The 113,712-nt window shown below is 50.8% G+C and carries 115 protein-coding genes, 3 tRNA genes and 1 pseudogene (2 of these 119 cut by a window edge); 50 read left to right on the plus strand and 69 right to left on the minus strand.

The genetic code is table 11. The features are described from left to right. The 6 genes and pseudogenes from ACQE3E_RS17520 to ACQE3E_RS17545 form a co-directional block, all read left to right on the plus strand. Positions 1-294, plus strand: partial view of a hypothetical protein gene (locus ACQE3E_RS17520; RefSeq protein ID WP_427500871.1) — the 3' portion only. The gene continues 18 nt to the left of window position 1, outside the view; only the last 294 of its 312 coding nucleotides appear in the window; its start codon lies beyond the left edge, outside the window; it ends in the stop codon at positions 292-294. Next, entirely contained in the window at positions 291-650 is a 360-nt protein-coding gene (locus ACQE3E_RS17525; RefSeq protein ID WP_427500872.1) for a DUF7673 family protein, read from the plus strand. The genes ACQE3E_RS17520 and ACQE3E_RS17525 overlap by 4 nt, the downstream gene beginning before the upstream one ends. Beyond that, positions 647-1,027, plus strand: coding sequence for a hypothetical protein (locus ACQE3E_RS17530; RefSeq protein WP_427500873.1), 381 nt, complete (start codon positions 647-649; stop codon positions 1,025-1,027). Before ACQE3E_RS17525 ends, ACQE3E_RS17530 begins: the two co-directional genes overlap by 4 nt. Positions 1,028-1,098: 71 nt before the next feature. Further along, positions 1,099-1,242, plus strand: a pseudogene (locus ACQE3E_RS17535) (helix-turn-helix domain-containing protein); the annotation flags it as partial. Positions 1,243-1,316: 74 nt separating this feature from the next. Further along, complete coding sequence (locus tag ACQE3E_RS17540; protein ID WP_427500874.1) at positions 1,317-2,348, plus strand: tyrosine-type recombinase/integrase; 1,032 nt, start codon at positions 1,317-1,319, stop codon at positions 2,346-2,348. Between the two features lie 183 nt (positions 2,349-2,531). Next, on the plus strand, positions 2,532-3,167 hold the full coding sequence (locus ACQE3E_RS17545) for a hypothetical protein (RefSeq protein ID WP_313729582.1): 636 nt from the start codon (positions 2,532-2,534) through the stop codon (positions 3,165-3,167). A gap of 303 nt (positions 3,168-3,470) precedes the next feature. Here ACQE3E_RS17545 and ACQE3E_RS17550 read toward each other — a convergent pair whose 3' ends face one another. Together ACQE3E_RS17550 and ACQE3E_RS17555 are read right to left on the minus strand one after the other, a co-directional pair. Then, a complete protein-coding gene (locus tag ACQE3E_RS17550) occupies positions 3,471-3,899 on the minus strand; it encodes a hypothetical protein (RefSeq protein WP_313729581.1) in 429 nt (142 codons plus the stop codon). A gap of 25 nt (positions 3,900-3,924) precedes the next feature. Further along, on the minus strand, positions 3,925-4,221 hold the full coding sequence (locus ACQE3E_RS17555) for a hypothetical protein (RefSeq protein ID WP_313729580.1): 297 nt from the start codon (positions 4,219-4,221) through the stop codon (positions 3,925-3,927). 1,249 nt (positions 4,222-5,470) lie between these two features. On the opposite strand from ACQE3E_RS17555, the gene ACQE3E_RS17560 reads away from it, so the two are divergent. The 4 genes from ACQE3E_RS17560 to ACQE3E_RS17575 all read left to right on the plus strand — a co-directional run bounded on the left by ACQE3E_RS17560 (position 5,471) and on the right by ACQE3E_RS17575 (position 11,885). Then, complete coding sequence (locus tag ACQE3E_RS17560) at positions 5,471-7,696, plus strand: type I secretion system permease/ATPase (protein WP_313729579.1); 2,226 nt, start codon at positions 5,471-5,473, stop codon at positions 7,694-7,696. Further along, positions 7,693-9,036: an HlyD family type I secretion periplasmic adaptor subunit gene (locus tag ACQE3E_RS17565; RefSeq protein WP_427500875.1), complete on the plus strand. Its 1,344-nt coding sequence runs from the start codon at positions 7,693-7,695 to the stop codon at positions 9,034-9,036. The genes ACQE3E_RS17560 and ACQE3E_RS17565 overlap by 4 nt, the downstream gene beginning before the upstream one ends. After that, positions 9,026-10,570 carry a TolC family protein gene (locus tag ACQE3E_RS17570; RefSeq protein ID WP_427500876.1) on the plus strand — a complete coding sequence of 515 codons (1,545 nt, stop codon included), beginning with the start codon at positions 9,026-9,028 and terminating at the stop codon, positions 10,568-10,570. Before ACQE3E_RS17565 ends, ACQE3E_RS17570 begins: the two co-directional genes overlap by 11 nt. Positions 10,571-10,655: 85 nt before the next feature. Beyond that, entirely contained in the window at positions 10,656-11,885 is a 1,230-nt protein-coding gene (locus ACQE3E_RS17575; RefSeq protein WP_427500877.1) for a glycosyltransferase family 4 protein, read from the plus strand. Between the two features lie 190 nt (positions 11,886-12,075). On the opposite strand, the gene ACQE3E_RS17580 is transcribed toward ACQE3E_RS17575, so the two are convergent. The 4 genes from ACQE3E_RS17580 to ACQE3E_RS17595 all read right to left on the minus strand — a co-directional run bounded on the left by ACQE3E_RS17580 (position 12,076) and on the right by ACQE3E_RS17595 (position 23,421). After that, entirely contained in the window at positions 12,076-19,356 is a 7,281-nt protein-coding gene (locus ACQE3E_RS17580) for a calcium-binding protein (RefSeq protein WP_427500878.1), read from the minus strand. Positions 19,357-19,376: 20 nt separating this feature from the next. After that, positions 19,377-19,874, minus strand: coding sequence for a hypothetical protein (locus ACQE3E_RS17585; RefSeq protein ID WP_313729574.1), 498 nt, complete (start codon positions 19,872-19,874; stop codon positions 19,377-19,379). Between the two features lie 20 nt (positions 19,875-19,894). Further along, positions 19,895-20,329, minus strand: a complete 435-nt coding sequence (locus ACQE3E_RS17590) for a hypothetical protein (protein WP_313729573.1) — start codon at positions 20,327-20,329, stop codon at positions 19,895-19,897. Positions 20,330-20,559: 230 nt separating this feature from the next. Beyond that, the gene (locus ACQE3E_RS17595; RefSeq protein ID WP_427500879.1) at positions 20,560-23,421 is read right to left on the minus strand and encodes a calcium-binding protein; all 2,862 of its coding nucleotides are present in this window, start codon (positions 23,419-23,421) and stop codon (positions 20,560-20,562) included. 18 nt (positions 23,422-23,439) lie between these two features. Here ACQE3E_RS17595 and ACQE3E_RS17600 point away from each other — a divergent pair, with 18 nt between their 5' ends. Genes ACQE3E_RS17600 through ACQE3E_RS17615 form a run of 4 tightly spaced genes read left to right on the plus strand, consistent with a single transcriptional unit; the run spans position 23,440 to position 25,597 of the window. Beyond that, the gene (locus ACQE3E_RS17600) at positions 23,440-23,988 is read left to right on the plus strand and encodes a hypothetical protein (RefSeq protein WP_427500880.1); all 549 of its coding nucleotides are present in this window, start codon (positions 23,440-23,442) and stop codon (positions 23,986-23,988) included. A gap of 30 nt (positions 23,989-24,018) precedes the next feature. Then, positions 24,019-24,501, plus strand: coding sequence for a helix-turn-helix domain-containing protein (locus tag ACQE3E_RS17605; protein WP_313728406.1), 483 nt, complete (start codon positions 24,019-24,021; stop codon positions 24,499-24,501). Beyond that, the gene (locus ACQE3E_RS17610) at positions 24,420-25,016 is read left to right on the plus strand and encodes an IS630 family transposase (protein WP_313728407.1); all 597 of its coding nucleotides are present in this window, start codon (positions 24,420-24,422) and stop codon (positions 25,014-25,016) included. The genes ACQE3E_RS17605 and ACQE3E_RS17610 overlap by 82 nt, the downstream gene beginning before the upstream one ends. Beyond that, positions 25,010-25,597, plus strand: a complete 588-nt coding sequence (locus tag ACQE3E_RS17615) for a hypothetical protein (RefSeq protein ID WP_427500881.1) — start codon at positions 25,010-25,012, stop codon at positions 25,595-25,597. The genes ACQE3E_RS17610 and ACQE3E_RS17615 overlap by 7 nt, the downstream gene beginning before the upstream one ends. A gap of 494 nt (positions 25,598-26,091) precedes the next feature. Here the strand turns inward: ACQE3E_RS17615 and ACQE3E_RS17620 are convergent, their stop codons facing one another. The 5 genes from ACQE3E_RS17620 to dndB are packed head-to-tail and all read right to left on the minus strand — an operon-like array spanning position 26,092 to position 31,825. Further along, a complete protein-coding gene (locus tag ACQE3E_RS17620) occupies positions 26,092-26,838 on the minus strand; it encodes an AAA family ATPase (protein WP_427500882.1) in 747 nt (248 codons plus the stop codon). 33 nt (positions 26,839-26,871) lie between these two features. Next, entirely contained in the window at positions 26,872-27,222 is a 351-nt protein-coding gene (locus tag ACQE3E_RS17625) for a DndE family protein (RefSeq protein WP_427500883.1), read from the minus strand. Then, positions 27,223-29,223: a DNA sulfur modification protein DndD gene (gene dndD / locus ACQE3E_RS17630; RefSeq protein ID WP_427500884.1), complete on the minus strand. Its 2,001-nt coding sequence runs from the start codon at positions 29,221-29,223 to the stop codon at positions 27,223-27,225. Continuing rightward, the gene (gene dndC, locus ACQE3E_RS17635; protein WP_427500885.1) at positions 29,220-30,743 is read right to left on the minus strand and encodes a DNA phosphorothioation system sulfurtransferase DndC; all 1,524 of its coding nucleotides are present in this window, start codon (positions 30,741-30,743) and stop codon (positions 29,220-29,222) included. The genes dndD and dndC overlap by 4 nt, the downstream gene beginning before the upstream one ends. Beyond that, entirely contained in the window at positions 30,740-31,825 is a 1,086-nt protein-coding gene (gene dndB / locus ACQE3E_RS17640; protein ID WP_427500886.1) for a DNA sulfur modification protein DndB, read from the minus strand. The genes dndC and dndB overlap by 4 nt, the downstream gene beginning before the upstream one ends. Positions 31,826-32,186: 361 nt before the next feature. Here dndB and ACQE3E_RS17645 point away from each other — a divergent pair, with 361 nt between their 5' ends. From ACQE3E_RS17645 to ACQE3E_RS17660, 4 genes are read left to right on the plus strand one after another with little or no spacing between them, the layout of a single operon-like run. Beyond that, positions 32,187-34,253, plus strand: a complete 2,067-nt coding sequence (locus ACQE3E_RS17645) for a DEAD/DEAH box helicase family protein (RefSeq protein ID WP_427500887.1) — start codon at positions 32,187-32,189, stop codon at positions 34,251-34,253. 7 nt (positions 34,254-34,260) lie between these two features. After that, positions 34,261-34,422, plus strand: a complete 162-nt coding sequence (locus ACQE3E_RS17650) for a hypothetical protein (RefSeq protein WP_427500888.1) — start codon at positions 34,261-34,263, stop codon at positions 34,420-34,422. Then, complete coding sequence (locus tag ACQE3E_RS17655) at positions 34,419-36,494, plus strand: AAA family ATPase (RefSeq protein WP_427500889.1); 2,076 nt, start codon at positions 34,419-34,421, stop codon at positions 36,492-36,494. Before ACQE3E_RS17650 ends, ACQE3E_RS17655 begins: the two co-directional genes overlap by 4 nt. Beyond that, complete coding sequence (locus tag ACQE3E_RS17660; protein WP_427500890.1) at positions 36,487-36,951, plus strand: DNA phosphorothioation-associated protein 4; 465 nt, start codon at positions 36,487-36,489, stop codon at positions 36,949-36,951. Before ACQE3E_RS17655 ends, ACQE3E_RS17660 begins: the two co-directional genes overlap by 8 nt. Positions 36,952-37,046: 95 nt before the next feature. Here ACQE3E_RS17660 and ACQE3E_RS17665 read toward each other — a convergent pair whose 3' ends face one another. The 3 genes from ACQE3E_RS17665 to ACQE3E_RS17675 form a co-directional block, all read right to left on the minus strand. Continuing rightward, positions 37,047-38,087 carry a hypothetical protein gene (locus ACQE3E_RS17665; protein WP_427500891.1) on the minus strand — a complete coding sequence of 347 codons (1,041 nt, stop codon included), beginning with the start codon at positions 38,085-38,087 and terminating at the stop codon, positions 37,047-37,049. Positions 38,088-38,096: 9 nt separating this feature from the next. Beyond that, positions 38,097-40,637, minus strand: coding sequence for a DNA phosphorothioation-associated putative methyltransferase (locus ACQE3E_RS17670; RefSeq protein ID WP_427500892.1), 2,541 nt, complete (start codon positions 40,635-40,637; stop codon positions 38,097-38,099). Between the two features lie 158 nt (positions 40,638-40,795). After that, positions 40,796-41,638: a hypothetical protein gene (locus ACQE3E_RS17675; RefSeq protein WP_427500893.1), complete on the minus strand. Its 843-nt coding sequence runs from the start codon at positions 41,636-41,638 to the stop codon at positions 40,796-40,798. 127 nt (positions 41,639-41,765) lie between these two features. On the opposite strand from ACQE3E_RS17675, the gene ACQE3E_RS17680 reads away from it, so the two are divergent. Then, positions 41,766-42,818, plus strand: coding sequence for a helix-turn-helix transcriptional regulator (locus tag ACQE3E_RS17680; protein ID WP_427500894.1), 1,053 nt, complete (start codon positions 41,766-41,768; stop codon positions 42,816-42,818). Positions 42,819-43,130: 312 nt separating this feature from the next. On the opposite strand, the gene ACQE3E_RS17685 is transcribed toward ACQE3E_RS17680, so the two are convergent. Beyond that, entirely contained in the window at positions 43,131-43,757 is a 627-nt protein-coding gene (locus ACQE3E_RS17685; protein WP_427500895.1) for a plasmid pRiA4b ORF-3 family protein, read from the minus strand. 133 nt (positions 43,758-43,890) lie between these two features. On the opposite strand from ACQE3E_RS17685, the gene ACQE3E_RS17690 reads away from it, so the two are divergent. The 5 genes from ACQE3E_RS17690 (at position 43,891) to ACQE3E_RS17710 (ending at position 50,351) form a co-directional block, all read left to right on the plus strand. Then, positions 43,891-44,400, plus strand: a complete 510-nt coding sequence (locus ACQE3E_RS17690; RefSeq protein WP_427500896.1) for a DUF1993 domain-containing protein — start codon at positions 43,891-43,893, stop codon at positions 44,398-44,400. An 82-nt stretch (positions 44,401-44,482) separates the two neighbouring features. After that, a complete protein-coding gene (locus ACQE3E_RS17695; protein WP_427500897.1) occupies positions 44,483-45,238 on the plus strand; it encodes an SIR2 family NAD-dependent protein deacylase in 756 nt (251 codons plus the stop codon). A 269-nt stretch (positions 45,239-45,507) separates the two neighbouring features. Beyond that, positions 45,508-49,020 (plus strand): hypothetical protein, encoded by a 3,513-nt coding sequence (locus tag ACQE3E_RS17700; RefSeq protein ID WP_427500898.1) that lies wholly within the window; start codon positions 45,508-45,510, stop codon positions 49,018-49,020. Between the two features lie 15 nt (positions 49,021-49,035). After that, positions 49,036-49,971 (plus strand): hypothetical protein, encoded by a 936-nt coding sequence (locus ACQE3E_RS17705; protein WP_427500899.1) that lies wholly within the window; start codon positions 49,036-49,038, stop codon positions 49,969-49,971. Beyond that, positions 49,968-50,351: a hypothetical protein gene (locus ACQE3E_RS17710; RefSeq protein WP_427500900.1), complete on the plus strand. Its 384-nt coding sequence runs from the start codon at positions 49,968-49,970 to the stop codon at positions 50,349-50,351. The genes ACQE3E_RS17705 and ACQE3E_RS17710 overlap by 4 nt, the downstream gene beginning before the upstream one ends. A gap of 418 nt (positions 50,352-50,769) precedes the next feature. On the opposite strand, the gene tnpC (ACQE3E_RS17715) is transcribed toward ACQE3E_RS17710, so the two are convergent. The 14 genes from tnpC (ACQE3E_RS17715) to ACQE3E_RS17780 all read right to left on the minus strand — a co-directional run bounded on the left by tnpC (ACQE3E_RS17715) (position 50,770) and on the right by ACQE3E_RS17780 (position 61,818). Then, positions 50,770-52,329 carry an IS66 family transposase gene (gene tnpC, locus ACQE3E_RS17715; protein WP_313728405.1) on the minus strand — a complete coding sequence of 520 codons (1,560 nt, stop codon included), beginning with the start codon at positions 52,327-52,329 and terminating at the stop codon, positions 50,770-50,772. Positions 52,330-52,450: 121 nt separating this feature from the next. Next, on the minus strand, positions 52,451-54,010 hold the full coding sequence (gene tnpC, locus ACQE3E_RS17720; RefSeq protein WP_313728405.1) for an IS66 family transposase: 1,560 nt from the start codon (positions 54,008-54,010) through the stop codon (positions 52,451-52,453). A 31-nt stretch (positions 54,011-54,041) separates the two neighbouring features. Further along, the gene (gene tnpB / locus ACQE3E_RS17725) at positions 54,042-54,392 is read right to left on the minus strand and encodes an IS66 family insertion sequence element accessory protein TnpB (RefSeq protein ID WP_313727828.1); all 351 of its coding nucleotides are present in this window, start codon (positions 54,390-54,392) and stop codon (positions 54,042-54,044) included. After that, on the minus strand, positions 54,368-54,775 hold the full coding sequence (locus ACQE3E_RS17730; protein ID WP_231883784.1) for a transposase: 408 nt from the start codon (positions 54,773-54,775) through the stop codon (positions 54,368-54,370). The genes tnpB (ACQE3E_RS17725) and ACQE3E_RS17730 overlap by 25 nt, the downstream gene beginning before the upstream one ends. Positions 54,776-54,826: 51 nt before the next feature. Continuing rightward, entirely contained in the window at positions 54,827-55,189 is a 363-nt protein-coding gene (gene tnpB, locus ACQE3E_RS17735) for an IS66 family insertion sequence element accessory protein TnpB (RefSeq protein ID WP_427500901.1), read from the minus strand. Continuing rightward, positions 55,165-55,572: a transposase gene (locus ACQE3E_RS17740; RefSeq protein ID WP_231883784.1), complete on the minus strand. Its 408-nt coding sequence runs from the start codon at positions 55,570-55,572 to the stop codon at positions 55,165-55,167. Before ACQE3E_RS17740 ends, tnpB (ACQE3E_RS17735) begins: the two co-directional genes overlap by 25 nt. A gap of 189 nt (positions 55,573-55,761) precedes the next feature. Next, entirely contained in the window at positions 55,762-56,067 is a 306-nt protein-coding gene (locus ACQE3E_RS17745; RefSeq protein WP_427500902.1) for a hypothetical protein, read from the minus strand. Positions 56,068-56,220: 153 nt separating this feature from the next. Beyond that, positions 56,221-57,126 carry a tyrosine-type recombinase/integrase gene (locus tag ACQE3E_RS17750; RefSeq protein ID WP_427500903.1) on the minus strand — a complete coding sequence of 302 codons (906 nt, stop codon included), beginning with the start codon at positions 57,124-57,126 and terminating at the stop codon, positions 56,221-56,223. Between the two features lie 94 nt (positions 57,127-57,220). Next, on the minus strand, positions 57,221-57,727 hold the full coding sequence (locus tag ACQE3E_RS17755) for a hypothetical protein (RefSeq protein WP_427500904.1): 507 nt from the start codon (positions 57,725-57,727) through the stop codon (positions 57,221-57,223). A 61-nt stretch (positions 57,728-57,788) separates the two neighbouring features. Next, positions 57,789-58,832 carry a hypothetical protein gene (locus ACQE3E_RS17760; protein WP_427500905.1) on the minus strand — a complete coding sequence of 348 codons (1,044 nt, stop codon included), beginning with the start codon at positions 58,830-58,832 and terminating at the stop codon, positions 57,789-57,791. After that, complete coding sequence (locus ACQE3E_RS17765) at positions 58,832-59,338, minus strand: JAB domain-containing protein (protein WP_427500906.1); 507 nt, start codon at positions 59,336-59,338, stop codon at positions 58,832-58,834. The genes ACQE3E_RS17760 and ACQE3E_RS17765 overlap by 1 nt, the downstream gene beginning before the upstream one ends. 193 nt (positions 59,339-59,531) lie before the next feature. Continuing rightward, positions 59,532-60,056: a hypothetical protein gene (locus ACQE3E_RS17770; protein ID WP_427500907.1), complete on the minus strand. Its 525-nt coding sequence runs from the start codon at positions 60,054-60,056 to the stop codon at positions 59,532-59,534. A gap of 19 nt (positions 60,057-60,075) precedes the next feature. Beyond that, positions 60,076-60,477, minus strand: coding sequence for a DUF2787 family protein (locus ACQE3E_RS17775; RefSeq protein WP_427500908.1), 402 nt, complete (start codon positions 60,475-60,477; stop codon positions 60,076-60,078). 873 nt (positions 60,478-61,350) lie between these two features. Beyond that, positions 61,351-61,818: a DUF3987 domain-containing protein gene (locus ACQE3E_RS17780; RefSeq protein ID WP_427501656.1), complete on the minus strand. Its 468-nt coding sequence runs from the start codon at positions 61,816-61,818 to the stop codon at positions 61,351-61,353. 75 nt (positions 61,819-61,893) lie between these two features. On the opposite strand from ACQE3E_RS17780, the gene ACQE3E_RS17785 reads away from it, so the two are divergent. Both ACQE3E_RS17785 and ACQE3E_RS17790 read left to right on the plus strand, forming a co-directional pair. Continuing rightward, entirely contained in the window at positions 61,894-62,376 is a 483-nt protein-coding gene (locus ACQE3E_RS17785; RefSeq protein ID WP_313728406.1) for a helix-turn-helix domain-containing protein, read from the plus strand. Next, complete coding sequence (locus ACQE3E_RS17790; protein ID WP_313728407.1) at positions 62,295-62,891, plus strand: IS630 family transposase; 597 nt, start codon at positions 62,295-62,297, stop codon at positions 62,889-62,891. Before ACQE3E_RS17785 ends, ACQE3E_RS17790 begins: the two co-directional genes overlap by 82 nt. Here ACQE3E_RS17790 and ACQE3E_RS17795 read toward each other — a convergent pair. From ACQE3E_RS17795 to ACQE3E_RS17815, 5 genes are read right to left on the minus strand one after another with little or no spacing between them, the layout of a single operon-like run. Continuing rightward, positions 62,877-64,589 (minus strand): DUF3987 domain-containing protein, encoded by a 1,713-nt coding sequence (locus ACQE3E_RS17795; RefSeq protein ID WP_313729570.1) that lies wholly within the window; start codon positions 64,587-64,589, stop codon positions 62,877-62,879. The two genes, ACQE3E_RS17790 and ACQE3E_RS17795, sit on opposite strands and share 15 nt — an antisense overlap. Continuing rightward, on the minus strand, positions 64,586-64,891 hold the full coding sequence (locus tag ACQE3E_RS17800; protein WP_313729569.1) for a CHC2 zinc finger domain-containing protein: 306 nt from the start codon (positions 64,889-64,891) through the stop codon (positions 64,586-64,588). The genes ACQE3E_RS17795 and ACQE3E_RS17800 overlap by 4 nt, the downstream gene beginning before the upstream one ends. Then, positions 64,884-65,234: a hypothetical protein gene (locus ACQE3E_RS17805; RefSeq protein WP_427500909.1), complete on the minus strand. Its 351-nt coding sequence runs from the start codon at positions 65,232-65,234 to the stop codon at positions 64,884-64,886. Before ACQE3E_RS17805 ends, ACQE3E_RS17800 begins: the two co-directional genes overlap by 8 nt. Then, the gene (locus ACQE3E_RS17810; RefSeq protein WP_427500910.1) at positions 65,225-65,593 is read right to left on the minus strand and encodes a hypothetical protein; all 369 of its coding nucleotides are present in this window, start codon (positions 65,591-65,593) and stop codon (positions 65,225-65,227) included. The genes ACQE3E_RS17805 and ACQE3E_RS17810 overlap by 10 nt, the downstream gene beginning before the upstream one ends. Continuing rightward, a complete protein-coding gene (locus ACQE3E_RS17815) occupies positions 65,590-65,793 on the minus strand; it encodes a hypothetical protein (RefSeq protein WP_313729567.1) in 204 nt (67 codons plus the stop codon). Before ACQE3E_RS17815 ends, ACQE3E_RS17810 begins: the two co-directional genes overlap by 4 nt. A gap of 328 nt (positions 65,794-66,121) precedes the next feature. Here ACQE3E_RS17815 and ACQE3E_RS17820 point away from each other — a divergent pair, with 328 nt between their 5' ends. Together ACQE3E_RS17820 and ACQE3E_RS17825 are read left to right on the plus strand one after the other, a co-directional pair. After that, positions 66,122-66,604 (plus strand): YkgJ family cysteine cluster protein, encoded by a 483-nt coding sequence (locus ACQE3E_RS17820; RefSeq protein ID WP_427500911.1) that lies wholly within the window; start codon positions 66,122-66,124, stop codon positions 66,602-66,604. Further along, entirely contained in the window at positions 66,549-66,998 is a 450-nt protein-coding gene (locus tag ACQE3E_RS17825; RefSeq protein ID WP_313729565.1) for a putative iron-sulfur cluster-binding metallochaperone, read from the plus strand. Before ACQE3E_RS17820 ends, ACQE3E_RS17825 begins: the two co-directional genes overlap by 56 nt. Positions 66,999-67,095: 97 nt before the next feature. Here the strand turns inward: ACQE3E_RS17825 and ACQE3E_RS17830 are convergent, their stop codons facing one another. From ACQE3E_RS17830 to def, 11 genes are all read right to left on the minus strand, one after another. Continuing rightward, positions 67,096-67,470 carry a VOC family protein gene (locus tag ACQE3E_RS17830; protein ID WP_313729564.1) on the minus strand — a complete coding sequence of 125 codons (375 nt, stop codon included), beginning with the start codon at positions 67,468-67,470 and terminating at the stop codon, positions 67,096-67,098. Between the two features lie 75 nt (positions 67,471-67,545). After that, positions 67,546-67,971, minus strand: coding sequence for a ProQ/FinO family protein (locus ACQE3E_RS17835; protein ID WP_313729563.1), 426 nt, complete (start codon positions 67,969-67,971; stop codon positions 67,546-67,548). Between the two features lie 136 nt (positions 67,972-68,107). Continuing rightward, positions 68,108-68,284 (minus strand): hypothetical protein, encoded by a 177-nt coding sequence (locus ACQE3E_RS17840; RefSeq protein ID WP_313729562.1) that lies wholly within the window; start codon positions 68,282-68,284, stop codon positions 68,108-68,110. Between the two features lie 212 nt (positions 68,285-68,496). Beyond that, a tRNA-Asn gene (locus tag ACQE3E_RS17845) sits at positions 68,497-68,572 on the minus strand. 26 nt (positions 68,573-68,598) lie between these two features. Further along, a tRNA-Arg gene (locus ACQE3E_RS17850) sits at positions 68,599-68,675 on the minus strand. A gap of 60 nt (positions 68,676-68,735) precedes the next feature. Then, positions 68,736-68,826: transfer RNA gene (locus tag ACQE3E_RS17855), tRNA-Ser, on the minus strand. 10 nt (positions 68,827-68,836) lie between these two features. Beyond that, the gene (csrA, locus tag ACQE3E_RS17860; RefSeq protein WP_064029361.1) at positions 68,837-69,028 is read right to left on the minus strand and encodes a carbon storage regulator CsrA; all 192 of its coding nucleotides are present in this window, start codon (positions 69,026-69,028) and stop codon (positions 68,837-68,839) included. A 581-nt stretch (positions 69,029-69,609) separates the two neighbouring features. After that, the gene (locus tag ACQE3E_RS17865; protein WP_231883677.1) at positions 69,610-69,954 is read right to left on the minus strand and encodes a DUF2845 domain-containing protein; all 345 of its coding nucleotides are present in this window, start codon (positions 69,952-69,954) and stop codon (positions 69,610-69,612) included. Then, positions 69,951-70,784: a quinoprotein dehydrogenase-associated SoxYZ-like carrier gene (locus tag ACQE3E_RS17870; RefSeq protein ID WP_313730865.1), complete on the minus strand. Its 834-nt coding sequence runs from the start codon at positions 70,782-70,784 to the stop codon at positions 69,951-69,953. The genes ACQE3E_RS17865 and ACQE3E_RS17870 overlap by 4 nt, the downstream gene beginning before the upstream one ends. A 25-nt stretch (positions 70,785-70,809) precedes the next feature. After that, entirely contained in the window at positions 70,810-71,727 is a 918-nt protein-coding gene (locus ACQE3E_RS17875; protein WP_313730864.1) for a quinoprotein relay system zinc metallohydrolase 2, read from the minus strand. Next, entirely contained in the window at positions 71,727-72,263 is a 537-nt protein-coding gene (def, locus tag ACQE3E_RS17880; RefSeq protein WP_313730863.1) for a peptide deformylase, read from the minus strand. The genes ACQE3E_RS17875 and def overlap by 1 nt, the downstream gene beginning before the upstream one ends. A gap of 184 nt (positions 72,264-72,447) precedes the next feature. On the opposite strand from def, the gene ACQE3E_RS17885 reads away from it, so the two are divergent. Beyond that, a complete protein-coding gene (locus ACQE3E_RS17885) occupies positions 72,448-72,786 on the plus strand; it encodes an HvfA family oxazolone/thioamide-modified RiPP metallophore (RefSeq protein ID WP_313730862.1) in 339 nt (112 codons plus the stop codon). Between the two features lie 204 nt (positions 72,787-72,990). Here ACQE3E_RS17885 and ACQE3E_RS17890 read toward each other — a convergent pair whose 3' ends face one another. The 6 genes from ACQE3E_RS17890 to ACQE3E_RS17915 form a co-directional block, all read right to left on the minus strand. Beyond that, positions 72,991-73,314, minus strand: coding sequence for a HesB/IscA family protein (locus ACQE3E_RS17890; RefSeq protein ID WP_064029351.1), 324 nt, complete (start codon positions 73,312-73,314; stop codon positions 72,991-72,993). Between the two features lie 2 nt (positions 73,315-73,316). Continuing rightward, positions 73,317-74,432 carry a cysteine desulfurase family protein gene (locus ACQE3E_RS17895; protein WP_313730860.1) on the minus strand — a complete coding sequence of 372 codons (1,116 nt, stop codon included), beginning with the start codon at positions 74,430-74,432 and terminating at the stop codon, positions 73,317-73,319. Then, positions 74,432-74,917, minus strand: a complete 486-nt coding sequence (gene iscR / locus ACQE3E_RS17900) for a Fe-S cluster assembly transcriptional regulator IscR (RefSeq protein ID WP_064029346.1) — start codon at positions 74,915-74,917, stop codon at positions 74,432-74,434. Before iscR ends, ACQE3E_RS17895 begins: the two co-directional genes overlap by 1 nt. A gap of 123 nt (positions 74,918-75,040) precedes the next feature. Further along, complete coding sequence (locus ACQE3E_RS17905) at positions 75,041-75,616, minus strand: class I SAM-dependent methyltransferase (protein WP_313730859.1); 576 nt, start codon at positions 75,614-75,616, stop codon at positions 75,041-75,043. A gap of 188 nt (positions 75,617-75,804) precedes the next feature. Then, positions 75,805-76,554: a serine O-acetyltransferase gene (gene cysE, locus ACQE3E_RS17910; RefSeq protein ID WP_071160397.1), complete on the minus strand. Its 750-nt coding sequence runs from the start codon at positions 76,552-76,554 to the stop codon at positions 75,805-75,807. Positions 76,555-76,561: 7 nt separating this feature from the next. Then, entirely contained in the window at positions 76,562-77,290 is a 729-nt protein-coding gene (locus tag ACQE3E_RS17915) for an RNA methyltransferase (RefSeq protein WP_427501657.1), read from the minus strand. A 95-nt stretch (positions 77,291-77,385) separates the two neighbouring features. Here ACQE3E_RS17915 and ACQE3E_RS17920 point away from each other — a divergent pair, with 95 nt between their 5' ends. The 3 genes from ACQE3E_RS17920 (at position 77,386) to ACQE3E_RS17930 (ending at position 80,127) form a co-directional block, all read left to right on the plus strand. After that, positions 77,386-78,180, plus strand: a complete 795-nt coding sequence (locus ACQE3E_RS17920; RefSeq protein WP_071160399.1) for an inositol monophosphatase family protein — start codon at positions 77,386-77,388, stop codon at positions 78,178-78,180. A gap of 87 nt (positions 78,181-78,267) precedes the next feature. Continuing rightward, complete coding sequence (locus ACQE3E_RS17925) at positions 78,268-79,176, plus strand: NAD(P)-dependent methylenetetrahydromethanopterin dehydrogenase (protein ID WP_064029338.1); 909 nt, start codon at positions 78,268-78,270, stop codon at positions 79,174-79,176. 45 nt (positions 79,177-79,221) lie between these two features. Then, on the plus strand, positions 79,222-80,127 hold the full coding sequence (locus tag ACQE3E_RS17930; RefSeq protein ID WP_313730858.1) for an NAD(P)-dependent methylenetetrahydromethanopterin dehydrogenase: 906 nt from the start codon (positions 79,222-79,224) through the stop codon (positions 80,125-80,127). Between the two features lie 25 nt (positions 80,128-80,152). Here ACQE3E_RS17930 and ACQE3E_RS17935 read toward each other — a convergent pair whose 3' ends face one another. Next, a complete protein-coding gene (locus ACQE3E_RS17935) occupies positions 80,153-80,791 on the minus strand; it encodes a response regulator (protein ID WP_064029334.1) in 639 nt (212 codons plus the stop codon). Between the two features lie 170 nt (positions 80,792-80,961). Here ACQE3E_RS17935 and ACQE3E_RS17940 point away from each other — a divergent pair, with 170 nt between their 5' ends. Further along, the gene (locus tag ACQE3E_RS17940; protein ID WP_313730857.1) at positions 80,962-82,713 is read left to right on the plus strand and encodes a proline--tRNA ligase; all 1,752 of its coding nucleotides are present in this window, start codon (positions 80,962-80,964) and stop codon (positions 82,711-82,713) included. An 80-nt stretch (positions 82,714-82,793) separates the two neighbouring features. Here the strand turns inward: ACQE3E_RS17940 and ACQE3E_RS17945 are convergent, their stop codons facing one another. Continuing rightward, complete coding sequence (locus ACQE3E_RS17945; RefSeq protein ID WP_082885552.1) at positions 82,794-82,964, minus strand: rubredoxin; 171 nt, start codon at positions 82,962-82,964, stop codon at positions 82,794-82,796. A 263-nt stretch (positions 82,965-83,227) separates the two neighbouring features. Between ACQE3E_RS17945 and pepA the strand changes: the two genes are divergently transcribed. Then, positions 83,228-84,046 (plus strand): flocculation-associated PEP-CTERM protein PepA, encoded by an 819-nt coding sequence (gene pepA, locus ACQE3E_RS17950; protein ID WP_064029327.1) that lies wholly within the window; start codon positions 83,228-83,230, stop codon positions 84,044-84,046. 33 nt (positions 84,047-84,079) lie between these two features. On the opposite strand, the gene holA is transcribed toward pepA, so the two are convergent. From holA to leuS, 3 genes are read right to left on the minus strand one after another with little or no spacing between them, the layout of a single operon-like run. Continuing rightward, positions 84,080-85,105, minus strand: a complete 1,026-nt coding sequence (gene holA, locus ACQE3E_RS17955) for a DNA polymerase III subunit delta (RefSeq protein WP_313730856.1) — start codon at positions 85,103-85,105, stop codon at positions 84,080-84,082. A gap of 2 nt (positions 85,106-85,107) precedes the next feature. Continuing rightward, entirely contained in the window at positions 85,108-85,563 is a 456-nt protein-coding gene (gene lptE / locus ACQE3E_RS17960) for an LPS assembly lipoprotein LptE (protein ID WP_071160564.1), read from the minus strand. A 58-nt stretch (positions 85,564-85,621) separates the two neighbouring features. Next, a complete protein-coding gene (gene leuS, locus ACQE3E_RS17965; RefSeq protein ID WP_313730855.1) occupies positions 85,622-88,258 on the minus strand; it encodes a leucine--tRNA ligase in 2,637 nt (878 codons plus the stop codon). A gap of 91 nt (positions 88,259-88,349) precedes the next feature. Between leuS and ACQE3E_RS17970 the strand changes: the two genes are divergently transcribed. Both ACQE3E_RS17970 and ACQE3E_RS17975 read left to right on the plus strand, forming a co-directional pair. Then, positions 88,350-88,838 carry a zinc ribbon-containing protein gene (locus tag ACQE3E_RS17970; protein ID WP_064029317.1) on the plus strand — a complete coding sequence of 163 codons (489 nt, stop codon included), beginning with the start codon at positions 88,350-88,352 and terminating at the stop codon, positions 88,836-88,838. Positions 88,839-88,896: 58 nt separating this feature from the next. Continuing rightward, positions 88,897-89,670, plus strand: coding sequence for a ParA family protein (locus ACQE3E_RS17975; protein ID WP_064029315.1), 774 nt, complete (start codon positions 88,897-88,899; stop codon positions 89,668-89,670). 77 nt (positions 89,671-89,747) lie between these two features. Here ACQE3E_RS17975 and ACQE3E_RS17980 read toward each other — a convergent pair whose 3' ends face one another. The 5 genes from ACQE3E_RS17980 to lnt all read right to left on the minus strand — a co-directional run bounded on the left by ACQE3E_RS17980 (position 89,748) and on the right by lnt (position 96,235). Further along, positions 89,748-90,473 (minus strand): hypothetical protein, encoded by a 726-nt coding sequence (locus ACQE3E_RS17980; RefSeq protein WP_313730851.1) that lies wholly within the window; start codon positions 90,471-90,473, stop codon positions 89,748-89,750. Between the two features lie 133 nt (positions 90,474-90,606). After that, on the minus strand, positions 90,607-92,046 hold the full coding sequence (locus tag ACQE3E_RS17985) for an alkaline phosphatase PhoX (RefSeq protein WP_313730850.1): 1,440 nt from the start codon (positions 92,044-92,046) through the stop codon (positions 90,607-90,609). A gap of 280 nt (positions 92,047-92,326) precedes the next feature. Next, positions 92,327-93,043 (minus strand): hypothetical protein, encoded by a 717-nt coding sequence (locus ACQE3E_RS17990; protein ID WP_313730849.1) that lies wholly within the window; start codon positions 93,041-93,043, stop codon positions 92,327-92,329. Positions 93,044-93,105: 62 nt separating this feature from the next. Next, positions 93,106-94,623 (minus strand): alkaline phosphatase, encoded by a 1,518-nt coding sequence (locus ACQE3E_RS17995; RefSeq protein WP_064029309.1) that lies wholly within the window; start codon positions 94,621-94,623, stop codon positions 93,106-93,108. Between the two features lie 118 nt (positions 94,624-94,741). Continuing rightward, positions 94,742-96,235, minus strand: a complete 1,494-nt coding sequence (gene lnt / locus ACQE3E_RS18000) for an apolipoprotein N-acyltransferase (RefSeq protein WP_313730847.1) — start codon at positions 96,233-96,235, stop codon at positions 94,742-94,744. A gap of 128 nt (positions 96,236-96,363) precedes the next feature. Here lnt and ACQE3E_RS18005 point away from each other — a divergent pair, with 128 nt between their 5' ends. After that, the gene (locus ACQE3E_RS18005; protein ID WP_313730845.1) at positions 96,364-97,866 is read left to right on the plus strand and encodes a hypothetical protein; all 1,503 of its coding nucleotides are present in this window, start codon (positions 96,364-96,366) and stop codon (positions 97,864-97,866) included. Here ACQE3E_RS18005 and ACQE3E_RS18010 read toward each other — a convergent pair. The 4 genes from ACQE3E_RS18010 to ACQE3E_RS18025 all read right to left on the minus strand — a co-directional run bounded on the left by ACQE3E_RS18010 (position 97,844) and on the right by ACQE3E_RS18025 (position 101,592). Next, complete coding sequence (locus ACQE3E_RS18010) at positions 97,844-98,755, minus strand: 5'-nucleotidase (RefSeq protein WP_064029304.1); 912 nt, start codon at positions 98,753-98,755, stop codon at positions 97,844-97,846. The two genes, ACQE3E_RS18005 and ACQE3E_RS18010, sit on opposite strands and share 23 nt — an antisense overlap. Before the next feature lie 5 nt (positions 98,756-98,760). Continuing rightward, positions 98,761-100,497 (minus strand): SPOR domain-containing protein, encoded by a 1,737-nt coding sequence (locus ACQE3E_RS18015; protein WP_313730844.1) that lies wholly within the window; start codon positions 100,495-100,497, stop codon positions 98,761-98,763. Between the two features lie 61 nt (positions 100,498-100,558). Continuing rightward, a complete protein-coding gene (locus tag ACQE3E_RS18020) occupies positions 100,559-101,290 on the minus strand; it encodes a class I SAM-dependent methyltransferase (RefSeq protein WP_313730843.1) in 732 nt (243 codons plus the stop codon). After that, entirely contained in the window at positions 101,287-101,592 is a 306-nt protein-coding gene (locus ACQE3E_RS18025) for a DUF1244 domain-containing protein (RefSeq protein ID WP_064029563.1), read from the minus strand. Before ACQE3E_RS18025 ends, ACQE3E_RS18020 begins: the two co-directional genes overlap by 4 nt. A gap of 240 nt (positions 101,593-101,832) precedes the next feature. Here ACQE3E_RS18025 and ACQE3E_RS18030 point away from each other — a divergent pair, with 240 nt between their 5' ends. From ACQE3E_RS18030 to ACQE3E_RS18050, 5 genes are read left to right on the plus strand one after another with little or no spacing between them, the layout of a single operon-like run. Then, the gene (locus ACQE3E_RS18030; RefSeq protein WP_281021201.1) at positions 101,833-102,024 is read left to right on the plus strand and encodes a hypothetical protein; all 192 of its coding nucleotides are present in this window, start codon (positions 101,833-101,835) and stop codon (positions 102,022-102,024) included. A 28-nt stretch (positions 102,025-102,052) separates the two neighbouring features. Then, positions 102,053-102,595: a septation protein A gene (locus tag ACQE3E_RS18035; RefSeq protein WP_064029296.1), complete on the plus strand. Its 543-nt coding sequence runs from the start codon at positions 102,053-102,055 to the stop codon at positions 102,593-102,595. Further along, positions 102,595-102,897, plus strand: coding sequence for a YciI family protein (locus ACQE3E_RS18040; protein ID WP_313730842.1), 303 nt, complete (start codon positions 102,595-102,597; stop codon positions 102,895-102,897). Before ACQE3E_RS18035 ends, ACQE3E_RS18040 begins: the two co-directional genes overlap by 1 nt. Further along, positions 102,894-103,169 carry a BolA family protein gene (locus ACQE3E_RS18045; protein WP_064029290.1) on the plus strand — a complete coding sequence of 92 codons (276 nt, stop codon included), beginning with the start codon at positions 102,894-102,896 and terminating at the stop codon, positions 103,167-103,169. The genes ACQE3E_RS18040 and ACQE3E_RS18045 overlap by 4 nt, the downstream gene beginning before the upstream one ends. A 1-nt stretch (position 103,170) precedes the next feature. After that, a complete protein-coding gene (locus tag ACQE3E_RS18050; protein ID WP_313730841.1) occupies positions 103,171-104,118 on the plus strand; it encodes a peptidylprolyl isomerase in 948 nt (315 codons plus the stop codon). A gap of 73 nt (positions 104,119-104,191) precedes the next feature. Here the strand turns inward: ACQE3E_RS18050 and ACQE3E_RS18055 are convergent, their stop codons facing one another. Further along, on the minus strand, positions 104,192-104,377 hold the full coding sequence (locus tag ACQE3E_RS18055) for a (2Fe-2S)-binding protein (RefSeq protein ID WP_064029286.1): 186 nt from the start codon (positions 104,375-104,377) through the stop codon (positions 104,192-104,194). A 240-nt stretch (positions 104,378-104,617) separates the two neighbouring features. Between ACQE3E_RS18055 and ACQE3E_RS18060 the strand changes: the two genes are divergently transcribed. The 5 genes from ACQE3E_RS18060 to ACQE3E_RS18080 are packed head-to-tail and all read left to right on the plus strand — an operon-like array spanning position 104,618 to position 110,578. Beyond that, positions 104,618-105,094 carry a formate dehydrogenase subunit gamma gene (locus tag ACQE3E_RS18060; RefSeq protein ID WP_071160425.1) on the plus strand — a complete coding sequence of 159 codons (477 nt, stop codon included), beginning with the start codon at positions 104,618-104,620 and terminating at the stop codon, positions 105,092-105,094. Beyond that, entirely contained in the window at positions 105,094-106,632 is a 1,539-nt protein-coding gene (locus ACQE3E_RS18065) for a formate dehydrogenase beta subunit (RefSeq protein WP_313730840.1), read from the plus strand. Before ACQE3E_RS18060 ends, ACQE3E_RS18065 begins: the two co-directional genes overlap by 1 nt. 21 nt (positions 106,633-106,653) lie before the next feature. Beyond that, complete coding sequence (gene fdhF, locus ACQE3E_RS18070) at positions 106,654-109,503, plus strand: formate dehydrogenase subunit alpha (protein WP_313730838.1); 2,850 nt, start codon at positions 106,654-106,656, stop codon at positions 109,501-109,503. A 13-nt stretch (positions 109,504-109,516) separates the two neighbouring features. Continuing rightward, entirely contained in the window at positions 109,517-110,356 is an 840-nt protein-coding gene (gene fdhD, locus ACQE3E_RS18075; RefSeq protein WP_071160430.1) for a formate dehydrogenase accessory sulfurtransferase FdhD, read from the plus strand. Between the two features lie 3 nt (positions 110,357-110,359). Then, positions 110,360-110,578, plus strand: a complete 219-nt coding sequence (locus tag ACQE3E_RS18080) for a formate dehydrogenase subunit delta (protein ID WP_064029275.1) — start codon at positions 110,360-110,362, stop codon at positions 110,576-110,578. 146 nt (positions 110,579-110,724) lie between these two features. On the opposite strand, the gene ACQE3E_RS18085 is transcribed toward ACQE3E_RS18080, so the two are convergent. Beyond that, the gene (locus tag ACQE3E_RS18085; protein ID WP_313730835.1) at positions 110,725-111,264 is read right to left on the minus strand and encodes a hypothetical protein; all 540 of its coding nucleotides are present in this window, start codon (positions 111,262-111,264) and stop codon (positions 110,725-110,727) included. Between the two features lie 26 nt (positions 111,265-111,290). Here ACQE3E_RS18085 and ACQE3E_RS18090 point away from each other — a divergent pair, with 26 nt between their 5' ends. From ACQE3E_RS18090 to ACQE3E_RS18100, 3 genes are all read left to right on the plus strand, one after another. Further along, the gene (locus ACQE3E_RS18090) at positions 111,291-111,578 is read left to right on the plus strand and encodes a hypothetical protein (protein WP_313730834.1); all 288 of its coding nucleotides are present in this window, start codon (positions 111,291-111,293) and stop codon (positions 111,576-111,578) included. Positions 111,579-111,743: 165 nt separating this feature from the next. Further along, entirely contained in the window at positions 111,744-112,079 is a 336-nt protein-coding gene (locus tag ACQE3E_RS18095) for a DUF1508 domain-containing protein (RefSeq protein WP_064029561.1), read from the plus strand. Between the two features lie 57 nt (positions 112,080-112,136). Continuing rightward, positions 112,137-112,751, plus strand: a complete 615-nt coding sequence (locus ACQE3E_RS18100) for a hypothetical protein (RefSeq protein WP_064029269.1) — start codon at positions 112,137-112,139, stop codon at positions 112,749-112,751. A 227-nt stretch (positions 112,752-112,978) separates the two neighbouring features. Here the strand turns inward: ACQE3E_RS18100 and ACQE3E_RS18105 are convergent, their stop codons facing one another. Together ACQE3E_RS18105 and ACQE3E_RS18110 are read right to left on the minus strand one after the other, a co-directional pair. Then, on the minus strand, positions 112,979-113,620 hold the full coding sequence (locus tag ACQE3E_RS18105; RefSeq protein WP_313730833.1) for a phage tail protein: 642 nt from the start codon (positions 113,618-113,620) through the stop codon (positions 112,979-112,981). A gap of 56 nt (positions 113,621-113,676) precedes the next feature. Further along, positions 113,677-113,712, minus strand: partial view of a PEP-CTERM sorting domain-containing protein gene (locus ACQE3E_RS18110; RefSeq protein ID WP_313730832.1) — the end only. 897 nt of this gene lie beyond the right edge of the window; only the last 36 of its 933 coding nucleotides appear in the window; the start codon falls outside the window, past its right edge — the gene reads right to left on this strand; the stop codon is at positions 113,677-113,679.

Consider the following 113,712-nt stretch of genomic DNA (forward strand, 5'->3'; position numbering starts at 1 on the left):
GGCAAAATCCGCCCAAATTCAATTGATTTCAGCCATCGCATTTTCGACATTGGCGGGAACGCCGATATAGTCTGCTCAATAGAGGAAATCGCCGGCAGAGCCGAAGCGGTTATCGGCACAGTGCAAGCGCTTTGCATAGCCGGCGAAGACGAAAACGGGCTCGGCAAGATTAATCGCATCAACCCGGAAACCGTTTACTTTGCGCTGGATAGCTCGCTAAAGGACCTCAGAGACATTAAAGCGATTGTCTTGGCCTGGGCCGACGCCACCGATACCGTTGGAGGTGCAGCATGAACAATCCAACACTCGCCCGCGCCCCCGTTGACGCTCTGCTACAGCAACTTTTCGATTTAGACACCGAACGCCAAGCCGCGACCGAGGCCGGCATTCCAGCGTTGATCCGTCTGGCCGAAGTGGCCGATCGCGATACCGGCCAAGCCAATACCGTGCGCTGCTTTCTACTCGGCCTGTATAACGGCTACCACTTCCCTTTCAATCTGGTTCGGCTTCGGGGCTTGGACAAAGTCCTGTTCGATGACTGCGTGGCCGTGCTGACGCTGGACGCCCGAGCCACCGCGAAGGAGATTCACCAGTATCTAGGCGATGGTGGCGACCGCTTTGTTCGCTGGGCGCAAGGCGGTGCAGCATGAGCGCCGCCCCAGCAAACACCTTGGACAACGCCTACAACGCCGCGCAGCGCGCAAACGCTATCCTGGCGCTGATATTTGACGGGTTTATCGATAGCATTCCGAACGAGAACGTCCAGACGGCCCTGTACGCAGTGCAGCGTGAGGTCAACGAGGTTCTGGGGATTGTCGAAGCTCTGAACTGGCCGGAAGATCAAGCGCCAGACTCCGATCCCGCAGCCGGCGCCAAAGCCGAGCCGGCCGGAGACTGCGCGCGCTCAAGCGGCGCCGGTCTGTTCGACAAGCTGCTTCGTTTTGCCGAGTCCATCACCGAAGAGGCCGCAGGCATCGACGTTGAATTGAGGCGTTACAGAGAAGGCTTAGCGGCACGGGAAGGTTAATATCGCCGCCATTCGACCGAAGGCGTAGAGGCATAATAAACCTTCCAGAAACCATAAGACGGAAGAAAACAATGGAAATCTTAACCCTGCAACAGGCGGCTGAAATGCTGATGATGCACCCCATCGTCTTGGCCCGAAAAACCAAGTCCGGGGAAATCCCCGGTAAGAAACCGGGTCGGCGCTGGATTTATGTCAAAGAACACCTTGCCGACTGGATCAGCGGCCGTTATCCCGATTCTGAACAAGCGTTGCGAGTCATTGATGGAGCCAAACCAAAGGAGGAAAGACCATGCCCATCTTCCAACGTGGCACCACGTGGTGGATTGACATCACCACGGCAAACGGCGAACGAATACGCCGATCTGCTAAAACTAAAGTCAAACGAGAAGCCCAAGAACTGCACGACAAGCTCAGGGCGGAGCAATGGCAGGTCTGCAAGCTCGGAAAGAAAGAAGACCGCACCTGGCAAGACGCAGTGATCAAGTGGATTACCGAGCAGGACGGCCACAAGCGCAGCATCGAGACCGATCGCTATCACCTGCGCTGGCTGGACGGACATTTAGGCGGCAAGACGCTTAGCCAGATCGATAAGCCGCTTTTGGAATCGATCAGAGACGCCAAGAAGTCGGAGGGGTCAAGCAATGCGACGGCGAATCGGGTCTTGTCGCTGATCCGGGCGATATTGAACCGGGCCAAGAACGAGTGGGATTGGCTCGATACTGTGCCGGTGTTTCGGTTCTTGCCGGAGCCAAAGGAGCGAATCCGATGGTTGACGCACGAAGAGGCGGCCGCCGTCATCGCCGAGCTTCCGGAGCATCTGGCGGCGATGGCTAGGTTCGCGCTGGCGACCGGTCTCAGAGAGGCCAACGTCACCGGTTTATTGTGGAGACAGGTCGATTTGCGGCGAGAGTGCGCCTGGATCGAGTCTCACCAGACTAAGGCCGGTAAGCCGATTGCGGTACCGCTCAATTCCGATGCCATGTCAGTGCTGAGAAGTCGGCAAGGCCAGCACCGTGACTACGTGTTCGTCTACGAAGGCGAGCCCGTAAAGAAGGCCGGCGGGAATGCGTGGCGAAAGGCGCTGGTTCGGGCCGGCATTGAAGATTTTCGCTGGCACGACCTTCGTCACACGTGGGCCAGTTGGCATATTCAGGCCGGGACGCCGTTGGACGTGTTACAAAAGCTTGGCGGATGGGCGAGCTACGACATGGTTCTAAGATACGCGCATCTATCGAGCGAGCATCTCAAGCCATACGCTGGCAACTCAAAAATGATTTCCCTCGATATTGTGGAATTCGCAAAACTCAAAATAGCTAGTTGAATTAGGTCTCAGTCTAGCAATCAATCTCGAGCCGGCCCGGCACCGGCTTTTTTCGATGCAAACTCGCGGCCACGCTGCAGCGGACAGCTCCGCCAAAAACGGTAGTATTCCATTGCTACATCGTGATCTATTTGGTTCAATACCATAGACAAATCACCGATAGTTCCAACTTAGAGCGCATTAATGACCACTGCGGAAAGAGTTTCATTACTTGTTTCAATTACGGCCGCAATTATTTCTTTCGGCGCATTGTATTTTCAATTCTTTTGGTCCCACGATGAATTGTTGGTTGATTGGACTTATTCGGTGAGGGGGTCGCCAGAGATGAAATACCAAGGGCCATCGGTAGAAAGCATATACGGGCAAATCGAGCTATCTGTAAGCCCAGATATGGTATTCGTGAACGGAGGCAACCGTTCCGTAGCCATCACTGATATTCAATGGATCGTCCTGTTCAACCAGGAGACTCAAGTCACTAATCTGTGGAATCATGGTCATAATCCTCCACTGTCGGCTTGCTCAGTTGGCGCTGGTGGTTCATCACAGTCTTGGGGTCAATTGGAAATCAATGGAAAGTCGAGCGACGCAAGCACTATTATCGTAAAGCCAGGCGAAATTACTGCGTTTCGAGTTAATTTTCAACCTTTGGTAGAGCAGACTGATATAAATTGGAAATCAGATTCAAAGGTTACAACGTGTTTCAAAGTTGATTTACTCAATGGGGATGGTAAGAGGCTCACAAAATACCTTCCCGCTGCAATTATAAAAGTAGGTAGCGCCCTCGGCGAGGAGCGTTCCGGGCCAATTAAGCTTCTCTGAATCCACACATATTCGCTGAAAGCAATCTAAACGGATCGAGCTGACAAGGAATAACCGGAACACCACCCCAAACTCTCCGTGATCCTGCGCTAAACTCAAAGCTCCAAAATCACAGGAGCGATAATGCCCAAGACCAGACAAACACCGCCGCCGGCTCGGCCCGGTTGGTACTACCCGGATTATTTCGTAGCGCAGCGGGCTAAAATCAGGGATCAGCGGCGGGATTCTCAAGGAATAAAGAAACAGGCCTAAGCGAATGCTGCGGCCGGCCCGGTATCTACGATTTTACCTTGGCTAATTGTTTTAAGGGTCGCAACCTTCTGGCGCTTTTATCGGTGGTCTTTTTGATGCCGGGTCCGATGCTGGATCGGCAAAGCGTTTTACGGCTTCATAAACCCACCATGCCCGCGCCGGCCACATGCCATCTTCCAGGCAGATTCTTTTTAGAATTAGATCGGCGGTGCCGCGATGGACATTGCGATCCAGATACTCGTCCCGCATCAATTGATACAAGGCGTCATGCACTAGGGAGCCGCGCATAAATGATGGAGTGTCGATGGTGGGGCCGGATGGCCCATCCCAGGCGTAGCCTTTGCGGATGGTAAGTTGGCCACTGGTGTCCAGGTCAATGTAATCCGACTGGATGAGAGAAGCCGGTTTAATTTCGATAACGACGGCGTAGGTTTCTTTGAGTTGGTATTTATAGCCGTCGTTGTAGGCGATACATCTCATTAGGCTTTCCTCACGAAATTAGTTGCTAACGCCGCCGGCGCGACTCAATGAGCCGCGTTTTCTCGGGGACCCATTGTTCCGAGGCGACTTGTTCTGTGATGGTCCCTTGATGCACCAACTGACACAGACCCAGATAGAGTGCATAGAGGTTAATGATGCCCCTGTCGTCCATGTGTTTTTCCATCAGTTTTTGTAGCGCGTCGTTGCTTTGAGCATTGCAAAGTTCGCCGGGCATGACGGTTTCAATCTCGGTCAGTTTCGAAGTAACGGCCGATTGGGCATTGACTGCGACCAGCAGGAGGGAAAAGGCTAGTTTCTTCATTGTGCGTCCCAATTTCATCGTTAGACGAAACATAGTCCATTTTTATATTTTGACCGACTTGGCGGGGACGTTGCGCCAGCTCAATTCCATTCTGCTCGCTGACGGTTTGGACATGGCTCCGGCAGCGATTTCAGGGGGGACATTCTGGTAACAGTGGACCGAATTCAAGGCGTAAATTTAGGCGCAGTAGTCAAACGACATGAGCCTAAATTGAATCAAACCAAAACAAAACTACTTGAAACTGTGTACATATAAGGAATAAACTACAGTTTCACGTTGTTTCAATTCGTTGGTGAGGCACTTTTAATGCGATGGTCGTGCGTTCGAATCGCACACGACCCACCACCAATTCGATAAGAAAATCAACCAGTTACTGAGAAATCAGAGCTGGTTTTTTTGTGCCTGAAATTTAGGCTTACGCGAGATTTAAGCGACTTGGCATTATGCTCAGTCCAGCTTCGTCGTGACGATGAATCACTGTTTCAGCCGATAGCAGCTTTCATTCAAACCAGACAATTGGGTCACCGATGACAGTAATCGGTGGCAATTGCTTAACTCAGAACCAGCCTTTTACTTGCTAATCTATTTTTAATTCTCGATTGCAAATCACTCCCCTTACATCGAGGATCGTAACGCCTCCCCAAGTTTGGCATTAGCCAATAACAGGCTTACACTTGCTTTCGACATAAGCTTCCATTGGAAAGCGAGCATGGGATGACAAAATCAATGAGCTGGCACCGAATCACGCTATGCCGTCAAGAATATGAATCGGGTGAATTGTACGTCCTTCGGGGAGCGTTCCATGCTGCTTATACCGCCAGAAATGGCCCTGAAGGAATGGCGATGTTCGGCTGCTGGACTGATGACGATTGCTATTTCGTTTATATCTGCATATTCCGATTAAAGCCGCCACCCATTCCGACCGCAAACCCACCAGTGATTCCTGTTCCAAAACAGCCGGTGGCGCCTATACTCAATTTCACTGTGTAATCACTGACGATCTTTCAATCTTGGCGCTCCCACACATTGCCAACCCGTTCCTCTAGACAAATGCCGCAACGCAGACTAGATTTGCCCGGTCTTTTCGCAGAACGGGCTTGCCGTTAGCGACAAAGTTCGAATTTACCAACCTGTATTTCATTCGCCTCTAGTCAAGGATGCCCGTGTTCGATTTGCGATTCGTCAGCTCCGTCAGTGTACTCAGTGTTTTCCCACTGATAAACGTGCCAGTTCTAACCGGCTACTCGCAATGACATCAGCGAATCCAAACTCTCCAGGCCTGGACACCGGACTAGCCGCGTTATTAATGATGGCCGCCTTCCACGGCGTGGCCGCCGACGAAGCGGCGTTGCGCCACGAGTTTGGGCCGATGTTGGTGGCGGATCGCGAGGGGCGTTACCGTTTCGACCACCGAGCCTTGCAATTGGCCGCACAACGGGTGGGCTTGACCGCCCAGTTGCGCCGGCAAGACCCGCAACGTTTAGCGTTAGCGCCGTTGCCGGCAATGGCGAAGGACATCGACGGCCGCTACTTCATCCTGGCCAAATTCGATGCCGGGGTGCCGGCGCCCGTGGTTTCGGCTCCGGGCGGCCAGCCGGCCGGCAATCAGCGCACGCCAAACGCCGACGCCAATGTCCTGATCCAGCGCCCCGGCGAACCGCCAACGGTGTTGACGTTGGCCGAGTTGCTGGCCTGCTGGACTGGCGAGCTGCTGTTTTTCACTTCCAAGGCCAGCTATGCCGGCGAGGCCGCGCAATTCGATTTCACCTGGTTCATTCCCGCCCTGATCAAGTACCGCAAGCTGTTCGGCGAAGTGCTGTTGATTTCGCTGGTGTTGCAACTGATAGGCCTGGTCACGCCGCTGTTTTTCCAAGTGGTGATGGACAAGGTGCTGGTCAACCACGCGATGAAGACCTTGAACGTGATTGCGATCGGCTTAATCGGCGCGATGCTGTTCGAAGCCGCCTTGTCCGGCATCCGCACTTGGGTGTTCGCTCATACCAGCAGTAAGATCGACGTGGAACTGGGCGCCCGCTTGTTCAAGCATTTGCTGGCCCTGCCGACCGCTTATTTTCAGGCGCGCCGGGTCGGCGATTCGGTCGCCAGAGTCCGCGAGCTGGAGAATATCCGTTCGTTTCTGACCGGTAATGCCATCACCTTGCTGCTGGATTTGCTGTTCTCGGTGATATTCATCGGCGTGATGCTGTACTACAGCCCGTGGCTGACCCTGATCGTCGTGGTATCGATACCGCTGTATATCTTGTTGTCGGTGGCGTTCACCCCGGTGATTCGGGCTCGACTCGACGAGAAATTCAACCGTGGCGCCGAAAGTCAGGCCTTTTTGGTCGAAACCATCAGCGGTATCGACACGGTCAAGGCGATGGCGGTCGAACCGCGTTGGACCCTGCACTGGGAGAAACAACTGGCCGCTTACGTGTCCGCCGGCCTGGCGGTGACGCAGGCGGCGACCTTGGCCGGCGGCGGCGTCAACCTGATCAGCAAACTGGTGACCGCCGCCATCATGTGGCTGGGCGCCACGCTGGTGGTCGACGGCCAACTGACCGTCGGCGAACTGGTGGCCTTCAACATGCTGTCCGGGCAGGTCTCGGCGCCGATCTTACGGTTGGCGCAGCTGTGGAACGACTTTCAACAAGTCGGCATCTCGATGCGCCGCCTGGGCGATATTCTCAACACCCGTAGCGAAATCATGGGCCAAAAGACCCGATTACCGCGCATTGCCGGCGCCATCGAATTCGACCAAGTCTCGTTTCGCTACCGGCCGGATGCGCCGGACGTGATTCGCGCAGTGAATTTAAACATCGCGCCGGGCGAAGTGATCGGCATCGTCGGCCGCTCCGGTTCCGGCAAAAGCACCTTGACCAAACTGGTGCAGCGTCTGTTCGTGCCGGACCGCGGCCGGGTACTGATCGACGGCCACGACATCGGCATTATCGACACCGCCTCGCTACGCCAGCAAATCGGCGTGGTGTTGCAGGAAAACACCTTATTCAACCGCTCGATTCGCGACAACATCGCCCTGGTCAACCCGGCCTTGCCGTTCGAAGCCGTCATCGAAGCCGCCAAACTGGCCGGCGCCCACGAGTTCATCTGCGAATTGTCGGAAGGCTACGACACCCTGGTCGGCGAACACGGTACCGGTTTGTCCGGCGGTCAGCGCCAGCGCATCGCCATTGCCCGAGCGCTGATCGGCAATCCGCGGATTTTGATCTTCGACGAAGCCACCAGCGCCTTGGACTACGAATCGGAAAAAGTCATTCAGGACAATATGCGCCGCATCTGCCAGGGCCGTACCGTATTGATCATCGCTCACCGCTTGTCGGCGGTGCGCGACGCCAGCCGTATCGTGGTCATGGAACGCGGCCAGATTGCCGAGACCGGCCGGCATCAAGAGCTACTGCAAGTACCGAACGGCATCTACGCCCACTTGTACCAACTGCAGCAGGCCGGGGCATGAGCCTGCGCCACCGATTGCAAGCCTACGCCGAACTGTGGGGCCGTTACCGCGACACCTTCCGTTACTTCTGGCAACGGCGCCGAGAGCTGGATCGCCCGCCACTCTCGAACGACGAAGCCGAGTTTCTGCCGGCGGCCCTAGCCTTGCAGGCCAAACCGGTCTCGCCCTTGGGCCGCGGCGTGGCCTGGCTGTTGATGGCGTTGGTCGCCGCGACGCTGGCCTGGGCCTGTCTGGGCGAAGTGGACATCATCGTCAACGCCGCCGGCAAGATCATCCCCAGCGCCCGTACCAAGACCATCGCCTCGCTCGATACCGCCAGCGTCGCGGCGATTTACGTGCGCGAAGGCCAGTTCGTCAAGCAAGGCGACCCGTTACTGGACCTGGACAGCAGCGCCTTCGACGCCGAACGCGACAAGGCCAGGGCCAACTATATCGAAGCCCGCTTGCAGGAGGCGCGGGCCGAGGCCTTGATCGACGCCATCGATCATGGCAAGGCGCCGGCCTTCGCCTGTCCCGCCGAGGTACCCGCGGCCAAGTACCAAGCCGCGTTGGCGCATTTGGCGGGCCAATACCGCGACTTCATCGCCAAGCGGCAGCGCCTGGACGGCGATATCGCCCGTTACGCAGTGGCGCTGCCGCTGGCCGCGCAACAAGCTCGGGACTTTCAAGCCTTGGCCGAGGCCCACGACGTCGCCCCGCACGCCTACCTGGAAAAGGAACAAGCCCGCATCGAGCTGCAAGGCCAACTCGACAGCACCAAAAACCAGCGCGCCGCGCTGATCGCCGAGACCCGTAAATTGGCCTTCGACGAACGCACCCAAGCCGGCAAACTGGCCAGCGACGCCGAGCAGGACGCCGCCCGCGCCGACGCCCACGGCCGGTTATTGAAACTGAGCGCCCCGGTGGCCGGCACCGTGCTGCAATTGGCGGCGCATACTGTCGGCGGCGTGGTCGCGGCGGCCCAGCCTCTGCTGCAATTGGTGCCGCAAGACAGTACGGTCGAAGTCGAAGCCACCCTGGAAAACAAAGACATCGGCTTCGTTCGGGAAGGCCAACGCGCCGAAGTCAAGATCGACGCCTTCCCCTATACCAAATACGGCACCGTCACTGGCCAGGTGGCCCACGTGTCGCGCGATGCGATTCAAGACGAGAAAAAAGGCTTGATCTACAGCGTGCGCATCGCCCTCGACCAAGCCACGCTGGCGGTCGACGGCCATGATGCCGCGCTGTCGCCCGGCTTGTCGATCCAGGCCGACATCAAAACCGGCCGGCGCCGGGTGATCGAATACGTGTTGACGCCGCTGTTGCAGCACGGCCGGGAAAGCTTGCGTGAGCGTTAACGCCAAAACGGTGCGAACAGCGTGCCGCCCTGGCCGTTCGGCCACGGCACTGGCGCTGAGTGTGGCGCTGGGCCTAATGCCCAAGTTGGCCCTAAGTGTTGATCTATCCCCCGTACCCAACATTCCCGACGTGCTCGACGATCCGCTCAATACCCGGCCGCCAGTGCTGACGCAGGGCGCGGTGTTGCCGGGCGACCGGCAAAGCATCGTCTGTCCGGTTGAAAAAGACTTCGCAACGCCGTTGCTGCTGGACGACGCGGTCGATCTGGCGCTATGCAATCATCCGCAAGCCCAAGCCGCCTGGGCCGAACTCAAAATCCAGGCCGCCAATCTCGGCGTGGCCAAGGCCGGATATTGGCCGACCGTGAACGCGGCCGTCAACCATCTGAACAGTTATTACCAATATCCGGATTCATCCATCCCCTCAAGCGAGACCGACGGCTTTACCTTATACGGCAATCTGAGTTGGCGCTTGTTCGACTTCGGTGGCCGCGCGGCCAATCTGGCCGCCGCCAACTGGCTATTGACCCAAGCGCTGGCCAATCAAGACGCGGTGTTTCAACGCATCCTGGACGGCGTGATTCAAGCCTATTTCGACGCCCAAACCGCCAACGCCCAACGGCGGGCCAAGACCGATAGCGAGGCCCTGGCCGGCCAGACCCTGACGAGCGCCCGCCGCCGCGAGGCCGGCGGCGTCAGCGGCCGTAGCGATACCCTGCAAGCCGAAACCGCCCTGGCCAAGGCGGCATTGGGACGCAGCCGGGCCGACGGCGACTACCGCAAGGCCTTGGCGGTACTGCGCCAGGCGATGGGTATCGCGCCGGAAACGCTACTGAATTTGCCGGACAACGTCGACACGGCGGTGGCCGGCGAGACGCTGGCCCAAGACGGCCGCGATTTGCAAACCTGGCTGGCCGAAGCCCAGCGCCGCCATCCGGCCATCGTCGCGGCCCAAGCCCAGTGGGAAGCCGCCAAGGAACGTATCGTGCAGGTCCGCGCCGAAGGTTTGCCGACGCTGGACTTTAGCCTGAACGCCTATCAAAACGGCTACCCCAATCAAGCCCTGTCGCAAAACCAAACGAGAGTGGAAACTATCGGTATCAATCTGACCATCCCACTGTTCGAAGGCTTTGTCCGCACCTACAAAATCCGCGGCGCTCAGGCCCAAGCCGAGCAGCGCGCGGCCGAACTGGCCGACACCGAGCGGCAGACCCTGCTGGATGTGGTCAAGGCCCACGCCGAGGCCGAAGCCGCGCTGCGCAACCTCAGCTATTCGGCGACTTGGCTGGACAGCGCGCAAGCCGCGGTCGACAGCTCCCGGCGGCGTTACGACAAAGGCGCCGCCGACATTCTGGAACTGCTGAATACCCAGACCGCGTTGGCCGACGCCCGTCAGGAACGCCTGCGCACCCTCGCCGACTGGCGAGCGGCTCGCTTGCGCTTGTTTACCAGCAGCGGTTTGTTGGGACGGGACCTGATCGAGCAGGCTGAAGGGCGATACGGAAACGGTCGGCCGGCTATCAGCGCCAAATAGTGATGAACGCCATAGAACGGTATTCGCTGATCCGCCAAACGACGACACACATCGCAAACAACCCAACATCAAGCGCTAAGCTCCGATGAAATGCCTATTCGTCCATCAAAATTTCCCCGGCCAGTATCGCCACTTGGCCGCCCATCTGGCCGCCGATCCCCGCCATCAAGTCGTGTTTATCACCCAACGTTCGGAAGGCGAACTGCCGGGCGTGCGGAAAATGGTCTACCGACCGCACCGGGCACGATCGCACAGCGTTCACCAATATTTGCGGGAAACCGAAACGGCGGTGATCAACGCTCAAAGTGTTGCCCGCATCGCCCTGGACTTAAAACGGGCCGGTTTCGTACCGGATTTGATGCTGGGTCATAACGGTTGGGGCGAAATCTGGTATTTGAAGGAGGTATTCCCGCAATCGCCGCTGCTGGGTTACTTCGAGTTCTTTTACCGGCTGAGCGGCGCCGATGTCGGTTTCGATCCGAACGAGCCGACCGCCTTCGACGACGGACCGCGCTTGCGGACCAAGAATCTGGGTAATTATTTGGCCTTGGATACGGTTGATGCCGGACTCTGTCCCACTCACTGGCAGAAATCGCGCTATCCGACCGGCTACCACGACAAATTACACGTCATCCACGACGGCATCGACACGAGCATCGTCCGCCCGAACCCGGATGCGGCCTTATCCCTGGCGCAAACCGGGCTGACGCTGAGCCGGGCCGACGAAGTCGTCACGTACGTGGCCCGCAATCTGGAGCCCTATCGCGGTTTTCCCAGCTTCATGCGCAGTCTGCCGGCCGTCCTGGCAGCCCGGCCCCAGGCACGGATCGTGATCGTCGGCGGCGATGAGGTCAGTTACGGCAAGCGCCTGCCGCCGGGGCAGACCTATCGTCAACAGTTACAGGCGGAACTTGGCGACGCCCTGGATGGGCGGCGGGTGCATTTTTTGGGCAAGGTGGCGTATCCGACCTTTCTGAAGATACTGCAACTATCGAGGGTCCACGTCTACCTGACCTATCCCTTCGTGTTGTCCTGGTCGGTGCTGGAAGCGATGGCCGCCGGCTGTCTGGTGGTGGCTTCGAATACCGCGCCGGTGCAAGAAGTGATTTGCGACGGCGATAACGGTTGGTTGGTGGATTTCTTCTCGCCCAGCGAGATTGCCGAACGAGTCATCGAAGGTTTAAAAGCGGGGCCGGCGGGGTTTGCCGCCATGCGGCACAACGCCCGGCAAACGGTGATCGAGCGCTACGATCTCAACACGGTGTGTTTGCCGGCGCAGCTTGGATGGCTGGATCGGTTACGGCGGCGGGATTAACAAGCCCGTCAAAACAGCGGCCGCTTCCATTCCTTTTCCTTCCCACAAACGAGGCGGCGCTCAACCACACCGAGCGTCATTCTCGAGCGCGGAACCAAGGGATTCTTGGGAACTCATTCAACCAAAGTTGGCGCCCCAACGCCCCATCCCCGAGATGCTTGACCTCGGGGATGGGACACGCTGACGCCGCTTATTGCCAGTTGGCCGCAATCACCGGCGCCAGCGCGGTTTGGTAATTCGTCGGCAACGTGGTTTGGCCCGACGACGGCGGTGCAAAGGCCGCCATTGCCGACACCAGACTCTCGACCTGACTATCCAGCAAGGTCAAATTGCCGTCCGTGGTCTTGAACTGCTCGACGTGGTTGGCGCTGCCGCTATACCAGTTTTGCACGACCAGCTTATCCGAAGTTCCGATGATGCTGACTTCCAGGTTGTTCCCCGCATGGACGAACCACAACTGGTCGGCGCTCACGCCGGTCAGGAACTGGGCCACATCGGTATTACCCACCGTCGCATCGTTCTCGACCACGGTGTCGGCACCGTAGCCCCGGCCCAGAACGTAGGTGTCGTTGCCGGTACTGCCGCGCAAGGTATCGGTGCCGGCGCCACCTCTAAGGGTATTGGCGGCGGCGTTGCCGTAGATGATGTTGTCCAGACCGTTGCCGGTAGCATTGATTGCGGCTGAGCCAGTCAAACCTAAATTCTCTACGTTGTCGGTCAAGGCATAGCTGACACTGGCGTACACCGTGTCGCTACCTTCGCCGTCGGCTTCGAGAACGACATCGCCGGTGTTGTCCACCTCATAGGTATCGTTGCCTTGCCCACCGCGCAAGGTGTCGGTGCCGGCACCACCTCTGAGGGTATTGGCGGCGACGTTGCCGTAGATGATGTTGTCCAGACCGTTGCCGGTAGCATTGATCGCGGCTGAGCCGGTCAAACCTAAATTCTCCACATTGTCGGTCAAGGCGTAGCTGACGCTGGCGTACACCGTGTCGCTACCTTCGCCGGCAGCTTCGAGAACGACATCGCCGGTGTTGTCCACCTCATAGGTATCGTTGCCTTGCCCACCGCGCAAGGTGTCGGTGCCGGCACCACCTCTGAGGGTATTGGCGGCGACGTTGCCGTAGATGATGTTGTCCAGACCGTTGCCGGTAGCATTGATCGCGGCTGAGCCGGTCAAACCTAAATTCTCCACATTGTCGGTCAAGGCGTAGCTGACGCTGGAATACACCGTGTCGCTACCTTCGCCGGCAGCTTCGAGAACGACATCGCCAGCGTTGTCCACCTCATAGGTATCGTTGCCTTGCCCACCGCGCAAGGTGTCGGTGCCGGCGCCACCTCTGAGGATATTGGCAGCGGCGTTGCCGTAGATGATGTTGTCCAGACCGTTGCCGGTAGCATTGATCGCGGCTGAGCCGATCAAGCCTAAATTCTCCACGTTGTCGGGCAAGGCGTAGCTGACGCTGGAATACACCGTGTCGTTACCTTCGCCGGCATTCTCGATAACGTGGTCGTTAGCGTTATCGACTGAGTAAGTATCGTTACCGTCCAAGCCGATCAACGTATCTGCGCCGGCGTTGCCTTTCAAGGTGTTGGTGCCGGCGTCGCCGGTTAGTTGATTGTCCAACGTATTTCCGGCCAAGCTTAGCCCAGTACCGTTGGATATCGCGTTTTCAACGTTGGCGGTCAACGTATAAGCTTGGACACCTGTGATGTACACCGTATCGGTGCCTTCTCCGTCATATTCCAATACGGAATCCACGAGTCCGTCGGAGGCATCCAGGTCGTAGGTGTCATCACCATTCCCACCCGCTAAGGTGTCGCTACCTTCGCCGCCAACTAATGTATCGTTGCCCCCTTTGCCAATTATGTTGTCGCTACCCAATTGCCCAATTAATGTCCACGAATAATCATCGGGCGATACTAAATTATCATTTAACGCCGAGCCCATTAGCGTTGTACCAAGCGCCGACGCAAAGGAATAACTCCACTCATCGTCATCGAAAATTAGTTCCGGTTCGTCGTCTTGAAAATACCAATCAACTAACCGCAACGAGTCGGAAGTATCGCTAAATGTAATCAATAAATCGTTCCCGGACTTAACTAATACCACATCCTCAGGATCAATTCTCCAATCAAATACTACGCCACCCGAGAACTTGTGCGCTACGGCCTCTCCCATGCCCAAACGAAACTCGGCAGTCGGCAACGGTAACTGCCACTCTGAGATAAATGAAGTATCGGAATTTACGAAGTACGGTTCATCCCACTCCCCTGAGAACCCCAAAAATGACGGCGTACTGGATAACAATTCGTCAAGCCCGAGAGTACTACCATCGGCGAAACGAACGGTTACCGTATCGAACGAAGATACGTCAAATTGTGCATTCTCGCCAGGTAATAAGATAGCCGCGTGAGACGCACCATTCCAATTCAATTCCACGGTTTGGAAACGTTCGCCGTTAATTTTTATTACGCTGTAGCGCGATTTTAGATTGAGCTGCGTCACGCCATCCGGCAGTTCCAAAACATCAATGCTTGCTACGCTAACGAAATAATTAGTCTCGAACCATGGATTGATAATGTCAAATCCCCCCGCAGAAAGTACATAGCGATCGGAACCTCCATTTCCTAGCAAATAATTCACGCCATTGCCGCCAATCAGTACATCGGCATTCGACGTTCCTAACAGGGTATCGTTTCCACCGTCCCCATCAAGAAACGCCACGGTCTCTTCATTACCCTCGCCATGAAAATTCCAACTGTCGACGAAATCATTCCCATCACCGGCTTTAATAATCAAAGCAGGTGGTGCGTTTCGAATAACAATATGATCGTCGCTTACACTTCCCTCAACTTTAATTAGATTCCTCACGGTATTAATCGTTTCAAGCCTTAATTTTAAATGCGAGGGCAAAGTTTGTCCAGATTGTAACTGACGGCCTAACTCAACCGCACCGATCTCGCCACCGGTACTTTCAGAAACTTCAGAGATGTTTACGCTCGCATTAACATGAAAGTGTTGCTGCTGATACAGAAACTGATTTTCGACTTCCTCCCAGGATAATAGATATTGACCAACAATTCCACCAAAAGGGTGGACTGTCCCACCAATGGGGATGAAAAATGAATTAGCTTCCCAGCCGAGGCCAAGATTGACAATTTCAGATTTTAAAACTCTATTCTCGCGATAAATATTTTCAAATTCCTCGAATTGGTTTCGGTTCCATCCTGAAAGCGCTGTCCTATAAACACCAGAATCCCAATTCTGTTCATAACCCCGTGCCTGACTTAGTTCGTCTAATATCACGGTTTTGACAGCCAGTTCGGTTTTCAACCAATCGGTCGTATAGATATAGCCGGATTCCTGGTCAGGTCGTGAAGTTGCTGGGGGCGTGAAATGAATAAAATCGTAATTGAAATGAATTTGCGATTTTTGCTCAAAAGTTCCATCATTCAATTGAGTGAAACCAGACTTTACCAATCGGTCGGCGGCCCTGGTCCGCCAATCAAGTACAAAAGTTTCTTCTAAGCCAGCAATTTTCTCGATCGAGGCTCTATAAGCCGCATTAGTCACTAAAACTTCCGTGAGCGATTGGGTTTCGCCCTCTCGGTTTTGAATCAACCACTCGTGCGGCAATTCATAAAAGTCCGCGAGTTTCAATCCCTGATTGCCATTTTGCCAGGTGAGCAATAAAGAACTACCGTCAACACGCCCTTCCAAATCAGAAAAATTTAACCCAACCAATCTGATAACACTGGTTTCGTCCGTTTGCTCAACAACCGTATCGATTCCCATATTGCCAGACTTTAGTATGTAGGTATCGGTGCCATTGCCCCCCAACAGGGTATCGTCGCCTTGGCTACCGTCTAGGATATCGTCACCATTCATTCCTTCCACGGTGTCAGCAAATTGGGATCCCAGTAACAGATCGTCGCTTGCCCCACCCGTTATTCGAGAATGACGTAAATTATCAAGCTCCGTACTGTCGATTGTTGAGCCGTCCGCGAACTGAAACTGGCCGATAAACTCGTCTTCATTGAACCAGTCTTCCAGGGTTAGCGTCGCTTCCGGTCCATTGAGTAATTGAATAACGAAGTCACCGTTAGCTTGGCGGATCAGTTGAATGTCGCTACGCCGTATTCCCTCGCTGAATGACACGCGATCATTTTCGGCACCCGGCTGCCAAGCGATCACATCATTCCCGGTTTCCGAACCCCAACGATAGCTATCGATGCCATTTCCACCGATGAGTAGATCGTCACCTAGTCCGCCGACCAGCGTATCGTCGCCTTCGCCGCCAACCAGGGTGTCGTTACCGTCGTCCCCTATCAGCCAGTCGTTACCGTCGATTCCAAATAGTTGATCTGCGCCGTTGCCACCCCATAAAGTATTCGCGCTCGTATTCCCGCTAAGAGTGTCCATGCCGGCGCCGCCGAAGAGATTGCCGTCCTCGTTCTGTACGGTGAGGTTCATTGAGAGATTGACATTTGTACCTACCCAATCACGCAGGGATGCAATATCTAAACGACCGTCATCACTTCTGATCGACAGATTGGTTCCGAACAACGCTTGAAGGACTTGAACGTTACTACCATCTGGTCTGACTACGACTAAATCGCCGGATTGGACATTGATTATGGGTAAATAGCCGCCAGATCCTGTTACGGTGGAGATTTGGAGACGATTTGTGCCGAAAAAATCCGCTATCCGCGTGCTACCACCCACGTTGACAAGGTAGGTATCGTCTCCCTCGCCCCCTAGCAAATAGTCGGCGCCGCCTCCACCATCTAATATGTCATCACCCTCTCCGCCAATTAATACATCGTCTCCATTCAAGCCATTTATGCGATCGACAGTATTGCTTCCGATGATTGTATCGTTGAGATCCGTGCCATCCAGATCAAAGCCACGTGCCAAGAGTTGTTCGATGCTGAGCGTGGTACCGTCGGCGAATTCGAAGCGGCTGACCGATGAGCTGTTGAACACGTCGGTTTGGTCGAAGTTTTCGATATGTACGGCATTGCCGCTGCCCAGGTCCAGCATCAGCGAACCCAAACGCAATTTAACATCGCTAGAATTCACGCCGTTGCCGAAGATAATTTTGCTGTTCTTTTCAGGATCGGTATCGATGATGTGGTCTATACCTTCGCCGGCGTTGATGAGATAGGTATCGAAACCCTTACCGCCATACAGCGTATCATTACCGGCACCGCCGATCAGGGTATCGTCGCCACCATTGCCGTAGAGGGTATCGTCGCCGGCGCCGCCGTCCAGATAGTCTTTGCCGTGATATTGCAAGGCCAGCTCGCTTTCCGTATCGTCGCCCCACACGATGTCGTTTTCGGCGCCGCCGAGCAAAATATCGTCGTTACCATTACCGAACAGCAAGTCGTTACCCGCACCGCCGTCCAGAAAGTCCTTGCCGTGCAGTAAAGCCGGGGTGGTCGAATAAAACCCAGTGGTTACCGAACCGTCGCCGCGCAGAAAGTCAGTGCCGCCACCGCCAACCAGCAGGTCGTTGCCGCCATTGCCGCTTAAAGCGTCATTATCCTCACCGCCGTCCAGGTAATCGTCGCCGTGGCCGCCAACAATGTCGTCGTCTCCGGCATCGCCGTAAACCACATCCGGGGCATCGTCCAGCGTTAATGATCCGCCGCCGCTAATGATAGAGGAGTTATTACCACTATCGTAAATTCCCCAGGTGCTGCCCAGGGTCCAGATGGTTTCCCCGGCGGGCGCTTGCCAGACATCGTTAGGCCCAGTGCGTTGCGGTGCGTTTAAGCCTGTGGCGCTGAGGATTTCGTCGTTGCCGGTTCCGCCATGAATGGTGTCCGAGCCGGACCCGCCGCCAATCAAGTCGTCGCCGGCACCGCCGTCGATCCGGTCGTTGCCGCCCCGGCCATCCAGCGCGTCATTGCCGCCCAGACCGTTGATGAAGTCTTTGTCGCTGGCGGCATGCTGGTCGCCGTAAATCACATCGCTGAAGTCTTGTTCGGAAACGCCGCCGGTCAGCGTCCCGTCGACCGACCAGGAGGTCGTCCCCCAATTGTAGGTTAACGCACCGGGAGAACCCGTAAGCGGCGCGCGCTGGTCGCCGAGGTAGGTGTACTCTGCGGCGCCAGGCCCGGCACCATCGCCCAGGGTAATTCCTATATCGCCCGGATGCCAGTTTAGGATTTTGACGGCATCTCCCTTACGCAGGATGTACAAGGTCTGGGTGTTGTCCGACTCGGTTTGTAAGTGGTAAGTGATGGTGTCTTGGAGGTTTGTTTGGTCTTGCCAGGTGGTGGCGCTGAACTTTTTCCATTTATCGGCGGCGGTGTTGCCGTCGCCCTGTATGTCGGTCAAGCTCCAATAGAGATGGCCTTGGCCGTCGCTGTCGATCAGGGTATCGAAGCCGTCGCCTTGGCTGACGACATAGATGTCGTTGCCTTCGCCGCCCAGCAAGGTGTCGCTGTCGGTGCCGCCAATCAGCGTATCGTCCCCGCCGTTGCCGACTAAAATGTCGCTCCCACCCAGGCCTTGGAGGGTGTTGGCTTGGTTGTTGCCGATGAGGAGGTCGTTTTGATCCGCACCGACATTGATTCGATAACCATCGCGTTTGGCACCAATCAAATCCAACTGTTGCTCAGTGGCAAGTTGAATGTCCAACGGGTTGATGGCATCACCCAGGCTATCGGGGAGATAAAGCCCAATCAATACGCTGGCGGCTTTCTGTAGGCTGTTTTCTAGGGTTTGAACGGCGTTATCTGGTGATAAATGGTAATCTCGATTAGCGTTACTAATTTGACTGCCGTAAGTGGCCTCATAATTTAGAATATCGTCATGATGCCGGTTATACATGGCGTAGATTTGTCTGGCTTGAGCTTCGTCTACGGTATCAGGATCATAAAGACTAAATATTTCGGATTCGTAATAGCGGCGTTTGGCTATACCATCGACAAAATTGGGATTTGAAGTTTGAGCGTTATAGCGTATTTGAAACCAAGCCTCTGCTCTGTCATCTGCATAAATCGCATCGTAAAAACCTTGCATTTTGTTATGAATAGCTGGCAACCCACGATTATATGTTATTGAAACCAATGCAACACGCTCCCATGATTGGGGCACAGCAAGTTCGTTTGCGGCTGACTCATAATTCTGATAAGTTTGGCCGAGCAGTAATTTCGCCTCTAAATTAGTCAAGTTTTTGCTAAATTCAGAGATGGCAATTGTTGTTTTTTGGCTAAGGATTGGTTCCAAATCGATTTTCTTTAGAACTACCCATTGCTCATCACTTAATGTAATGTTGGCATTTTTCCAGATAGTAACATTATCGTTACGCTCAAACGTATATCCATAACCTATAGTAGCTTTCCCATCTCCAATATTTTTAACATATTGAATATATCCCTCGGCTCGACTGATCACATCAACTACAGCGTCAACATAATCCTGTGTATTTTGAAAAAAACTGTATTTAATCATAAAAACTCCAAAATTCTATTTTAAAGGCCATCGCAAATTATCTTTATTCCGCCGTCGCTTATACTGTATACATTCCTTTTTCCAGTCTTATATTTTTCAGCTTCTGACGTCTCACCAACTAAAACATAGATTTTTTTATTTACGCGAATTAGAAAAAACTTTGCCTCTTCTAGTTCATATTTTTTCCCACTAGAAAGATTGACATATAAAGAGCAAAGACCATTAATGCCTGCGCCACAGCTCCTTATAATAGAATCGTCAATGCCATCACCTTCGATATCAATGCCTTGATAATAATCCTCTCCAGGTCTTATTTGCTGATAAGCTAGAATAAAGTTGGCCCGATCTTTTTTATTCTGTCGATGCACTAATTTGTCATGGATTTCTTTACATGTATTTTTATGCTGATCCGCATAACATAGATTGAAGAGCGCAAGAATAAAAAAAATACACAATATTTTTAAAGACATCATATAGCCACTTCCTATATAACTGGTATTGAATGTGGTCAGTGACATGGTTATTTTCCTTTGTATGGTTAACGTTCTTCAGCCATACGAATACGGCAGATGGTCTCAAATTCTAATAGCGGTTGATCGCTACCTTTCACAAACCGAGACCCTTTGATGTATTTCAATATATCCATATAGTCTTTGTATATGTGATTGGGCTCAAAATCGTCATAGGGCGTTTCAAAACGAGCGCCAATCAAATAAGTAACGCTATCCAGAATAAAAGGACGAAGTGAATGCCATTTGATGGTCGGAATATTCTCTGCGCCATGTATCAATCTAATGCCTTGTACATTTCTTTGCTTATATATCGTGGCGCCTATTAGGTCTTTTATGTTCAGTGTACCGAGGGGATAGACAGAAAATGAACTGGCACCGTAGACCATACCCTGGAAAAAACCATCCTGAACGGCTGTTTCTATCTTTCCGTCATTGTCAAGGCCGTAAGGTGCAATAACCATCGGGCATTACGCCATATTTTCAAACTATTCAAATTCATATAAATCTCCATCAATTTTTTAATCGCTTCCATTGATGATGCTTGTCCAATTGCGGAACATCCGTTATCAGGTCGTCGCCGTTGGTTCTGACACGACCCCTTGGCAGGGTCGGTCGATTTTGTCTAACAGGTTAACTCGTTACCATAACCCTTTAGTACCATTCGTTTCGTTTTTTGCAACAGCTTGCGCATTTACGCGCTTTTTCTGGATCGCGCCGCTAGCGGCCAAGCGGCCTCGTTTGCAGCATTCCGGCGCTTGGTTACCGTCTCGGTATCGAGTGCGCCGTTCACCGGACCGAGGCCGACGCCGTTCAGGTTGGGCCGGGTCGAGTCGGCGAAGGGGTAGGTCTGGTCGGTTTTGGCGAAGGTCCAATCGTTGGTTTGGGTGGTGTAGTCGGCATCCGCAAAAATGATGTCGTTACCGGCGCCGCCTTCCAGCCAGTCGCTACCTTCGCCGCCCATCAACGCGTCGGAACCGCCGCCGCCGATCAGCATGTCGTCACCGCTACCGCCGCTGAGAAAGTCGCCCAAACGATCGGCCGGGACCGAGCCCAACCCCGCTTCGGCGTTTTGTTCGTCGGCGTACAGTACGTCGTTACCTAGGTCGCCTTGCAGGATGTCGCGGCCGGCCCCGCCGTCCAACACGTCGTTGCCCTGGCCGCCGTCCAGCAGGTCGTTGCCGTTGCCGCCGTACAGAATGTCGTTACCACCCAACGCCGCCGCCTGAACGACGGCCCCGTTGAGTTGCTTGCGGTGATGAACCACACCGTCTTCGTCCAGCTCGGCGACTTGGGCCTCGGACCAACTGCCGCTTGGGTTGGCGATACCGCCGTCGCCGTAGAGCATGTCGTCATCGCCCCCACCCACCAACACGTCGGCGCCATCGCCGCCAGCCAATATATCCTGGCCGGTGCTGCCATAGAGTTGATCGTTGCCCGTGCCGCTGCTCAACAGGTCGCCGCGTTGTCCCGTTCCCGTTGCGGTTTGGCCTTGGTTGTAGAGCGTTTGGAAGTCTTGTTGTTGGTCGGCGTACAGCAGATTGTCGCCGCCGCGATTGGCCAGCAGGATGTCGCTGCCGGCATAGCCTTCCAGCAAATCGTTGCCGGTATCGTCGTAAAGCGTGTCTTCCCGGCCGGGATCGGCTTCGGTACCGACGATGACGTTGCCTAGAGCATCGGTGCCGATCTGGATGCCAGCGATATTGGGGTCTTGGTCTAGGGGTTTGAGGTCGCCGAACAGCTTCAAACCATTTGGCGCAGCGGGCGCTTGACCGGCGGCCAAATTGATACCCAATTCGCCTTCGGCCCAGTTTTTGACGAATAAGGTATTGCTCGCCGTAGCGATCAATAAATCCTGAGTACCATCGGCACGGACCACCAAGTTGTAACCGATGCTATGTTGGAGATCCTGCCAAGTGTTGCCGGCATGTATCCATTGGTTGGCGGCAATGCCGGTCTGGCCTTTGGCCTGTATCCCTTCGAAGGTGATTTTACCTTGACCATCGGTATCCAGAATGGTGTCCATGCCATCGCCGGCGATGAAGGCATAAATGTCGCTACCACGGCCGCCTTCCAGGTAATCGTTGTCCTTGCCGCCGGTTAATAGGTCGTCTCCGCCGCCACCGTAGAGCCTGTCGCTGGTATTGCTGCCGTTAAGCATTTCGCCAGACTGCGAGCCGAAGACGATTTGATGATCGTCCGAAAATAGGCTTAAGTCGTCAATAACAATTTTGAGCGGCTCGCCATCGACCAGTAAAGTCTTGTCGATATAGGTCCAATTGCCTGAAAATTGCAAAGTATCCCATTCGTCACTATAGGATTTATCCTTATAAAGCTTGAAAGCTTCACTTGCCAAATAGGCACTAGGAATGATTGGATTGCTCGCTGTTACTAGAGTGACTGCAGATAGGTAATTGGCTACAATCAAGTCGTTATAATCGTGTTTGCCACCGTCGTATTTTAGTTTCCAATCTAGCATCGCGGCTCGGTCTCTAAGATACTGCTCGGTTAGATCGCCGGTACCATTGGCCGAGTTATACAAATCCAGCGCCCCGTTTACGTTTGAAGCCACATAATCGAGGCCAGTCACGACGAAAGGATTGAGTTCGGCCAATGCAAAACGGTAGGCCAAGCCTTCGGCATCGTTTTGGGTTGCTTTAGCTACCATGCCGGATGAGTTCGCATCGCTTAGCAAGGTTAACGCAAAGCTTTTGCCATCATCGATCTCGGTCTTTATCGCAGTCTTAATCTCGGCTAATTTATTGTGCAACGCATTGCGAGACTCGATGTTCGACCACGAATTGCCGTCGGTGAGATTGACTGTGGCACCGGTTTTGGAATCGATATAGGTGGCATTATGCAACTCAGGTGCTTGGCCGATACCGACAACGGCTTTGTATAGTTTGTCGACTAAAATTTCCAGTGTATTGCCTTCGGATTGGCCCTGCTGGCCGGGTTCGGTACTGGCATTGCGATTGTTGGCCGATTGGATCAGGCGGTTTAATTGCTCCAGAGTGACGCTGGTATCAAGCGCCGCGAAGGTATCCATCACCGTCAGCGAATCTATCATCAACACCAAGCTGTGCGTATCGCCGAAATCGTTGACATCCCAATGATCACTGATGGCTAAAGCTTTGAAGCTGGCATTGAAATTGTCGATCAAGTCGGCGATATGCTCCGGGGTGCCTCGCCACAAGGGTTGATCTTCGATCTGCACGATGGCTTGGTCAGTGGTGTGCCGATAACCGCTGACCGCGACGGCCGAAAAACCCGAGCCGGCGACTTCGGTAATTTTGTCCGACAAGCCCGTATTGGCATAGAGCGTGTCCGTAAAAGGAATGGCGGCCCCAAATGGCGCACCGGTAGTTGCGCCTTCTGCGGCCAGTTTCATCGCCAGATGAAAGCGCCAATCGCCCATGACACCTAAAAAAGATTGATTCGGCTCGCCGGTGCTGTCGGTCAAGGTTCGTACCCGCCGCCATTCGGCTTCGGCATTATTGGCGGCGGTGATGGCTTGATCGTACAGCCCTGAACCGACGGTTTGGGCAAGCGACATTAGTAAATTTTCGTCGGGTTGGCCGTTGTTCCAGAGTTGATCAAACCTATTGATGACTTGATCGAGGCTGTTGCCATTGTTCAGGCCACCAGTACCGGCCGAGTTGAACAGGTAGACATGGTCGATTTGATTTATCCAGCCTTGTTCTTGAGCCAGCATCGCGAACGCTGTGGCCAAGTGGCCACCCAACGAATAGCCTGTGACGGTGAAATGGGCGTCGGCCGGCAATTGGCCGCTACTTCTCAGGCCGTCGAACCATTTCATCATGTCGCTGATTTGGCCGAAGGCCCAGCCGTAATCGTGAATGGAGTTGTTGGTGCCGCCGTCGCGGATGTTATCTTCGACGAATTCGGTGCTGCGGAAGGAGATGACGTATTCGGGATTAGAACCTGGGGTTTTGAACAGCGTACCGCTGAATCCGGTGTCGGTGTTGGCTTGTTGGGCGACGACGATCCAGTTGGCTTGAAAAGCGTCTATTTCCTTATCGGTGAGTATCGACGTGTGTTTATTTCCTTTTTCCAGCGCAATTTTAAGCGCTTAACAACAAATCACCATGCATTAAAATAGCGAGATTTCAGGTGTGGTGGTAGCGACAGAATGCGGGCAAGAGCAATAGAATTGAACGAAAGCGAACGAGAGCAGCTCCAGCAAATTATCAAAAAAGGGAGCGATTGGCGAGAACGGGAGCGGGCACAGACCATTTTGATGTTAGCCAATGGCCAGACAGTCATTGCGATTGCAGAACAGCAAGGCGTGAAACCGGAAGCTATACGGGAGCGGCGGCGGAAGTGGTGGAGAAATGGGCTGAACAGTTTACCGGATCAACCCCGCAGTGGTGCACCAAGTAAATTGACTGACGCGCATCGATGCCGGCTCAAAGAATGGATCGATGCGGAACCTTTAAACTGCCGGGCATTGGTCAGTCGTCTAACGACGGAATGCGACGTGACGATTAGCGCCAGCACCTTGCGGAACGAGTTAAAACGGATGGGCTATGTATGGAAGCGCACCCGTTACAGTTTAAAAAAAAGCGTGATCCCGAGCGCTTCGAGCGGGCCCAACACGACATTGCCGCACTGATTCAGCAAGCGCAAGCCGGCGAAATCGAATTGGCCTATGTGGATGAGGCCGGATTTGCACCACAACCACCGAATCGTTCGGCTTGGACCAAAAGCGGAGAAGTTCATGCCATTACCGCTAAACGCGCGCAGCGGATGAACGTCATTGGCGCTTTGCTTTCATCGGGTCGATTAATGCTGACTAAGCTGTGGCAAAGCGTCAATGGTCTGTGGTTTTTTGGCTTTCTGATGGCATTGGTCCAACGCGTCAGCAAGCCATTGGTGGTGATTTTAGATAATGCGTCCATTCATACGGCCAAAAAACTGAAGCCGTATTGGGATTTGCTGGAAGAGAAAGGTATTCGATTTTATTTCCTGCCGCCCTATAGCCCTGAGTTGAATCGGATTGAATTGCTGTGGCATAAAATGAAATATGAATGGCTGCCATTCAAAACATTTATGCCGGATGAGCTTGAGCAGGCTATTGACGAAATTGGCCGAGGGTTTGGCTCACAATACACGCTAACTTTTTGCTAAGAGCTTATGGGGATATAGATGGCTGGATATATTTTGATAAAACCCCACATCCACTTGCTCGTGAGGGAATTTATATCAAGCACATTGACCCAACGAAGATTACTGGGAATATCAATATAGTTTTTACCCAGGAAAGCGATAAAAACTTGTATGATAAAAGACCACAAACTTACATATTAGAGCCACACTATTCATGTTCGTCTTCTGACTGCACTATCAATAAGGATGAATTTAGGCGATACCTAGAAAAGATAGAAAAATGGCCAATAAATGATTCATTTCTAAAAAATTGGTTTGAGGAATTAGATATTAACGATCCCGATAATAATGACAATGAAAAAGAGTTAAAAAAGAGTATTAGAGAGATTTGGGAAAAAGAAGGAAAACCGGATGCCAGATTATTTTTTCCTACGATACTAAAAAAGTATTGCAATAAAAAGGGAAGCGCAATTACAGCAGTTTACTCTGCTGGAAGTGAAGCTGGAATCGGCTTTACTCTAAGCAATGGTAGCACCGGCTTTAGAGCAAAAAAGACCATATCGAATTGGGTAACAGATTTCAAGAAATCTTTAGATAGGTAATGAAAGTCATACCACTTCTGATATACAGATTATTCACATATAACGGGTACTGGTCTCGATCCCCGCTATCATCATCTTGGCCGTCATCTTTAGCGTAATGTCGGGCTTGATGGGTGGAATACTGTTCCCACGGCTCTAAAGCTGAAACACAGATTACCTGATGGGTTTGAGGAGGATTCTCACATGTTATTTGTCTTGGGCGTTGCAGTTACACACCATAGATGGGTGAGCGTAATCTGTGAATGGCGTAAGCGCGAATCGTCGCCGGTGCTCCGGCAATGGGTTTTCCTCTGCGACATTAGTTTATTAGTTTGGCATCCTAGGTCTTAGCTAACAGGTTGGTAAAAAACTCTTTTTTGACGTTGAGCATCACTGTTTCTAATGACTCAGCTACTGCATATTGATCTGATTTAGCGAGATTAGCAGCTAAAATATAGTTATTCACCATCCTGCTAAGCGGTATTATATTACCCGGAAATAGTCGAAGCTAAGCTTCATACTACTGTTTCAATTGTAGAGCAATTGGTATGTGGATGATATGAAATAAGAAGTTGTGGCTTCTCCCCTAATCTCTCTACAACATAATTACTCTCGAGGATTATTGTCTGTTTGCTTATTTCCGAAATGAATTTATAACAAGAATGAAGCAGTGATTGGTCAAGACAACCAAGCTGAGAGTCAACCACAAAAGGCACATCTAGGCGCAGCAATTTCCGAACTGATGCATTGATAGAAAGGTACAGAACTAGCCTTTCACCCATTGCTTGGAAAGAAGCTGAAATATCTTCGCCATTGACGGCAGTAACAAATGCTGCTCCGTCGTTAGCGATGGTCGCTCTCAATTGCTCAACAGAAGTAACTCTGGTTGAGAATTTATTGAACCCACTTCCAACCTTGACTCTGAGCATTTCACGGATATTGCTAGTTAGATCATCTTCAAAACTTTTTGGCGCAATCAATGACTGATGATGAGAAGAGATGAGTAATGCCAATTGTCTCCAGGGTGCGCCGCCACATGGAGTATCGACGTAGTCGTCGAGAAAGATAAGCCAATCTGCAATATCCCTAATATCTGATGAATTATCACTACATTCAAACTTTCGACGAAGTGCGTTTGCGATTGTAGTCTTTCCTGTCCCGTTGCCCCCTGCAATAAGGGTTAGGCCATCAGAAAAAGAGAGTGATTGTCCACTATCGAATGGCCCCTCACCCGAAACGTCTATTTTACCAAAACGGAGCATCAGATTCCTCTAGATGTTACTACCTTATATCAGTTACAGATCACATAACTGCTCTAGATTTTTAATGTGACCCATCTTATGGACTCCAATTTCAATCATAGCGACTATAGCCTCACCTACGCTTAGTGTCAGATTTTTCTCATGGATATACTGACTAATTAAAACATCGTAAATAAAAATATATTCACCAAAAAGAGTAGCATCATTTAGTTCTTGTCCGCCTTCAAATTCACCAACACCAGCATTAGCTAAGTCGCTGCCTTCTTTGATAGCAAGCATTAAAGCAAGTCTTGATAATATATTTGGTGTCAAGCCAGTTTGTGTCTTCAAATAACGTAGCTTATCTGTTGCTTTTTTTGATAGTTTAATTCTATTAGGAATCATTTATGCGATCTCACTTGAATTCCAGAAATAGCCTTCTTCAATATTACTTGCTCCCTGTGAAGCACTGTAGTCAAGCATAATAGAATGAGAAATATGGTGTTTTAGAGAAGCTAGATAAGATTCGCCAATTTCTGTGTCTGTAGAAAGAATAATAACTTGGTGGCTAGCACGTGGAAAATAGTTTTCCACAAGTTTCTTACGGTGCTTTGAATCAAGTCGTCCCAATGGAGTATCAATAATAATGGGCAGTTTTCGTCCTGACGTTTTCGCCAATGCATCGAGCATAGCGACAGCGTATATTTGACGTTCCCCAGCAGATAAACTTTCTTTTGGGATTTCATTGCCAAAATCATTTAGTAGTTTTACTGAAAAAGCATGTGGTTCAATTTTTGCCTTGATGTTAATGTCTTCTTTTCTTGCTAAACGTTTAAAAGAATTAATAAATTCAGTTTCTACATTCTTTATTTTGTTGATGGCAACACGCTCTGCGAATTGGGTCAGCGCATTTTTTGCTTTATGGGCATAATCTAGCGCTCTATCATTGTCATCTGAGAAAACAAAACTGTCATGAAGCTTTTCTAATGCTCTTACGGTTTTTATCGCCTCGCGAAGATGCGTTCGAATCTTTTCTTTTTGCTGAGATGCCTGGGCAACCAAATTGACGTGTTGTGACTGAGCTTCACTTAACTCTTGTAAGCGGATATTCAACAATCCCTTATCGGGAGCTCGCGCTATATTGATTCCTGCCTCATCAATTTTTTGATTGACAGCTCTTAAGTTGCTAGCTAGTTGTTTAAGTCTTTTCCTTTTATAATTTATGGAGTCTAAGGAAATGGCAGATATCTTTTGATGGATCGTATCTGATACATCATGAATAAGCTGAAGATCGGTCCGAGCCGAAGTGAGTTCTACAAATTCTTTGTCAATTTCCTTAGTTAAAACTGCCATAGTTTTGCCATCAACTATCGATGATAGTCTTGTTTTAAGAGATTCAATGTGATCAACTAAAACAGATGCAATAGAATTGTTTAGTTTTAATTGCTTTTCATTGTCCAATTGATCAAGGCAAAGTGATATAAAGTCAGGTGCAATGGAAAATGGGAAGTTTTCCGAAATTATTTCTCTTATTTGTGTGTTTAACAAATCTCTTTCTGCACTATATCCTGATATTTTTTTAATTTCTTCTTCTCGTGACGCAGCCCAGGCACCGCCATGTGCATTGAGATTGTTCGTTAACTGATCGACGTTTTTAGAAGCCTTGTCTAATAACAATTTAAGAGACTCATACTCATTTTGTTCAATTTCAATGAGCTGTTCTTGTGTGTCGAGTAGTTGTTCCAGGTTGATAATTCTCGCCTTGATATCGTCAGACATTCTGTGTTTATTTTGATTTCTAATATATACAGTAATGTCCGCTATAAGTTTTTCAACAATGTCCAGACCAATGAGTTTTTTAACTGATTGGCCTAATGCATTTCCATCATTATCTTCAGCTAACTGGGCTATTTTTTCTCCATCGAAAAAGAAAAGATCAGAGACGCCAATTGGGATGAGTTCATTTAAAAAGCCTTGTGCTTGTTCATAGCTTAAGTTTTGGATTGGCCGATTGTCATGAAGAACTATTAGAGACTCAGCTACGTTACTGTTTGTAATTGTCCATGAACGTTGCACATGATAATGACTTATAACACCGAGATGAGCATAACTAAAGACTAGCTCAACAGATGCATTGTGCGCTTGAATGCCAGTAACTTTAGAATGATGAACAGAGTCGACTAAAAACTGATGATATTCATTCTGAGTAGTTCCCACACCTAATGATTGGCGACCATATAAGGCCAAGCGGATGGCTGTTAAAGTAGTTGTTTTACCAGCACCGTTCAATCCGCCGAACAAAATAATAGGTAGTTGTATTCCATGGCGCAGCCTAGGAGTTAAATCAAATTCATGCGTTCCATTGAAAACACGAAAATTTACAACTTTTAACGATTTTAAAATCATTTACTTAATTCCTCATACCGCTTATTAAGCAATTCAAGCTTATCTTTATAGATATTTTTTCGCGCTGGATTTAGTTGTATCTGGTTGATATCTTCGAGTGATCCCCAATCTTGCTTCAATACGCTTTCTATTTTGTTTAAAATTCCTGTACGACGACTTAAGCCAGTCACAGCAAGTTCAAGATCAATGAGCTTCATTACCATTTCGGCAGGGGCACCAGAGTCTTCTTGAATTTCATGTAATAATTTTGCATCGGGTTCGGTGAATGCACCGGCATCATTTTCAACCCAGTTAAGATCTTTGGTATAAACACTTCGATAAATTGCAGGCAATGAATCAGCCCAGTCAGGCTCATTTGGATCACTTAACCAACACTGGCGAATTTGATGTAATTCATCCGGTTGAATGAGGTAGATATCTCTACCTGAATCACGAATTCCCTTTTCAATATCTAGTAGTTTCTTTAGCCATTCTTTCCTGATCTTCATCCAATAAGGGCCTGGTATAAAACGTACTTCATTGTCCTGATCTTCCGTAATATCCCCTTTTATATAGCTAACTTTTCCAATTCTTCTTTTATAGTTACGGTAAGAAGATTTGTTTTCCGGTAAAGTTGAAAAATGCAGCTCATTTCTAAATTCTAATATTGGTTGCATCCATGACTCACCAGTTTGAATTAATCCTTCAATTGCTTTATCTTTTGTAACAACAGTACAAGTCCAGCAGCCAAAACGTGAATTACCACATGATGGTGTACTAGTGTCGATAACTAAAGGACATTCTCCTGCGTTAGAACCCTTATATAACTCAAATAAAATACGGTTTGTTCCACCCCAAGGGCAAGGAGCACTCATTAAGTATTCCCAAACTTCATCAGCAGACCAATCTGCAATTGGCATATATGTGAATGCGTTTGGTAAAGAAGTGTGGCGCGATAATAAAGAGCCAGCAATTCGGTGGTTCTGAATGACTTGAGCTCGTGAAGCGCTTTCCTGAGAACGTGAACCTAGGACTACAATCACTTCACCGAATGCCGCCACTTTATCGACAATAAAATCACTAACAGGATTAATTTTCATCCTTTCAGTACACCATCGAAAGGACTGTGTTGGAGCAGGATAACCTCGACCAAGCAAGTTGACCCAAAACGTTTGGTCGGGCTTTGGGCGTACTGGGTGAGCAGATATAGGTAAATTATCTACGATGGCTTGAGTATTAATAGTTGCAAGCGTTGATAGGATCATATCAACAACAACGGGTGTTTCGACTAAGGTATCAGATGAAACCACATAGATGTGTTTATTGCGTTGTTCCTTAGGCAAATTTATAATAGCAGAATAGACAAGAGACAAAATTGTGGTTGAATCTTTTCCGCCACTAAATCCTATTATCCATGGACGATTATCAGACAAATAAAGTTTTTGAATTTCCTCAATAATCTCAGAAAGTTTACGACCTGATATTTTCAAATCTTCAATCATTAATTGATGATTTGCATATATAAAATTTTCTGAAGTCATTTTTTAAACTCTTTTTCTATCTGTTTTTCGATATTATTTAATGGAATACCGATTTTTTGTTTTATATAATTGCCAGTTAATAACACATTAGTACGCGCCTTACTGACCCTGCCATGTGTTAACGCACGACCTTCCCAATCCTTGTTTTGACGAGACCAATCAATATTGTTTAAATTCTTCAGTTTATCTTTCCAATTGCTGTGATGATTGATTAGTAAATCTGCTCCGATGTTCCCCATAGCCTGGAGCATAACGCCATGGGAGTGTATATATTGTTCCCTTAATTCGTGAGTAAGGATTATTTTATTTTTTGCATTGATCCAGTCGGGCATGTTTAAACTTACCTCGGTCCAGAATGCTATAGCTAAATATTTATCATCTTCACTAATTGAATCTTTGTTCCCTTTGTTCAAAAGTGATTTGCTTGCATATTTGATGCTGCTTAAAGTGAATAATTTTGAACTTCTATTCGAGATGCTTGATTTTTCCATCTCGGTCATGCGTGAAAAGATGTCAACATCTTTTACCAAATTTCTAGCCAATTCCGAGAAAGTGTCTCTATAATCATAGAGAGTGCTAATCGAATCGCTAGGTCTAACTGCGTGCTTGTTAAGGTCGGCAAACATTTGTTGACTACGCTGAAGACCTTCATCAATAAAGAAAAGAACTGAAATGTTATCGAAACCGAGTTCAGGGTTATCTTTGATGGCTTGCTCAATAGCTGCTCGACGGTGTTGACCATCATTAATAAGAATTTGTGCGTCCATCGGGATCAGTAGTGTTCCCATGTTTTGTCCTGAACCAGTGTCACCGATGGGGTTAAAAGTGACGAGTGCGTTAACTGATGCTGTTAAAGACGATAATGTGTAATCGTTAGGATTGTCGGTTAAATAAGCCGCAATTTCGGGTATTCTGCTTTTGTTAAGTGAACGTTGAGCTCTTAACTCTGGGGGTACTTCTTCTTCGTCAAATTTGAACAGCGTTGGAATGATGCGCATTGGGCACATTGCTATGTAGCATGGCTTACCAGCCTGAACCCCCCTTACAGCTGGGAACGAATGGAAAAATTGAGAATTTGACATGGAGCTATTGAGCCAAGATGCAAAGACGGAAGTTAAATATAGTAATAAACGAGCAAATGGAAGTCAATTTATGACTTCCATTATTGTCAGAGAGCTTGCATGCAATCAAAAGCACTTCGCAAGCTAAAAAACGCAAAACGACAGCCATGTTTGACATCCTTCATTGATAACTCCAATGAATAGAGATTTAAGCGCATTGCAAGAGTTAGCCTATATTTGACAATGCCAAGCCGTATGGAGATGCAGCTTGGGAAAGTTTGTTTAACTGACGACTTGCTGCTAAACACTTATTGCTTAATTTTGTCTAGAATATAAATTGTCCGCAGCCTGCCAACTAAATTTTGTAAGAAAGGTTTTAATATTGAATAGTAACTCTAATTATAATCTAATAGACCTCGATCTAGATATTGAATATAGTAGCGATTCATCTAGTATTGTTGAATCGTTTTATTTGCCTTGTTTAAATGTTGCAACTAGATACGATCGTGCAGTAGGTTATTTCACTAGTTACGGCTTGTATCTAATATCATCTGGATTGGATGCCTTTTTGGATAAACAAGGAAAAATTAGACTGATAGCATCACCTGTTTTAACGGAAGACGATATTGAAGCAATTAATAAAGGGTACAAAGACAGAGATAACGTTATTCTGGAAGGTTTCTATAAAACTATAGATGATAAAGTTGATCATCTAAATTTATTATCTTGGTTAATTTCAAATGGAGTACTAGAAATAAAGTTAGCAATTCGAATAAGCACATCCAACAGGAATATACAAAAAGGTATTTTCCATGAAAAAATGGGTATATTTTACGATGCGTTAAATAATGGAGTTGCATTTTCTGGTTCGGCCAATGAAACCATTGGGGGGCTTGTTGATAACCATGAGTCTATCAATGTATTTAATAGCTGGGACGAATCTAGAAAGTTTTTTCTTAGAAAGGAGACAAGATTCGAAAATCTCTGGAATAATGCAACTGAGTTCCTAGAAGTAATTGATTTTACGAAAGCGACATCAGAATTACTTAAGCCATATAAGACCAGTTATCCGACGTATACAGCCAGCGTCTTAAATTCTAATTCTGGATTGCGAATTCCAAATAACATGATCCTGAGAGAATATCAAAAAACAGCCATAAATAGCTGGTTTCAGAATAGGGGGACAGGTATTTTTCAAATGGCAACAGGTACTGGTAAAACTATAACAGCACTGGCTTTGATCGCAACATTATATCAAAAGGCAAATTTAGAGGCAGTTGTGATAGTTTGTCCTTATAAGCATCTTGTAGACCAATGGAATATTGAATGTGCCAAGTTTGGTGCAACCGCATTATTAGCTTATGGACAAAGTAAGAACTGGATTCCAACCCTAACGAATGCTTTGAATAGTCGCAATGGTTTCCTATGTGTAATAACCACTACGACAACATTTATTAATGAATCATTTCAAAATCAGCTTGAATACTTTCCAAATAAATCAATTTTTGTTGCTGACGAAGTGCACAATATGGGGGCTAAAAATATCAGTACAAAGTTGCCATGCGCTATAAAATGGCGGTTAGGATTATCAGCGACACCGGAGAGGTGGTTTGATGAAGTGGGTACACAGAATATATATGATTACTTTGGAGCTGTCTTAGAGCCAAGGTTAACGATAAAAGATGCCCTGGAGCTAAAAGTTTTATGCCCATATTACTATCAGCCGATATTAATAGAGTTAACGACTGAAGAACAAGAGCAATATTTAGAGCTAAGCGAAAAAATAAGCAAATGTTTTGCTATTTCTTCGGATGCAGATGAAGAAAACAATGCTCTTCAAACCCTCTTGTTTAAAAGAGCTCGCCTTATCGCATCAGCCAAAAATAAAATAACTGCTTTATCCGCACTAATGGCGGATAAAGTTAATGATACTCATATGTTGATTTACTGTGGAGATGGCAGCATTGAGTCCGATATTGATGAATCAAGTAAGAGGCAAATAGATGCGATATGCGAGTTACTTGGTCATGAATTAGGTATGAAAATCGCGTCGTATACAGCGGAAACTGAAGTTGAAGAAAGGAGACAACTGCGCAGCAAAATTGATAACGGCGAGTTACAAGCGTTAGTTGCAATCAGGTGTTTAGATGAAGGTGTTGATATACCATCAATCAAAACTGCAATAATATTAGCGAGTAGCACAAACCCAAAACAATTTATTCAAAGGCGAGGAAGAATTCTGCGTTTATTCCCCAATAAAGAATTTGCTACAATTTATGACATGATTGTAGTCCCACCAAAAGAGGTATTAATGTATGAAACCGAAAGATCGCTTTTAAAAAAGGAACTGCTAAGATTTACTGAGTTTTCAAACCTGGCCTTGAATCAAGCGTCAGCCAAAAATAAAATTCTACAACTGCAAAAAACATTTGATTTAATGGATATTTAGGTGAGCAATGTCTGAACATAAAAAACCAATAGAGCCTTTCGAATCTGCTCCAGCTGATATTAAGGAAATTATGAAAAGAATTCTAGAGCTCGAAAAAGAAAGGTTATACGAACAACGTCCTCGTATAAATTCAGATATTGTTAACATTATCAAGGATGTAGTTAAATGAGACTTCTTTCAATTCAGCTTTTCAATTTTAGGCAATTCTATTTGAAAACTCCAGAAATTATCTTCTCGGATGGGTTTTCTAATATTACCGTTATTCATGCTAATAATGGGTCTGGCAAAACTGCTTTATTAAATGCGTTTACCTGGGCTTTGTTCGATACTACGACATCTGGGTTTCAATTACCTGAACAGATAGTTAATAAAAGAGCGATAAGAGAAGCAAAAATTGGAGACATTATTTCTGCTTGGGTAGAAATTAAATTTGAGCATGAAGATAAAAAATTCTATTTAAAACGTGAAACACAGGTAAGGCGGACAGATGGGGATCCGTGTTGGATCGAATGTGGTTTAAGTTCACCAACTTTACAATGGTCTGGACCTGACGGAAAGCTAAGAACAGAAGATGATGTTTACAATGCGATTTATAGAATTCTTCCAAAAGATCTTCATAGCTATTTCTTTTTTGATGGTGAAAGGATAGAACGCATAGTCCAACCAACTACTGAACAACGAAATGAAATAAAAAAGGCTGCAAAAAAACTTCTCGGTATTGAGATCATTGAGAGAGCTGCCCAGCACTTAGTCGCTGCAAGAAAAGAATTAGAACAAGAATTCAAACGTGTTGCTGACACCGAAACCGAAAAAAAACTTGGTGAAAAAGAAGTTATTGAAAGTGAAATTCAAAAATATGAAAGAAGAAATGAAGAAATTGAAAATGAGCTTTCTGCTTATAAGGAACACGTAGATGAGATCGATAAAAGGCTATCGCAGCACGCAGAGGCACGTGAATTACAAGAAAATCGCGAAAGGTTAATAAAAGAAATCGGGATTAAAAAGTCGAATTATCTTGATACAGGAAAAGCTTTATCTGATTTTGTATCAAAAAAAGGGTTTTTGGTTTTTTTAAAAGAGCCAGTGAATATTTTTAATGAGCAATTGAATTTGCTTCGCCAAAAGGGTGAGTTGCCATCTGGAATAAAAAAGCAATTTGTTCAAGACTTGCTTGATCATCAGAAGTGCATTTGCGGAACTGCTTTGCTAGATGGGATGCCAGAAAGGAATGCGGTTGAGCGCTGGCGTTCACAAGCTGGAATGGTTGATGTTGAAGAGAAAGCATTAAGAATTGGGGGGGAACTTAAAAATTTCGAAGACCAATATGATGACTTCCTAGTTAGAATTAGAGAACTCAAGGACGATCGAAATAAGTACAGAGAAGAAATTTCGCGTAATGAACGCCAACTTGATGAAATAAAAGATGAATTAAAAAAAAGCCCTCGCGAGGAAATCAGTAGCCTTGAATATCGCCGTGCTGAAATTGAAAACTCAATGGAAACGCTAAGAAGGGAATCAATTGGTAATGATCGTTTAATACAAGACAGAAACAGTTTAATTGAGAAATTAAATTCTGAAATTGAAAAGTACCGAACTAACGAAAAGAAGCAACAAGTTGCTCAATTACGTGTTAAGGCTGCTTCCGATGCTTATAATAGAATGAATGAAATGTTGCATTTGTTTGATCTAGATTTCAGAAAAGATCTCAACTCTCACATTAAAAATTTTTTCTCAAAGATATCGTTAACCCCCTATATTCCTAATGTTGCTGATGACTACTCTATATCACTATTTGAATCAGCGGGCGGCGCGCCATTGCTAGTCGCCGCATCGCAAGGAGAAAGCCAAATTCTAAGTCTTGCATTTATTGGAAGCATAATTGAGATTGTTCGAAGGAAGCTTAAAGAAAAACATTTACCTGGCCCAGATGCAAGTAGCTATCCCCTTGTGATGGATTCTCCTTTCGGCAGTTTAGATCAAAATTACAGAAGACAAATCGCCAAATACATACCTGAATTAGCTAACCAAGTGGTTGTATTAGTAACCAAAACACAATGGAGAGGGGAAGTCGAAGATGAAATGACTCCTAAAATCGGTAAATCCTATGTGTTGACTTATTACACACCTAAAGCTGAGGTTATCAAGGATGATGTTTCTATTGATGGGCATAGCTATCCGCTTGTCATGCAAAGTCCAAATGAGTTTGAATATACTGAGGTTTTGGAGATTAACAATGGCTGACCGACGAATTAATATTGCAAAGGATAAGTACGATTTTGTTCAGGAGCTTGTAGATCTTGAAACCAAGGGGATTTTCAAGACTAAGGCGGATGTATTAACTTTTTGTGCGGCTTATGGCTACTATAAAAACAGGCGCATAACAATTACAGAAAACGCGAAAGATCCCATTCCATATAGCGTTTTTGAAAACAGCAAATATGATATGTTTATACACCTACTTGCTATGGATGTCGCGAAAGATGCAGATGTGCTGGCTGATAACGATGATATGATTGATAAAAGGGCAACAATATTTGAGTCATATGCTAACGGCGGCCTAGAATTATTAATGCAAGAACTTAAGGGACAGGTCGAGTATTTAGAAAAAATACTGTTAATAATTCACAAAGCAACTCAGGTTTTTGAGGATAATAAGACTCCAGAAGATGATTTCGATCTTTCGTCTTTAACTATTTGATATATTGTCATTCTGATCTTAGTGGTGATCAAAAAGTTGCAATTGACTTTTATAAGGTCACCACAATATACGATATTATTCTATTTAGGGCATCCTCATAAGCCTAAATCGAGAATGCCTTGTAAGTATTCATTTACAAAAACAGGCTCATTACTTGCTTTGTTAGGGACATTAAACTCTGTCGACTTTGATATTTGTTTGTCATTAAATAGATTATCTTCCTCAGAAGGCTTTTCCTTGGCGCTAATATTGTTAAAGCATTCCTTTGCTTTTATAAAATCATTTAGTAAGAGCCTTATTCCACTTTTCTCCCATCCTGTATATTCAGGAGATTCTCTGAAGTATCGTATATCAACCCCTTCACCAAAACGATCTGCTCTATATCCAATTAATATTCTTCTGTCACCAATAAATGCACAAACCTTATCATTCAAATCACACACATTATCATTAATTATTTCTAAAAAATGATCTATGTAATCAGCTGGAATTCTAAATCCGTATTTTGTTGGCGTTAGAGTCGAACTGGTCTCAATAAAATAACGTGCATCAATGCTTGCGCAAATATCTTCTTCATATATCTTTGATATGTAGAAACTGCCATTTTCGTATTTTTTTTGGGAAAGCTTAAATTTAGCAACACCAATTGTTTCGGTTTTAATGCTTTCTTTTATTTTTTTATTTGAAAACAAATTAAACCTTGATGTCACTTGGCTTGCGTCAATGTTGTTTAGTATGTCCTTTAATTTGTCGAATTCAAAATAATTTAATCTCAGGCCTTTTTTTAGCCAGCCTTTAAAATTTTCAGAATCTCTAAAGAAACGTATATCAATATTTTCATCCTCAACTTTTAGCATTAAGCTATCACTGTTCTTTCTGAACACGATGGCAGAATCAATAAGCCCAGGGTCCTTGTTAAATATTATTTTTAACTTATCTAATTCCTCTATTGGGACGCGTATTCCATATTTTGTGGGAATGATGTGTTTTTTGTCTTCTATAAAGAAACGAATATCAATTGATTTCGTTACTCCACTAACAAGAAGTGCTGATACAAAGACATTTCCATTTTTATAAATTGGAGCTGAAAGATGAAATTGTTCGATTGCATGTAGCAGATAATTACCAAATCGCATTAATCTTCCTCAAATTTCTCTTTTAACTGAATAACTGATTTTTGAAACAGGAGTAATTCGACCGTTATATGATTTTTTGAACATTACGACTTCTCCTTTAAGATCTGGCCCGTAGCTAACGTGTACTGGCCTATTTTCACCATAAAAATATAATCTATCAAATTCGATATTCTTTATTATCCAGTCTACAACTTCTAACATATTTTCATCGTCAACAATAAAATCTACGGCTGCTCCTAACCTGTTACAAATCAAGATATTTTTTGAATTGAGCTCGTGTGCAGCATGTTGATCTAACTTTGGTGCAACTCTCTTTTTGATCTTTTTACCGAGATCATGTGAACAAAAGCCATAAGTCAGTCTAACCATGCCGTAATATTCGATTACGGGATCAAGGACATTAACAGCCAAGTCGTAAAGCGCGTTAAAGCTATTGGGTTGCTTTGGAATATTTTGAATACCCGTTACTTGCTGTGTTTCGCCACACTCTATCAGCTGTCGATAAGTTAAATAGTTACCACATGGCGCATCAAGATCTGGTATCGAACGACTACGGATTAGTTTGAAACCATCAACTTCCCAACGCGCACTTTCTAAAGCTCGACAAAACTCTTCAGGTTTCGGTCCGTAGCCACTTAGTTCTACTAAGTTCAATGCTTGAAGCTGTTCATCAAAATTGAGTTGTTCTGCATAATGAGGAAATTCCTCATTAATGTATCGCGCCTTTTGATACAGGTAAGTTGGTTCGTATTCTTCGCCATATTGATACAGATCAAATATTTGTTCACGAAGATTGATTTTTACACGTTCCATCAAGCGTGGTAACGGCTGGTTTATAAAATCATCATAGCGCATTAGGCTGAGTTTTCCCGAATGGATGTGTATTTTGATCAAGTCAGCCTGTTCAATATCTCCATATAATACAGTAGCGCATCCAATATAAATTCTAAGTAATGCAGGAAGCTCTCGTACCATTGTAGTGTGTATGTGTAATGCTTCGCCTTGATCTAGAAAACCTATCCCTCGTTCAGTAGCCTGTTGGCAGGCGGATGCAATAAGTTCGGCATTGCTAATCTGGAACAAAATCGATTTAGCAGTCGCTATGGCATTGAGGTAATCGCCGAAAAATGCTTTGATGTCTTTTTGTAATCCTGTTTCTAAGCGTTTGTAAGGTTTCCTTTTAGAAAAGGTTTGTAGGGCAAAAAAGGTGATTAAGTCGTCTATACGGCTCTGGCGTGCTTGATCTAACAGCGATTCATCATGCTGCTGGAGCATGAAGGCTTGTGCTTTATTAATCGTACCGAAGGCTTCGGTTAGTTCGATTAATGAATCTATTTCAGATTTTTCCGGTAAGCGACCTAGTTCTAATGTTTGCAGCCATAGCGGATCGATTAAGTGTTTAAAGGCAATATACTTTTTTTCGTGCCTAGATAACTTTGGTACCGCAGGTGCAAAAGGTCGGCGAGATAAACGCAGAACATTGCGCTGACTTCTTTGGCGACCCAATAAAAATCTCTGTTCTGCATCTTGATCCTTAAAAATAAAAAAAATGCCTGGAGCCACGGGAATAGCATCGGTTTCTAGGGTGTCACCTATAAATTCTTTTAATTCTGTTTGGGTAAAGTATTTTTGAAAGGTGTTGCGTTGGGTAATCACACCATCGTTGAATGCCTGCCCTTTGAGGGCATTCTGGTTGAATAGCATGGCTGATACCACCAACACTGTGTGAGCTAACTCATAAGCTCCCAGCAATGCCTCAATTCGTTCATGATAGTTTTCGATGACATTAATAACAAAGCCAAGATTGACAATATCGGCGGATTGCTTGGGTTGCTCGGGGGCAAAGTGTGGATCCCAGCCGGATACAGGAATCGCATTTGTCAAAAGGTTCCGAATATCATCGCCTTTGCCGCAACCATAGTCGAATACTGATAACGAGCCATCTAACAAGCCATGTCGGGCAAGACATTGCATGGGGGCTGATAAATTGCTTCGGGATAGCGCTGTTAAGTGTCTGGCAATTGCACTACTTTGCGTTTGTTCAATGGGTTGATCATTTGCTTCGTCATTTCCAATCGGAACAAACTCATGTCCGATCAGCTGGAAGCCATTTTCATTGATTAACCTATCCCACGCTTGTTTGAAGCCTATCTGAATCGTATTTTCAAACAATCCAAGTTGCTCTGCCGTTTCTGTTAGCTCCTGAAATTGCGGGATGCGTGGGTCGTCCTTTCTCAGCAATAATTCTTTGCGATGCAGAATCGGGGGATTTAAGGACGATTCATAACAGCGTTTTTCAATTCGCTTTGAATCAAGGTCAATTCGATAACTTTTCTGTAGCGTTGGGAATGGCTCTTCAAAAAAATATGGGTACCATAATAAAGACAGAACACTACTTTTGCCGTCATATTTGAGGACGTTGTAATCTATGCCGGCAATTAAATTGGCTAGTGACTCTGCTTCTGTAACAACCTGCTGTATCTCGTCTCCTTGTTCAGCGGTCAAACTACAGTGCCAATAAGTATTATTTAGAACTTTTTTGCCAAACATTACGTTTCCGTTAGCCCTGTTTCAAGTGCTTACCCATTTGTTACTATAATGGTTCAATAATGTTGTGATGACTAAATTATCTTTTATCGACTTCTGTGATTCTGAATCGCGGAATCAAGCCGCTTAAATAAGTTCCTGTCAAGCGTTGTCACATCATGTTAATTTGCTTGTGCAAATAAGCAATCCATCAACAACCGATCAAACTCTGTGCTGTGAGCATTAATAGTTTTTTTGAAATTTTGCACCCAATGATACAGTTTCGGGCTATCGTACAGCACTTCGACAGCCAAGTTAGCTCGATGATAAACGCGCTTATTAGTCAATTTTTTAGCTTTGTTGACACTATCTTTGCCGTTATATTTCTCAAGACGTTTTAAAAATGCAGATGCACACTTTTCTTCGTTTTTGAACAATTGCAGAAAAACAATTTGATCGTATAAAGGCTCAGATTCTGCCAACAGCCGACAAAAGCATAGCTGCTTTTGCATATTCAGTTTGTGATAGTAGAACCGTGCCAAACGGATCCATTCGCGTGGTGTCAACAAATTGTTTGCGCCACCTTTGCCCAACGCATGCTTGATCAGTCCTGCCAAATCCAAATCGCTTTTGGCTTGATTGGCAATCGTCGACACGATGACAATATTGTCTGGGCAGTAGCCCCGGGTATTATCAATTCTATCTACTGACCAGTCGGTTGCGTTATGTTCTGCAAATGTGAAGGGTTGACCTGTTATTGGGCAAGTTTCGCCGGCTTCAGTTAACTTTTCACGGAGATCATTCTTGCCAATGCTGACTTCTAGCCCTTTGACTATCGCTCGGTCGCGGATAGCCAGTAGCTTCCCATCGAATAGATCAGGCCTCTTCTGTGTCACGTTCTGCATTTTTGCCGCTTCGTAGCCATGGCGAATTTGGGGGCGATGATAGTCTTGGAAGCGACTAATTTCCAAAGGCAAACCGAAACGGTAATGATCAAAACCGATTTCAAAGGCTAAACTGGTCATGGCTAATCCCCTCATGGTGGTTGAATAACTGGCTAGCAGTGCTGGCCGAAGGTATAGCTTACGGATGACCCTTACAAAGTGTGTCAGGGTAAGACTTTAGAAATTTTAGGTTTGTAAGGAGTGCAATTTGCCTGATCAAAAATCACAAGCGGTTCTGCAGCGACGCTTATTAGTTTTGGAATGCATCCGTCGCTTGAGCGGGCGTTCCGAGCGGTGGGTGACCGTTGGAGAAATCGTCAATGATTTGCAACAACAAGGGTACGCCGTGGAAACGCACAGCATACGGCGTGATATGAAATCCCTGCTGGAAACTTATCCTCAGTTGGAATGTAACGATAACAGTCAGGGTGACCGTGAGGCGAAAAACGGCCTAGCGTATGGTTATCGCTGGGTAGGTAAAGATGGGCAATTACAGGGTGGGATTACCTTGCCGGAAGCCTTGTCGCTGGTGATGGTTGAGCGCTATCTGAGCCAATCGTTGCCGGTGTTACTGAATCGTCCGTTGCAAGACATTTTTCTGAAAGCGCAGCAAACCCTGGAACTGCATAAGAAAAGCCAAATTACCCATTGGCCGGAAAAAATTTGCGTGATTCAACCGGCACAGCCCTTCATTTCACCTGACATTGATTCTGATGTTTTAGTGGCTGTGCATGAAGCTTTATTAAATGAAAAGCAAGTTCGCGTGACATATCGAGCAACGCAGAAAGTCGATGCTGAACCTAAAATATACCGATTACATCCTTTAGGATTGATTCAACGCGGCCCCATTACCTACTTGGCGGCCATGGCCAATGACTATGCGGATGTGTACTTATATGCGTTACATCGCATGCAGGCTTTAGAGCTTTTAGCGGAGGATTGCAGACAGAAGTCCGGGTTCGATTTAAACCAGTTCGCGGCAAGTCATGGCCATTTCGGCTCTGCATCGCCTATTCATTTCGAAGCGAAGATTTGTGACCATTTGGCCTTAATACTGCAAGAGTCACCCCTAAGTGAAAGCCAAACCGTTTCCGAGGCAGATGGTTCGGGATTTAGGAGGGTAGCTGCCGATGTTCTGGATACTTGGCAATTACGTTGGTGGATTATGGGGGAAGGAGATCGGGTTGAGGTACTGTTACCGATCGAACTTCGGCAGGATATTCAAAAAATGTTGGCTATGGCGTATGCTCAATATCAGTGACAACCTGTATGTCCATCAGTCTTCGTACCCTTCCAACTCGGGAGATTCGTACACCTTCAGTGTGTATTTGGATTCCAACGTAGCCATTACCTTCTGGACCAGATTCCCCTTATGAGCAGACTTGATCTGATGCTTCATTGACGTAAAGGTATCGATTTCGACCTTCTCGTCGCCATCGGTAATCCAAATCCACGAATCGCATTGGTGTCCAGATTGAATTTCTGGAAAGCTCGCTATTAGATATTCAACAAACTCATCGTGGAAATCCCAATAGTCTTCGGCATAATCCAGCTCTGCGAATATCATGGCTTGTTAGTTGCCACCCCAGCGGTTAAACAAGATGCGCATGATCGCTGCATTAGCTAATCGTCGATCAAATCGCTCAGGGTCAAAATCGCCATCAGCCCATTCGCGTAAACGTGCTGCTTCTTCAGAATCAGGTTCCTCTTGCAAGACTTCCAGAAAATCAGCATAACCTTCAGGGCCGCCAACGTCTTCTGGTGGACCGGCCCGTTCGCCATCCAAAACCCAAGCCCCGCCTTTGGGATCATTGTCTATGTCGTTGCGAATCTCTTCAACAGTAATCAAGTGTTCCCAGTTATCACCAAGATCATAGCGATACAGCATGGTGTCGTTAGTCGCCAACAACCGATTGAGATAGGCTTTACGCTCGTCAAATACAGCGTCCTCATCACCAGGGTCAGGCAAAGCATAAACCTTGTCACGCACTTTAAACTGATGCAGGTGATAGTCACTCCAACCAAAGGCGGCCTGAATAAAGTGATGCAGTTTTGCCAAGCTGATGCGGCCATCGACTTCCAGTCTGCGCCAGACCGGAGGCCTGATTTCATTGGGACGTAGCTCAATATGCAACACATATAAACAAGGCTGACTGGTACTGCTGACGTGTTTCTTACGAACTGTCTTTTGCTCGGCCATTGTGATTCTCGATGTCAGATGGTGGTCGTAGTGTAACCGCATGCTTGCAGCTCGCCACCTGAAATCTGTCGCACAGTCTGACAAAGCGGCTTAAACTGCAAACTATACTGATTGACCAAAACAGGAGTCCCAGATGTCTTTGTCCATGTACGCGATTACCATTCCCCCCATCGTTCGCAGCTTGACGCAGTTACGCTATATTTTGGAAAAAGCGGCGGATTATGCCGAAGCCAAAAAGATTGATCCGTCAGTATTGGTCAATGCGCGACTGTATCCCGACATGTATCCCTTGAAACGCCAGGTGCAAATTGCCAGTGATGTTGCCAAAGGCGCTGTTTCCAGATTAGCCGGTCAGGAGCCACCGAAATTTGAAGATGTAGAAAATTCGTTTCCCGAGTTGATTGAGCGAATTGATAAAACATTGGCCCATATCAATTCGTTTACCGCAGAGCAGATTGATGGCACTGAAGCCAACACTATTCTGCTGCCAAGGCATGACCGAACATCGACCTTTACCGGCTTGGCCTATGTGACTGACTTTGTGCTGCCCAATGTCTATTTCCACGTCACCACCACCTACGCCATTCTGCGGCATAACGGGTTAGAAATCGGCAAGAAGGATTATTTGGGTGATGTGGGGTGATTCGGAAATTGACGCCTGACTGAAAGTGAGATTACGACTAAACCGAGCACAGTAACCTGGAAGCATTTTCCCGATTCTATGCATGATACCCAACCAACTGATTGAGCAATTACAACAAGCCAAACACTTAGTCATTTTAACTGGCGCTGGCGTGTCAGCAGAATCGGGAATCCCCACCTTTCGAGATGCACTAACTGGCTTGTGGGAAAATTTCGATGCTGAACAGCTAGCTTGCAAAGACGGTTTTCTGGCTGACCCTTCACTGGTCTGGGGCTGGTATGAATGGCGACGAAATCGCGTACTCAAAGCGCAACCCAATCCCGCACATTTGTCGATTGCCAAGTTGGCAAAACGGGTACCGAAGCTAACGCTCATCACGCAAAACGTTGATGATCTGCATGAACGTGCTGGCAGCCTCGATGTTTTGCACTTACACGGCAGCCTGCATCATCCGCGTTGCATAAACTGTGGAACACCCTATCGACATTTAGAAACTGAGCCAGTTGGAAGTGAAAGCCGCATTGATCCGCCAACCTGCTCACGATGTAAGGGACTAGTCCGTCCAGGTGTTGTATGGTTTGGCGAACCGTTACCTGCCGATCAGTGGGCGCTATCAGAACAGGCATGCCAGAATTGCGATCTAATGATGATCGTCGGCACGTCAGGTATGGTCTGGCCTGCTGCTGATTTGCCATATATGGCAGAAAAGCTAGATGTGCCCATCGTTCAGGTCAATCCGACCATCACAAGCTTTAATGGTCTAGCCAAATTTAATCTTTGCGGCAAGGCAGGTGAGGTTTTGCCTAAACTGTATGCAGCAACATTTTCTGATTTATAGTTTGCGGACACTGGCAAGTGGGACTCGACGACAAGCAACGACCCATACCCGCCTGCTAATGTTTTCATGGTTAATGGCTGCTTTTCGAATATAAAGTTGCCTATCATGACAATCTCATACTAGACTTTTTGGCTAGAGCTGGCGCTCAGTTTAATCCGTATCGCTCGTTTACCAGTTATGTTATGTTTTTCAGAATGTGTGTTTTTAGCATAAGCGAATAAATATTCTAATTTGGATATTTTAAACATATTTATCTCGGAGTCTTAGTTATGAAGAAAAAACATGGCTGTCTATTTTGGATACTCTCCGGGGTTGGCTTAGTATTGATCGGCATCGTTATTCTTTTTGGGCTCGCTTACAGAGATTTCGCACCCGTAGCAGAGCAACTCGCGTTCGAACGATTTAACCCAGAATGTGGCGATGATAAAGGCTGTAAAATATGGGAGGGTTTTCGAAATGAGCATCCTTTCCCTTATCAATCATTTGCCATAGCGCCATCCCTTGATGGAACTTTGGTTCTAGTTATATCTGAACCTCCCCCTACTATTCCAAAAGCAAAGCTTGAAGAACTTATTCGGGTTGCTTTTGGTGAGGACTTACTTCATTACACCAATCGACGTTGGTTTATTGGTATCGACGGCTGGCTTGAGGATGTTGTCCTTCAGCTAAAATCTGGGGCGCCTCAGTTTTCAGCAAATCCCGAAAATGATCCGGCAATTCTTGATCGAGTGGCCGTCTTACAAAAAGTTTTGTTCGGCACAACTTTTGGCGGTGTATTGGAACGTGCCGATAACAACTATGCGGAAACTGCCTTATCCAGTGCTCCAGATATTGGGGCGACCCCAGCAGAACTACACCAATGGACTGCCGTGTCAAGTACGTTGTGGATGAACTTAAACTTTTCTGAAGATGATGCCTCTTCATCGTTAGATACTTTATTGCAAGCCGATGCAGCAGGTTCTTATATCGATGCAGATCGTCAGTTGGTTCTTTTCGTTTTACCTCGCAAGATATTAGAAAAAGCGCGAGTCAATGATGAGGGGATGGATAAACTGCGTGTGCCGTTCCGCCAATTCGCTGTATCAAGTGACACCATTCTCGGTGGCGCCTGGAGCAAGGATGGTTCGCTAGCGATAATTGGTCGATCTAGACGAACACCTGTTTCCGCAATTCCGCCTTTGCGATTCGAGACTTTTGCTGCCCTGGCTCGTGAAAATTCAAATGAATTGCAACAAAGTTACGAGCGGAATAATTTATTCGCCTTAAAATTGAAGACTGGGCCTCATAGTTATCGTGATTGGGCTCCTATTCTGCTTTCTGAATCTCTCATCAACACTGAATTCGGTGCCCTGCTCAACATTACAGATCAATTTCTAAAATCTTGGTCGGAGGCAGGGTATATCGATTACCTTTATTTCAATTATCCCTTGCGTCCTCTCCAAGGAAAATTTGTGTTTGGTGATGAACCGTTGAGCGATATTGTCCGCCGCGAAACTGGTGGTCTTAGCGTGCTTTTCAATTGGAACACGGCGGGGGCAGCAGTTACGTTACATGATCAGGAATTAAGTGTTCTATCCGCAGGCCGCACTAGCGCTCTGCCTGTGACATATGGGTCAGATGTCAACACAGGGAAAGGAATGCAAACTGGCGACCAACTGCCTATGCTGCGAACGCATGAGAATGACGCCTACAATTATTTCGTGACTCAACGAGATCCAAATCTCGCGCGTGTCGTTTCATACACCCTGATTTATCAAGTATTCCAAGCCGCACGCACAAAATCGGATTTAAGTCGGGGGCAAATTACTAGCCAACCCAGACAGAGAGTAGAGGCAAACGCTCTGCTTGTGAGAAAAGCTGAAGATTTGTTGTTGGGCATTGAGCGAATGGATTTAAAAGGCTTTGGCGATACCGATGAATCCGATGTTAGCAAAGCTTTAGTTGAAGCCCATGACGCACTGCAGGAGTATTACGATCACCATGACAATGACCGCGCTCGACTTGCGCTGATAATTGCCGATCCACGTCGGGCGCAGGCCGAATTCAATGAAAAGTTTAGGGATGTGTCATACGCTTTAGTGAAAATTAAACCAAAGATGGATGCGCTAGCTGAGCGTGAAGAAAATCTCAAGCAGGCAACCGAGTCTGCTAAAGCTGAATTTAGTTCTTGGTTGCAAAGCCATCAAGAGGATATATCGTCTTCAATCCAAAGTGAAGAAGAAGCAATGGCTTTACTGCCTGACTCGCTGCAAAAGAAACTCACCTGGATAAAGAAAGAACGTGATGCTATAAATTTAGAGGCTAAGCCTTTTCAAAATCAAATCGACAAATTTAAAGCCTATTTCACTACAAAGAATGCATTAGAAGCAGCAGTTCCTTTAATCGATAAATTGAAGCCCGTCATTTATCTGACGCAAGATATTGACGGAATTAGAAGCGCTTTCTTGGAACTTAACAAAGTCGAACCGGATGGGTGGATTAAGACTCCTTCCATGGTTATCTCTTGGAGGTCCAACGACTTCGACCTGATTTCAGTGGGAGGGCATAATCTTACAGCTCGCACATTGCGCATCGAAGTTGATGCAGATGCTAGATCTGTCACTTTAGTTCATGATGCGGACGGAACCCCAATCTTGCGGGTTCCTAAATCACAATCTGATGCCGTATCTGGTCAAGCCCGCGAGATTGCGCGCAAGATCGAGCATGAGAAAGCAACTATTGAATCGGTCAACAAGGTTATTAGCGAGTTACCCAAAGCGCCTCCACGTTCTGCCAAGGAAGTTTTGGGCGAGCCTAGTTTTGATCTTGCATCCATCCGTTGTGGGCTTGGTTGCGAGTCGGTTCTTTCTAATGCCGATATGAAACCCTTGCTCATGTCACATTTGCAGAAAGCTTCTTCTATTTCGGCCGCGATGATGCGTAATCAGGAGGGCTTTCTCGTCAGTTCATATCGGCAAGGGAATAACGTGAAATGTTGTAAGCTGTTCGCTGATACCGCCAGCATGCATGACTTCATTACAGAGTCATTAAAAGCGGGCGATGTTATGTTTCTGGGAGAGAATGATGCCTATGTCGAAAACCTAGCCGAGAGTATAGCCATGAATGATCCAATCTTCATGGCAGCAGCTGCGGGGGGGGGTGGGCGCATAACCCCCCCGCCTCCGCCTGGTAATGGGAAAACACCTGCTGCAGACCCAGGGGGAATCTGGATTTTTCGCGCTGGGGATGGTGATTCCGGAGGGCCACGTGGGCCTAATGCCGGAGGTTCCGATTTTGGAGGTAAACAGAAACGTCCGACAATGTTGGCGTGGCTTTTTGGTGACCGCCAAAGTAATTCTGCTGCGGCAACCAAGCATCGAGATTTCTCAAGCGCGATGGAAAGCCATATTGAAAGCGTTGAAGCGAAACAAGTGCTAATTGAAATACAACGTGACTTAATGCGACCTGGTGTTCAATGGAGTGAGAAGCGAGACGGTAAACCGTTTGTCATACATTTGAGGCTGACCGATGCCAAATCGCCCGCCGAGGCCAACATTGTCGCTGGCTTGGACCCGGCGCGGGAAGCGGAGGCGCGGCAGACCGTCATCGATGCCGTTTCAGCGACCAAGAGCGAGGCACAAAAGATGAGCTTCATCACTTTTCAGAATCGGGTCAAGGCCTATGTCAACAAAAATCCTGGAAGAGGTGGGGTTAAACGTATTATGTCGATGATTAAAGATGGGGAGCTTCAATTCCGCATCGCCCGCAATGATGATATGTTGACACCAGATCTATTTCTGTAAAGGGTGAGGTGGCTCATGTCTATCGCATTGCTTCTGGTATTGCCTACGAGCGAAGCTTCTTTCCGGTCAAGAATATCGACAAGTGATTATCTTAGTCGCTACAAGTTAGACCCTGATACGTCGTGGAGAGTGGAATGTAAAAATGATGTAGCTGCCTTGAGGGAACTAGTCGAAACCGCTCGGAGCGTTGGCGCTTCTGTTATTGAAGATGCAACATTGGCGGATTTAAGCCGTGCCACAAAAGAGTTTGAAACCGTCGTATTATTCTCGCATTGGAAAGGGCCAACGATTTTACTTGGAGGAGGAGAAGACGATGATGATCATGACCTATTGTCAAAGAATCCAACTGATTATGTAGAAATGGCGGGAACGGCAACGTCAAAATCTGCGGTATGGTTGCAGCGAGCTTTTTCGGCAACACCGCCACGTGATAGGGAAGGAGTTCATGAGATATTGACAACATATATCAATTCAAGAGGCGTTTGGTCGGAGCAAGGTGATGACGATTTTGAGCTCGTGGCCAACGATTTCACTATCGAATCCTGGAACCGTGATGAATTGGATAGGCTCTTTGGTAGTCTGATAAACCCAGGCAACAGGGTTGAATTTGCCGATGGACTCTATGATAAAGAATCCATCGCAGAGGTAATTGATGCAGCTTTCAATGGCATTTTAGATTTGACGACTTGCACTTCGACAATATTAAGCGATTATCTTGGACGTGTCTCGCGTGGCCGATACGCAACCGTTCAATTTGATAAAGAGCAGAAACCAGTACCGGCTTGTTTGTTACTGGGTCGCACGTTCCAACTTTTCGGGGAAGGCTTAAGTTACCGCGCCGCTCGAATTAAGGCACTCAAAGATCTCAAGCAGACACTCGAAGAGTTCGATGCTAAGGAGAGGTCAAAAGGGTTTTTTGGGGTATTTTCTAGGTTTATGGGGAAACAATGAGCAAGCTTGTAAGCATTCTAAGAGAGGCCGATTTAAATCAGATGAGTTCTAGTGACTCTACTGCCTCATTGGTTAAGAATTTGGAGACTCACCGAAATCAACTTTTAATTTGGTGTTTATTGATTTCCTTGGCTTTAATTATAGTTATCGGTTTTGGCGCATTTGGTATGTGGCACCAGTTGGTGGATGGCAGCAGCGCAGACCAGATAAAGGCTTGGTCTGGTTCCATTGGATTAGGGGTAAGTGCTTTCTTGCTGGAGTTCCTACGTCGGGTATGGATTCAATGGACTCGCACATCTTTAGTCATTATGTTGATTAAAGATGCCCCAATAAAACTTGCTACTCCCGTTGTGCATAAGTTATTGGATAAGCTCGATTGAATCAGGGTTGCTTGTATATGACAAACAATGCCACTAGTCCTCAATTCTAATGTAAGCGTCAGCTTTGCTATGACAAACCCGACGTTAGCTAATAAGGCTTGTTAGGGCATTGGAAGGCAGCTTTTGGCCGTACTTGCGCATACACCCATTCATGCTGAACGGCAGCTATCCCGTTCTGATTTGCTAAATTCCGCCTGAGCATTAGCAATCAAATCGAGTCTTACATTGGGTAAAATGTTGCAGACCAAATAATGTAAGGCCCAATTCATGATTTGCGCTTTCTTGCTGTTGTTGTCGGCCTTATCAAGATAGTCGATGTAGGTGTCGATTTCACGTATCGCGCGTTTGAGAATGGTAAGCGATCTTTGAAGGACGCACTAGAACTGAAACGGACAATGACTTAACCGTTGGCGTACGATTAGTCCGTTAGGGCGTCGAGATTCCAAGGCAACAGCGCTTCGAACTCTTCGACAGTTTTTGCGGTGGGAAGCTTTCGGAACAGATCGACCAGATAGGTGTAAGGGTCGACGCTATTGGCCTTGCAGGTTTCGATCAACGAGTAAAGATTAGCGCTGGCACGGGCGCCGGCCACCGTATCGCAAAACAACCAATTGCGGCGGCCCACCACGAAGGGGCGTATGGCGTTTTCGCAGAGGTTGTTGTCGATGGGCCAAGCGCCGTTGTCGACGAAGCGGATCAGTTTGGACCACTGCGATGACAAGTAATGCAAAGCCTTGCCCAGCAAACTACCGGGGATTACCGCATGCAGATGTTGTAGCAGCAGGGCTTCGATTTTGACCAAAACCGGTCGGCTTTGCTCCTGGCGCCGCTGCCCACGCTGTTCGACGCTCAGGTCTTCCGTCTGAGTTTCAATCGCGTACAGTTCACCCATCGCCGCGATAAACTGCGTCGCCAGTTGCTCCGGGCCGCGCGCGGCTTTAGGAATGGCGGCTTCGGCCTCGACAAAATAACGCCGCGCATGCGCCCAACAGCCGAGGTGAATCGCACCCCGGCTGGCTGCAATGGCGTTATACACCTCATAGCCGTCGCTCATCAGTACCGCGCCGGGTTTGATGCCTTCATACAACGGCTGCGCATGCGTTCCGCCGCGCCCCGGCGTGTAGCTGAACAGCCGAATCGGCGGTCCGGAGCCGGTCATTTGTGCCCACAGATAGCTTTTGCTTTGCGCGGCTCGGCCGGATTCTTTGAGCACTTGAACCACGGTTTCGTCGCCCAGGATCAGATCGGCATCGAGCAGATGGTCGCGCAGCAAGTTGATGATGGGTTGCACTGCGTCGCCAACCCGCACCATGCTAGCCGCCAACGTGTTGCGCGACAGATCGCCGCCGAAACGGCTCAACAGCGCGGCTTGCCGATACAGCGGCAGGCTATCCTGGTATTTGGCGGTGACGACCCAGGCTAATGCCGTTTCGGTGAGTAAGCCTTTGGGGATGATGCGAACCGGTGCCGGCGTCACGCGAATGCTTTCATCGCAGCACGGGCAGGCATATTTGACGCGGTGATGTTGAATGACTCGCACCTGTTGCGGCACGATGTCGAGCTGCTCGCTGATTTCAGCGCCGATTTCCACCAGACGAGTACCGTCATGCGCACAGATGCGTTCGGCTTCCGCTAATTCATGGCGCACGATCTCACGCGGCAGATGCGGATCGAGCGGTTTGCGACCGCGTTTCTTACGGCGGTGACCGGCCACCTCGACCGCTTCGGGCGTGGCTTCCTCGGCGATTGGAGCACCGTTCGGCGCCAACACTTCGGCTTCGTTCAGGAACAGGTCGCGCTGGGCCGGATTGGCCCGCGCCTCGGATTTTGCGGCATACAGCCTATGCAGAAAGGCATCCACACGTTCTTTCAATAAATCCCGCTCGACCGTCACCAACCGCAGTTGACTCGCCAGCCGTTGCTGCTCGGCCAGCAAGGCTTGGTAGTCTTCGGTGGACAGCGTGATGGTGGGCGTCATGCCGTTATTTTACCGGCTTTACATCCGCGTTTCAGCCCACTTGGGTATAGGTTCGTGGTAAGCGATCTTTGAAGGACGCACTAGAACTGAAACGGACAATGACTTAACCGTTGGCGTACGATTAGTCCGTTAGGGCGTCGAGATTCCAAGGCAACAGCGCTTCGAACTCTTCGACAGTTTTTGCGGTGGGAAGCTTTCGGAACAGATCGACCAGATAGGTGTAAGGGTCGACGCTATTGGCCTTGCAGGTTTCGATCAACGAGTAAAGATTAGCGCTGGCACGGGCGCCGGCCACCGTATCGCAAAACAACCAATTGCGGCGGCCCACCACGAAGGGGCGTATGGCGTTTTCGCAGAGGTTGTTGTCGATGGGCCAAGCGCCGTTGTCGACGAAGCGGATCAGTTTGGACCACTGCGATGACAAGTAATGCAAAGCCTTGCCCAGCAAACTACCGGGGATTACCGCATGCAGATGTTGTAGCAGCAGGGCTTCGATTTTGACCAAAACCGGTCGGCTTTGCTCCTGGCGCCGCTGCCCACGCTGTTCGACGCTCAGGTCTTCCGTCTGAGTTTCAATCGCGTACAGTTCACCCATCGCCGCGATAAACTGCGTCGCCAGTTGCTCCGGGCCGCGCGCGGCTTTAGGAATGGCGGCTTCGGCCTCGACAAAATAACGCCGCGCATGCGCCCAACAGCCGAGGTGAATCGCACCCCGGCTGGCTGCAATGGCGTTATACACCTCATAGCCGTCGCTCATCAGTACCGCGCCGGGTTTGATGCCTTCATACAACGGCTGCGCATGCGTTCCGCCGCGCCCCGGCGTGTAGCTGAACAGCCGAATCGGCGGTCCGGAGCCGGTCATTTGTGCCCACAGATAGCTTTTGCTTTGCGCGGCTCGGCCGGATTCTTTGAGCACTTGAACCACGGTTTCGTCGCCCAGGATCAGATCGGCATCGAGCAGATGGTCGCGCAGCAAGTTGATGATGGGTTGCACTGCGTCGCCAACCCGCACCATGCTAGCCGCCAGCGTGTTGCGCGACAGATCGCCGCCGAAACGGCTCAACAGCGCGGCTTGCCGATACAGCGGCAGGCTATCCTGGTATTTGGCGGTGACGACCCAGGCTAATGCCGTTTCGGTGAGTAAGCCTTTGGGGATGATGCGAACCGGTGCCGGCGTCACGCGAATGCTTTCATCGCAGCACGGGCAGGCATATTTGACGCGGTGATGTTGAATGACTCGCACCTGTTGCGGCACGATGTCGAGCTGCTCGCTGATTTCAGCGCCGATTTCCACCAGACGAGTACCGTCATGCGCACAGATGCGTTCGGCTTCCGCTAATTCATGGCGCACGATCTCACGCGGCAGATGCGGATCGAGCGGTTTGCGACCGCGTTTCTTACGGCGGTGACCGGCCACCTCGACCGCTTCGGGCGTGGCTTCCTCGGCGATTGGAGCACCGTTCGGCGCCAACACTTCGGCTTCGTTCAGGAACAGGTCGCGCTGGGCCGGATTGGCCCGCGCCTCGGATTTTGCGGCATACAGCCTATGCAGAAAGGCATCCACACGTTCTTTCAATAAATCCCGCTCGACCGTCACCAACCGCAGTTGACTCGCCAGCCGTTGCTGCTCGGCCAGCAAGGCTTGGTAGTCTTCGGTGGACAGCGTGATGGTGGGCGTCATGCCGTTATTTTACCGGCTTTACATCCGCGTTTCAGCCCACTTGGGTATAGGTTCGTGCCGGATGCGGCCGCATCGCGGCCAAGTCAATACCGGCTAACAACCAGTGGAGTTGCTCGACCGTCAACATCACAACTGCTGCCTCTTTCGGCCAGTGAAAACGGTCGGCTTCCAGCCGCTTGAGCATCAACCAAAAACCGGTGCGGTCCCACAACAGCAGTTTGATCCGATCCCGCCGGCGGTTGCTGAACACGTAGATGGCCGGCTCGAACGGATTCAAGCCTAATGCCTGCTCAACCAGCAGCGCTAAACCATTGATGGCCTTGCGGCCGTCGACCGGCTCGCGGTGCAGGTAGACCTTCAATCCTGCGTCGAAACGAAACATGGCAGCTCGGCCAACGCCTTCAAAATCACCGGCAGGTCGCTCAGTGCGACAGGCTGTAACGCGAGTTTAACGCCGTTGGGCAACTCCGCACTGAGCGCTGACTCAGCCGGTTTCTCTGCGCTCAGCGACTGAACGGGCACAAAAGCCGGCAACGTTAATGGACTGTTCGGATTCGGATGTCCTGTTTCTCGGTAATGCCCCATCCACTTGCGCAGCAGATTGGCATTGATACCGTATTGCAGAGCGATCTTGGCAACCGATGTGCCCGAATGCAAGCAAACTTTCACTAGCTCCCGCTTGGCTTCCGGATCATAAAGGCAACGGCCGTCTCGCCCGTGCCCCACGATTAATGGCCGCGATAATCGCGTGTTATGCTCCTTCATAGGTGTCCACCTGATTATAAGTGGACACTATCTTCGTTCCTTTCGAGCTGTTTATACAGATGCTGTTAAAGGACCGCTTACGGTTCGTGCCGGATGCGGCCGCATCGCGGCCAAGTCAATACCGGCTAACAACCAGTGGAGTTGCTCGACCGTCAACATCACAACTGCTGCCTCTTTCGGCCAGTGAAAACGGTCGGCTTCCAGCCGCTTGAGCATCAACCAAAAACCGGTGCGGTCCCACAACAGCAGTTTGATCCGATCCCGCCGGCGGTTGCTGAACACGTAGATGGCCGGCTCGAACGGATTCAAGCCTAATGCCTGCTCAACCAGCAGCGCTAAACCATTGATGGCCTTGCGGCCGTCGACCGGCTCGCGGTGCAGGTAGACCTTCAATCCTGCGTCGAAACGAAACATGGCAGCTCGGCCAACGCCTTCAAAATCACCGGCAGGTCGCTCAGTGCGACAGGCTGTAACGCGAGTTTAACGCCGTTGGGCAACTCCGCACTGAGCGCTGACTCAGCCGGTTTCTCTGCGCTCAGCGACTGAACGGGCACAAAAGCCGGCAACGTTAATGGACTGTTCGGATTCGGATGTCCTGTTTCTCGGTAATGCCCCATCCACTTGCGCAGCAGATTGGCATTGATACCGTATTGCAGAGCGATCTTGGCAACCGATGTGCCCGAATGCAAGCAAACTTTCACTAGCTCCCGCTTGGCTTCCGGATCATAAAGGCAACGGCCGTCTCGCCCGTGCCCCACGATTAATGGCCGCGATAATCGCGTGTTATGCTCCTTCATAGGTGTCCACCTGATTATAAGTGGACACTATCTTCGTTCCTTTCGAGCTGTTTATACAGATGCTGTTAAAGGACCGCTTACTGAGAATGGCCCTGGCATAAACCAATACCTCTCGGGCATTCTGCTGCTTTTGTTGATCGATCATGTCGGTTACTGATTGTGTGTGAGTTGTCATCGGTTTCCCCTTGTTTAATATTCTTCGGGTAACATCAGCGTGGTGACCGAACGATCTGCTTCAGTAATAATCCAGATTTTGATCTGATTTGTTATTTGGTAGGACGAGAACAGCCGAGCACCGTTGTTCAGCGCAGCGTTATTGGTGGCAATGTCTTCAGCATCGAGATCGCCCCAGTCACCACAGTGATGACGCTTTAGCAATTCAAGGCCTGTCATGCCGAGACTGTGTAAGGTTTCCAGTGCGCCGGGCGTCGCCACGGTTTGACCTAGATTGAACAAAGGGAGCGCAGATTTGGATAACGGTTTTGTCGTGTTCATAGAGTTCTCCAAGTAATAGGAATCCGCTGAAAAGAGCGTTTTGCTTTTCCAGTGGGCTTATGGGGTTATTGATTTGACGTGCAGTGGTTGCTGATTCGAGCTAACTTTGTAGGTAGCTCGACCGACAGATAGAGTGGGCTATCTTATCTCTGCTTAGTAACTCAGCAGTTGTATCGCCCGTCGTTGGGCTTTCTGATCGCGTAAGTCGTAACGGGCTGTGGTTTTAATATCGCTGTGGCCTGCCAGTTGCCGAGTGGTATTCAGATCAACCCCAGCTTCCAGTAAGCGTGTAACAAATGTTCGACGTAAATCATGGGGCCGAAGCACGCCGATTTGGGCCGCTATTGCCCGCTGCTGAACAATGTCGTAAATGCTTTGGCCAGTCAGTGCTTTATTAACAATCTGACCCGCTTTGTTGATTGGGTTGAATAGCTTGCCATCGGCATTACCCCGCTGATTTCGCCATTGGCGAAGACTCTGTCGGCAATCGGGATTCAGATAGATTTGTCGTTGTTTATTACCCTTGCTACTTTGCACATCGAGCAAACCGTTTTTGCTGTTGAAATCGTGGTGTTCAAGACTAGTGATTTCGGAACGACGCAAACCAGTCGCCAACATCAGGGAGATCAGCGCATGATCACGTTTACCCGTAGGTGACTTGTCTTGCTTGCAGACACGCAGCAGTTTTTGAATGTCGTTGCTGGTTAAGCTTCTGCCGCTGATTAAGCGTTGTCCTCTAACGGGCTTGATACTGTTGATGGTCAGCAACTGCTCAGCACTGACTAGCTTCAGGTGGAAGCATGCTTTGGCTACTCCGCGTAATGCTGACAACGTTAGATTGATGGTATTACTGGCCTTGCCATGTTGTCGAAGGGTATTACGGACAGAGGCGATATGTTGATACTCGATTTGCTGCCAAGGCAGGGTTTCCAGGTCACCCATAAAACCCAGAATATTAGCTGCGGTTTGCAACGTACAGCGCATTGAGCGTCTGCCAGTGGGCGCAAGATTCTCCAAGTACAGCGTGACAGGGCTAATCGGTTCGGTCTTGGTTGACATAGTGTCGTTCTCCGAAAATGGAAGTGAAAACAGTTGAATTGCGGCATTACCGGAATGGGTAACGTGGTTACAGTGATGGGTTAGTGGTTACCGATTACCCGTTTTGGTTTGTCCATATCGGCAAGATGACTCGCCAACTCGTATCGGGGTGATTGATGAAATGTGCTTTCGTCAGCGGTCTTGCCAAGGGGTGACGGGCTAACCAACTTGGCGGCGTCAATTCGCAATTAACCCAGGCCAGAAACGGCTCGAAGACACACTCAGTCCATAGCAATTCACAACTGGGATATAGAATTAGGCAGTCGTCATCCAGGCATAGTCCATCAAGGTAGCCACCGTCAGTTGCTATCGGAAATGCTTCAAACATTTTCAGGGTCCAATGAATGCCTTGCCATTCGTAGCCCATCGAAATACCTCTGGCATGCAGCGAAAACACAAACGCTCGATGTAGTCCCGGCATCGTGAATCTGACTATACGGCAGCCTTCATTGACCATTTCAAACGGCGGCGTCACAAATCGGGATTGGTTGATTGCCAGCCACGCGAAAAAAGCCTGTTGAAACTGTCTAATCAGCGTTACATCGCGCATGACTATTTTCATGCTGTCCTCCGGTTTGCCGATCACTTGCTTTAATGAGCATTAACGCAACTAAATTGATTGGCTATGGCTGGGCTTGCTTGAGCCAACGTTTGACGAATCGTCGGGTTTGATTGCTGACGTCTTGATTGTTGGCGGCTACCAGCTGATCCAGCACAAAGCGTTGTTTCTTCGGATACCATTTCAAGCCCAAGGTCGCCCGCTCGGGATATAGCACCTTGAAAATGGCATAGTCTTGATCAGCGACGTCGGACCTATAAGTCAGCCCACAATGATGCTGCTGATGGGCTTCCAAAAACAGCATGGGATAGTCCGTCAGCTGAACGATGTCTTCATGGGGTGCCCATGGCAGTATGGGGTAACGTTCATACCAATGGTTTTCCAAGGCTTCGAGTTCGATTTCACTCAGATACGCTGCTGCACATTCGTAGATGGCGGCTAAGTCGATCCAATCAACCGTTTGTAACGCTAATAACAGTTGATCGCTCACTTGATTATCCAATCGCTGCTGCAGTCTGTTTAAATCAATCACATGGCGGCAACGCAGTAACTTTTTATGGATGTCGCTGATGGCCAAGCGTTGGGCCGCCTGTTTGATTTGACCGATCTTAAACAGAGCCAGATCAAAGCACAGATAATGATGTTTATGGCGTCGGATAAAACGTGCTGTCGCCAATTCGGGATGTTTCACCAGCAAGCGAGCGAAATTGACCAATGTTGACAACTCGTCAGGTAGATACCGTTTATCGAGGGGATCAAAATAGCCCTGACTGACACACTGATACAACGCTCTCAATTCAGAATGCGCGTAATGGACCAGTTCAAAGCTGGAATCTACCTGTTGAATCGAGCGACACAGCAAGAGATTGGTTTCACTGGTCGCTAACTCCGTTACGTGCAGTATGGCTTCGGTTGAATTTAGCTGACAAACTTCACGTCGTTTGGCAAAGGACCAATGCTGCTTTTCAGCAACGTATTGCAGCAGTAGCAATAACAAGGGTTGTTCTTGCAGTAATGCTTGTTGCTGATAACAACGCAGCCAGAGTTTGTCGCTGTTGTCATAGGGGCAGTCTGTTTCCGCCGATACTATTTCGAATAGACTCATCATCAGATCATCCCGAGTTCAGCCAACGAAGTGACTTCATCGCCGCCGACCACGAAATGATCCAACACAGCCACTTCGATCAAGGCTAAGGCTTCTTTCAGCTTGCGGGTAATATCGCGATCACTCTGACTGGGTAGTGCGGTGCCTGAGGGATGGTTATGGGCAAAGATTATGGCTGCCGCATTCAGTTGTAACGCACGTTTGACGACTTCACGCGGATACACCGATGCCGACGCCAAGGTGCCAGTAAACAGCTTTTCAAACGCCAAGATGCGATGCTGATTGTCGAGAAATAAAGCCCAGAAGGTTTCATGCTCATACTCTGCCATTTGTGCGGGCAAAAACGCAGCCGCTTCCAAGGGACTGGTAATGGCACGCCCACGCGCAAACTTGCGACGAATCAGTCGATTGGCCATCGCCAAGATTTCATCAGAACTCACAGGTCGATGAGTCAGATATTGACCGGCTTCCTCGGTGGCAATAAAACCAATATGAGAATACGAAGACATAAGAGGCTCCTGTAATAATAACGATATGTTTAAAATCATCACGGCACCTCAATCCTTGCTAAAGTCAAAGCATGAGTATGCCCAAGCTAAGCGACACAAATAGACGCTTGGCCAGTGAGTCGCTAGCAATTGCGACGGGGTAAAATGGATTAAAAAATCACCAACTAAAAAGTCACGAGATAACTGCTGATGACTAAGCTTTACGCTGCAGCAGATAGGTGTGTGCTGGTAACAACCAATGCCGCTTGGCCTCGTGTTCATGAATCATCGAGCAACTGCTTTTCAGCAAAAAGCGCATATCGTCTGAGTCATAGACTTGAATGGTTTGCTCGGTAATCTGCGAAATCAGCGTCCAATGGTTGTAATGACCTTCAATGCCTGAAAACACGATTCGGTCGGGCACCGACAGAAAGACTTCCAAGGTTTGTAGAAAAATCGCTTGATCAACACGAGGACAGCGATGAAACGGTTTTGACCGGATAATCGGATACCGAGTACAAATCAAATGCTTCAGAATGGCCGCAATGTCGTGAATGACAATACCGTGTACACAACGTTCTGCAATCGGCCCTCGACTTTCTAAAAACGACAAGATGTCATGAAATAACGTTTGGGCATGTCGCTTACTGATAGGCCCGCACAACACATTCACCGCATTGATCAGCGCATAAACTCCGCACAAACCATCGAGCTGCCCCTGGCGGTAAGGTTTTGGCATAACACACTACATACTAAGATCAGCGGCTAGAGAGCGAAACCTCAAACACTTGTCGCTCGACATAGTCACAGAAATTGGATTGCCATAATTCAAACAACGAGGCCCCGCGTTCAATGGGAAACTCTCGGCCCATATGCTGGAAAACCTTGTAGCCAAAATCAAAGTCGATCTCCTTATCAAGCTCGGCATAGGGTCCCGATCCGTAATAGGCGAAATCCGTAATGTAGAGAATACGCCCCTGTTCATCAACAGCAATTTCGACAGGGTGATAGCCACCGCTTTCAGCACTATAATCTGGGTCGCGAAAGTTAATGGTAAAGCCTGCCATAGTATCGACAGAAGATTGATCAATCTCGTGTTGAATAATATCGACCAAGTTATTGGTGATAGGCAAAAGGTATCCAGAGTTTTGTATTTGCATTTGTTTCTCCCATAGCAAAGCGCAGCGAGTAATTGTTATCCGCTGAGCAAGTTGGATAAATTGAATTTAATTAGAGTTGAGCCAGAAAACAGCTAGATGACATAGTGCGCTATAAGAGTATATTGATAATATTCTACTTACAACAAATATTATTATATTAGGCGTTTAAATTTTGTCAAATAAATCCACAAGCGCAATAACAGCTATTAAATAATTCACCATTATTTTTAATGGCGGGTTGTAAAAATACTAGAGGGTTTTTATAAAGCCTAGCGTAGTTAGCCTGGATCAAGTAAGTGCTTATAAATATTTCGTAATCAAATATGTTCAATTTATCATAACAAAACTGTATTTCGAGGCTTATGACGGGTCCTGCATCGCAATTGGTTAACTTGCTCTGCTTAACAATAAATCAAGCATAATATGACTAAATAGATAATCCAGTATATGTGCAAATACTCAAGTGCCAGCACACAGCTTTTATGTGCGTCCGCCACTCAAACTATTGCGACAGGGGGAACAAGCACTAATGGCATGCAACTATACAAGTCAAGAAGTCAGCAAAGGAAGCCGCTAAAGGGGCTAAAGCAGCTAAAGTGTAGCAAATCGACTTTAGCTGCTTTAGCTGCGTGCAAAGTCTAAAGACAACAAGTCGATTTTAGTTGTATCAACGCATTAAAGAGTGCATTAAACGGTTAGAGACAAAAGACGACTTTAGCTGCTTTAGCAGACTAATATATATAAGCCATTTTTATATATAATATATATGTATGAATCTATTATCTTTAGCACTTAAGTTAGTCAGCTAAAGCAGCTAAAGTTGATTTAGATTGATGCTGAGTACCAATGATAATCAGCATCAATTGAAGGTTGTTATAATAAAGATGGATTGATTATATACTCTGGGTCATTCGGTCTTCCGCCCGATGACTTGCGTGGAGTGACAACTTTTAACCAGTTTTCATTTGTCAAAATATTACAAGCATTTTTAACAGAATTCGGATTAGTCAATCCACTCCATTTTTTGTCATACACGTCTTTAGCCTTAAATGGGGATGGAATTTTACCTTCCTTGATTTTCTTAGCAAGGAGTGTCACCACGTTTTGGCTTGGAGTCACAACCATACCGTAAATACGACGAGCGTGACTTTCCAAATATTTACACCAATAAATAGCTCGTTTTGCAGATATTTCTGAAATTCGACTGCTAGGGTTTCCAGAATCAGCAATTGTCACCAGGTGGAATATCAAAGCCAAACTTGGCATTAACGAATTGTATTTTCCAAGATGCTCCTTGATAAGATTATTAGTTTCGCTTTCAAGTTTCCTTCGATTCCTGATAAGCCACTTAAGCGCTTAACAACAAATCACCATGCATTAAAATAGCGAGATTTCAGGTGTGGTGGTAGCGACAGAATGCGGGCAAGAGCAATAGAATTGAACGAAAGCGAACGAGAGCAGCTCCAGCAAATTATCAAAAAAGGGAGCGATTGGCGAGAACGGGAGCGGGCACAGACCATTTTGATGTTAGCCAATGGCCAGACAGTCATTGCGATTGCAGAACAGCAAGGCGTGAAACCGGAAGCTATACGGGAGCGGCGGCGGAAGTGGTGGAGAAATGGGCTGAACAGTTTACCGGATCAACCCCGCAGTGGTGCACCAAGTAAATTGACTGACGCGCATCGATGCCGGCTCAAAGAATGGATCGATGCGGAACCTTTAAACTGCCGGGCATTGGTCAGTCGTCTAACGACGGAATGCGACGTGACGATTAGCGCCAGCACCTTGCGGAACGAGTTAAAACGGATGGGCTATGTATGGAAGCGCACCCGTTACAGTTTAAAAAAAAGCGTGATCCCGAGCGCTTCGAGCGGGCCCAACACGACATTGCCGCACTGATTCAGCAAGCGCAAGCCGGCGAAATCGAATTGGCCTATGTGGATGAGGCCGGATTTGCACCACAACCACCGAATCGTTCGGCTTGGACCAAAAGCGGAGAAGTTCATGCCATTACCGCTAAACGCGCGCAGCGGATGAACGTCATTGGCGCTTTGCTTTCATCGGGTCGATTAATGCTGACTAAGCTGTGGCAAAGCGTCAATGGTCTGTGGTTTTTTGGCTTTCTGATGGCATTGGTCCAACGCGTCAGCAAGCCATTGGTGGTGATTTTAGATAATGCGTCCATTCATACGGCCAAAAAACTGAAGCCGTATTGGGATTTGCTGGAAGAGAAAGGTATTCGATTTTATTTCCTGCCGCCCTATAGCCCTGAGTTGAATCGGATTGAATTGCTGTGGCATAAAATGAAATATGAATGGCTGCCATTCAAAACATTTATGCCGGATGAGCTTGAGCAGGCTATTGACGAAATTGGCCGAGGGTTTGGCTCACAATACACGCTAACTTTTTGCTAAGAGCTTATTGACATGATCTTGAGCATCCTCAGAGAAACGAAAATAGGGTCTATCATCAAAGTCGCTTTTTTGGGCACCATATTTACAGAAATCCATTTCAGCCAACTTTTCAAAAATCAAATAAACACGATCTCTTGCATCCTCATCAGCTTTCACATCAACAAGATTCCAGTCGATCATGTCTGGATAAACCATCAATTGAAAACGTTGCAACAAACCATCGTTACCTCCCTTAGAGGCTGAATTCAGATAATCAAGCAATTTATCAGGCTGAATACCCCCTAGCAGCGAAATGCAAATATTCCCAGCATAGGTCAGTCCACGCCCAATCTTAATATCTGTGCATGATTCATTACCATTCCAGGCAGTAAGAAAAAACGCTCTTTCCTGGGCCCCTTCCTTTTTGTCCCAGTGTACAAGCGACCCAGTTAGCTCGTCTTTATAAACTAATGTACCGCGCTCATTTGTCACATGAAGGTAAGCCAAACTTTGATGGCTGGAATCATTTACAACAAAAATTCGCGGACCAATTTGTTTGTTTAATTTCAACTTGAGCTGGACCAACGTATTCTTAAGTTGCTCAATGTCTTCAACTGACTCTGTATCGTCGTCAGAGTCAGGGGGGTTATCCAACTCTTTCTCTATCTCATCGATTTGACGTGAAATCTCATTTTTTTCAAGTTCATCTAAGAGTTTCTGTTCCTCGTAAAGTTGAAAGTATTGTTTTTGTAAGCGTTTAAGTAAACTTAATGCTTGGCCCATACTTGGCGATTTCATCATCAAGCTCGGAGGTCCGATACAAATAGCCCAAAGATTCGGAATCACACTCCAATTATCAAGCTGTTTAGGACGAACCGAACACCCACTACCTATGATAGAGCCAATAGCTCCTACCAGCGAAACGGCTACGAAATCCATCGGAGTTTGCATCCGATAGCTCGTATCTTTCACAAACGCTCGTAAGGGCTCGGGAAGCATTTTTTCAGCGAAAGGTTTAACTGGCAGCAAGTCAGAGTCTGTTAATGCGGTCGGCTCTAACCAATCAGAATCATCGGCTGCACCGGAAAGCCAACTTTCCGGCACATCTTCAACTTTATCCAATAGTTTCGTTATACGCTTCCTTAATGAAGCGATACGATCTTCATTGAATTTACTGTATCCATCCCAATCAGATTCATAACTTTGGATGTAATCAACAATATCGCCAGATTCAGGAGAATTCGGTAATCGCAGAATCTTGATTTCGATGTCGGGATTTACTTTCTTGAGCAATTGACAAACATCTTTTGCATACTTTTCGCCAGGTTCATCGTTATCAGGCATAACAATAACTCTATTGATATTTTCAAATGGTGACCAGTCCGCTTTTTTCGCACCATTCGCTCCCCCAATTGAAGTAACGGTACAATATCCGAGTCGATTCATAGTCAATGCACATTTTTCACCTTCAACGATACAGACTGTGTCAGCATCAGCCAATGAAGCCAAATGGTGTAGCCCATACAATGGTGTGGGGTCTAGATCGATACCAGGCAACCATTGGTTAGCTTTCCGTTTAAAGATCGGAATAACATCTTTGTTACCGTCGTCGTCTTCGTATCGTACGGTATACCCAATTATTGTTTTGTCCGGATTTTTATAGGTCCATTGGTAAACACGATTTTTTCCATTATAAATATCAGGGATCGCCATACTCATAGCAACCCCCAATCAGCTTGCAGCTTTTTCAACGCATCGACAAAGCTTAAGTCGTAGTGCTGCTTGGTAAACGCAATAATATCGCTACCCTTGGCGCCGCAAGAGAAGCAGTTGAATGCGCCACTGTTAACATTGACGAAAAAACTCCCCGCTTTACGATCATTATGAAATGGGCAAAGACCTGCTTCATTCCAATCGTAACGATCAAGCTTTATGTTTCGCAGCACCGATTGATAAAAAATCGTCGGTGAGATTTCATTTTTTATTTTTTCTGCATTTAGGCCGGGGCGGAATTTAGACATAACTCCCCCGTTCAGCTAAGTCAGAAAACCAATCGTTAAACCTACTCTCATCGATGAACAAGTTGCCGTTGATGTTGATAACAGCGCCAGATTTAATCAGCCCATTCGCCGCGGCATTTGCGATCAGTTGAGACAGGTAAAATGATTCGTTGTTGTATGAGTAGTATTCGGCTTCACTGACTACTTCGCTAGTTTCAATCCTAACACGGTGAACTATTAGTTCATCTTCAAACACCTCATCGTCCGTGTTGAACACCAAGGTTGGTCCATATTCATAATGACCAAGCATTTGAACAACCTCGCCATCTTTGGTTGATAATGTTTGGCTAAATATCAGTGGCATCCCCCCCGTATCCTGGCGGGCATATCAAGAACCGAGATGCCCAGTCTTTCGGAGAATTTGTTAATGGCTTCTTGTATCGAGAGCTTGTATTTTTCCTGTAAGAACTCTAGGAAATTTATACCTTTCTTATGGCAACACTTCGTCAAAAAAGCTCCAGTACCCGTGTGAATACTGGATCTTCCATCAGGATGACCACAGTTGAATGCGCAATGATCAACGCTATTCCATGAGTTAGCCTTCAGCTTTTGATTTTGATTTTGATTTTGATTTTGAAACTCATGCTGATACAGCTGGTGATTATCGGCTATTTTTAGGGCAATTTTCGATTGAATGGAGACTGGAACTGTTAGTTCAATCATTTTGCACCTCCTTGGTTTCGTGACCCAACCCAAGCGAAAAACTTGTCTTCATTGATCAGAACCTTACGACCAATACGGACGATAGCGCCGGATTGTGCCAAACCGTTGATATGTTCATTAAAGATTAAAGCTCTAAGACCTCCGTTGGTGAAGGCAGGGTGTTTTGTTGAAAACTGGTTTACTGTTGATAAAGTAGGCATATCTAATGCTCCTCAAATCATCGCAACATCGCGATGCCGGCTATTGTTATGGCGCTTTTTTCCCGGTTTTTTGAGGCGACGAATAGGAACTGAACAGGGAAGTCTATGGGGATTTTTTGGTGATTTTCGCTATTGACAGGTTTTCCGGTGTTTCAATGAAAATGCTAGTTTTGGAGTCTGACGCACCGGTGTATTTGACCGACATTCATACCGACATCGACCAACAGGTTGACTTGAATCGCGCGGAAAATTCGGATTGGCCTTGTCGCACGGGGTGCGAAGGCTGTTGCCACCGATTGGCGGAAATCCCACAGCTCTCGGCTGCCGAATGGGCATTGCTGCAACAAGGCCTAGCCACACATTGCCCAAAGATCTGCAGCATAGTATTCGTGACCGCATCATCGCGATGGCTAAACAGGTCGACCGTCCCATCGTCTGTCCAATGCTGGATCAATCAACAGGAACATGCCGGGTCTATCGATATCGTCCTACCGCCTGCCGTACTTATGGATTTTATGTGCAACGCGATAAAGGGCTTTACTGCAAAGACATCGAAGCCGACGTGGACAGTGGCGCGCTGGATAATGTGGTATGGGGTAACCAGGATGCGATTGATCAACAATTGAAATGCACTGGGGAAACACGCAAACTCACCGCATGGTTTACACCGATTGGAAGATCATGGAGAGGGTTGACAGTCGCCACCCAGGTTGCCTCAACACACCGGTTTCCCGATAAGGCCGAGGATAGCGTCCATGTCCGATTGCTGCTGCCCCAGTACCGCCAACAAAACCAAACAGACTTGCCCTGAATGCGGCTCCACGTGCAAAAGTGTCGGTAGGCCTACGCTTTACCATCAAGTCCGATTTCCAGAAAATCAGGCGCTCATCACTGACAGCTATTATTTTTGCCCGGCAAAAACATGTCCAATTGCCTACTTTTCCAACGCGGGCAACACCATTTCCAAGCAACATTTACAAAGCTATCAAGCGATTCAAAACGACACACTTTGTTATTGCTTTGATATTACCGCTGAGCAGTATGTAGCGGCATTAAAAGATCACCGGGCAGAACCAATCAAAGCATTTGTCATGCAACGTACTCAAGCCGGGGATTGCGCTTGTGAAGTTAGAAACCCATCAGGTCAATGCTGTTTAGGGCATTTCAAGCGTTTGGAAATCGAGCACAATACAGGCATCAAATAATCGCTTTGGTTTGATAAGCCTGCGTTTTACCCAAGTTATATATTCTGCCGACAGCGTAGTAATCGCTGCCATTGCATTACACTGGGCTAGAACCTGCTTACATTGAGTGCAAACCAATCATATTGCCTTCGGTATCCATAACCAACGAGATGAAGCCATATTCGCCAATCGACATCTTTTCTCGGTGTACCCTACCGCCATGTTTTTTTGCACGAGCCTCTTCAACACCGCAGTCTTCACAGTGAAAGTAGATGATGGTGGAGTTGCCGCCCGAAGAACAGCCTTCCAGTTTTACGAGTGCTCCCGTTGCCCCATAACTCTGTTGTTCACATGGAAATCCCCAGAGTTCAATACCGGAAAAGGGCGGTGATAATTCCCGCAGTTCAAGTTGAAAAACGCTTTCGTAAAACTGCTTGGCTCGCTCCATGTCTTGGACGTAGATTTCAAACCAGGCAACGGGATTGATAGCCATAGCATTACTCCTTAAAACTGAAGAGTTGAAACTGAAAGCTTATTGGCAATATTGAGATACTGAGCAGAGCCCAAGTCAAGCAGGCGCAGATTTTTGTAGCTGAGGTCTACTATTATCTGCGAATGTAGCTTCTTCCTTGGTAACAAATCCCACTTCATGGCCTTGTAAATCCACTCTGGCAGCGCCCGCCACCATGCATTCGCTGTAGCGTTTACCCTGACACCATTTTTTCAACGCAGCGCGAATGTCGTTCGCAGAAAGTCCAAGCTGTTCGATATGTTCCAGCAGGTCGTTATGGATGCCGATTTTTAACGGAATCTTAGCCAAAGGTTTTTTCGGAAATGCCAGTGGGAACTGTTTTTGCAGCAAGCCGATATTTCGCACGACAGGATCAACCGGTGGCCTGTTGTTTTTTTCAGCTTGTCGCTTACGCGCTTCTTTTTCAGCCGCCGCTTGTTTGGTTAATTGCTCTTTTAAAGCAGCAAGTTGTTCGAATGCCATAGTCAATGATTAAAACTTTGCAAGTTGATTGTCTTAGCTTACCGAAGCAACGGGGAATAGGCAAAGCCAGACCAGACCAGCAGACAGAGGTTCAGACAAAAGGTATATCGATCAGTTTTAATCAAGAATGACTATCTCAGATTCTTGGAAATAGAAAGCCTCCCATCAAACCAGTGGTAATGCTGAAAATGATGGCCAAGATGATGATAGCGGGTATCGATGCTAACGCCCATTTGACCATCAGCACCACGATGGAGAAAAACGGCATCTGTAAATCGACAACAATTACTTTCTTGGCTTCTTCTTCGCCCATAATCTTTACCCAAGAATTTGTTTGGAGGTCAGCGTAGCAGCAATTGACAATTCAAACTCGCGGTCGTGCGAGCAATGCATTTGAGATTGGTGAGCCTAGCGTTTAGGAGGATTTTGCTGCCATTTGCTGTGACGTGTTATGGCGTAGTGTGACGTGAGTGTGACGCAGACATAAAAAAGGGCCTACATTTTCATGTAAGCCCTTGATTTATTTGGCTCCCCCGGACGGGCTCGAACCGCCGACCTAGTGATTAACAGTCACCCGCTCTACCGACTGAGCTACAGGGGATTAATTCGGTAATACCAATACTCAAATGGCGCGCCCGGAGAGATTCGAACTCCCGACCGCACGGTTCGTAGCCGTGTACTCTATCCAGCTGAGCTACGGGCGCTTATTTGAGCCGCTTATTATCAATGATTTTAAAATAAATTACAACTTATTTTTATTTTAGTGGCGGAGAGAGAGGGATTCGAACCCTCGATGGGCTTTTGGCCCATACTCCCTTAGCAGGGGAGCGCCTTCGGCCTCTCGGCCATCTCTCCTAAAACTCTATCAACTCTCCGCGTTACTCGCTTCGGATTGCTCTTTCTTGATCCTCTCGTAGATTTCTTCCCTGTGAACCGAAACGTCCTTAGGGGCATTAACGCCGATACGAACCTGATTGCCTTTCACCCCGAGAACTGTAACAGTCACATCGTCACCAATCATCAAGGTCTCTCCCACTCTACGGGTCAAGATAAGCATACTATCTCCCTACATGTCCAATTGTGCTTTGTTACTGCAACATACTCGAATCGACAATTATAGTCTCTTTTTAAAAAAAGGAAAGCCTTATTACACCCCCGCTTGACGTCAATGCAGCTTAGAGTCTGTTTAAACGCTATCAGAACTGCGCATGGCGCGCGAGATATAAAAAGAGGCCGCCGTCTTCTTTGGGAAAAAAGCCGAGTAATGCACGGATTTATTCAAGCACAACAGAAGACATCTCCGGGACCGCGCTCAGTGAAGTGAGCAGGGAACACCAGTGATTACTATGCCTGGCTCAACGTCCGGCAAGATGGCGGCCACAAACGACACGATCCACAACCTGCCGAAAAAATGCGGCAGATTTTTACCAAAAATAAGCAGAGCTTTGGTTCGCGTCGTTTAGCGGCTCGCTCAAAGAAGCAAGGTTCTCGGACATTCTTCTCTTCTAAACAGACGTGGCTCGCATCCGAGCACGAGTAAGCTACCCCAACCAAGCAGGCAGAAATGCGTCGTACATATTCTGCCACCCCGAATTCGTAGACTAGCCTGCGGCCGTTGAAGTCGGAATCGTATCTCGCTCAATACCCATACCCGAGATCTTGGATATTTTTTAATTCGCCGTTTTCGAACTCCAGAAGTTGCTGAAACTTCCTACGCCCGAAATTGTAGGTCCATTCCTCAATAACGACTTCTTCGAATTGATCGATTTCCAATGCACCGTAAGGATGGCGAAACCGTGTACCGCGCACGGCAGTGCGCTCTTCCACACCATCCGGCTCACCGCACTTCGCCAAAACATCGGCTTTGTGGTCACCAATTCGGACCAATTTATGCCCACAACGCATCGCCAGCGCATCAACGGACACAACAAGGCCTATCGACGACACCCCAACCAATACAAACGCGCGAATCAGCGGACTCAAGGACTTACCTGATAGCTTTGGACATAGTTGGTCCCTTTGCTACACACGTTTCGACTGGTCGGCGACTCACAAGAAATATCGGAAAACTCCGCTTTCAATTCGCCCGGTTTATCGGGGACGAAATAAAAACGAAAATTCGGGTCCGCGCTAATTGCAATGTCGATCTTAGCGTTCAGCACCGGCTTGTCATTGAAACTGACCTTCAATTGGTCGACAAACTGCGATTTGCGGATGAAGCGAGTCACCTGATCCATCTGCATGCCGGTCAGATTCGGATGACTGATCATTAGTTGAGCCAAGGTCGGTTGCCCGGTTTGCACGCCTCCGTCCAAACGGAATTTAACCTTGCCGATCCGCTTAAGCGCTTCGTCCAAATCGGCTCCAATGGGTGCCGAACAGCCACCGCTGGCCTTGACGAACTTTTTAGTCATCGTGAACTTGCCGTCGCTGGTTTGTGCAACCGCGCGAATGTTGCTATAGGTATTGACCCTGACCCGCATCGCCAACTCGGCTTTACCGCTCTCCGGGAAGAACTCGAATTCGCCAACGAATGGAAACGGGTTCTTATCGACGAACAACCAAATTTTTTTGACGAACTTGTCTTTGGCCTGAGGAATCTTACTCGTGACCTTCAACGGCACGATCGCCGGGTCCTCGGCACGATACGGCGCTTCCAGCTCAATAACGTCCGAGCTTTCTTCAATGCTCTTGCCCGCGAAAAACTGGTCTTTCAACACCATATTCCAAGTCAGGTCGTCGCCTTCCGCGTGAACGCTAACCGACGAAATCAACAAAACCGACGCGGCCGCCAATCGAGATACATAATGCATGGTTTAAATCTCCCCAGGTAATCAATCAGTCTTCCCATTCCAGCTCGGCGAAAGCGATGGTAACGTTTTTGCGATGGAACTGTTCGAACAATTGCCAACGGCTTTTTGCGGCTAATCCAGCCGAAGACACCGCCTGCTCCAATGTTTTGCCCTGCTTGATCATCGCTCTTAGCTCGTCGGACAGTTCGGCCAAATACCGTTTTTCCGGCTGCATGGCCGCAGGCCAATCGTTAACCACGCGACCATGTCCTGGAATCACCAAGCGATAGCGACGATGCTCCAATCTTTCCAATTCGGCTAGCCAGCCCCTGATACTGCCATCAATGACTGGAATATGCTCCAAAAACAACAAATCGGCTAGCCACATAGTGTCTGTGTTTTTATCGTACACGCTAAGATCGTTATCGGTGTGCGCCGTGGGATGAGCTGTCAGCACAAGGTCGCGATTCCCGAGGTTCAAGGTCATCGTATCCTTGACCTGCAAGTCTGGGGGTATGATATTGTCTTGATTGACGTGGATGTCCAGCACCTCTTCAGCCCGACTCAGGTAATGCTCGCCGCGGGTCGCCATGGCCCGCGCCAGTTTGTGATGACCGACGAAACGCACGCCCGGTTCGTCCTTGAAGGCACGGTTACCGTAGATGTGATCGGGATGCACATGGGTGTTGATCACATAGCAAATCGGCTTATCGGTAAGTTGTTTGACCGCGTCGCGCAGGGCAATTCCCTGCCGAGGGCTACCACCGCTATCGATCACCGCCACGCATTTGTCGCCGACGATAAACCCGATATTGGCAATCTCGCCATGGTTGGCTCGATCCGGCCAATGGTGCGCGGACAAGTGTACGTAAACCCCTGGAGCAACTTCGCTAACCGACAACGGCGTTGCCGCCCAGACACACACGCTCGTCAGCCAGCCGAAAATCATCCAAATTATTCTCATCACTCACCTTGCACCGCTACTCGATTGAAAAACTCTGCCTCGGAAATGATATCCCGATTGTTTTCGACCCGATCCAAATAGACCAAACCCAACAAGTGATCGAATTCGTGCTGAAACACTCTGGCCGGAAAGTCACGCAACGCCAGGCGTTGAGAGGCGCCATGAACGTCGCGATACCGAACATCAATGGATTGATAACGCGGCACGAGCGCACGAATACCGGGTACGCTCAAACAGCCTTCCCAATCCTTGCGCATTTCGGCATTAAGTACTTCGAACCCAGGATTGACCATCACCAATGGCGCCATTTCCGGTGCCCGCGGATAACGCGGTGTCGGCCGCGACGCAATAATCAAAACTTGCAGCGACACCCCCAATTGTGGCGCGGCGATTCCCACACCGCCTTCGGCGAACATTGCCAACTGCATTTCCTCTAATAATTCGTGGAACTCGCTACTGGAAAAATCATCAACAGGCTGCGCTTGCCGACGCAGCACTTCGGAACCCAGCAGTTGAATTTGCGTTATTGGTTTCATGTCAGAATCGAAATGTCCGAACGTTAGCGTAACCTGTTGGGCGCGCAGTATATCGCTAATAGCGCTCGTCAACCCGTCTTTACTTTACCGGGCATTTTTGTGATATTACTAAAAAGCTTGCGCCGACAATGCGGGTTTTGACTTAACAACCGCTTAATATGTATCGACTTTTCCAGGAGACTATATGAAAAAAATCCATAAAACCCCGTTCGCTATCGCCATCGGCGCATCCCTGTTGCCAACCTTGGGTATGAATGCGGCACAAGCCGAGAGCAATCCGTTCGCTTTAACCGACCTAGGCTCAGGGTACATGCTCACTGCTGAAGCCAAACCCGAGGCGGCGGCGGATAAAATGAAGGATGGCTCTTGCGGTGAAGGCAAATGCGGCGCCGCAATGATGAAGAAAACCCCCGACAAAACCGCTACCGAAGGCAAATGCGCCGGAAACAAACCTGCGGCATCCGGGGACAAAGCCGCCGAAGGCAAAAAAATGGAAGGTAATTGCGGCGCTAACATGAAATAACGCCGCTTCTAGCGCCCGCCCAAGTGCGCGGGCGCTTTACCCCCGAAAGGGGTCAGCTTTAGAAAATATTCCTTGAACTTTGGACTAAAATTTTTTTCGGCTGAATCAAACTCATCGAAAAGCAACGCACTTGGTACTCCAAATTGCGCTCAATCAGCAATACCGGAAAAACAAACACCTTCCAGAACGTTTTTAGCGCATCGCTCAAACGGCAAAGCTTTCACCGCAACCACACGTGGCCTTGACGTTGGGATTCAAAAATTTAAAGGTTTCGTTAAAGCCTTCCCGAACGTAGTCCAGGACGATACCGTCCAATTTATCTAAATCAATACGCTTGACCAACAGTTTGACACCGAACTGATCGAAAACCAACTCGTCAGCCTCGGCTTGATCGGCATAGTCCAACACATAGGCGTAGCCCGAACACCCTGAAGCCTTCACACCCAGCCGCAACCCTAGCCCAGAACCACGCTTCTCGAGCTGTTTGCGAATTTGTTTGGCGGCGTTTTCCGTGACTTGAACAGTCATAATTAGTACTCCCGATTCAATGCAAGCGCCGACTTTAAGCCGGCAATAAATTCGTCGATTTGCGCTTCGTTATTGTCTTTACCCAAGCTAACCCGAATCGCGGACCGGGCATACAACGGCTCGACAGCCATCGCAGTCAGCACCGGACTGATGACCTCGGAGCCAGCCGAACAGGCCGATCCGCTCGACACCGCGATATTAAGTTTGTCTAATTGCATCAGTAACATTTCGCCGTTGACGCCGGCGATGCCGAACTGAACAGTGTTCGCGAGGCGGTCCGAGTGTTCGGCAAATATTTTGACGCCAGGGACCTTGCATAATTCGGCCTCCAGACGCCGCCTAAGTTCCCGAACCTGCCCAATGCGCTGGTCCAGTTCGTTTTTCGCCAGCTCGGCGGCCTTACCGAAACCGACTATCGCGGCAACGTTCTCGGTACCGGCTCGTCGCCCGGACTCCTGTTCGCCACCCCGCTGCCAAGCACGAAAGTGATAATCGGCGGCAACCACCAAGGCTCCACACCCCTTAGGCCCGTAGATTTTATGGCTGGAAAGACTCATTAACTTCACGCCCAATTTCCGAAACGAAATCGGCATCTTGCCGAGGGCCTGCACGGCGTCGGTATGAACCGCCACACCGCGCTCCGCCAATAGATCGGCAATCGTTGCCACCGGCTGGATTGCACCGGTTTCATTATTGGCCAGCATCAGCGACGCCAAATCGCCGGATTGCCAAGTCATCGCCGTTATCGCATCGACTTTCACGGTGCCGCTAGCACTGACCGGCAAAACCTGCACATCACGAAACAGACGCCGGTGATGGTCGGCGTTTTCGAAGATCGACGGGTGTTCGATTGCAGAGATCGCCAAGCCGCACTCCCAAGCATTCACCAGCGCTAATGCGTTTGCCTCGGTGCCGCCGCTGGTAAAGACAATCTGGTCCGGCTCGGCATCAACCAAAGCAGCGACTTGATTTCTCGCACTGTCGATCGCGCTTCGTGCCATGCGTCCAAGCTTGTAAAGACTGGACGGATTGCCGTACATCGCATTCAGGTACGGCTGCATGGCTTCAGACACTCGTTCGTCGCAACGCGTGGTCGCGTTGTGATCGAAATAAATCATTAAGCGCTGAGTTTTTCCTTGATCGGCTGCATATCAATGACGTGCTCAACCTGCCGAGCTTGGCGTTTTGCGACTTCCCCGACCAGGTCACGCTCCAACAACTGGCCAAGGCTGATTTCCTTCAAATATTCGCGAATCTGCTCGCTGAGCCCCATCCACAAATCATGCGTCAGACAAGGCTGATCATTGTGACAATTCGCTTTGCCACCGCACTTAGTGGAGTCAACCGGCTCGTCGACCGCCTCAATGATGTCCGCGATGTTGATTTCGCGAGCGTTGCGACTCAAGGTATAGCCGCCGCCAGGGCCACGCACGCCTTTGACCATTCCGGCCTTGCGCAAGCGCGCGAACAATTGTTCAAGGTAGGACAGCGAAATGGTTTGACGGGTCGCGATATCAGTCAGCGTCACCGGGTTGGACTGACTGTGGTATGCCAAATCCAACATCGCCGTCACTGCATAACGTCCTTTAGTAGTTAGCCGCATGGTAAACCCCTTACAAATTAATGATTATTGTAAACGCGACTATAAATAAACCCAGTAAAACGGTCAAGTATTCTACATAAGAATGCATTTTTGGCAGTCTACTCTCCGAAACTCAAGGCACATTTAATGAGGCTTGCTAGCCGAAACTTGATAACTGAAAGGCATAAAATCGTTGTCGTAAGCCAGCCATGAGAGAACTTTGGCTGCCAGGTTGATGATTACAACGAAAAACGGAATCACCAGAATCAATGGCATTAAAGGACTTTTCCTCGAAACCCAATCCCAGGCGACTTTGCTGATCACGATGTTTGTGAGCAAACCGGCGGTCTCCATTGGCGTACCGACCGCTAAGCATTGTTCAACCACCAACCCGTAACGTTGAAGAAGATTAGAAATACCGTGTCGGCTAAGCCGCGTAAAATCGCGTGGTTCGTCATGGAGTGGGTATAGAAAAGGCACTTGAAGCAATAACCGACCGCCGGGCTTTAAAATCCTGGCGATTTCCTCAATCGCATGATCGACAGAATCCAAATGCTCTAGGACATCCAGCAACAACGCGACATAGACACTCTGTGTCGCAATCGGTAGCCGGCCGGCGTCGGCAAATATATCCGGTGCTGTTCGGTACCACTCCGTTGCAGTTTCAGGACGAGCCCAACGTAATGGCAATTCCCCGGCAAAAATCGCTCGGGCCAACAACCGGCGCAACCGATAGCCGACACAATGCCATCGCCCCGAAGCCTTACAACCACTCGATCAATTTGAGATTGCGACCACAAACCAACCACTGCGGATGCAGTGGCGTGTGCAAGAGGGGCTGCAATGCTTTCTTAATGTCTCTTAAAATCATTAAGACAAATCCTCAACACGGCCAAACCAAGGATCTTTCATTGCTGATCCTTGATTTCGCAAGCCTGCAAATTCGACGCAGCTTGTTCTCTACATTCGACACCGGAGGCGCGCAATCGCTCGCGCATTTCTTCCACCTGCTTATCCAATTGGTGAATGTGATCCAGCATCAGGTTAATGGCGTTCGCGATCGGGTCCGGCATGTCGCCGGTCGCACCATAGGCATCGAAACCCATTTTTTGAGCCATCGCGTCGCGATTGGCCCGTTGCTTGGACTTCGAGTCAATCAAATGCGCCGGAATCCCAACCACGGTAACCCCCGGCGGCACCGACTTGACGACGACTGAATTAGAACCCACCCTGGCACCTTCGCCAATCTCAATCGGGCCTAGAACCTTGGCGCCAGCCCCAATCACTACGCCATTCGCCAAGGTCGGATGTCGCTTGCCCTTGCTCCAACTGGTGCCGCCCAAGGTCACGCCGTGGTACAAAGTGCAGTCGTCACCGATCACCGCAGTCTCGCCGATTACCACGCCCATGCCGTGATCTATGAAAAACCGCCGCCCGATTTTCGCTCCAGGGTGAATTTCGATGCCGGTTAACCAGCGCGCCAAAAACGACAAATACCTAGCCAACCAGCGAAAACCGTGTAGCCACAGCCAATGGCCGCAGCGGTGGATCAACACCGCATGGAAGCCAGGATAGGTCGTGACGACTTCGAAAACCGACTGCGCGGCCGGATCGCGGGCGAACACACAGTGGATGTCTTCTTTAAGTCTGGCTAGCATCGTGGGCTCACTTGGCGTTATGGTTTTGCGAGAAGCGCAAAATGCCTCTCAAAATATCCAACTCCTTGGTGTCGAGCTGGGCACGATTGAACAGGCGCCGCAAACGGCGCATGATAGATCGCGAGCGTTCGGGATGCAGGAATCCGATATCCGCCATCGTCTGCAACAGATGCTCGTAAAATCCTTCCATTTGTTCCGCGCTGGCCAGGGGCTCCTCTCCTTGATCGCCGACTACACTCCGGTGTTGGCGTCCGGAGGCGACGTATAATTCATAGCAAGCGACTTGCACGGCCGCCGCGAGATTTAATGAACTGTAGTCAGGGTTACACGGAATCCTCAGCAAGTAATGGCAAAGATCCAGCTCCTGGTTCGTCAAACCGGAGTTTTCCCGGCCGAACACCAGCGCGACATTTTGATCGGCCGCCGCCGCTCCACCCCAGCGTTCGGCCATTTCCCTGACGGCGACCGTCGGCCAACTGATCGTTCTATCGCGAGCGCTGGCCCCCAACACCAATTGGCAGTCGGCGATCGCCTCGCTCAAGCCAGTGTAGACTTCGGCGTGCCTAAGCACATCGTCGGCACCCGAGGCGCGGGCCGTGGCGTCGGCGTGAGGAAAATATTTAGGAGCCACCAAGCGTAATTCAAACATTCCCATGTTTTTCATCGCTCGCGCCACGGCGCCAATATTGCCGGGATGCGAGGTTTCCACCAACACGACCTTAAAATTCGACAACAACATCCATTCCCCGGCCGACTAAAAAACCGGCGATTCTAACAAAACATTTGTTATTCTATCGCGGTTTTCCAACTGCTCATTACCAATCCGCTCCCATGCATCCGATGCTTAACATAGCCGTCCGCGCCGCGCGGAGTGCCGGCGATTTGATCCAACGCTCGTCGCAAAACATCGAGAAACTCGCTGTCAACCAAAAAAGCCGCAACGACTACGCCTCGGAAGTCGACCGAGCCGCCGAACAAGAGATCATTAAAATCATACGGGCGGCCTTCCCGGAGCACGCCATTCTGGCCGAGGAAAGCGGCGAGCACAAAGGTAACGATTACGTCTGGGTCATCGATCCGCTCGACGGCACCACCAATTATTTACACGGCTTTCCGCAGTACGCGGTGTCCATCGCGTTAAAAAACAAGAACAAGCTGGAATTGGGCGTGATTTACGACCCGGTTCGGGACGAGTTATTTACCGCCGAACGCGGCGGCGGTGCAATGTTGAATAGCCGGCGCATCCGCGTTACCAAACAGAACTCAATGCGCGGAGCATTGATCGGCACCGGGTTTCCGTTTAAGACCATGGAAAATATCGAACCCTATCTCGGCATGTTTCGCGCCATTTGCGCCGATTCAGCCGGCATCCGCCGCGCCGGAGCGGCCGCGCTGGACATGGCCTACGTGGCTTGCGGCCGACTAGATGCGTACTGGGAAATCGGCGTCAAGGAATGGGACATCGCGGCCGGCGTGCTGCTGGTTCAGGAGGCCGGTGGCGTTGCGACCGACTTCTCCTTTAACGACAAGTACTTGCAGTCGGGAAATATCATCACCGGCAATCCGAAGATGCATCAGTTAATGTACGCCGCGATAGAGCCGCACGTACCGCCGCACTTGAAATAGTGCGAACTTCGGCAATTCACCTAGAATTGTTATCCCAAACTCTTTTTCATATACTAACCGGCTAACATTCATATACCAGAGGCCATCATGGAAAAACCTTTTATTCTGCACATGCTGACCACAGCCAAAAATTTGAGCCCGTTCGACGTCAATATGGCGATGGACGCCGGCTGGATTTCAGCAGTGCCTTATATCAATGTCGAACCGAGCGAAGTCAGAGGATTGGTTCAAGACGCGATATTTTCCCGCAGCCCGAAAGGCTTGTTGCGCACCGCGATTTTCATTGGCGGACGCGAAACCAAACAAGCAATGGACATGCTGAAAAGTGCGAAAAACTCCATGGTGCCGCCGTTTGAAGTCTCGGTATTCGCCGATCCGAGCGGCGCATTTACCACTGCCGCCGGCATGGTCGCCGCCGTCGAAAAAGAATTGGCGGACAAGTTCGATACCACGCTGGAAGGCAAAAATGTGCTGGCGCTGGGCGGTACGGGACCGGTCGGCCAAGCCGCCGCCGTGATTGCCGCGCAAGCCGGCGCCAATGTTCGGATCATTGGCCGGCAGTTGGACCGGGCCGAACGCACCGCCGAACTATGCAGCGAAGAATTCGGCGACGGCAAGATCACAATCTCGGCGGGCGCCGACGCCGATAAAGCCGAATACATGCAGACCGCCGATGTAGTGTTCGCCACAGGCGCGGCCGGCATAGAATTGCTCAGCGCGGAATTGATTGCCAAAGCCCCGCAATTGAAAGTCGCCGCCGATGTGAACGCGGTACCCCCAGCCGGTATCGCCGGCGTCGACGCTTTCGACAACGGGAAACCGCTGGCCGGTTCTATCAGCGGCGCAGTCGGTATCGGCGCGCTGGCGATCGGCAACATCAAATACCAAGCGCAAAGCCGTTTATTGAAACGTATGTTGGAAAGCGATCAACCGTTGTTCCTGCACTTTGAACACGCGTTCGATGTCGCGCGCGAGTTCATTAAATCGACAAACTAACAGCGCTGGTCATCATGTCCGCCTATCACCAAGGGTAAGGTAACAATGCCGAAACGCAGCATACTCCACATGTTCGACCCGATGCCAAACAACAGCCCGTTTGACATCAACATGGCACTCGACGCGGGTTTTGATGTGCTAATGCCCTACTCCAACGTCAAGCTGGAAAACATCCATAACCTGACGCAGGATGTGATCTTTTCCAGAGGACCGTCCGGCGTCAAGAAAACCGCGATTTTCATCGGCGGCCGGGACATGGGCATGGCGATCGACATGCTTCAAGCGTGCAAACCGGCGATGGTGCCGCCGTTTCAGGTATCGGTGTTTGCCGACCCTAGCGGCGCGTGCACCACGGCGGCGGCCTTGGTGGCTTGTGTCGAAAAAGCCTTGAAAACCCAACACGGCAAGGAATTGAAAGATTGCAAAGCCCTGGTTTTCGGCGGCACCGGTCCGGTCGGCATTGCCACCGGCGTGTTGACCTCAACCCACGGCGCCGAAACCGTACTAGTGGATCACTTATCTCTGGACACCGCTAAAGACGCGACCAAGCAGTACAATCGACGTTTCGGCGCGCAAATGACGGGCGCGGTCGCACGTAACGACGAAGAAAAGTCGGCGTTAATCGAAAGTGCCGATATCATCTTTTGTACAGCCAAGGCCGGAATCCGGGTAGTCAGCGCCAATGTGCTGGCCAACGCCAAGCAGTTGAAAGTCGCCGGAGACGTGAACGCGGTTCCACCATCCGGTATCGAAGGCGTTGCTCCCAACGATACTTCCGTGCCACTTTCCGCTGCGGCGCAATCCGCTGGAGCGATTGGCGTCGGCGCGCTCGCGATCGGCAACATCAAATATCAGTTGCAAAGAGAGCTATTGAAGTTGCTCTTGGAATCCGAACAACCGGTCTTTCTCGACTTCAGAGATGCGTTCGATAAAGCGCGCGGCTTGGTCTGACCCCGGATTCCACTAATATTGGCAATCAAACGCCGTCCAAATAGTCATATTTGACGGCGAGCCTGGTCAGCTCCACATCGTTCTTGATTCCCAATTTACCGTACAAACGATAGCGGTAGGTATTGATCGTCTTGTCGTTGATTTTCAATAACGCCGACATTTCCTGAATACTTTTACCGCTCAGTATCAGGCGAGCCACCTCGGCTTCCCGAGAAGACAGTTGCAAAAAAGGTGATGGGTTGGCGCCTGGTAACAACTGAAACGCCAAATTACTGGCGACATCTTGACACAAGTAGCGCTTACCAGACGCCACCGCCTTAATCGCCGCCACCATCTCCGCTGTCGACGAGCCTTTGGAGACAAAACCGACCACTCCCAATTTCAGCAATTGTTGAGGAATCGGGCCATCGTTATGCACCGATACTCCAATGATTCTGATTTGCGGATTCGCTGCCAGAATACGTCGACACGCTTCAACGCCGCCCATTCCCGGCATATTGATATCCATCAGAATCACGTCGGGCGGATCCGTCTCAACTACTTTCAGCGCCTGCTCGCCGCAATTGCAGACCGCTACAACCGCAATGTCCGTTTCCGCCGACAACAAGGCCTGAATACCGCTCCTAACCAACTCATGATCATCAACCAGCAAGACTTTAATCATTTTTCCCTTTCGTTCCCGGTGAGATTTTTTATTTTTTCAAGTTTCCCAAATTTCGGCGGTCGCGGCAATGCCAAGCCCGCTTACAGTGATCGCGAAATCGGCGAACCTTGTCGTCGTTCGCCAATTTAAACGTTAAAATAGACGATTTGTTAATTACTTCGAAGGCCGCCATGCGTACTAGCCAATTTCCCCTCAGCACCGTTAAAGAAACACCGGCCGACGCCGAAATTGCCAGCCACAAACTGATGATCCGGGCAGGATTAATTCGTAAACTGGCGGCGGGCATTTACACATGGCTACCGTTGGGCCTGCGCATTTTACGCAAGGTTGAACAAATTACCCGCGAGGAAATGAATAAATCCGGCGCGCTGGAGGTACTGATGCCGGCGTTGCAACCTGCGGAACTTTGGCAGGAAACCGGTCGCTGGGAAAAATACGGCCCGGAATTGGCGCGGATGAAAGACCGCCACGACCGGGATTTCTGCCTGGGCCCGACGCACGAGGAGATTATCACCGATCTGGCCCGCCACGAGTTGAAAAGCTACAAACAACTGCCGGTGACCTACTATCAAATCCAAACCAAATTTCGCGACGAAATCCGTCCGCGTTTCGGCGTGATGCGCTCCCGGGAATTCGTCATGAAGGACGCCTATTCCTTCCACCTGGATCAAACGTCCTTGCAGCAGACCTACGACGTGATGTACCAAACCTATACCAACATCTTCAACCGATTCGGCCTGAAATTCCGGGCCGTGATGGCCGATTCCGGCGCGATCGGCGGGGCAGTTTCTCATGAGTTCCACGTGCTGGCCGATTCCGGCGAGGATGCGATTGCCTTTTCGACCGAAAGCGAATACGCGGCGAATGTCGAAAAGGCCGAAACGATAAGACCCGCGCTGAACAGACCCGCACCCGAAAAAACATTCGAAAAAACGGCCACCCCCGGCAAGAAAACCATTGCCGAGGTCAGCGAGTTTCTGGGCGTGTCGCCGGAAAAGGTACTTAAAACCTTGCTCGTTACCCATAAGGGTAACGATCCGTTAGGCCAGCCGAAAGACTTCCAATATTTAATCTTGTTGCGCGGCGACCACGAACTGAACGAGATCAAATTGAACAAAATCATCGGCGCCTTCGACTTCGCCACCGATACCGTAATCGAAACCCATCTAGGCTGCCGGCCTGGGTATATCGGCCCGATTACCGAAGGTCACAAACTGTTTCCTGGGCCTATAACCGCCATCATTGCAGATTTCGCCGTCGAAAACCTTAGCGACTTCGTCTGCGGCGCAAACGAAGCCGGATTCCATTACACCGGCGTCAACTGGGAGCGCGACCGACCATTGAGCGGCATCGAATTCCGCGACATTCGCCAAGTGGTGGACGGCGATCCCAGCCCTGACGGGCACGGCACCTTGACTATCGCTCGCGGCATCGAAGTCGGCCATATCTTTCAATTGGGCGGTAAATACAGCGAAGCGATGAAAGCGGCCGTGGTCAACGAAGCCGGCAAGAACCAAACGATGATCATGGGCTGCTACGGCATCGGAGTCTCTCGGGTAGTCGCCGCCGCCATCGAGCAAGGTCACGACGAGCGCGGTATTATCTGGCCGAAGGAATTGGCGCCGTTTCAGGTCGCGATCTGTCCGATGAATATGTATAAATCCGACCGATTGCGCGATACCGTCGAACAAATCTACCAAGACTTGCTTGCGGCCGGCATCGAAGTCTTGTTGGACGACAGAAAAGTACGAGCCGGTTTCATGTTCTCGGACATGGAATTGATCGGTATTCCGCACCGTGTCGTCATCGGCGACCGCAGCCTGGATAGCGGCAGCGTCGAGTACCAAGGCCGAGGGGAAGCCGCGAGCCGTGATGTGGCGATGCGGGACCTCGTCGACTTTATCAAAGCCAAGCTGGCCTGAGTCCTACAAAAAAGGGCGCCGTCGCGCCCTTTTTCGGTGCCGACCGCCGCAAATACCACGGCGGTCCAATTGCTGAACCGCTATTTCATCAGCGTAAACATTACTTTGATCGCGCCGCATTTCGGACAACCCCAATCGTCCGGCACATCTTCCCAAAGGGTTCCTGGTGCAATGCCGCTTTTTGGATCACCCAGTTTTTCGTCGTAAATGTGGCCGCAAGTTTTACACTTGTACCTTCTAAACTCTGCCATAAGTAAGTCCTCGTCTGTTTACGGTTATTCAAGCTCGGACATTCTAGCCCAAGCGACCGGCCGAAAAAACCTCGAAAACAACCCGGTTAAAACGCCACAAAACTCACCCAGCTTCCTAGCTAACTTCGCACAAATTTTCGTGATGGTTTTTCTATCTCGAACTGTAAAACATATTTCCTTGGTCTTAGAACTGTAATTTGCATTGATTCACAAAAAGCGTTATAAAAATCCGGGGGGACATTAATTTTAAACAGAGGTACTAGATGAAAACGTTCAAACACACCATCCTCGTCACCGGACTCCTGATGACATCCCCGCTCGCCTTTGCTAACTCATGGGTAGGGACAGCCGATTACTCCCAGGCTGTCGGTAGCGACGGATTCGAAGATACTGTAGCTCAGTTCGACACCTATGATTTTGGCTTGGGAGTAGCCTTGGTTAAGTTTTCTCCTACATCCGCAACAACCGGTACCATGCAAGGCTGGTATCAATCAGCGGTTGTTTCGCACTCATTCGATTTTGGAACAGTCGCGGCGCCTAATCTTAATTCCACTGGTTCGGGATCGGGTTACGAATTGACCGCCATTGCGACGTTTTCAGGGAGCTACGTCAATAATGGCAGTACCCAAACGTTTACTATAGACACTGGTAACGTCGGCCTTTATTTCGACACAAATCCAGATTTTAATTTCACCACGGACTCTGGGTTCAGCAACGGGTCGGCTATCCTTTACGGTAGTATTGCGAGTGGCGAAGGAAGCGTCAAAATTACCGGCAACAATTCTGGCTCAGGATACCAGGACATGAGTCTTTCCTTCACAGGCGGACTTAACGGTTACGACCACAATGTGTATTCTCCAGACACCATAGCCGGGGGCGATGCAATCTTTACTATCAAAACCAAAGGCGTGTCTATCTTGACATCGATCAACAGTGTACAAGGCGAAAGCAAAGTTGGTGGGGCGTTATTTGCCTCAGACGGCAACCTACAGCTTACCGCCGTTCCAGTTCCAGCCGCAGTCTGGATGTTCGGTACCGGCTTGCTGGCTCTAATGGCCGGCGGCAAACGCAAACTCGCTTAATCCGCAAAACCAAAACCGCCGCCAGTTTCCACATTAGGCGGCGGTTCCGGTTCTTAAAGGCTTTACCCAGAGCCGGCAAATTTCGAATAACCCTTCCCACTCGTCGCCAGTGACTTGGCCTTTGACGCGGGCGTCTGTTGCCGCGCAAGCCAACAGAATGGCTCGCAATTCGGCCGGTTTGATTCGAACCATGGCCTCTTGAACGGCTTGCTTACGTTTGTCCCAAACCTGGTATTTTTTGAAGGTCGCCTCGGACAATCCACCGACCTTGGCTTCGCTGTGAAGATGCCAAAGCAATCTCGCTTCGCGGCTAATCGCCCACAACACCACGGGAGCCGCGACGCCCTCCGCGCGCAATGCCTGCAATATTCTGACCGCGCGATTCAGCTTGCCCGCCGATAGCGCCTCGACCAACTTAAAGACATCGAAGCGCGAGCTGTCGGCGACATCGCCCTCGATTGCCGCTTTGTCTATCGTGACAGCCCCATGCAGTATGAAGAGTTTTTCGATTTCCTGAGCCGCCGCCAACAGGTTGCCCTCCACCCTGGACGCCAATAGTCTAACGGCCTCGCTGCTCAGATGCATCCCTCTGCGTTCGGCCCGACGTTGCAACCATTGCAAAAACTCTTGACCTTGCAGCGGCCAAACCTGCACCACGACGCCGATGTTTTCTAGGGCCTGAAACCACTGCGACTTCGATGAAGCCACTTCCAGTTTCCCGGCGCTAATCAGTAAAATCGTATCGTCGGGGCGCTTCTTGCAATACTCGACCAAAACCTTGCCGCCCTCGATACCCGGCTTGGCGGACGGCAATCGCAAATCAATCAGTTTCTTGTCGGAGAATATCGACAGGGATTCCGCTTCGGCCATCAAAAGCGGCCACTCGTTACCGGTTTCCACCGACACCACTTCGCGAGTCGTATAGCCCGCCCGCCGAGCGGCGGCGCGGACCTCGTCGGCCGCCTCGCCCACCTGCAACGGCTCGTCGCCGCCGACCCAATAAACCGGCGCCAGATTTTTTTGCAATGCGCCGGCAAGCTGATCGACCTTCAAGCGCATCGCTATTTTTTCTGATTGTCGACGGCTATCCTGGCCCTAGCCAACAACATACGGGCGACTTGCTTGTACATCTCGGAGCGGATCAATTGTTCCTCGTTGGTCTTGGCCAAAATCGCGGTTTGGTCGTTGAAAAACTCGCGACTCATCTCGATGGTCTGCTCTTCCATCAACGGTTTCTCCTGGTTATCGTACATCTGGAAGCGCAAATAATATTCCAGCTCCGATTCGTTGGATTTACCGGTCGAGCCGATAGACAGGGTCCGGCGACGCATGTCTTCCTTCAAGACCTTAACCACGACACCCGCATCGTTCGGCGAACCCACGATCTTACCTTTAGACGCGCGCACGATGGACTGCATCTGGCTTTGCAGCTGCGGCGAGGCGCCGAAGACATAAACGTTCTTCATCGCTTCCGGCATATCGACCGAGCCGCGCAAATGATATCCGCAGCCGGTCATACCCGCCCCGATCAGAAGAATCCCGGCCCGCAAACCGGACCACCGCCGAGAGCTGAACTTAAACAACGATATTCACCAATTTACCGGGCACGACGATCAGCTTTTTGATCGGCTTACCCTCTAGAAAGCGCTGCACGTTTGCGTCGGCCAAAGCCAGCGCCTCGACTTGGTCTTTAGTCGCCGCAGCCGCTACCGACAATTTGCCGCGCAGCTTGCCGTTGACCTGCACCACCATTTCGATGCTGTCCTGCACCAATGCCGATTCGTCGACGTCCGGCCATGAAGCGACGACGATGTCGCTATCGCGACCCAATTCGTTCCAAAGCTGTTGTGCCGCGTGAGGAATGATCGGCGCCAGCATCAACACGATCGCTTCCAATACTTCCTGACGCACCGCCCGACCGTTAACGCTGTCATCCTCGAATTTGTTCAGCGCATTGAGTAGCTCCATGTTCGCGGCAATCGCGGTGTTGAAGGTGTGGCGGCGCGCCATGTCGTCGCCGACTTTTTGTAAAGCCTGATGCAACTGACGGCGCAGGGCTTTTTGATCGTCGTTTAGCGCGGCTTTGTCTAGGGCGATCGAAGGCAAGCCGGCTTCGACGTGCAGATACACTTGTCGCCACAAACGCTTCAGGAAGCGAAACGCGCCTTCGACGCCGGCGTCGTTCCATTCCAAGGATTGGTCCGGCGGCGATGTAAACATCGTATACAAGCGTACCGTGTCGGCGCCGTATTTGTCGATCAACACCTGCGGATCGACGCCGTTGTTCTTGGACTTGGACATCTTCTCGATCGCGCCGACCGTGACCGGCGAACCGTCTTCCAGCAATTTGGCGCCGACGATTTTGCCTTTGGCGTCGCGCTCGACTTCGATTTGGGTCAGGTTGAAATACTTTTTATGACCGTGTTCGTCGTGTTGATAAAAGGTCTCGGCGACGACCATGCCTTGAGTCAGCAGGTTTTTGAACGGCTCGTCGCAGACGATCAAACCTTCATCGCGCAGCAATTTGGTGTAGAAGCGCGCATACAGCAAATGCAAGATTGCGTGCTCGATGCCGCCGATATAATGGTCGACCGGCAACCAGTAGTTGGCGCGTTGATCCAGCATCGCGGTATCGCAGTCTTGACTGGCGTAGCGGGCGAAGTACCAGGACGACTCCATGAAGGTATCGAAGGTATCGGTCTCGCGCCGCGCCGGTTTGCCGCATTTCGGGCAATCGGCATGCGGAAAGGTCGGATGCGCGGCCAGCGGCGATTGCGAGCCGTCCAGCACCACATCGCGCGGCAAGGTCACCGGCAATTGCTCGTCGGGCACGGGCACGGTGCCGCAGTCGTCGCAGTAAATCACCGGAATCGGCGCGCCCCAGTAGCGTTGGCGCGAGACGCCCCAGTCGCGCAGGCGAAAGTTGGTTTTTCGCTCGCCTTTGCCGAGGCCGGCCAATTTGGCGGCGATGGCATCGAAGGCTTGCTTGAAATCCAGACCGTCGAATTCGCCGGAGTTAAGCAGCACACCTTTATCGGTGAAAGCTTTTTCGGCAACACTATCGTCCGCGCGGTCCGCGGAAGCGATGACTTCCTTGATGGCAATGCCGTAGCGCTTGGCGAATTCGTAGTCGCGCTGGTCATGAGCCGGCACCGACATCACCGCGCCGGTGCCGTAGCTCATCAACACGAAGTTGGCGATCCATATCGGCACCGATTCGCCAGTCAAAGGATGAATGGCTTGGTAACCGGAAGCGATACCGCGCTTTTCCATCGTCTCCATCGCCGCTTCCGAGGTTTCCATCTGCTTGCAGGATTCGATGAAGGCGGCGATGTCGGCATTGGTTTCGGCGGCTTTCAACGCGAGCGGGTGTTCCGCAGCGACCGCGACATAAGTCACGCCCATCACCGTGTCGGGCCGAGTGGTATAGATACGGATCGGCGACTCGAAACCCTCATCGGCGCTTGTTCCCGACAGCGCTCTACCTTCCGCATCCCTGCAGTCGACCGCAAAATCCATCTCCACGCCTTCGGAACGGCCTATCCAGTTGGCCTGCATCGTCCGCACCTGTTCGGGCCAGCCCGGCAATTTTTGCAAGTCGTCGAGCAGCTCCTGGGCGTAAGCGGTGATTTTCAAAAACCACTGCGAGATTTCCTTCTTCTCGACCGGCGTGTCGCAGCGCCAGCAGCAACCGTCGATGACCTGTTCGTTGGCCAGTACGGTTTGATCGTGCGGGCACCAGTTAACTGGCGCGGTTTTCTTATAAACCAGATCTTTTTCCAGCAAACGGATGAAGAACCACTGCTCCCAACGGTAATAGTCCGGATCGCAAGTCGCCAGCTCGCGACTCCAGTCGTAACCGAAGCCCAAACGTTTGAGCTGATCGCGCATGTAGTCGATATTGGAATAGGTCCAATCGGCCGGATGCACCTTGTTCTGCATCGCGGCGTTTTCCGCCGGCAAGCCGAAGGCGTCCCAGCCCATCGGTTGCAACACATGTTTGCCTTGCATGCGCTGAAAGCGGCTGATGACATCGCCTATCGTATAGTTGCGAACGTGGCCCATGTGCAGTTTGCCGCTGGGATAGGGAAACATCGACAGACAGTAATACTTTTCCTTGCCGGTGTTCTCGACAGCCGTGAAAACCCCGGATTTTTCCCACTCGGCTTGGACTTTTTGTTCGATGGCCGTGGGGTTGTAATGCTCTTCCATCCTGTTCGTCTTATGCTATAAAAAGGCGCTAGAATACCTTAGAGGCGGGTAAATCCAAAGCCTCAAATCACTATAACAACCGGGAGCAACCATGGGCGAAAGCAAACTGACCAAAGCGTACGACGATCTGATGGGCCATCTCTACGAAGCCATGGACGATACCCTGCATACGGTCGCCGACGCATTGGAAATCGCCAAGGAAAAAACCAGCGAACTGGGCGGCCATACCCAAGAGGAAATCAATAAAATCGCCGATTACGTGATGCGCGACGTCGAACACGTCGCCGCCTCGCCGCAACGGGAAGACCGAAACGACTCATGGTCGGAGTGGCTAAAGTTCGACCTCGAGCTGATCGAAAACTTCGCGCTCGACGCCTTTATGAGCATCGCCGACAAAACCCGCGTCAAACTGGCGGCGCTGGAAATGGAAGCCAAGCAGTACCACCCCTATCAAAGCGGCGACGTCACCGGCCCCGGCACCTTCGTCTGCGATGCCTGCGGCAAGCAAATCGCCTTCAAATCGACCAGCGTGCTGCCCGATTGTCCCGAATGCAAGGGCACCCGGTTCTCACGCTGTTGATATTACAAGCGTTAACCTTATAATGCGGGCTTTTATTTGCTAACTGTCGAGGGTAATCATGCGCAGGGTGATTTTCAATCAGAAGGGCGGCGTGGGCAAATCCACGATCACCTGCAATCTCGCGGCCATCAGTGCCGTGGAAGGCAAAAAAACCCTGGTCATCGACCTAGACATTCAGGGCAACTCCACACAGTACCTGCTGGGCGCCAAAGTCGGCGACCCGGATAAGACCATCGCTCATTTCTTTAAGGACAATCTGGGACTGGGCCTATTCGGCGGCGGCAAGGAAGGCCTGGAAAGCGCGATACATGAAACCCCGTTTCCGAACCTGTATGTCATCCCCTCTCACCCGGATCTGGAAGCGCTACAAGGCCGCTTGGAATCGCGTTACAAAATCTTCAAATTAAAGGAAGCGCTGGAAAAGCTGGAAGGCTTCGAACATATTTATATCGACACGCCGCCGGTGTTGAATTTTTACAGTCAATCCGCGCTGATCGCGGCCGAAAAATGCCTGATTCCGTTCGATTGCGACACCTTCGCCCGTGAAGCGCTGTACACCTTGATGAGAGCCATTGCCGAGGTCAAGGCCGACCACAACGACAAATTGGAAATCGAAGGCATCGTGGTCAACCAATACCAAAAACAAGCCAACCTGCCCCGCCAGCTCGTCGAGGAATTGATCGCCGAAGGCCTGCCGGTGTTGGAAACCAAGATCTCGACCTCGGTCAAAGTCCGCGAATCGCACTCGGATGCCCAACCATTAATCCATTACGCGCCCAGCCATAAATTGACCGAAGAGTATCGGGCGCTGCATAGTGAAATTCATAAATAAGCCGGCGCTCAACAAAAAAAGCCTCGTTTAACCGAGGCTTTTTTTGCTCGCTAACAACGGGTTTACGAGACTGGCGATCAAGCCTTGCGACGCGCGCCGCCGAGCAGACCAATCAGAGCCGAACCGAACAGCCAAACCGCGCCCGGCACCGGTACCGCCGCAATTTCACTGCCCGATACAGTAACCATATCAAAGCGCCAGGTACCGGCGGCCCCGTAGGTTTTGGTCGCATCGGATGCCAGATAGCCAGTGCCGCCCGGCGCGAATGCCGCGACGATACGCACACCAAAAAGAGGATTATCGGCAACGCCAGCGATTGCGCTGAAATCCACGCTACGGCCGTTAAACCAAGTGTCGCCGGCATTGCCGTCGAATTGGGCAACATCGTTCCAGATAGAACCGTCCAGTGTGTATTGCACTTGTTCGTAACGAGAGCTGGTGTTGCTATGCCGCAGATCGTAGCTGACCGTAATATTCTCGAAGCCCAGCGTGCTCACCAAGTATTGCGTGCCGCGGGTTTTGTTGCCAACCGATTGCGTTGCGTAGCCGGTGGTTTGCCAGCCGCTATCGTCACCGCTCGACGGGTCCGACGAGCCGCCGCTGGCATCGCCACTGCTAAAGCTGCCGGTGACGCCCAACAATGTCGCGCCGCCAATACCGACTGCGGGCGTGGTAACACCGGTGCCGGTGGCAGCGTCGGCCGGATCGGAATTGAAATTCCACTGGGTTATCACCGCGGCTTCGGCGCTGGGGCCAACCGATAATGCGCCGAGCACGGCCATCATTTTGAATCCAAATTTCATATCGTTTCTCTGCTTGAAATGCCGGCCAATTCCCGGCTATCCACCTGAAGGCACGGATCACCGGGTAGCGACCGGAGTGTTAACGGGCGGTGGAGATTAAGACTGAGTGGGCGTCCCTGCCCGCTCACGAGAATCAGCCCCGGCGGCGCAAGCCGATCAGGCCTACGATGGCCGAACCGAACAACCAAACCGCGCCAGGAACCGGCACCGCGTTGATTTGCATCGTACGGTCCACGCCGCTGGCTGGATGTTGAATGTTGACGTACGCAACATTCGGGTTGAACTTATCGAAATACAAACCGGTAAACTCGGAACCCGTAGTACCGTTCGACGCCCAACGCGCCAAGCCTTCGCCGGCATCCAGCAAATCGCCGTCCTTGTTGATGTCCTTAGCGAACCAGATATCGTCATCCACCGCGCCATCGCGATCTTCGATGATATAGATATTTCCCTCGGCGTCGATCGCCAGATTGTCGGCATTCCGCAAGCCACCGCCGACTGCTAAACCGGTCGCCAAATCGATAGTGTTGGAATCGGCAAACAAGCTCAACGACTGTGTCGCCACGTTGAAATTGTAAATGCGGCTACGGCCGTCGGTGGTATTCGCGTTGGTATCGGAATCGGTGGTCGTGAAGTAGATCAACTGATTTCCGCCCAAGTTTTGAAATTCCAAGTCCTCTGGACGATTGAAGCCGGTCGCCAATACATCGTTATCGTCGGCGGAAGCACGGCCGTCGATGGTGCCGTCGCTGGCCAATACCGACACGCCGGCCAGAACGCCGCCGTTGACATCGGTGATCGCTTCCCAAGAGAATGCTCCGGTAATCGCCGGACCGTTATTGCCTTCGAATTGTCCGCCGACGCCGACCTTCATGACGAAGGTTTGACCAGCCGAGAAGAAATCGTCGCCATTATCGGCAAGCGGATTGGCTGAAACATATTTGTAGATCGATCCGCCGTTCAACTCGTCGACGAAATACAGGTTGTTACCACTATCGAACGCCAAACCTTCGTGAGACACGCGCGGCAGAATGCTACGTTGCACGAAGTTGCCGCCGATTGCTGTCGCGGTGGTCGGATTAGTTACTTCGAATAAGCGGCCTTTGCTGCTGCCGTTTCCCCAAGACTCCTCGGCGGTCAAATAGCCACCCCATGGCGCCCAACGAGAAGCGTCGCCGGAGACAAAGTCCTGCGTTCCGGACGCCACGATGGTTGTGGTGCGCGTGTTGTAGTTCGAATCGTGCAAATCGATACGTTGCACCCCGCCCGCGCCGGTTTCGAACGGCATGAATAAATATCGGCCGGCGTTCGGGCCGGTTTCGTTGGCGGTAATCATGTCCCAGTTGCCGCTATTGCTCTGGCCTTGCGCCAGTTGCGTCGAGCGGTCGGCAATCGAAACCTGGGTAAAGTTCGGGCTAGACAACGTAATCGGTGACGCCTCGTTGGCTGCAGGGCCAGCGGAAGCGGTCAACGGCGTAAAATTATCGAACGCCGTTTCCGCGGCGTTAGCCGCGACCGGAGATACCAGTGACGCCACGGCAGCGGCTATCAGGGTCAGTCTAAACTCTTTCATAATCAATTTCCTTAAGTGCGGTTTGTTGGTTTTTTCAAAAAGCAAGAGGCGGCCTCTCGCCCTTGCGGAAAAGATGCTAACCAGCACACAAGAAATTCAAGTTTCAGTTCGGTTAAGATTTGATGAAACGTATTACACGACCCTTGCCAAAACCCTAATCCGGTCTAACGAACCAAATACTCCCATTGCACCTCGAAAGTAGCGGTTTAACCAAGCTCGCGGTGTGCCGAATCTACGACAGACCGCCAACCGCCCTCCCCTGATTACCGAACTCATCCAGTTAATGCTCGTGATGATGGCCGCCTTTCAGCGTCGGTAAGATCGATTTGACAAAAGGATCGCCCTCCTTATCGCCGAGATCGGCATAGTCTGTGTGTCCGTAGTCCTCGTCGCGCGGTTCCGGCCAGGGCGCTTGTCCAGTCGGGTATAGTGCCGCCAAACGGGTGACTAACAGATGACCGCGCTCCTGGCGTCGAATCAGAGCCGGCAGTTGTTCCCGGTTCAACCACAAAAGTTCTTCGATTTCGCCCTGACCCGACCGGTATCGCAAGGCAACCCGTCCCAGCACGGATTCCTCGCCGTCCGCCTGTAAGCCATCGAGCTCGGCGGGACTAAGCAAGGTGGCGACCGCCCGCCAATCGGGCACCGCCGCCAGGGCTTTCAAATCACCCGGCTGATAGTCGATGGTTTGGCGTTGACCGTGGAATACTTTTTGATAAGCGATGTCGCCGCCGGCCAGCCGTCGCCAAACTTCGCCGCTGTCGTCGCTCAGATTGTGGGTTTCCACCCGATCAGCGTGGCGGACAAAACGCCAACGATACACTCGCGTCGTCTCGTCACCGTGCGTGTCGGTTTCGAGTACTTCGGTTTCGAATTCGGCCGCCAGCGGCGGCATCGCCTCCACCGCCTGAATTTGCAAAGGGCTCGGCAACTGGGATTGACATGCGGTCAAGCTCATCAGCAAAACCAAGCAAACGGAAAATACGGTTTTCAACATCGGTACTCCAAACATAAAAAAGGGGCGCCGGTTGGCGCCCCTACAACGCAGTCAACCAACGCTTACTGGCCGACAGGCAATTTCAGCGCCCGCGCCATCACGTGGTAGATGTAGCTCTGTTCTTGCACACCATGGAACAGATGAGCTTTCGGGCCGTAAGCGTAAATCGCAACGTCCTCGCCGGCATGGGTTTCGCTAGCCATCGGTATCGCGGCTTCCTGCAAGAAGTCCGGATGCGATGTATCGACGTCTGTCAAATCCGGGCGGGGGTTGGGACCACGGTAGCCGGGGCCGTTGGCGTAACCCAGCGTCGTATAAGGTAAACCGTTGCTGTCCTTGGCGAAGACCGTCGCGCCCGGTTCCTTGACCAATCCGGTAATTGGATTGCCGCGTCCCGGATAGCCGGCGATGGTAAAGGTGTGGCTATGGTCAGCGGTGACGACGATGAGCGTATCCTTGGCGTCGGTTTTTTCGACGGCCTTGCGCACCGCATTGGATAACTCGACGGTATCCGCCAGCGCCCGGTAAGCGTTACCGGCGTGGTGAGCGTGGTCAATGCGGCCGGCCTCCACCATCAGCACGTAACCTTTACGGTTTTTCGACAGAATATCGATGGCTTTTTCGGTCATTTCGGTTAGCGAAGGTTCGCCACCGGTGTCGTTGGCTCGATCGGTTTCGTACTCCATGTGCGAACGTTCAAACAGCCCCAACAGATGATCGGTGCTTTTCGCGTCCACCGCATCGAAACCGGTTTTATCGTAAACATAAGCGGATTTGGCGTAGTGGCTCAGCCATTGCTGAGTCAGATCCAAGCCGTCCTTGCGACCGCCCTTGCTGGCGGTGTCTTCCGGGTCGGTCTGGGTATTGGGTAGGAACATGCTACGACCGCCGCCCATCGCGACTTCCAGGCCGTCACCGTAGCTGAAATTGACCAATTGCTTGGCAATATCGCTAACGGTGGCGTCGGCCGGCATTTGCGCGTCGGACTCCCAATCCCGCTCGGACGTGTGCGCATAGCAAGCAGCCGGAGTAGCGTGGGTAATCCGAGCCGTCGAGACGATACCGGTGGACAGGCCGCGCTCCTCGGCCTGCTCCAACAGGGTTTTGACTTTGTATTGGTTAACGACTTCCGCGCTTCTCTCCTTACGCGCGACTTCCATGCTGACCGACAACTCACCGTCGTTGGTCTTGACGCCGGTGATCATCGCGGTCATTGTCGGCGCCGAGTCGGAAGTTTGCTGATTGACACTGTAGGTTTTCGACAAAGCCATGTAGGGCGCTTTTTCGAAACTCAGCAGATTTTCCTCGCCACCGCGATTGTCGGCCTTACCTTGGCCTTCGAAAATGCGGGCCGCGGTCACGGTCGAGATGCCCATGCCGTCGCCGACAAACAGAATTACGTTCTTGGCGTGACGATCGATCGGTTGCAGGTCTTCGGCGACGCGAATGCTGTGCTGGCCGTTTTGCCGCCAATAGTCGGCATTTTCGACCGTGGTTTCGGCGACCGCCGCGACGGATAGAGTCAACAACGCGGCTGCCAGACCGGCCGACAGCAACGATAAAGGGTGGGGGTTGCGCATGGAATGTCCTCGGGGGCGAATAGCGGCGCCTCGCCTAGCGCCTTGGTTTTTGGAAGCGGCGAATCGGTTAACGTCCGCCAGCCTAAAGCCGGAATGAGAAAGTACCGTGACAAACTGGTTACGGTTTTATGACAAGCCACCCTATCTTTAGCGCCCCCACCCCAGCCACTAACACCGCCAACACCCATACGTCCCCGAAGCGCGCGTAGGGCGTGACGCCGCGCATCGGCACGATGTCGGCGGTCACTGTGGTAGCGGTAAAGCTCGGCGCGACGGAGAGTATGCGGCCGTCGGGGCCGACGAAGCCGGTCACGCCGGTGTTGGTGGCTCGGACCAAATAGCGGCCGGTTTCCAGGGCTCGCATCCGCGCCATTTGCATGTGCTGATACGGTTGAGCGGAGTCGCCGAACCAAGCGTCGTTGGTCAGATTGACGATGTAGGCGGCATCGGCGATTTGGCGAGCTACCAATTCCCCAAAGGCGTCTTCGTAGCAAATGGTGGTCACAAATCGATAGCCGCCGGCCGACAGCAAGGGCTGGCGGTCGGCGCCGGCGGCAAAGTCGCCGAGCGGTATCGCCATTAGGTCCAAGATCCAGCCGGACAGGGGTTGTAGCGGCAAATACTCGCCGAACGGCAGTAAATGATGTTTATGATAGAGCTGCTGGTTCTCGCCCAAGGCCAGCACGCTATTGTAATAGTGTTTTCCCTGTCCACCGCTGGGCAGTCCCAACACCAGTTCGGTGCCGTGGCGCAGCGCATCGGCGCGCAAGGGCTCGATAAATTCCGCTTGTACTTCGTTTAAAAAGGCCGGCACCGCTGTTTCCGGCCAAATCACGACGTCCGAATCCCAATGCGCTTCGGTTAAATCCCGGTAGAGGCTCAAAGTGCCGGCACGTTGATCGATGTCCCATTTTCGATCCTGGCCGACATTGCCTTGCACCAAAGTCACCTTAAACGGCGCGCCGGCCGGCTCGGTCCAGGCCACGCCGCGCAAAACCGCTCCACCCGACCACATCAGCAATACCACCGGCAAACCTCGCCGCCAAGGGATCGTCCCGGCAACGATCTCCACCCAGGCGAACGCCGACAGCGCGAGCAAAAAACCCACGCCGTAGACGCCGACGATCGGCGCGTAGCCGGCCAACGGCGTATCCGACTGCGCATAGCCTATCAACAACCAAGGAAAGCCGTTTAGCAAGCAGTCGCCGCGTAAATATTCGACCACGACCCACACCGCCGCGAATAGCGTCGCTCGGCTCCATGCCTTGGCACCGGCGTTGAACTTGACCGCCAGGTAGCCCGCCAAGGCCGGAAAAACCGCCCACGCCCCGATTAACAAGCCGGTCAACGCCGTAGCGGCGGCGGGTTCGGCGTCACCGAAATCGTGGATACTGATGTAAACCCACCACAGACCGCTACCAAACAGACCTAGACCGAATCCGTAACCCAGTACGGCGGCACGCTTCGCGGATCGGTCCAGCCAAGTCCAGTACAGTAAAGCCAGCGCCGGCAAGGCCAGCCAGGGCAGATCGTAGGGAGAAAACGCCAAGGTCAGCGCCGCGCCGGCCGTCGGCGCGATCAAGTAGGCGGTCCATCGGGGAAGTTGGGACATGGAATGGGTTTCGACGCAAATGGAGGCCATTGTATGCGGCGAACCTCGCCTCGCAAAATTGCCGCGCCGCGAACCGTCAAGCTAAGCTAAACTTGGAAATATTTCGTCATAGCTCCGTCGGCCGATTCATGCCCACCCAAACTTCGCTGCCGTTTCCGCTCGAATCCGAATCGGCAACCGCCTGGTTGCAATCGCTCAGTTCGCTGCCGCCCGCTAACGCGGCGAATCGCCTCAACCAAGCCTGGAAGACCTTGAGTACTTCGCCGCTAAGCGGCGACAACCCGCTGGCAACCATGATCGGTATGGTCCCGCCCACACTGCATCTGGCGCAAGGCTTGGCGGTTTTTGCCCGCGCCGAATGGCCGGCGAACGCCAAATCCTGCAAGGCCGCCAAACTGGCGATACAACTGTTGCGCCACGCCAGCCTGGCTTTTGCCCGGCTCGCCTCCGGTTTGAGCAACGATGCGGAACACGGCCGGGTGGCGATGTTTTATGCGCTGCAATTGGCCGGGTTTTGCCTGCGAACCGGCGCCCGCTTTTACGAAGCACCGTCGGCAAGTTTGTGGAAAAAATCCGCGCAATTGTATGTGCTCGCCGAAAAACAACGCTGGCTGAATCAAGCAATTTCCGTCAAAGTCGCTGATTTTAAAAACGCCGGCACACTGGACGCCGTATTCAAACGCAATCTGCTATTCACACTTTGCGCTCCCAACCGTTACTCCGAAACCGAAATTGATCAGCTGTTCCAATTTGCCGGACAGACTCAGCATTTACTGCAATTCAACCGCCACGATGTCGGCGATTTCGACTTTTATTGGGAATTGACCGACAGCGAACCCAAACCGCGCAGGCATCCGAAATGGGCGTTGCCCAAGGACTCGCTGGCGATCTCCACCCAGCGCTTGGGGCGAGCCTTGCAACAAGGCGAAATCAGCGTCGACATGGCGGTCGCCACCCGCAATCGCTTGGCTCAGCATTTATTGGGCTACGACCAGATCTTTTCGTCGCTCACCATCGGCCCCGCTCAGCCCGCCCGGCTATTGACCGGTTTCGCCGCGGTGAGCGGCTATCTGCAGGGCGAAGACCGGCTCTCCAAAATCATGCGCTTAAGCGAGCAAAATCATGGCAGCCGTGCCACATTGCACAATATGACGCTGATGCCGCTGGAACACGAGAAAAGCTTTTTCAACCAATCGCCGAAGTCGAACGGCGCCGGCCATCTGGACAGCTTCGAAGTTCGCCTGCTGCGTTCGACCAGCAAGCAATTCCTGGTGGCGGAAAGCACGACCGGCAGCTTCGGCAACGGCGATATCGCCTTACTGTATCGCGAGCAACTCGCCGCCAAATTGGTGATCATCCGCCAACAAACGCTTTTCGAGGATGCCAGCTTGTTACTGCTTGAGCCGATACCCGGAAAAATCGAACCTTACGCGATCGACAACCCACTGGGCAGACAGCAATGCGCTTTATTGATCGACGCCGAAGGCGCGTCTGCGGAAATCATCCTGCCGCCCGGCAAATACGGCACCCAAACAGACATCGCGCTGGCTCATTTCAAATCCGTGACACTGCTAGCCTGCGTGGAGCACAATCCGTGGTTTAACCGTTTCAAGATTCGGGTCGGTTCGTAATCCCGTTGGGGACGTGAGCGGCGGCCACCTGATGCAGCACCGCCGAGTCGCAATGGCCTTTTTGGTCGTCGAAGAAAATATCGGCGCCGAAGGCTTTCAAAAACGCCCCCTTGGGCATTCCGCCGAGGAACAAGGCCTCGTCTATCCGAATTTCCCAGGCGCGCAAGGTCCGCACCACCCGTTCGTGGGCGGGCGCGGCCCGCGCGGTCACCAGCGCGGTGCGGATCGGCGCGGTTTCCGGACCGAAATGGGTCTGTATCCGGTGCAGGGCGCTTAAAAACGCTTTGAGCGGCCCGCCCGGTAGCGGCGTATGGGCTTCGTTACGTTCGTTGGCCGCGAATGCCGCCAAGCCGTGTTGCTGGTAGATGCGCTCCGAATCGTCGGAAAACAAGACCGCGTCGCCGTCGAACGCGATCCGCAATTGCGAGGTCGGATTGCTGGCCGCCCCGGATACGATGGTCGCCGCCGGACAACCGGCATCCAGCGCCTTGCGCACGTCGTCGCCATTCGCGGATAAAAACAAATGAGCGCCGAACGCCGGAATATAGGCGTATGGGGAGACGCCGCTGGTGAAGGCGGCCCGGGTGATGTTGAGTTGATGATGGGCGATGCTGTTAAATATCCGCAACCCGGTATCGGCGCTGTTTTGCGACAGCAAGATAATTTCCACCAGCGGTTCGTCCGGGAAAGCCAGGTTCAGATCGAGAAACTTTTTAACCAACGCGAATCCGAAACCCGGCTCGAGAATTTCGTTCTCGTGTTCGATCTGATAGCGGCAAAAAGCTTCCTTGCCTTGGGTTTCGAAAATCCGATGCGACTCGTCGAGATCGAACAAGGCGCGAGACGATACCGCGACAACCAGTTTTTGGTTGGGTTTTTCAGCCGGCATGCCGCTCAATCCTTGACCTTGAACACGCTAACCGCGTCCAGATTCAAGGTTTTCTTGACCTTGGCGGCATAGGCGGCCGCCTCGTATTGGCTGGGGAAGCCGTCAACGCTCAGCCGGTACCAGGTTTCGCCCTTGGCCTCGCTTTTCGCGACCTTGGCCGGAACGCCCTTGCCGGCGAATTCCTCGGCTTTACGCTTGGCATACCAATCCTGCTTGAATGCGGTCAAATTGACCGCCCAATTTTCCGGAACAGGTTCCGGCTTTTTCTTCTCGGGCTTGACCGTCGGCGTCGCGGCGGCGAGCGGGCGAGCTTTTTCCAACGCGCCGACTTTAGACTGCAAGGCTTCGATCGCGGCGCCGATTTGCATGTCGCGATTGCCCAGTTCGGCCAGCTGCTTGCCGACATCGCCACCGACCGCCTGCCCTCCACCACCGCCCTGGGCTTTTTTCAGTTCCGCGATCTGGGCTGCCAACACGCCATTTCCGACCGATAATTCGTCCAACTGCTTGCGCAGCATTTCCTGGTCGGCGGCATTGGCGGCCGGGGCATTAACGACTTGCTCCTGCAATTTGCCGATGATCGTCACCAACTCGCCGACTTGCGACTTGGCGATCATGCCCTGTATGCCCAAACCGGTACCCAGTAGTAGCGCCAATGCCGCCACGCCGTTGGCGACGTAGGCCGCGACCGGTTTTTTGTGCGCGACCGAGTCCAAGCCGCGCTTGGTTTTCTTCTGCTCGGTCTGCAAACCGTCGACAGTTTCCAGGCACGTCGCCAATTGGGCTTTTTCAGCCTTTTCCAGAATATCCGCCTTGATCTGGCGCTGGTGGCGTTTTAATTCATCGATTTGGTGGGTCAGCGCCGCGATTTCGGCACTGTGATCCACCATTTGGATTACCGGCGCCGGGGCAACCACCGGGACCGGCTCAGGCGAGGGAGGCACGGGTATCGAATCGGCCGGCGGTGCTTGGGCGGCGGTCTGCGACTCGAATTCGTCGTCATCGCCCGACGGTTCGGCGAGCGGGGCGTCCTCGGCACTCGCCGAGCCCAACGCGAACCCTGCCGCCAGATCGGCGACATCGTCGTCACCAAACTCGTCGATAACAATAGGCGCAGATTCCGGTTCGGCTTCGATGGGTTTGACATACTCGTCGTCCGCCGAAATGTCGAAATCGGCCGTCAAAAATTCGGCGTTGCCAGCCGGTGCTCCAGTGTCCGAAAACTCGTCGATCTCTCGCATGGCGTCCAATTCGTCCCGTTCGTCACTTGCCACTAATTCAGGCGTTTCGCCGACTTCGAATTCGTCGTCGATGGCCGCGATAGCCCGGTCGGCGACATCCGGTTCCGGAAACGGCTCGACATCCAGTTCCAATTCTTCCAACTTGGCCTCAACCCCGACATCGACCAAATCGGCGAATTCGTCGTCCAGCATTTGTTCGTGCTTGGGATTGATGTCGATGGCCGCGTCGAACTCGTCGCCCAACTTTGCGGCGGCGAGATCCAGATCCGGCTGAGCTTGCTCGGCCGCCAGCAAGGCGTCGATGTCGGCAAATTCGTCGCGTTCCGCCGCAGCCGAGTCGGCCACCACTTCGTGATCGACCAACAAGCGATCGATCGCTTCGTCGTCGTCGATCAAACCGACCTGCTCGGAAGCGGATTCGCCGATATTGAGCATCGCGTCCAAATCGTCGGCAAACGCATCCAGGGTTTTCTTGGGCTTTTTAGTCGTCGGCTCGGCCATTTCGGTTTTTCTCCGTATTCAGAGGTTCAACGCCCGCGCCGCCGCGGCCGGTCACGCCGATTCATTTGACGGCGGTGACCAGCGCATTGACGTCCAGGCGATGCGTCAACGTCAGTTCGCGAAACCCGATTTCGGCCATCTGCCTGAGCGCCAAGCCTTCGCGCATGATGTGATCCTCGGATTCGTCGCTGAACAGGTGAATGATCCAGTGTTCCAGCAAATCCAGGCGGCTGATGCCGGTCAAGGTCTCGAAATATCCGGCCACCTCGCGCTGGGTATTGCGGGTATGCGCCGGAATGTCGTCCAAGGCGTAACGGTCGCCGCAAACGAATCGGCCATCGTGTTTCAGAACCCGGTAAATTTCCGCCAATACATCGCGACGGTAATCGCATTGAAAATTATGCAAGGTATATGCCGATGCCACGACATCGACGCTGGCCGTCGCCAACCCGCGCAATGCGGTCAAGGCGTCGTCGCCACAAAACGCCAAGCGGCCCAGGTCGGCCCAGTGACTCAAGCTTTCGCGGGCTTGCGCTTGCATCGTCGGTTCGTTGTCCACGCTAAATACCGTCAAATTGTCGGCGGCCGTCAAGATCGATAACGTGGTAATGCCGGTACCGCCGCCCAATTCGACAACTTGCGCCAGCGTATCCCGCGTGCGACAGTATGTGCCGACTTCGGCACCGACCAACCGGCTCATTTCGGCCGCGAACGGGCAAATCAGCTTCAGCATTTGATATTCTCGGCCAATTACGCCGGAAAACATCGCGTCGAAAGGCGTATCGGCCGTCATGGCGCCACCTTTAATTTCAACTTGGCATCGTAGGCCGCCAACTGCTCCGGCGTGGCCTCGATCTGAAATTTCTCCTTCCATTCCCGATAGGGCATGCCGTACACGATTTCCCTTGCCTGTTCGTAATCCACATTCGCGCCGCGTTCGGCGGCGGCGGCTGCATACCATTTCGCGAGACAATTACGGCAAAAATCGGCCAGCAACATCAGTTCGATATTCTGAACTTCGGTATGGGTTTGCAGATGCTCGAGCAATTGCCGGAACGCGGCGGCTTCCAGCTCTATGTGAATGTCGTTTGCCATGAATTCCTCCCGTAAAAGCCGCATTTTACCAGCAATACCAGCCGCCTCATGTACAATTGGGGCTAAAGAATCTACAATGCGCTTCCGTCGATTTGGCCCCTGCATCGCTCCGTGAACACGATACACAGTTCATCTCTGGCATTTTATCCGACCGGCTACCAGAAGCCGTCGCCGGGCAATGCGGAGCAAAATCGGTCGCGGGCAACGTTGGAAAGCAATACGGGCAAGCCGCTCGCATTCGTGACAAAACCATCCGAGCCGGCAACGATCGACTCGGTTTTGACTAAGAATCCGCTCGGTAAGATCGATGAACAAGACGTGATCGCGGATCCTAAAGCCCGAAAAGCCTTGAATGCCTATAGTCAGACCATTAACCAATCGAATCGCCAACGCGTCGCCGAACTGGTAACCGGAATCGATTTATACGCCTAACCGTTTCTTTTTCACTACCGACCTACGTATGAAGCCCGTTTTAGAGTTCTTTCCTATCGTCTTATTTTTTGTGGCTTACAAGCTTTACGATATTTATGTGGCCACGGCGGTAGTGATAGTTGCGACAATCGTACAAGTCGCGGCCTATTGGCTACTCTATCGCAAGGTGGAAACGATGCACTGGATCACATTAGGATTGATTCTGGTGATGGGTGGCGCCACCCTGTACTTGCAAGACGAACAATTCATCAAATGGAAATTGACGATTATCGAGTGGCTATTCGGCGGTGCGTTTTTGGTCAGCCAATTTATCGGCAACAAAACCTTTATCGAACGCATGATGGGCGCCAACCTTGAGTTACCGACGCGTATCTGGAAACGGTTGAATCTAAGCTGGTCCTTGTTTTTTATCGGCGTCGGCTTTTTGAATCTTTACGTGATGGCGCATTACAGCACCGACGACTGGGTCAGCTTCAAAACCTTCGGCGTACCCGGCCTAATGGTGGTTTTCATCGTCGTGCAAATGGCCTTTTTGTATAAGCACGTACCTGCGCCGGAGACCAAAAAATAATGCTTTACGCGATTATCGCCGAAGACCGTCCGGGCAGTTTGCCTAAGCGCTTGGCCGCCAGACCGGCCCATTTGGAGAGACTGCAAAACTTGCAGGACGAAGGGCGCTTGGTCTTGGCCGGCCCTCACCCGGCCATCGACAGCGACAATCCGGGAGACGCCGGCTTCAGCGGTAGCCTGATTGTCGCGGAATTCGCCGATCTCGACAGCGCCCGGACCTGGGCCGATGCCGATCCGTATTTTTCCGCTGGCGTATACGCCAGCGTTACCGTCAAACCTTTTAAACAAGTATTTCCCCAATGACCACCGACAACATTCGCCAAAAACTCGAAGCCACCTTTCAGCCCGACTTAATCGAAATCATCGATCAAAGCGCCGCCCACGCCGGGCATGCCGGCAATCAGGGCGGAGGGCATTTCTACGTTACGCTAGTGAGCACCGCGTTCGACGGCAAATCGTTGGTCCAGCGGCATCAGTTGGTTTATCAAGCGCTGGGCGACATGATGAAAGACGAAATTCACGCCCTCGGCATCAATGCCTTAACCCCTACCGAAAACAGCAAAGGAAATTCTTGATATGAAATTAAAACTCATCCCGCTGATCCTGGCCGGTACCGCTCTGCTCTACGGCTGCACCCAAGAGAAGGCTCAGGAAGCAGCGCCGGCCGCGCCGACCGTCAGTAAAGAAGACGCCGTCGCGTCGGTCAACGGCACCTACATCGGCAAAAAAACCTTGGAGACCCTGGAAAAAGAAATCTCCGAGCGTAGCCAAGGCCAGTCCTTCCCAAAAGAGCAACTATTGGAAGAGTTGATTCAACGCGAATTGCTGATTCAATTGGCCGTGCAAAAGCAACTCGATAAAAGTCCCGAAGTGATGGAGCGCCTAGCCACGATCCGTAACTCCTTGCTTTCGCAAGCAGCGTTACAGGACTATTTGAAATCCAATCCGGTCTCGGACGAAGAAATCAAGGCAGAATACGACTCCAAAATGGCCAATGCCGGCAACGAGTACAAAGCCAGCCACATTTTGGTAAAAACCGAAGACGAGGCGAAAAAATTGATCGCCGAATTGGATAAAGGCGGCAACTTTGCGGAGCTGGCCAAGAAAAACTCTATCGACCCAATGGGTTCCGAAGGCGGTGATTTAGGCTGGTTTACCGCCGACCGCATGGTGCCGCCATTCTCCGAAGCCGTAGTCGCGCTGGAAAACGGCAAATACACTAAACAACCGGTTCAGACTCAATTCGGTTGGCACGTGATATTCCGCGAAGACTCCAGAGCAGTTACTCCGCCGCCGTTCGACGCCGTCAAGGAACAGTTGCGGCCGATGCTGCAGCGCCAAAAAGCCCAGGCCATGATTGAAAACCTGCGGAAAAGTGCGAAGGTCGAAATCATGTTGCCGCCGGAACCGGCAAAACAACCGGAAGCACCTCAAGCAGCTGAGCCCACCGACCCAGCACCGGCGCCAACGGCCGACAAACCGGCGGAAGGCCAACCTTCTGAAACGGCCCCCGCAGCAAAATAGTCCGCTATTGCACAGGGCTAACCAGCCCTGTGCCTTCAACCCTCCGGCGTTAGCCGACCCGTTCCTCTATAGCCTAAGCGGCTTGCGCCGGTTGATTGCGCAAATTTTCGTCGATCAAGGCTTTTATACTGGCGGTGCATTTACCGCAAACCCCACCCGCTCCGGTGCATTGCATAATCTGCTTACGACTGCATACACCTTCGTTCAAAGCTTGCTCTACCTGCCTATCCGTGACCGCTTTACAAACACAAATGTACATGGAATCCTCTCGGCAAATACAATCTGCATGTAATGATAACAATTATCATTTGGAAGTAAAGCGCTAAAATTCGATTTTGAATCGATCAGAACTAAAAATTCCGGACCGGGTCGAACAGACGATTGCCACCCCAAGTTGAGGAAATTCGCGGCTTTGAGGCATGACAACCAATTGCAAACTTCGCTTCGTTCATGTTTAAATAGCGTGCTAATTATTTTGTCATTAACTACAGGGCCAGTGATGCAAGACTATCAAACCCAACAACCCACAGTGTTGAAGATACTGGACGCTCATCGAGAGATGCCGGGGAATCTGTTGCCGATACTGCATGGTATTCAAGACACCTTGGGTTACATTCCGCCCGACGCAGTGCCGGATATCGCCAAGGCACTCAACCTTTCCAAGGCGGAAGTTCACGGGGTCGTTAGTTTTTACCATTACTTCCGGGTTACCCCGCCGGGCAAGCATACGATACGCATCTGCCGCGCCGAGTCCTGCCAGTCCATGAACAGTAAAACTCTGGAAACCCACGCAAAACAAACGCTGAACATCGATTTTCACGAGACATCCGCTGACGGAATGTTTTCGCTAGAACCGGTTTACTGCCTGGGAAATTGCGCGTGCTCCCCCGCTATCACCATAGATAACGAAGTGTTCGGCCGAGTGTCGCCGGAAAAATTCGATCAGTTGCTAGCCACTTTTAAAGGTACCGAATAATGACCCGCCTGTTTATCTCCCGCGACTCCACAGCGCTGTCATTGGGCGCTGAACTTGTCGCTCAGACCCTGCAACGGCATACCGCCGGCCAAAACATTGAAATCATCCGCAACGGTTCACGTGGCTTGTTCTGGTTGGAACCGCTAATCGAGGTCGAAACCGACGCCGGCCGTGTAGCCTATGGCCCAGTACAACCGGAAGATGTCGCCTCCCTGCTAGCATCCGGCCTCTTGGAAGGCAATCAACACCCCTTATATCTGGGCGATATAGAAGCCCTTCCCTATTTTAAAAACCAGAACCGCCTGACCTTCGCCCGCGTCGGTATCACCGATCCCGTCAGCTTGGACGATTATCTGGCCCACGACGGTTACCGCGGCTTGAAAAACGCGCTGGCGCTGCAACCTGCCGACATCGTTAAACAAGTTACCGAATCCGGCCTGCGCGGCCGGGGCGGCGCCGCATTCCCGACCGGCATTAAGTGGAATACCGTGTTAAACGCCCCTGCCGAACAAAAATACATCGTCTGCAACGCCGACGAAGGCGACTCCGGCACCTTTTCCGACCGAATGATCATGGAAGGCGACCCCTTCGTGTTGATCGAGGGTATGACGATTGCCGGCTTGGCCGTCGGCGCCACACAAGGCTACATCTATCTGCGCATCGAATACCCCCACGCCAAAATTGCCCTGAACCAAGCTATCGCTGCCGCCTATGAAAACGGCTACCTCGGCGAAAACATTCAAGGCAGCGGCAAGACCTTCCATCTGGAAGTCCGTAGCGGCGCCGGCGCTTATGTATGCGGCGAAGAGACATCGCTGCTGGAAAGTCTGGAAGGCAAACGCGGCCTGGTCCGCTTCAAGCCGCCGCTACCGGCCATCGTCGGCCTATTCGGCAAACCCACTATCGTCAACAACGTGATTTCGCTGGCCTCGATTCCGGTCATTTTGGATAAAGGCGGCGAATATTACAAAAATTACGGCATGGGCCGTTCGCGCGGTACCTTGCCGATTCAATTGGCCGGTAACATCAAGCACGGAGGCCTGTTCGAAGCCGCATTCGGCGTCACATTGCGAGAATTGCTGTACGACTACGGCGGCGGCTCCGCCAGCGGCCGGCCGATCCGGGCCGTGCAAGTCGGTGGTCCGTTGGGTGCCTATATGCCGGAAAGCCAGTTCGATACTCCACTCGATTACGAAGCCTTCGCCGCGATCGGCGCGGTTTTGGGCCACGGCGGCATCGTGGTACACGACGACACCACCAGTCTGGCCGACATGGCCCGCTATGCGATGGAATTCTGTGTCGAAGAATCCTGTGGCAAATGTACGCCATGCAGGATCGGCTCTACTCGCGGCGTCGAAGTCATCGACCGTATCCTCGATAACGTCGACAAAGCCAAGAACACCGAACTGCTGCGCGATTTGTGCGACACGATGACGTGCGGTTCCTTGTGCGCCATGGGCGGCATGACACCCTACCCGGTGTTGAGCGCGCTGAATCATTTCCCTGAAGACTTTGGCCTCCAAGCCACCAAAGCCTAACCGATCCCCCGGAGGTAGCTTATGTCACTCAACAACGAAATCGATTACGGAACGCCGGCCAGCGCGTCCCAACAAACCGTCAACCTGGAAATCGACGGCCATAAGGTGACCGTCAACGCCGGTACCTCGGTCATGCGCGCCGCCGCCGAAGCCGGCATCAGCATACCCAAGCTGTGCGCCACCGACCACCTCGACCCGTTCGGCTCCTGCCGGATGTGCTTGGTACAAATCGAAGGCGCGCGCGGCTACCCGGCCTCCTGTACGACACCGGTCGGCGAAGGCATGAAAGTCGTTACCCAAAACGAAAAGCTCGCCAAACTGCGCAAGGGCATCGCCGAACTCTATATTTCCGACCACCCATTGGATTGCTTGACTTGCTCCGCCAACGGCAATTGCGAATTGCAGGACACGGTTGGCGAAGTCGGCTTGCGCGAGGTCCGTTACGGTTTCGAAGGTGAAAACCACCTGAAAGCGGAAAAAGACAACAGCAACCCCTATTTCTCTTTCGACCCCTCCAAATGCATCGTCTGCTCGCGTTGCGTCCGCGCCTGCGAAGAAGTGCAAGGTACTTTCGCATTGACGATAGATGGCCGCGGTTTCGAGTCTCACGTTTCGCCGGGCCAAGACCAAGCGTTCATGGAATCCGAGTGCGTGTCTTGCGGCGCCTGCGTACAAGCCTGCCCGACCGCGACCTTGATGGAAAAGGCGGTGATCGACCACGGCCAGCCAGAGCACAGCGCCATTACCACGTGCGCTTACTGCGGTGTCGGCTGCTCGTTCAAAGCCGAAATGAAAGGCGAGCAACTGGTAAGGATGGTTCCCGACAAAAACGGCCAGGCCAACCATGGTCATTCCTGCGTCAAGGGCCGCTTTGCTTTTGGCTACGCCACCCATAAAGACCGCATCACGACACCGATGGTACGCGACAAAATCAGCGATCCTTGGCGCGTCGTCAGTTGGGAAGAAGCCATTCAATTCGCGGCCGATCGCTTCAAGCAATTGCAAGCCAAATACGGCAAGGATTCGATCGGCGGTATCACCTCGTCGCGTTGCACCAACGAAGAAACCTATCTGGTGCAAAAACTGATCCGTGCCGGCTTCGGCAACAACAACGTCGATACTTGCGCCAGGGTCTGCCATTCACCGACCGGTTACGGCCTGAAAACCACCTTCGGCGAATCGTCCGGCACCCAGACTTTCGACTCGGTCATGCAATCCGACGTCATCCTGGTTATCGGCGCTAACCCGACCGACGGCCACCCGGTGTTCGGTTCGCTGATGAAACGCCGACTGCGTCAAGGCGCCAAACTGATCGTCGTCGACCCGCGCGGCATCGATCTGGTGCGCAATAGTCCGCACGTCAAAGCCGACTACCATCTGAAACTGCGCCCAGGCACTAACGTCGCCGTCGTCACAGCGCTAGCCCACGTCATCGTTACCGAAGGTCTGGTCAACGAACAATTCGCGCTGGAACGCTGCGACGTCGAGTCGTTCAACAAATGGAAAACCTTTGTGGCACTGCCGCAAAATTCGCCGGAAGCCGTCGCAGAACTGACCGGCGTCCCCGCCGAAGCGATGCGCGGCGCCGCTCGCCTGTATGCCACCGGCGGTAACGGCGCGATCTATTACGGTTTGGGCGTCACCGAACACAGCCAAGGTTCGACAACCGTGATCGGCATCGCCAACCTGGCGATGGCCACCGGCAACATCGGCCGCGAAGGTGTCGGCGTCAACCCGTTACGCGGTCAAAACAACGTGCAAGGTTCATGCGACATGGGTTCGTTCCCGCACGAATTTGTCGGTTACCGTCACGTCTCCGATAGCGCTACTCGCACCCAATTCGAAGCGGCTTGGGGTGTGACATTGGCCTCCGAGCCAGGCCTACGCATTCCCAACATGTTCGCCGCCGCGATCGAAGGCAGCTTCAAGGGCCTATACGTACAAGGCGAGGACATCGCGCAATCCGATCCCGATATCAACCACGTCCATCATGCCTTGCGGGAAATGGAATGCATCGTGGTGCAAGACATCTTCTTAAACGAAACCGCCAAGTTCGCCCACGTATTCCTGCCCGGTTCTTCGTTCCTGGAGAAAAACGGCACCTTCACCAACGCCGAGCGGCGCATCTCGCCGGTACGCCGGGTGATGACACCGCTGGGCGGCAAGGAAGATTGGCAAGTTACCCAAGACTTGGCCAATGCGCTGGGCTTTCCGATGAATTACAGTCACCCGTCGGAAATCATGGCTGAAATCGCCAGCCTGACCCCACAATTCGCCGGCGTCAGCTACGAGAAAATCGACGAGATGGGCAGCATCCAGTGGCCGTGCAACGACGAATCCCCGGACGGCACGCCAATCATGCATGCCGACCATTTCGTGCGCGGCAAGGGCCGTTTCCTGTTGACGGAATACATTCCGACCGCGGAACGCACCAGCAGCAAATACCCGCTAATCCTGACCACCGGCCGTATTCTGTCGCAATACAACGTCGGCGCGCAGACTCGCCGCACCGACAACATCGCTTGGCACGCCGAAGACAAATTGGAAATCCATCCTCACGACGCCGAAGTCCTGGGCGTGGCCGACGGCGACTGGGTCGGCGTCAAGAGCCGCACCGGCGAAACCGTGTTGAGGGCGCTGATTACCGACCGAATGCAACCGGGCGTGGTCTATACCACCTTCCACTTCCCGCATTCCGGTGCCAACGTCATCACCACCGACAACTCGGACTGGGCGACCAACTGCCCCGAATACAAAGTGACGGCGGTACACGTCGCGAAGGTCGCTCAACCGTCCGATTGGCAACGTGAATACCGCGCCTTCTCCGACGACCAGCAATCGCTGCTGGACAACCGCATCGGCGCCGGCTAAAAACCGAGGCAACATGGACCCGGTCCCAGAGGAACTGGGCTGGACCAGCTATCGAACCGGCACGTTCGATAGCTGGCGCGGCCCCATCCATAGCCGAAAGCAAGACTACGTGGCCGAGGAAGTACCGGTAGTGCTGGTCTACAACACGATCCCTCACGTTGTCATGCTCACCACGCCGCTAAATCTGGAAGACTTCGGTCTCGGCTTCAGCCTGACGGAAGACATCATCCGCCACCCAGCCGAACTGCTTTCGGTCAAAGTAGTGCAGCGCGCCAAAGGCGTCGAAGTCCGTATGCAGATCCCTGAGGCACGCTTCGACAATCTGCACGGCAAGGGCAAGAACATGACCGGCCGCACCGGTTGCGGCCTGTGCGGCGCAACCACGCTGGAACAAGCCATCCGCCCGGCCCGCCGGGTCGGCGATGGTTCAATATTGGACGCCGCGCTGCTCAGCCGGGCTTTCGAAGCGATGCAGCAGCAGCAAGCGCTGAATTTGCTGACCGGCGCGGTACATGCCGCCGCCTGGCTGGAGCCGGAACGCGGCATCGCGATGGTGAGGGAAGATGTTGGCCGCCACAACGCCCTGGACAAACTGATCGGCGCGCTTGCCAGAACCGGTTGCGACTTCTCTGCCGGCTGGCTATTGGTAACCAGTCGCGCCAGCTACGAAATGGTCCAAAAGGCCGCCAGCGTTGGCATCTCGCTACTGGCGGCCATCTCGGCACCGACCGCGCTGGCGATACGGCTGGCGGACGAATGCGGCCTGACCTTGGTCGGCTTCACCCGCAACGAAAACCACACGATTTATACCCACCCCTTTCGTTTACAACATTATCAAGAATCTGCCGCATAACTCATGGATAACAGCAATCTCGTCAAAATGGCCAATAACATCGGCGCGTTTTTCCAATCCGAGCCGGAACACGATGTCGCGGTCAGCGGCGTCGAAACCCACATCCGCAATTTCTGGGAACCCAGAATGCGTAAGCAAATCGTCGAATATTTGCAGCACGGCGGCAACGAACTGCTGGACATCGTCGCCGAAGCGGTCAAGCGCATCTCGCAAAAACCCTGATAGGCTTATAACATCCAAACAGGCCCGGTCCGCGGCAAACGGATCGGGCTTTTTTTGGCGATGTGCAGCTGCGGCATCCCCCGTGGACGGGATGCGCATTCAGGCAAGACTCGCCGCAAATTGCGCCTTTAAAAACCCGCTACTCTTTATTCCTCAATGCTGCTTGCTTGAGCGCACTGTGTCCAGGCTGGCGCGCTCCCGCCAATGACCTCATCTTCGTTCGCATCGGGCGCGATCGGCGCAATCTGAATCTTTCGCTGAAGCTTGCCATCCGCCAGACGCCGCATTTCAAAGCCGATGGGCGAAACCCCGTGCGGAAACTGGTACTGATAGACCACACTCCTGCTATCGCCCGTAAAGCACCAACCGTAGATCATGCCGAAATCCCCTGTGAATCTTCTCAGACGGCTCTCCGGCCCCAAGACGGCAAGAAGGATGGGCTGCGGATAGGAAGTTCCCTGATTCCGATACATGGCTAACCAACCGGCGTATCGCTTGTTGGCGGACACTGCAGGCTTACTAAAGCCATCTTGATCTTCTATCCTCGGCGCTGGAAAGTTACTTCCGTCGGACCGGGTAAGTGTCAATCTCGCTCCATTTTCTTCAAGATGAGTCTCAAGGAATTCAGCGCCTTCGGCCGATGTAGCGGTTATAACCGTAAAGAGTAGCAAGACTTGGAGCTTCATAAGCACAAAATAGTCCGAACCGGGTATTGAAAGCGAAGCTTAGCGTAGCTTCGGGTAATCCGCATTTCTTGAAAATCCACCAAGTGCCGTTAACCCTGAAACGCGAGCCGTATTCGCGCCGGTTCGATCTAAGCCAACCTCTTCCGGAGAAGACAAATTCCATCATTTTCAAAACCCACGCCAAGCGTAGCTTTTTGTCCGGCAACCAAGCTGTTAAGTTTCCGCTAAAGCATGCCCTATTTCGTAATCGAACCGCCGCCGTTGTTGTGTCGCAAACCCGACAATTGCGCCAGCACACCCAGATTGCCTATTGATTTTAAATGCTTTTTTATTGGCACAATGCTTGCGTTTGGATAGACAGCGTCCGCCGCCGTACCCAGGTTTTCTGTCCGTCTCGCAATTTTGAGCTTTTCGGAGCTTGGAAAACCGGAATTCGACCGGCGACGACCCCATCCAACCGACTAACTCCGGAGCAGATCATGCCAGCGACCTTTGAACTGAAAACCAACGAAGACAATCAATATGTATTCAACTTCCTGAGCAGCAAGGGCGAACTGATCCTGATGAGCGGCGATTACCCCAATAAGGAAGAAGCGATTCAGGGCATTAAAGAAGTCCGCACCGGTTCGTTAATGAGCCACCAAATCGCCGCCAGCCGGGTACCAGAGGGCGATACCTTCTTTGTGATCAAGGATACGGTGGGTAACATCATTGTTAAAAGCGTTTTATATAACTCGAATATGCTGTTCGACAACGCCCTGCACACGGTCAAGGACAATGCCTGCATCGCCGAAATCGTCGATTTGACCGCATAAGCCTCGTATCGGGGCGATTGTTCATTTTCTACCAGACAGCAATGAGGTATCGACACCATGGCAGGCGAACTTAAAATTGTTCGGGAATTGGCGACGGTTTGCGTCACCGCGGGCGAGTTGGCCGCGATCGCAAGCTTAATTAAAGACGAGCTCAAAAAGCCTGACTTTGTCGAACAATTCGACAAGATGGCGGACGCGATCGACGAATGCTACGCCATCACGGTGACGATTCTTCAACCGTGGTTAGAAATGACCAGCGAAGCCGAATTTTGCGAGAAATTCGACACCCTCCATGCCGACTACAAAGCCACGTATTTAACGATTACCAACCGACCGCGACTAGCCTCAGACCGGGCTTACATCGAGTACGTGGCGCTTCGGGAATTCAAGGAAACCCAAACAGCCTATCCCTTGCTGAAAATGACTTTCGCCCGCCTGGACGAATTTATCGACAAATGGATTACCAACGACGCCTGGCTGGCGATGACGATCGAGAATCTGGTAAAAATGCTACATCGTTACCTGAACGAAATCGCCGAACTCAAGCAAAAAGATCCGACCGACGCCTTTGCCATTTACCGAGCCTTGATGATGGCGTTTCGTCCGTTTTATGGTTTGCTGGAAACCGGCGAAGCGAAAGCCGAGCCCCGGCGCCTGGAAAGTACCGGCTAGACTGAACGGTCCAGCCGTTTCGCCGTAGATCGCGACGACAAGGGGGCGCTGTCGGTACCGCGCCTGACCGCCAGTTAACTCAGCGGCTGTTCGATGGCTTTAAGTCTAGAATACTTCCTCTGCCGCAACCTTACATCCATCAATTTCCTGTTAATACCAATAGGACCACGTCTCTTACCCGCAAACACAAAAGGCGCGGCCTGAGCCGCGCCCTTGGGGGTTTGATGCTACTCGCGTCCAGGAAAGATGCCCACAGTCGCGACACAATAACGCATGCCGACGTAGGGATTGCGTACTGAAAATGGATGGCTCTCGCCGCTAGCGCCCACCGTCGTGCTGGCGTTGACGGTAACGGCATCCGTCGCCAACTCAGCGTTCGAGGGCGAGTTGGAATAAATGTTATCCCGATTCGCGGAGGCGGCCGGAAACTTGCCGCTCGGATTGGTGCTGTTACCGTTGCTGTTGACGGCATGCAATTTCGCGGTGACGATGGTATTAGCCGCGTGGCTATGAAACGGCATATTTGGCTGGAATAATGTTACGTTCTCCTGCCCGCTGATCTCGCCCAAATCGACCGGCGCCAAGCCGGGGCCGACGCCGACGCCGATAGGATTGCGGCCGCGTAAATCCGGCAATGAGAATGTCGTTTGTCCGTTACCGCCGTAAGTAGTGCCTAACAAGGCGAACAGCGCCTGGTTTTGAGCTATCGATAACAAGCGTCCGTCGGCTTCCGCATAACCGATTGGGCAATAGGTGGTGGCAAAGGTGCATACTTCGCCGATATAAGGTTGCGAGCCGCAGGCGGCGGCGGAGCCGCTCAAGCTTGCGATGGTCAGGGCCAATAGGGTTTTCAAGGATTTTTTAGACATGGGAAGTACCTTTATTCAGTGATGTTGAGTAATTCGTCGATTTAAAGCGTGTTGTTTTAGCAAGTGCTTGCGCGGCGTTTGGACAGGGCGAA

This window comes from Methylomonas sp. MED-D, assembly GCF_050276835.1.
GTDB classification, from domain to species: Bacteria; Pseudomonadota; Gammaproteobacteria; order Methylococcales; family Methylomonadaceae; genus Methylomonas; species Methylomonas koyamae_A.

Coding starts and splice junctions, on each gene's coding strand:
- ACQE3E_RS17665 (WP_427500891.1), bottom strand. CDS start 38,087: ATGCGATTTGGTAATTATCTGCTACATGCAATCGAACAATTTCATCTT.
- ACQE3E_RS18065 (WP_313730840.1), top strand. CDS start 105,094: ATGACCCGCCTGTTTATCTCCCGCGACTCCACAGCGCTGTCATTGGGC.
- ACQE3E_RS17585 (WP_313729574.1), bottom strand. CDS start 19,874: ATGTCACTGACCACATTCAATACCAGTTATATAGGAAGTGGCTATATG.
- ACQE3E_RS17925 (WP_064029338.1), top strand. CDS start 78,268: ATGGAAAAACCTTTTATTCTGCACATGCTGACCACAGCCAAAAATTTG.
- ACQE3E_RS17760 (WP_427500905.1), bottom strand. CDS start 58,832: ATGATGAGTCTATTCGAAATAGTATCGGCGGAAACAGACTGCCCCTAT.
- ACQE3E_RS17625 (WP_427500883.1), bottom strand. CDS start 27,222: ATGATTCCTAATAGAATTAAACTATCAAAAAAAGCAACAGATAAGCTA.
- ACQE3E_RS17560 (WP_313729579.1), top strand. CDS start 5,471: ATGACATCAGCGAATCCAAACTCTCCAGGCCTGGACACCGGACTAGCC.
- ACQE3E_RS17930 (WP_313730858.1), top strand. CDS start 79,222: ATGCCGAAACGCAGCATACTCCACATGTTCGACCCGATGCCAAACAAC.
- leuS (WP_313730855.1), bottom strand. CDS start 88,258: ATGGAAGAGCATTACAACCCCACGGCCATCGAACAAAAAGTCCAAGCC.
- ACQE3E_RS18005 (WP_313730845.1), top strand. CDS start 96,364: ATGCCCACCCAAACTTCGCTGCCGTTTCCGCTCGAATCCGAATCGGCA.
- ACQE3E_RS17525 (WP_427500872.1), top strand. CDS start 291: ATGAACAATCCAACACTCGCCCGCGCCCCCGTTGACGCTCTGCTACAG.
- ACQE3E_RS17685 (WP_427500895.1), bottom strand. CDS start 43,757: ATGGCCGAGCAAAAGACAGTTCGTAAGAAACACGTCAGCAGTACCAGT.
- ACQE3E_RS17805 (WP_427500909.1), bottom strand. CDS start 65,234: ATGCCACTGATATTTAGCCAAACATTATCAACCAAAGATGGCGAGGTT.
- ACQE3E_RS17825 (WP_313729565.1), top strand. CDS start 66,549: ATGTCCGATTGCTGCTGCCCCAGTACCGCCAACAAAACCAAACAGACT.
- ACQE3E_RS17815 (WP_313729567.1), bottom strand. CDS start 65,793: ATGCCTACTTTATCAACAGTAAACCAGTTTTCAACAAAACACCCTGCC.
- ACQE3E_RS17790 (WP_313728407.1), top strand. CDS start 62,295: ATGGAAGCGCACCCGTTACAGTTTAAAAAAAAGCGTGATCCCGAGCGC.
- ACQE3E_RS17750 (WP_427500903.1), bottom strand. CDS start 57,126: ATGTCAACCAAGACCGAACCGATTAGCCCTGTCACGCTGTACTTGGAG.
- cysE (WP_071160397.1), bottom strand. CDS start 76,554: ATGCTAGCCAGACTTAAAGAAGACATCCACTGTGTGTTCGCCCGCGAT.
- lnt (WP_313730847.1), bottom strand. CDS start 96,235: ATGTCCCAACTTCCCCGATGGACCGCCTACTTGATCGCGCCGACGGCC.
- ACQE3E_RS18080 (WP_064029275.1), top strand. CDS start 110,360: ATGGATAACAGCAATCTCGTCAAAATGGCCAATAACATCGGCGCGTTT.
- ACQE3E_RS17655 (WP_427500889.1), top strand. CDS start 34,419: ATGAGACTTCTTTCAATTCAGCTTTTCAATTTTAGGCAATTCTATTTG.
- ACQE3E_RS17820 (WP_427500911.1), top strand. CDS start 66,122: ATGGGCATTGCTGCAACAAGGCCTAGCCACACATTGCCCAAAGATCTG.
- ACQE3E_RS17975 (WP_064029315.1), top strand. CDS start 88,897: ATGCGCAGGGTGATTTTCAATCAGAAGGGCGGCGTGGGCAAATCCACG.
- ACQE3E_RS18060 (WP_071160425.1), top strand. CDS start 104,618: ATGCAAGACTATCAAACCCAACAACCCACAGTGTTGAAGATACTGGAC.
- fdhF (WP_313730838.1), top strand. CDS start 106,654: ATGTCACTCAACAACGAAATCGATTACGGAACGCCGGCCAGCGCGTCC.
- ACQE3E_RS17870 (WP_313730865.1), bottom strand. CDS start 70,784: ATGCATTATGTATCTCGATTGGCGGCCGCGTCGGTTTTGTTGATTTCG.
- ACQE3E_RS17575 (WP_427500877.1), top strand. CDS start 10,656: ATGAAATGCCTATTCGTCCATCAAAATTTCCCCGGCCAGTATCGCCAC.
- ACQE3E_RS18020 (WP_313730843.1), bottom strand. CDS start 101,290: ATGACGGCCGATACGCCTTTCGACGCGATGTTTTCCGGCGTAATTGGC.
- ACQE3E_RS17795 (WP_313729570.1), bottom strand. CDS start 64,589: ATGAGTATGGCGATCCCTGATATTTATAATGGAAAAAATCGTGTTTAC.
- ACQE3E_RS18040 (WP_313730842.1), top strand. CDS start 102,595: ATGCTTTACGCGATTATCGCCGAAGACCGTCCGGGCAGTTTGCCTAAG.
- ACQE3E_RS18010 (WP_064029304.1), bottom strand. CDS start 98,755: ATGCCGGCTGAAAAACCCAACCAAAAACTGGTTGTCGCGGTATCGTCT.
- ACQE3E_RS17695 (WP_427500897.1), top strand. CDS start 44,483: ATGATACCCAACCAACTGATTGAGCAATTACAACAAGCCAAACACTTA.
- ACQE3E_RS17660 (WP_427500890.1), top strand. CDS start 36,487: ATGGCTGACCGACGAATTAATATTGCAAAGGATAAGTACGATTTTGTT.
- ACQE3E_RS17710 (WP_427500900.1), top strand. CDS start 49,968: ATGAGCAAGCTTGTAAGCATTCTAAGAGAGGCCGATTTAAATCAGATG.
- ACQE3E_RS17745 (WP_427500902.1), bottom strand. CDS start 56,067: ATGAACACGACAAAACCGTTATCCAAATCTGCGCTCCCTTTGTTCAAT.
- ACQE3E_RS17605 (WP_313728406.1), top strand. CDS start 24,019: ATGCGGGCAAGAGCAATAGAATTGAACGAAAGCGAACGAGAGCAGCTC.
- pepA (WP_064029327.1), top strand. CDS start 83,228: ATGAAAACGTTCAAACACACCATCCTCGTCACCGGACTCCTGATGACA.
- ACQE3E_RS17770 (WP_427500907.1), bottom strand. CDS start 60,056: ATGCCAAAACCTTACCGCCAGGGGCAGCTCGATGGTTTGTGCGGAGTT.
- ACQE3E_RS17670 (WP_427500892.1), bottom strand. CDS start 40,637: ATGTTTGGCAAAAAAGTTCTAAATAATACTTATTGGCACTGTAGTTTG.
- ACQE3E_RS17730 (WP_231883784.1), bottom strand. CDS start 54,775: ATGAAGGAGCATAACACGCGATTATCGCGGCCATTAATCGTGGGGCAC.
- ACQE3E_RS17650 (WP_427500888.1), top strand. CDS start 34,261: ATGTCTGAACATAAAAAACCAATAGAGCCTTTCGAATCTGCTCCAGCT.
- ACQE3E_RS17690 (WP_427500896.1), top strand. CDS start 43,891: ATGTCTTTGTCCATGTACGCGATTACCATTCCCCCCATCGTTCGCAGC.
- ACQE3E_RS18015 (WP_313730844.1), bottom strand. CDS start 100,497: ATGGCCGAGCCGACGACTAAAAAGCCCAAGAAAACCCTGGATGCGTTT.
- ACQE3E_RS17935 (WP_064029334.1), bottom strand. CDS start 80,791: ATGATTAAAGTCTTGCTGGTTGATGATCATGAGTTGGTTAGGAGCGGT.
- ACQE3E_RS17940 (WP_313730857.1), top strand. CDS start 80,962: ATGCGTACTAGCCAATTTCCCCTCAGCACCGTTAAAGAAACACCGGCC.
- ACQE3E_RS17705 (WP_427500899.1), top strand. CDS start 49,036: ATGTCTATCGCATTGCTTCTGGTATTGCCTACGAGCGAAGCTTCTTTC.
- ACQE3E_RS17555 (WP_313729580.1), bottom strand. CDS start 4,221: ATGAAGAAACTAGCCTTTTCCCTCCTGCTGGTCGCAGTCAATGCCCAA.
- ACQE3E_RS17595 (WP_427500879.1), bottom strand. CDS start 23,421: ATGTCGCTTGCCCAAACCGTCGGTTCAGGGCTGTACGATCAAGCCATC.
- ACQE3E_RS18085 (WP_313730835.1), bottom strand. CDS start 111,264: ATGAAGCTCCAAGTCTTGCTACTCTTTACGGTTATAACCGCTACATCG.
- tnpC (WP_313728405.1), bottom strand. CDS start 54,010: ATGACGCCCACCATCACGCTGTCCACCGAAGACTACCAAGCCTTGCTG.
- ACQE3E_RS17610 (WP_313728407.1), top strand. CDS start 24,420: ATGGAAGCGCACCCGTTACAGTTTAAAAAAAAGCGTGATCCCGAGCGC.
- ACQE3E_RS17530 (WP_427500873.1), top strand. CDS start 647: ATGAGCGCCGCCCCAGCAAACACCTTGGACAACGCCTACAACGCCGCG.
- ACQE3E_RS17840 (WP_313729562.1), bottom strand. CDS start 68,284: ATGGGCGAAGAAGAAGCCAAGAAAGTAATTGTTGTCGATTTACAGATG.
- ACQE3E_RS17545 (WP_313729582.1), top strand. CDS start 2,532: ATGACCACTGCGGAAAGAGTTTCATTACTTGTTTCAATTACGGCCGCA.
- ACQE3E_RS17740 (WP_231883784.1), bottom strand. CDS start 55,572: ATGAAGGAGCATAACACGCGATTATCGCGGCCATTAATCGTGGGGCAC.
- ACQE3E_RS17800 (WP_313729569.1), bottom strand. CDS start 64,891: ATGTCTAAATTCCGCCCCGGCCTAAATGCAGAAAAAATAAAAAATGAA.
- ACQE3E_RS17920 (WP_071160399.1), top strand. CDS start 77,386: ATGCATCCGATGCTTAACATAGCCGTCCGCGCCGCGCGGAGTGCCGGC.
- ACQE3E_RS18055 (WP_064029286.1), bottom strand. CDS start 104,377: ATGTACATTTGTGTTTGTAAAGCGGTCACGGATAGGCAGGTAGAGCAA.
- dndD (WP_427500884.1), bottom strand. CDS start 29,223: ATGATTTTAAAATCGTTAAAAGTTGTAAATTTTCGTGTTTTCAATGGA.
- ACQE3E_RS17875 (WP_313730864.1), bottom strand. CDS start 71,727: ATGAGAATAATTTGGATGATTTTCGGCTGGCTGACGAGCGTGTGTGTC.
- ACQE3E_RS18095 (WP_064029561.1), top strand. CDS start 111,744: ATGCCAGCGACCTTTGAACTGAAAACCAACGAAGACAATCAATATGTA.
- ACQE3E_RS17980 (WP_313730851.1), bottom strand. CDS start 90,473: ATGAAATTTGGATTCAAAATGATGGCCGTGCTCGGCGCATTATCGGTT.
- ACQE3E_RS17890 (WP_064029351.1), bottom strand. CDS start 73,314: ATGACTGTTCAAGTCACGGAAAACGCCGCCAAACAAATTCGCAAACAG.
- ACQE3E_RS18025 (WP_064029563.1), bottom strand. CDS start 101,592: ATGGCAAACGACATTCACATAGAGCTGGAAGCCGCCGCGTTCCGGCAA.
- lptE (WP_071160564.1), bottom strand. CDS start 85,563: ATGACCGGCTGCGGATATCATTTGCGCGGCTCGGTCGATATGCCGGAA.
- ACQE3E_RS18050 (WP_313730841.1), top strand. CDS start 103,171: ATGAAATTAAAACTCATCCCGCTGATCCTGGCCGGTACCGCTCTGCTC.
- ACQE3E_RS17895 (WP_313730860.1), bottom strand. CDS start 74,432: ATGATTTATTTCGATCACAACGCGACCACGCGTTGCGACGAACGAGTG.
- ACQE3E_RS17675 (WP_427500893.1), bottom strand. CDS start 41,638: ATGACCAGTTTAGCCTTTGAAATCGGTTTTGATCATTACCGTTTCGGT.
- ACQE3E_RS17775 (WP_427500908.1), bottom strand. CDS start 60,477: ATGCAAATACAAAACTCTGGATACCTTTTGCCTATCACCAATAACTTG.
- ACQE3E_RS17990 (WP_313730849.1), bottom strand. CDS start 93,043: ATGTTGAAAACCGTATTTTCCGTTTGCTTGGTTTTGCTGATGAGCTTG.
- ACQE3E_RS18045 (WP_064029290.1), top strand. CDS start 102,894: ATGACCACCGACAACATTCGCCAAAAACTCGAAGCCACCTTTCAGCCC.
- iscR (WP_064029346.1), bottom strand. CDS start 74,917: ATGCGGCTAACTACTAAAGGACGTTATGCAGTGACGGCGATGTTGGAT.
- ACQE3E_RS17835 (WP_313729563.1), bottom strand. CDS start 67,971: ATGGCATTCGAACAACTTGCTGCTTTAAAAGAGCAATTAACCAAACAA.
- csrA (WP_064029361.1), bottom strand. CDS start 69,028: ATGCTTATCTTGACCCGTAGAGTGGGAGAGACCTTGATGATTGGTGAC.
- ACQE3E_RS17985 (WP_313730850.1), bottom strand. CDS start 92,046: ATGAAAGAGTTTAGACTGACCCTGATAGCCGCTGCCGTGGCGTCACTG.
- ACQE3E_RS17885 (WP_313730862.1), top strand. CDS start 72,448: ATGAAAAAAATCCATAAAACCCCGTTCGCTATCGCCATCGGCGCATCC.
- ACQE3E_RS17700 (WP_427500898.1), top strand. CDS start 45,508: ATGAAGAAAAAACATGGCTGTCTATTTTGGATACTCTCCGGGGTTGGC.
- ACQE3E_RS17565 (WP_427500875.1), top strand. CDS start 7,693: ATGAGCCTGCGCCACCGATTGCAAGCCTACGCCGAACTGTGGGGCCGT.
- tnpC (WP_313728405.1), bottom strand. CDS start 52,329: ATGACGCCCACCATCACGCTGTCCACCGAAGACTACCAAGCCTTGCTG.
- ACQE3E_RS17995 (WP_064029309.1), bottom strand. CDS start 94,623: ATGCGCAACCCCCACCCTTTATCGTTGCTGTCGGCCGGTCTGGCAGCC.
- tnpB (WP_313727828.1), bottom strand. CDS start 54,392: ATGTTTCGTTTCGACGCAGGATTGAAGGTCTACCTGCACCGCGAGCCG.
- ACQE3E_RS17810 (WP_427500910.1), bottom strand. CDS start 65,593: ATGATTGAACTAACAGTTCCAGTCTCCATTCAATCGAAAATTGCCCTA.
- fdhD (WP_071160430.1), top strand. CDS start 109,517: ATGGACCCGGTCCCAGAGGAACTGGGCTGGACCAGCTATCGAACCGGC.
- ACQE3E_RS17580 (WP_427500878.1), bottom strand. CDS start 19,356: ATGATTAAATACAGTTTTTTTCAAAATACACAGGATTATGTTGACGCT.
- ACQE3E_RS17765 (WP_427500906.1), bottom strand. CDS start 59,338: ATGTCTTCGTATTCTCATATTGGTTTTATTGCCACCGAGGAAGCCGGT.
- ACQE3E_RS17785 (WP_313728406.1), top strand. CDS start 61,894: ATGCGGGCAAGAGCAATAGAATTGAACGAAAGCGAACGAGAGCAGCTC.
- ACQE3E_RS17620 (WP_427500882.1), bottom strand. CDS start 26,838: ATGCTCCGTTTTGGTAAAATAGACGTTTCGGGTGAGGGGCCATTCGAT.
- dndB (WP_427500886.1), bottom strand. CDS start 31,825: ATGTCAAATTCTCAATTTTTCCATTCGTTCCCAGCTGTAAGGGGGGTT.
- ACQE3E_RS17590 (WP_313729573.1), bottom strand. CDS start 20,329: ATGGTTATTGCACCTTACGGCCTTGACAATGACGGAAAGATAGAAACA.
- ACQE3E_RS17945 (WP_082885552.1), bottom strand. CDS start 82,964: ATGGCAGAGTTTAGAAGGTACAAGTGTAAAACTTGCGGCCACATTTAC.
- ACQE3E_RS17550 (WP_313729581.1), bottom strand. CDS start 3,899: ATGAGATGTATCGCCTACAACGACGGCTATAAATACCAACTCAAAGAA.
- ACQE3E_RS17970 (WP_064029317.1), top strand. CDS start 88,350: ATGGGCGAAAGCAAACTGACCAAAGCGTACGACGATCTGATGGGCCAT.
- def (WP_313730863.1), bottom strand. CDS start 72,263: ATGAAACCAATAACGCAAATTCAACTGCTGGGTTCCGAAGTGCTGCGT.
- dndC (WP_427500885.1), bottom strand. CDS start 30,743: ATGACTTCAGAAAATTTTATATATGCAAATCATCAATTAATGATTGAA.
- ACQE3E_RS17540 (WP_427500874.1), top strand. CDS start 1,317: ATGCCCATCTTCCAACGTGGCACCACGTGGTGGATTGACATCACCACG.
- ACQE3E_RS18035 (WP_064029296.1), top strand. CDS start 102,053: ATGAAGCCCGTTTTAGAGTTCTTTCCTATCGTCTTATTTTTTGTGGCT.
- holA (WP_313730856.1), bottom strand. CDS start 85,105: ATGCGCTTGAAGGTCGATCAGCTTGCCGGCGCATTGCAAAAAAATCTG.
- tnpB (WP_427500901.1), bottom strand. CDS start 55,189: ATGTTTCGTTTCGACGCAGGATTGAAGGTCTACCTGCACCGCGAGCCG.
- ACQE3E_RS17755 (WP_427500904.1), bottom strand. CDS start 57,727: ATGAAAATAGTCATGCGCGATGTAACGCTGATTAGACAGTTTCAACAG.
- ACQE3E_RS17830 (WP_313729564.1), bottom strand. CDS start 67,470: ATGGCTATCAATCCCGTTGCCTGGTTTGAAATCTACGTCCAAGACATG.
- ACQE3E_RS18100 (WP_064029269.1), top strand. CDS start 112,137: ATGGCAGGCGAACTTAAAATTGTTCGGGAATTGGCGACGGTTTGCGTC.
- ACQE3E_RS18105 (WP_313730833.1), bottom strand. CDS start 113,620: ATGTCTAAAAAATCCTTGAAAACCCTATTGGCCCTGACCATCGCAAGC.